The sequence below is a fragment of the Micromonospora sp. NPDC049240 genome (genome assembly GCF_040647835.1).
In the GTDB taxonomy this organism is placed as follows: Bacteria; Actinomycetota; Actinomycetes; order Mycobacteriales; family Micromonosporaceae; genus Micromonospora.
In genome coordinates this window covers 284,402-399,255 of sequence record NZ_JBEZCX010000001.1, presented here as the reverse complement: position 1 = coordinate 399,255, position 114,854 = coordinate 284,402, and the positions used below count along the sequence as shown (strand labels likewise).

At 69.6% G+C, this 114,854-nt stretch carries 102 protein-coding genes, 1 tRNA gene and 3 pseudogenes (1 of these 106 cut by a window edge); 58 read left to right on the top strand and 48 right to left on the bottom strand.

Annotated features, from left to right (window positions below):
• Positions 1-108 precede the first annotated feature (108 nt).
• The 7 genes from AB0B02_RS01900 (at position 109) to AB0B02_RS01870 (ending at position 8,330) form a co-directional block, all read left to right on the top strand.
• A complete protein-coding gene (locus tag AB0B02_RS01900; protein ID WP_357293977.1) occupies positions 109-1,500 on the top strand; it encodes a glycoside hydrolase family 6 protein in 1,392 nt (463 codons plus the stop codon).
• Positions 1,501-1,842: 342 nt separating this feature from the next.
• Positions 1,843-2,376 (top strand): SigE family RNA polymerase sigma factor, encoded by a 534-nt coding sequence (locus tag AB0B02_RS01895; RefSeq protein ID WP_281943254.1) that lies wholly within the window; start codon positions 1,843-1,845, stop codon positions 2,374-2,376.
• Positions 2,363-3,604 (top strand): hypothetical protein, encoded by a 1,242-nt coding sequence (locus AB0B02_RS01890; protein WP_357293961.1) that lies wholly within the window; start codon positions 2,363-2,365, stop codon positions 3,602-3,604. The genes AB0B02_RS01895 and AB0B02_RS01890 overlap by 14 nt, the downstream gene beginning before the upstream one ends.
• Positions 3,605-4,112: 508 nt before the next feature.
• Entirely contained in the window at positions 4,113-4,409 is a 297-nt protein-coding gene (locus AB0B02_RS01885) for a helix-turn-helix domain-containing protein (protein WP_107154856.1), read from the top strand.
• 233 nt (positions 4,410-4,642) lie between these two features.
• The gene (locus tag AB0B02_RS01880; RefSeq protein ID WP_357293950.1) at positions 4,643-5,140 is read left to right on the top strand and encodes an alpha/beta hydrolase; all 498 of its coding nucleotides are present in this window, start codon (positions 4,643-4,645) and stop codon (positions 5,138-5,140) included.
• A 249-nt stretch (positions 5,141-5,389) separates the two neighbouring features.
• Complete coding sequence (locus AB0B02_RS01875; protein ID WP_357293938.1) at positions 5,390-7,093, top strand: tetratricopeptide repeat protein; 1,704 nt, start codon at positions 5,390-5,392, stop codon at positions 7,091-7,093.
• A 283-nt stretch (positions 7,094-7,376) separates the two neighbouring features.
• Positions 7,377-8,330 carry an acyl-CoA desaturase gene (locus AB0B02_RS01870; protein WP_357293931.1) on the top strand — a complete coding sequence of 318 codons (954 nt, stop codon included), beginning with the start codon at positions 7,377-7,379 and terminating at the stop codon, positions 8,328-8,330.
• 78 nt (positions 8,331-8,408) lie between these two features.
• On the opposite strand, the gene AB0B02_RS01865 is transcribed toward AB0B02_RS01870, so the two are convergent.
• Positions 8,409-8,591, bottom strand: coding sequence for an ANTAR domain-containing protein (locus AB0B02_RS01865; RefSeq protein ID WP_357293920.1), 183 nt, complete (start codon positions 8,589-8,591; stop codon positions 8,409-8,411).
• Positions 8,592-8,691: 100 nt separating this feature from the next.
• Positions 8,692-8,952, bottom strand: a pseudogene (locus AB0B02_RS01860) (GAF domain-containing protein); the annotation flags it as partial.
• A 395-nt stretch (positions 8,953-9,347) separates the two neighbouring features.
• Here AB0B02_RS01860 and AB0B02_RS01855 point away from each other — a divergent pair.
• Both AB0B02_RS01855 and AB0B02_RS01850 read left to right on the top strand, forming a co-directional pair.
• Positions 9,348-9,758: an STAS domain-containing protein gene (locus AB0B02_RS01855; RefSeq protein WP_357293911.1), complete on the top strand. Its 411-nt coding sequence runs from the start codon at positions 9,348-9,350 to the stop codon at positions 9,756-9,758.
• A gap of 95 nt (positions 9,759-9,853) precedes the next feature.
• A complete protein-coding gene (locus tag AB0B02_RS01850; RefSeq protein ID WP_357293893.1) occupies positions 9,854-11,287 on the top strand; it encodes an AI-2E family transporter in 1,434 nt (477 codons plus the stop codon).
• A 374-nt stretch (positions 11,288-11,661) separates the two neighbouring features.
• Here the strand turns inward: AB0B02_RS01850 and AB0B02_RS01845 are convergent, their stop codons facing one another.
• Positions 11,662-11,859 carry a hypothetical protein gene (locus AB0B02_RS01845; RefSeq protein WP_357293877.1) on the bottom strand — a complete coding sequence of 66 codons (198 nt, stop codon included), beginning with the start codon at positions 11,857-11,859 and terminating at the stop codon, positions 11,662-11,664.
• Positions 11,860-12,119: 260 nt separating this feature from the next.
• Here AB0B02_RS01845 and AB0B02_RS01840 point away from each other — a divergent pair, with 260 nt between their 5' ends.
• The gene (locus AB0B02_RS01840; RefSeq protein WP_281943228.1) at positions 12,120-12,311 is read left to right on the top strand and encodes a hypothetical protein; all 192 of its coding nucleotides are present in this window, start codon (positions 12,120-12,122) and stop codon (positions 12,309-12,311) included.
• A 168-nt stretch (positions 12,312-12,479) separates the two neighbouring features.
• Complete coding sequence (locus tag AB0B02_RS01835) at positions 12,480-13,004, top strand: DUF5994 family protein (protein WP_357293863.1); 525 nt, start codon at positions 12,480-12,482, stop codon at positions 13,002-13,004.
• Between the two features lie 86 nt (positions 13,005-13,090).
• On the opposite strand, the gene AB0B02_RS01830 is transcribed toward AB0B02_RS01835, so the two are convergent.
• Entirely contained in the window at positions 13,091-13,393 is a 303-nt protein-coding gene (locus AB0B02_RS01830) for a LapA family protein (protein WP_357293851.1), read from the bottom strand.
• A 745-nt stretch (positions 13,394-14,138) separates the two neighbouring features.
• On the opposite strand from AB0B02_RS01830, the gene AB0B02_RS01825 reads away from it, so the two are divergent.
• The 7 genes from AB0B02_RS01825 (at position 14,139) to AB0B02_RS01795 (ending at position 20,059) form a co-directional block, all read left to right on the top strand.
• Positions 14,139-14,861 carry a SigB/SigF/SigG family RNA polymerase sigma factor gene (locus AB0B02_RS01825; RefSeq protein ID WP_357293839.1) on the top strand — a complete coding sequence of 241 codons (723 nt, stop codon included), beginning with the start codon at positions 14,139-14,141 and terminating at the stop codon, positions 14,859-14,861.
• Between the two features lie 51 nt (positions 14,862-14,912).
• Positions 14,913-15,086, top strand: a complete 174-nt coding sequence (locus tag AB0B02_RS01820; protein WP_281943218.1) for a hypothetical protein — start codon at positions 14,913-14,915, stop codon at positions 15,084-15,086.
• Positions 15,083-16,096 carry a glycosyltransferase family 4 protein gene (locus AB0B02_RS01815; protein WP_357293826.1) on the top strand — a complete coding sequence of 338 codons (1,014 nt, stop codon included), beginning with the start codon at positions 15,083-15,085 and terminating at the stop codon, positions 16,094-16,096. Before AB0B02_RS01820 ends, AB0B02_RS01815 begins: the two co-directional genes overlap by 4 nt.
• A 119-nt stretch (positions 16,097-16,215) precedes the next feature.
• On the top strand, positions 16,216-17,364 hold the full coding sequence (locus AB0B02_RS01810; RefSeq protein ID WP_357293819.1) for a glycosyltransferase: 1,149 nt from the start codon (positions 16,216-16,218) through the stop codon (positions 17,362-17,364).
• Positions 17,365-17,387: 23 nt separating this feature from the next.
• A complete protein-coding gene (locus AB0B02_RS01805) occupies positions 17,388-18,413 on the top strand; it encodes a glycosyltransferase (RefSeq protein ID WP_281943801.1) in 1,026 nt (341 codons plus the stop codon).
• Between the two features lie 58 nt (positions 18,414-18,471).
• Positions 18,472-18,669, top strand: coding sequence for a hypothetical protein (locus AB0B02_RS01800; RefSeq protein WP_281943212.1), 198 nt, complete (start codon positions 18,472-18,474; stop codon positions 18,667-18,669).
• An 853-nt stretch (positions 18,670-19,522) separates the two neighbouring features.
• Positions 19,523-20,059, top strand: a complete 537-nt coding sequence (locus AB0B02_RS01795; protein ID WP_357293801.1) for an AAA family ATPase — start codon at positions 19,523-19,525, stop codon at positions 20,057-20,059.
• Positions 20,060-20,278: 219 nt separating this feature from the next.
• Here the strand turns inward: AB0B02_RS01795 and AB0B02_RS01790 are convergent, their stop codons facing one another.
• Positions 20,279-20,782: a hypothetical protein gene (locus tag AB0B02_RS01790; RefSeq protein ID WP_357293791.1), complete on the bottom strand. Its 504-nt coding sequence runs from the start codon at positions 20,780-20,782 to the stop codon at positions 20,279-20,281.
• A gap of 240 nt (positions 20,783-21,022) precedes the next feature.
• On the opposite strand from AB0B02_RS01790, the gene AB0B02_RS01785 reads away from it, so the two are divergent.
• Positions 21,023-23,812 carry a BTAD domain-containing putative transcriptional regulator gene (locus AB0B02_RS01785; RefSeq protein WP_357293786.1) on the top strand — a complete coding sequence of 930 codons (2,790 nt, stop codon included), beginning with the start codon at positions 21,023-21,025 and terminating at the stop codon, positions 23,810-23,812.
• Between the two features lie 589 nt (positions 23,813-24,401).
• Here AB0B02_RS01785 and AB0B02_RS01780 read toward each other — a convergent pair.
• The 3 genes from AB0B02_RS01780 to AB0B02_RS01770 form a co-directional block, all read right to left on the bottom strand.
• Positions 24,402-25,664 (bottom strand): ATP-binding protein, encoded by a 1,263-nt coding sequence (locus AB0B02_RS01780; protein WP_281943204.1) that lies wholly within the window; start codon positions 25,662-25,664, stop codon positions 24,402-24,404.
• Between the two features lie 142 nt (positions 25,665-25,806).
• A complete protein-coding gene (locus tag AB0B02_RS01775) occupies positions 25,807-26,373 on the bottom strand; it encodes a hypothetical protein (protein WP_357293749.1) in 567 nt (188 codons plus the stop codon).
• A gap of 93 nt (positions 26,374-26,466) precedes the next feature.
• Complete coding sequence (locus AB0B02_RS01770; RefSeq protein WP_357293743.1) at positions 26,467-28,815, bottom strand: DEAD/DEAH box helicase family protein; 2,349 nt, start codon at positions 28,813-28,815, stop codon at positions 26,467-26,469.
• Positions 28,816-28,876: 61 nt separating this feature from the next.
• On the opposite strand from AB0B02_RS01770, the gene AB0B02_RS01765 reads away from it, so the two are divergent.
• From AB0B02_RS01765 to AB0B02_RS01740, 6 genes are all read left to right on the top strand, one after another.
• Positions 28,877-29,188, top strand: coding sequence for a hypothetical protein (locus AB0B02_RS01765; RefSeq protein WP_357293733.1), 312 nt, complete (start codon positions 28,877-28,879; stop codon positions 29,186-29,188).
• 6 nt (positions 29,189-29,194) lie between these two features.
• Complete coding sequence (locus tag AB0B02_RS01760) at positions 29,195-30,346, top strand: hypothetical protein (protein ID WP_357293729.1); 1,152 nt, start codon at positions 29,195-29,197, stop codon at positions 30,344-30,346.
• A 366-nt stretch (positions 30,347-30,712) separates the two neighbouring features.
• Positions 30,713-31,075, top strand: a complete 363-nt coding sequence (locus tag AB0B02_RS01755; RefSeq protein ID WP_281943191.1) for an IS110 family transposase — start codon at positions 30,713-30,715, stop codon at positions 31,073-31,075.
• Complete coding sequence (locus AB0B02_RS01750) at positions 31,060-31,878, top strand: transposase (RefSeq protein ID WP_357293719.1); 819 nt, start codon at positions 31,060-31,062, stop codon at positions 31,876-31,878. The genes AB0B02_RS01755 and AB0B02_RS01750 overlap by 16 nt, the downstream gene beginning before the upstream one ends.
• Before the next feature lie 408 nt (positions 31,879-32,286).
• Entirely contained in the window at positions 32,287-32,949 is a 663-nt protein-coding gene (locus tag AB0B02_RS01745) for a DUF433 domain-containing protein (RefSeq protein ID WP_357293706.1), read from the top strand.
• Positions 32,858-33,361 (top strand): hypothetical protein, encoded by a 504-nt coding sequence (locus tag AB0B02_RS01740; protein ID WP_357293693.1) that lies wholly within the window; start codon positions 32,858-32,860, stop codon positions 33,359-33,361. The genes AB0B02_RS01745 and AB0B02_RS01740 overlap by 92 nt, the downstream gene beginning before the upstream one ends.
• A 150-nt stretch (positions 33,362-33,511) precedes the next feature.
• On the opposite strand, the gene AB0B02_RS01735 is transcribed toward AB0B02_RS01740, so the two are convergent.
• A complete protein-coding gene (locus AB0B02_RS01735; protein ID WP_357293681.1) occupies positions 33,512-33,883 on the bottom strand; it encodes a metalloregulator ArsR/SmtB family transcription factor in 372 nt (123 codons plus the stop codon).
• A gap of 497 nt (positions 33,884-34,380) precedes the next feature.
• Between AB0B02_RS01735 and AB0B02_RS01730 the strand changes: the two genes are divergently transcribed.
• Complete coding sequence (locus AB0B02_RS01730; RefSeq protein WP_357295785.1) at positions 34,381-34,602, top strand: NAD(P)-binding domain-containing protein; 222 nt, start codon at positions 34,381-34,383, stop codon at positions 34,600-34,602.
• Positions 34,602-35,054: a hypothetical protein gene (locus tag AB0B02_RS01725; protein ID WP_357293661.1), complete on the top strand. Its 453-nt coding sequence runs from the start codon at positions 34,602-34,604 to the stop codon at positions 35,052-35,054. The genes AB0B02_RS01730 and AB0B02_RS01725 overlap by 1 nt, the downstream gene beginning before the upstream one ends.
• Positions 35,055-35,211: 157 nt before the next feature.
• Here AB0B02_RS01725 and AB0B02_RS01720 read toward each other — a convergent pair whose 3' ends face one another.
• Entirely contained in the window at positions 35,212-35,535 is a 324-nt protein-coding gene (locus AB0B02_RS01720; RefSeq protein ID WP_357295777.1) for a helix-turn-helix transcriptional regulator, read from the bottom strand.
• Positions 35,536-35,863: 328 nt separating this feature from the next.
• On the opposite strand from AB0B02_RS01720, the gene AB0B02_RS01715 reads away from it, so the two are divergent.
• From AB0B02_RS01715 to AB0B02_RS01705, 3 genes are all read left to right on the top strand, one after another.
• Positions 35,864-36,565 carry a DUF6308 family protein gene (locus AB0B02_RS01715; RefSeq protein WP_357293654.1) on the top strand — a complete coding sequence of 234 codons (702 nt, stop codon included), beginning with the start codon at positions 35,864-35,866 and terminating at the stop codon, positions 36,563-36,565.
• A 545-nt stretch (positions 36,566-37,110) separates the two neighbouring features.
• On the top strand, positions 37,111-37,587 hold the full coding sequence (locus AB0B02_RS01710; RefSeq protein WP_357293642.1) for a hypothetical protein: 477 nt from the start codon (positions 37,111-37,113) through the stop codon (positions 37,585-37,587).
• A 62-nt stretch (positions 37,588-37,649) separates the two neighbouring features.
• Positions 37,650-38,420 carry a hypothetical protein gene (locus AB0B02_RS01705; protein WP_357293637.1) on the top strand — a complete coding sequence of 257 codons (771 nt, stop codon included), beginning with the start codon at positions 37,650-37,652 and terminating at the stop codon, positions 38,418-38,420.
• A 125-nt stretch (positions 38,421-38,545) separates the two neighbouring features.
• On the opposite strand, the gene AB0B02_RS01700 is transcribed toward AB0B02_RS01705, so the two are convergent.
• From AB0B02_RS01700 to AB0B02_RS01665, 8 genes are all read right to left on the bottom strand, one after another.
• On the bottom strand, positions 38,546-41,587 hold the full coding sequence (locus AB0B02_RS01700; protein WP_357293632.1) for an AAA family ATPase: 3,042 nt from the start codon (positions 41,585-41,587) through the stop codon (positions 38,546-38,548).
• Positions 41,588-44,860: a helicase-related protein gene (locus AB0B02_RS01695; protein ID WP_357293625.1), complete on the bottom strand. Its 3,273-nt coding sequence runs from the start codon at positions 44,858-44,860 to the stop codon at positions 41,588-41,590.
• Between the two features lie 1,069 nt (positions 44,861-45,929).
• On the bottom strand, positions 45,930-46,082 hold the full coding sequence (locus tag AB0B02_RS01690) for a hypothetical protein (RefSeq protein ID WP_357293617.1): 153 nt from the start codon (positions 46,080-46,082) through the stop codon (positions 45,930-45,932).
• A gap of 320 nt (positions 46,083-46,402) precedes the next feature.
• Positions 46,403-46,816 (bottom strand): Mov34/MPN/PAD-1 family protein, encoded by a 414-nt coding sequence (locus tag AB0B02_RS01685; protein WP_357293611.1) that lies wholly within the window; start codon positions 46,814-46,816, stop codon positions 46,403-46,405.
• 158 nt (positions 46,817-46,974) lie between these two features.
• On the bottom strand, positions 46,975-47,436 hold the full coding sequence (locus tag AB0B02_RS01680; RefSeq protein ID WP_357293597.1) for a hypothetical protein: 462 nt from the start codon (positions 47,434-47,436) through the stop codon (positions 46,975-46,977).
• A 253-nt stretch (positions 47,437-47,689) separates the two neighbouring features.
• Entirely contained in the window at positions 47,690-48,250 is a 561-nt protein-coding gene (locus AB0B02_RS01675) for a hypothetical protein (protein ID WP_357293592.1), read from the bottom strand.
• A 38-nt stretch (positions 48,251-48,288) separates the two neighbouring features.
• Entirely contained in the window at positions 48,289-49,941 is a 1,653-nt protein-coding gene (locus AB0B02_RS01670) for a helicase-related protein (protein ID WP_357293587.1), read from the bottom strand.
• Entirely contained in the window at positions 49,938-52,265 is a 2,328-nt protein-coding gene (locus AB0B02_RS01665) for an ATP-binding protein (protein ID WP_357293583.1), read from the bottom strand. The genes AB0B02_RS01670 and AB0B02_RS01665 overlap by 4 nt, the downstream gene beginning before the upstream one ends.
• Positions 52,266-52,486: 221 nt before the next feature.
• Between AB0B02_RS01665 and AB0B02_RS01660 the strand changes: the two genes are divergently transcribed.
• Together AB0B02_RS01660 and AB0B02_RS01655 are read left to right on the top strand one after the other, a co-directional pair.
• Positions 52,487-53,353 (top strand): GIY-YIG nuclease family protein, encoded by an 867-nt coding sequence (locus AB0B02_RS01660; RefSeq protein WP_357293574.1) that lies wholly within the window; start codon positions 52,487-52,489, stop codon positions 53,351-53,353.
• A gap of 29 nt (positions 53,354-53,382) precedes the next feature.
• Positions 53,383-54,402 carry an HNH endonuclease gene (locus AB0B02_RS01655; protein ID WP_357293548.1) on the top strand — a complete coding sequence of 340 codons (1,020 nt, stop codon included), beginning with the start codon at positions 53,383-53,385 and terminating at the stop codon, positions 54,400-54,402.
• A gap of 125 nt (positions 54,403-54,527) precedes the next feature.
• On the opposite strand, the gene AB0B02_RS01650 is transcribed toward AB0B02_RS01655, so the two are convergent.
• Complete coding sequence (locus AB0B02_RS01650; RefSeq protein WP_357293543.1) at positions 54,528-54,944, bottom strand: very short patch repair endonuclease; 417 nt, start codon at positions 54,942-54,944, stop codon at positions 54,528-54,530.
• A gap of 395 nt (positions 54,945-55,339) precedes the next feature.
• Positions 55,340-56,644, bottom strand: coding sequence for a DNA cytosine methyltransferase (locus AB0B02_RS01645; RefSeq protein WP_357293531.1), 1,305 nt, complete (start codon positions 56,642-56,644; stop codon positions 55,340-55,342).
• A gap of 166 nt (positions 56,645-56,810) precedes the next feature.
• On the opposite strand from AB0B02_RS01645, the gene AB0B02_RS01640 reads away from it, so the two are divergent.
• On the top strand, positions 56,811-57,230 hold the full coding sequence (locus AB0B02_RS01640; protein WP_357293521.1) for a DUF4259 domain-containing protein: 420 nt from the start codon (positions 56,811-56,813) through the stop codon (positions 57,228-57,230).
• A 1,621-nt stretch (positions 57,231-58,851) separates the two neighbouring features.
• On the opposite strand, the gene AB0B02_RS01635 is transcribed toward AB0B02_RS01640, so the two are convergent.
• The 3 genes from AB0B02_RS01635 to AB0B02_RS01625 form a co-directional block, all read right to left on the bottom strand.
• On the bottom strand, positions 58,852-59,778 hold the full coding sequence (locus tag AB0B02_RS01635) for a replication-relaxation family protein (RefSeq protein ID WP_357293515.1): 927 nt from the start codon (positions 59,776-59,778) through the stop codon (positions 58,852-58,854).
• The gene (locus AB0B02_RS01630) at positions 59,771-61,114 is read right to left on the bottom strand and encodes a replication-relaxation family protein (protein ID WP_357293508.1); all 1,344 of its coding nucleotides are present in this window, start codon (positions 61,112-61,114) and stop codon (positions 59,771-59,773) included. The genes AB0B02_RS01635 and AB0B02_RS01630 overlap by 8 nt, the downstream gene beginning before the upstream one ends.
• Positions 61,115-61,530: 416 nt before the next feature.
• Positions 61,531-62,391, bottom strand: coding sequence for a hypothetical protein (locus AB0B02_RS01625; protein ID WP_357293498.1), 861 nt, complete (start codon positions 62,389-62,391; stop codon positions 61,531-61,533).
• A gap of 2,024 nt (positions 62,392-64,415) precedes the next feature.
• Between AB0B02_RS01625 and AB0B02_RS01620 the strand changes: the two genes are divergently transcribed.
• Together AB0B02_RS01620 and AB0B02_RS01615 are read left to right on the top strand one after the other, a co-directional pair.
• Positions 64,416-64,736, top strand: a complete 321-nt coding sequence (locus tag AB0B02_RS01620; protein ID WP_357293494.1) for a helix-turn-helix domain-containing protein — start codon at positions 64,416-64,418, stop codon at positions 64,734-64,736.
• Between the two features lie 197 nt (positions 64,737-64,933).
• Complete coding sequence (locus tag AB0B02_RS01615; protein WP_357293485.1) at positions 64,934-66,394, top strand: tyrosine-type recombinase/integrase; 1,461 nt, start codon at positions 64,934-64,936, stop codon at positions 66,392-66,394.
• Positions 66,395-66,808: 414 nt separating this feature from the next.
• Here the strand turns inward: AB0B02_RS01615 and AB0B02_RS01610 are convergent, their stop codons facing one another.
• The 6 genes from AB0B02_RS01610 to AB0B02_RS01585 form a co-directional block, all read right to left on the bottom strand.
• The gene (locus tag AB0B02_RS01610; RefSeq protein ID WP_357293477.1) at positions 66,809-67,540 is read right to left on the bottom strand and encodes a hypothetical protein; all 732 of its coding nucleotides are present in this window, start codon (positions 67,538-67,540) and stop codon (positions 66,809-66,811) included.
• Positions 67,541-67,749: 209 nt separating this feature from the next.
• Positions 67,750-68,880: a tetratricopeptide repeat protein gene (locus tag AB0B02_RS01605; protein WP_357293472.1), complete on the bottom strand. Its 1,131-nt coding sequence runs from the start codon at positions 68,878-68,880 to the stop codon at positions 67,750-67,752.
• Between the two features lie 264 nt (positions 68,881-69,144).
• Positions 69,145-69,813 carry a GNAT family N-acetyltransferase gene (locus tag AB0B02_RS01600; RefSeq protein WP_357293463.1) on the bottom strand — a complete coding sequence of 223 codons (669 nt, stop codon included), beginning with the start codon at positions 69,811-69,813 and terminating at the stop codon, positions 69,145-69,147.
• Positions 69,814-69,859: 46 nt separating this feature from the next.
• A complete protein-coding gene (locus AB0B02_RS01595; RefSeq protein WP_357293454.1) occupies positions 69,860-70,546 on the bottom strand; it encodes a GPP34 family phosphoprotein in 687 nt (228 codons plus the stop codon).
• Between the two features lie 15 nt (positions 70,547-70,561).
• Positions 70,562-71,575 (bottom strand): acetamidase/formamidase family protein, encoded by a 1,014-nt coding sequence (locus AB0B02_RS01590; RefSeq protein WP_357293441.1) that lies wholly within the window; start codon positions 71,573-71,575, stop codon positions 70,562-70,564.
• Positions 71,572-72,978 (bottom strand): APC family permease, encoded by a 1,407-nt coding sequence (locus tag AB0B02_RS01585; RefSeq protein ID WP_357293434.1) that lies wholly within the window; start codon positions 72,976-72,978, stop codon positions 71,572-71,574. Before AB0B02_RS01585 ends, AB0B02_RS01590 begins: the two co-directional genes overlap by 4 nt.
• A gap of 670 nt (positions 72,979-73,648) precedes the next feature.
• Between AB0B02_RS01585 and AB0B02_RS01580 the strand changes: the two genes are divergently transcribed.
• The 7 genes from AB0B02_RS01580 to AB0B02_RS01550 all read left to right on the top strand — a co-directional run bounded on the left by AB0B02_RS01580 (position 73,649) and on the right by AB0B02_RS01550 (position 83,703).
• Complete coding sequence (locus AB0B02_RS01580; RefSeq protein ID WP_357293420.1) at positions 73,649-75,013, top strand: helix-turn-helix transcriptional regulator; 1,365 nt, start codon at positions 73,649-73,651, stop codon at positions 75,011-75,013.
• On the top strand, positions 75,010-75,927 hold the full coding sequence (locus AB0B02_RS01575) for an aminoglycoside phosphotransferase family protein (RefSeq protein ID WP_357293414.1): 918 nt from the start codon (positions 75,010-75,012) through the stop codon (positions 75,925-75,927). Before AB0B02_RS01580 ends, AB0B02_RS01575 begins: the two co-directional genes overlap by 4 nt.
• 372 nt (positions 75,928-76,299) lie before the next feature.
• Positions 76,300-77,406 carry a Gfo/Idh/MocA family oxidoreductase gene (locus AB0B02_RS01570; protein WP_357293406.1) on the top strand — a complete coding sequence of 369 codons (1,107 nt, stop codon included), beginning with the start codon at positions 76,300-76,302 and terminating at the stop codon, positions 77,404-77,406.
• Positions 77,403-78,629 carry an NUDIX hydrolase gene (locus AB0B02_RS01565; protein WP_357293395.1) on the top strand — a complete coding sequence of 409 codons (1,227 nt, stop codon included), beginning with the start codon at positions 77,403-77,405 and terminating at the stop codon, positions 78,627-78,629. Before AB0B02_RS01570 ends, AB0B02_RS01565 begins: the two co-directional genes overlap by 4 nt.
• A 33-nt stretch (positions 78,630-78,662) precedes the next feature.
• The gene (locus tag AB0B02_RS01560; protein ID WP_357293380.1) at positions 78,663-81,125 is read left to right on the top strand and encodes a valine--tRNA ligase; all 2,463 of its coding nucleotides are present in this window, start codon (positions 78,663-78,665) and stop codon (positions 81,123-81,125) included.
• A gap of 104 nt (positions 81,126-81,229) precedes the next feature.
• Positions 81,230-82,363 (top strand): 3-phosphoserine/phosphohydroxythreonine transaminase, encoded by a 1,134-nt coding sequence (gene serC / locus AB0B02_RS01555; protein WP_357293371.1) that lies wholly within the window; start codon positions 81,230-81,232, stop codon positions 82,361-82,363.
• Positions 82,360-83,703, top strand: a complete 1,344-nt coding sequence (locus tag AB0B02_RS01550; RefSeq protein WP_357293357.1) for a hypothetical protein — start codon at positions 82,360-82,362, stop codon at positions 83,701-83,703. The genes serC and AB0B02_RS01550 overlap by 4 nt, the downstream gene beginning before the upstream one ends.
• Here the strand turns inward: AB0B02_RS01550 and AB0B02_RS01545 are convergent.
• The 4 genes from AB0B02_RS01545 to AB0B02_RS01530 form a co-directional block, all read right to left on the bottom strand.
• Positions 83,696-84,883 carry an MFS transporter gene (locus AB0B02_RS01545; protein WP_357293352.1) on the bottom strand — a complete coding sequence of 396 codons (1,188 nt, stop codon included), beginning with the start codon at positions 84,881-84,883 and terminating at the stop codon, positions 83,696-83,698. The two genes, AB0B02_RS01550 and AB0B02_RS01545, sit on opposite strands and share 8 nt — an antisense overlap.
• Positions 84,884-84,965: 82 nt before the next feature.
• Positions 84,966-85,178: a DUF397 domain-containing protein gene (locus tag AB0B02_RS01540; protein WP_357293345.1), complete on the bottom strand. Its 213-nt coding sequence runs from the start codon at positions 85,176-85,178 to the stop codon at positions 84,966-84,968.
• Positions 85,178-86,020 carry a helix-turn-helix transcriptional regulator gene (locus AB0B02_RS01535; protein ID WP_357293337.1) on the bottom strand — a complete coding sequence of 281 codons (843 nt, stop codon included), beginning with the start codon at positions 86,018-86,020 and terminating at the stop codon, positions 85,178-85,180. Before AB0B02_RS01535 ends, AB0B02_RS01540 begins: the two co-directional genes overlap by 1 nt.
• 254 nt (positions 86,021-86,274) lie before the next feature.
• On the bottom strand, positions 86,275-86,754 hold the full coding sequence (locus AB0B02_RS01530; RefSeq protein ID WP_357293324.1) for an HIT domain-containing protein: 480 nt from the start codon (positions 86,752-86,754) through the stop codon (positions 86,275-86,277).
• 615 nt (positions 86,755-87,369) lie between these two features.
• Here AB0B02_RS01530 and AB0B02_RS01525 point away from each other — a divergent pair.
• The 4 genes and pseudogenes from AB0B02_RS01525 to AB0B02_RS01510 form a co-directional block, all read left to right on the top strand.
• Positions 87,370-87,516, top strand: a pseudogene (locus tag AB0B02_RS01525) (bacteriocin biosynthesis protein); the annotation flags it as partial.
• A gap of 29 nt (positions 87,517-87,545) precedes the next feature.
• A complete protein-coding gene (locus AB0B02_RS01520; protein ID WP_357293315.1) occupies positions 87,546-87,980 on the top strand; it encodes an NUDIX domain-containing protein in 435 nt (144 codons plus the stop codon).
• A 523-nt stretch (positions 87,981-88,503) separates the two neighbouring features.
• A pseudogene (locus tag AB0B02_RS01515) lies at positions 88,504-88,958 on the top strand (SitI3 family protein).
• Positions 88,959-89,379: 421 nt separating this feature from the next.
• Positions 89,380-89,455: transfer RNA gene (locus tag AB0B02_RS01510), tRNA-Arg, on the top strand.
• 137 nt (positions 89,456-89,592) lie between these two features.
• On the opposite strand, the gene AB0B02_RS01505 is transcribed toward AB0B02_RS01510, so the two are convergent.
• The 3 genes from AB0B02_RS01505 to AB0B02_RS01495 form a co-directional block, all read right to left on the bottom strand.
• Positions 89,593-89,814: a ferredoxin gene (locus tag AB0B02_RS01505; RefSeq protein WP_357293309.1), complete on the bottom strand. Its 222-nt coding sequence runs from the start codon at positions 89,812-89,814 to the stop codon at positions 89,593-89,595.
• Positions 89,811-91,016, bottom strand: coding sequence for a cytochrome P450 (locus AB0B02_RS01500; RefSeq protein WP_357293299.1), 1,206 nt, complete (start codon positions 91,014-91,016; stop codon positions 89,811-89,813). Before AB0B02_RS01500 ends, AB0B02_RS01505 begins: the two co-directional genes overlap by 4 nt.
• Positions 91,017-91,187: 171 nt before the next feature.
• Complete coding sequence (locus tag AB0B02_RS01495; protein WP_357293266.1) at positions 91,188-91,922, bottom strand: class I SAM-dependent methyltransferase; 735 nt, start codon at positions 91,920-91,922, stop codon at positions 91,188-91,190.
• A 172-nt stretch (positions 91,923-92,094) separates the two neighbouring features.
• Between AB0B02_RS01495 and AB0B02_RS01490 the strand changes: the two genes are divergently transcribed.
• Positions 92,095-92,871 carry an HAD-IIB family hydrolase gene (locus AB0B02_RS01490; RefSeq protein WP_281943180.1) on the top strand — a complete coding sequence of 259 codons (777 nt, stop codon included), beginning with the start codon at positions 92,095-92,097 and terminating at the stop codon, positions 92,869-92,871.
• Between the two features lie 33 nt (positions 92,872-92,904).
• Here the strand turns inward: AB0B02_RS01490 and AB0B02_RS01485 are convergent, their stop codons facing one another.
• A complete protein-coding gene (locus tag AB0B02_RS01485; protein ID WP_281943177.1) occupies positions 92,905-93,750 on the bottom strand; it encodes an SDR family oxidoreductase in 846 nt (281 codons plus the stop codon).
• 165 nt (positions 93,751-93,915) lie between these two features.
• Between AB0B02_RS01485 and AB0B02_RS01480 the strand changes: the two genes are divergently transcribed.
• Entirely contained in the window at positions 93,916-95,703 is a 1,788-nt protein-coding gene (locus tag AB0B02_RS01480; RefSeq protein ID WP_281943176.1) for an adenylyl cyclase, read from the top strand.
• 95 nt (positions 95,704-95,798) lie between these two features.
• On the opposite strand, the gene AB0B02_RS01475 is transcribed toward AB0B02_RS01480, so the two are convergent.
• From AB0B02_RS01475 to AB0B02_RS01465, 3 genes are all read right to left on the bottom strand, one after another.
• Positions 95,799-96,389, bottom strand: coding sequence for an ATP-dependent Clp protease proteolytic subunit (locus AB0B02_RS01475; RefSeq protein WP_281943175.1), 591 nt, complete (start codon positions 96,387-96,389; stop codon positions 95,799-95,801).
• A gap of 224 nt (positions 96,390-96,613) precedes the next feature.
• Complete coding sequence (locus tag AB0B02_RS01470) at positions 96,614-97,237, bottom strand: helix-turn-helix transcriptional regulator (protein WP_357293210.1); 624 nt, start codon at positions 97,235-97,237, stop codon at positions 96,614-96,616.
• 107 nt (positions 97,238-97,344) lie between these two features.
• Complete coding sequence (locus AB0B02_RS01465) at positions 97,345-98,379, bottom strand: hypothetical protein (RefSeq protein WP_357293197.1); 1,035 nt, start codon at positions 98,377-98,379, stop codon at positions 97,345-97,347.
• A 176-nt stretch (positions 98,380-98,555) separates the two neighbouring features.
• Between AB0B02_RS01465 and AB0B02_RS01460 the strand changes: the two genes are divergently transcribed.
• A complete protein-coding gene (locus AB0B02_RS01460; RefSeq protein ID WP_107154879.1) occupies positions 98,556-99,569 on the top strand; it encodes a potassium channel family protein in 1,014 nt (337 codons plus the stop codon).
• 39 nt (positions 99,570-99,608) lie between these two features.
• On the opposite strand, the gene AB0B02_RS01455 is transcribed toward AB0B02_RS01460, so the two are convergent.
• A complete protein-coding gene (locus tag AB0B02_RS01455) occupies positions 99,609-100,082 on the bottom strand; it encodes a MarR family winged helix-turn-helix transcriptional regulator (protein WP_281943169.1) in 474 nt (157 codons plus the stop codon).
• 83 nt (positions 100,083-100,165) lie between these two features.
• On the opposite strand from AB0B02_RS01455, the gene AB0B02_RS01450 reads away from it, so the two are divergent.
• Positions 100,166-100,807 carry an NAD(P)H-dependent oxidoreductase gene (locus tag AB0B02_RS01450; protein ID WP_357293165.1) on the top strand — a complete coding sequence of 214 codons (642 nt, stop codon included), beginning with the start codon at positions 100,166-100,168 and terminating at the stop codon, positions 100,805-100,807.
• A gap of 78 nt (positions 100,808-100,885) precedes the next feature.
• On the opposite strand, the gene AB0B02_RS01445 is transcribed toward AB0B02_RS01450, so the two are convergent.
• The 3 genes from AB0B02_RS01445 to AB0B02_RS01435 form a co-directional block, all read right to left on the bottom strand.
• A complete protein-coding gene (locus AB0B02_RS01445; protein ID WP_281943165.1) occupies positions 100,886-101,920 on the bottom strand; it encodes a 2-oxoacid:ferredoxin oxidoreductase subunit beta in 1,035 nt (344 codons plus the stop codon).
• Complete coding sequence (locus AB0B02_RS01440) at positions 101,913-103,760, bottom strand: 2-oxoacid:acceptor oxidoreductase subunit alpha (protein WP_281943163.1); 1,848 nt, start codon at positions 103,758-103,760, stop codon at positions 101,913-101,915. The genes AB0B02_RS01445 and AB0B02_RS01440 overlap by 8 nt, the downstream gene beginning before the upstream one ends.
• A gap of 197 nt (positions 103,761-103,957) precedes the next feature.
• A complete protein-coding gene (locus AB0B02_RS01435) occupies positions 103,958-105,391 on the bottom strand; it encodes a hypothetical protein (RefSeq protein ID WP_357293144.1) in 1,434 nt (477 codons plus the stop codon).
• Between the two features lie 128 nt (positions 105,392-105,519).
• Between AB0B02_RS01435 and AB0B02_RS01430 the strand changes: the two genes are divergently transcribed.
• Positions 105,520-105,897, top strand: coding sequence for an NADH-quinone oxidoreductase subunit A (locus tag AB0B02_RS01430; RefSeq protein ID WP_281943159.1), 378 nt, complete (start codon positions 105,520-105,522; stop codon positions 105,895-105,897).
• A 3-nt stretch (positions 105,898-105,900) separates the two neighbouring features.
• On the opposite strand, the gene folP is transcribed toward AB0B02_RS01430, so the two are convergent.
• The gene (gene folP, locus AB0B02_RS01425; protein ID WP_281943157.1) at positions 105,901-106,770 is read right to left on the bottom strand and encodes a dihydropteroate synthase; all 870 of its coding nucleotides are present in this window, start codon (positions 106,768-106,770) and stop codon (positions 105,901-105,903) included.
• Positions 106,771-107,023: 253 nt separating this feature from the next.
• Between folP and AB0B02_RS01420 the strand changes: the two genes are divergently transcribed.
• Genes AB0B02_RS01420 through AB0B02_RS01405 form a run of 4 tightly spaced genes read left to right on the top strand, consistent with a single transcriptional unit; the run spans position 107,024 to position 109,418 of the window.
• Positions 107,024-107,644, top strand: a complete 621-nt coding sequence (locus AB0B02_RS01420; RefSeq protein WP_281943155.1) for a DivIVA domain-containing protein — start codon at positions 107,024-107,026, stop codon at positions 107,642-107,644.
• The gene (locus tag AB0B02_RS01415; protein ID WP_281943153.1) at positions 107,641-108,138 is read left to right on the top strand and encodes an SRPBCC family protein; all 498 of its coding nucleotides are present in this window, start codon (positions 107,641-107,643) and stop codon (positions 108,136-108,138) included. The genes AB0B02_RS01420 and AB0B02_RS01415 overlap by 4 nt, the downstream gene beginning before the upstream one ends.
• Before the next feature lie 46 nt (positions 108,139-108,184).
• Positions 108,185-108,769 (top strand): DNA-3-methyladenine glycosylase I, encoded by a 585-nt coding sequence (locus AB0B02_RS01410; RefSeq protein WP_281943151.1) that lies wholly within the window; start codon positions 108,185-108,187, stop codon positions 108,767-108,769.
• A gap of 25 nt (positions 108,770-108,794) precedes the next feature.
• Entirely contained in the window at positions 108,795-109,418 is a 624-nt protein-coding gene (locus AB0B02_RS01405) for a hypothetical protein (protein ID WP_281943149.1), read from the top strand.
• Positions 109,419-109,421: 3 nt separating this feature from the next.
• On the opposite strand, the gene AB0B02_RS01400 is transcribed toward AB0B02_RS01405, so the two are convergent.
• Complete coding sequence (locus tag AB0B02_RS01400) at positions 109,422-110,213, bottom strand: enoyl-CoA hydratase-related protein (protein ID WP_357293075.1); 792 nt, start codon at positions 110,211-110,213, stop codon at positions 109,422-109,424.
• 4 nt (positions 110,214-110,217) lie between these two features.
• Positions 110,218-111,036 carry a PaaX family transcriptional regulator C-terminal domain-containing protein gene (locus tag AB0B02_RS01395; protein ID WP_281943146.1) on the bottom strand — a complete coding sequence of 273 codons (819 nt, stop codon included), beginning with the start codon at positions 111,034-111,036 and terminating at the stop codon, positions 110,218-110,220.
• A gap of 189 nt (positions 111,037-111,225) precedes the next feature.
• Here AB0B02_RS01395 and AB0B02_RS01390 point away from each other — a divergent pair, with 189 nt between their 5' ends.
• Together AB0B02_RS01390 and AB0B02_RS01385 are read left to right on the top strand one after the other, a co-directional pair.
• Entirely contained in the window at positions 111,226-111,393 is a 168-nt protein-coding gene (locus tag AB0B02_RS01390; RefSeq protein WP_013283866.1) for a DUF3117 domain-containing protein, read from the top strand.
• A 144-nt stretch (positions 111,394-111,537) separates the two neighbouring features.
• Positions 111,538-112,998, top strand: coding sequence for a leucyl aminopeptidase family protein (locus AB0B02_RS01385; protein ID WP_357293051.1), 1,461 nt, complete (start codon positions 111,538-111,540; stop codon positions 112,996-112,998).
• Positions 112,999-113,008: 10 nt separating this feature from the next.
• On the opposite strand, the gene AB0B02_RS01380 is transcribed toward AB0B02_RS01385, so the two are convergent.
• A complete protein-coding gene (locus AB0B02_RS01380) occupies positions 113,009-113,617 on the bottom strand; it encodes an O-methyltransferase (protein WP_281943139.1) in 609 nt (202 codons plus the stop codon).
• A gap of 256 nt (positions 113,618-113,873) precedes the next feature.
• On the opposite strand from AB0B02_RS01380, the gene AB0B02_RS01375 reads away from it, so the two are divergent.
• Positions 113,874-114,854, top strand: partial view of a trypsin-like peptidase domain-containing protein gene (locus AB0B02_RS01375; RefSeq protein ID WP_357293011.1) — the 5' portion only. 327 nt of this gene lie beyond the right edge of the window; the window shows 981 of its 1,308 coding nt (coding positions 1-981); its start codon is at positions 113,874-113,876; the stop codon falls past the right edge of the window.

The window sequence follows — 114,854 nt, the reverse complement described above, 5'->3', positions numbered from 1 at the left end:
CGCCCATTGACGTGTTTCCCGTCTTGGCAGCGGTGCCACACTCCGCTACCTTCATGGGAACGCTCCCATGAACTTAGATACATCTATGTGATCAGGAGGAAACACGTCGTGGCTATCCTCTCCCCGCTGCGCCGCAGATCCGCGGCCCTCGGCGTGGCGGCCGTCGCGGCCGTCACGGCCGCCGGCGTCAGCCTCACCATCGGCGACGCGTCCGCCGGCACGGTGTCCGGCTCGCTCTACCGGGACCCGAGTTCGGCGGTCGTCCGCTGGGTCGCCGCCAACCCCGGCGACTCACGGGCCGCCGTCATCCGCGACAAGATCGCGAGTCAGCCGCAGGCCCGCTGGTTCGCCAACTTCAACCCGTCGACCATCCAGTCCGAGGTCTCCGGGTTCGTCGGCGCCGCCAACGCGGCACAGCAGATCCCGGTGCTCTCGGTCTACGAGATCACCAACCGGGACTGCGGCGGGGCCAGCGCGGGCGGCGCGCCCGACCTCAACCAGTACCAGACGTGGGTGTCCAACTTCGCCCGTGGGCTGGGTAACCAGACCGTCCTGATCATCCTGGAGACCGACTCGCTGGCGCTCCAGACGTGCCTGAGCAGCGGCGAGCTCAACGCCCGCAACCAGGCGATCTCGACCGCCACCCGGACCATCAAGTCGGCCAACCCCAACGCCAAGGTGTACCTCGACGGCGGCCACTCCACCTGGAACAGCGCGAACGAGACCGCCAACCGGCTCCGGAACGCCGGCGTGCAGTACGCCGACGGCTTCTTCACCAACGTGTCGAACTTCAACCCCACCTCGAGCGAGGCGAACTTCGGCCGGGGCGTCATCTCCGCCCTCAACGGCATGGGCATCTCCGGCAAGCGCCAGGTCATCGACACCAGCCGCAACGGCGGCGCCAGCGGGGACTGGTGCGGCGACGACAACACCGACCGGCGCATCGGGACGTACCCGACCACCGCCACCAACGACGCCAACATCGACGCGTACCTCTGGGTGAAGCCGCCGGGTGAGGCGGACGGCTGCCGCTACACGGCCGGTTCGTTCCAGCCCGACCTGGCCTTCAGCCTGGCCAACGGCGCCCCGAACCCGCCCACCACCGCGCCGCCGACGACCGCGCCGCCGACCACCGCGCCGCCCACCACGGCCCCGCCGACCACCGCGCCCCCGACCACCGCGCCGCCGACCACGCCGCCCCCGAACGGCAACGGCTGCTCCGCGTCGGTGTCGCTCAACCAGTGGGCCGGCGGCTTCACCGCCAGCGTGACGGTCACCGCCGGCTCGGCGGACCTCAACGGCTGGACCGTGACCATCACGCTGCCCGGCGGCGCCGCGACCACCGGCGTCTGGAGCGCCCAGGCCAGCGGCACCAGCGGCACCATCCGGTTCACCAACGTGAGCTACAACGGGCACGTCGGCGCCGGGCAGTCGACCAACTTCGGCTTCCAGGGCACCGGCACCGGCCCCGGTGCGACGGCCACCTGCGCGGCCGCCTGACCCGCGCGACGCCGGGGCCCGGTGCGGAGGACGACTCTCCGCACCGGGCCCCGGCGAGGTCCACGGCACCTGTCGCCGCACCGCGCCGGTGGTGCCGGGCCCGACGCGTCGCGCCCCACGACCGTCGCCCACCGGTTTCAGCCATTGCACCATCGCTGCGGGAGAGCAGCAGCCCGGGCTACGGGCGCGCGCACGCCCAGGACATGGTGGCCCGCCTGCTCGTCGGGTGCCGCGCCGACCGCTGACACGTGCTCCCGGGCATCCGCACAACTACTTCTCCGAACCGTGCAACGTCCCGGGTGGGTGGCTCCGTTCTACCTCCGTCACGAGGAGGCAGTCGACGTGAGAGCCGAAGACGAGCAAGCGTTCCGCGAGTTCGTGACGTCGCAGATGGCGGCGCTGCGCAAGCTGGCGTACATGACCTGCGGGGACTGGCACGCGGCGGAGGACGCCGTGGCCAACGCGCTGGTCAAGCTCTACCCCCGCTGGCGGAAGCTGGACCGGCCCGATCTCTACGTCAAGACCATGGTCTACCGGGCCGCGGTCGACGAGACCCGCCGCCCCTGGCGGCGCGAGCGGTCGGCCGGCGACGCCGTGCCGGACGTCGCGCTGCGGGATCCGGCCGGCGCGACCGACGAGCGGATGCGCCTGCGCGCGGCGCTCGACGCCGTGCCGGCCCGGCAGCGGGCCGCGGTCGTGCTCCGACACTACCTGGACCTGAGCCTGGAGGACACGGCCGGCGTCCTCGGCTGCACCGTGGGCACGGCCAAGAGTCAGGTCTCCCGTGGCCTGGCGAAGCTGCGCGAGTCACTCGGCGGCGAACGCATCGAACTCACCGGGAAGCCGATGGAGGAGTGGACCAATGCAGTTGCATGATCTGGTGGACGCCGTGACGGGCGACGAGCCGCCGATGCGCCGCACCGCCGACGACATCGTCGTGGCCGGGCGGCGGGCCGAGCGGCGGCGCCGGGCCGGGGTCGCGTCGGCCGGCGCGGCCGGTCTCGTCGTGGTCGCCGTCGCCGGCGCGTTCACGCTGCCGACCCTGGGCGCCGAGCGGGACACCGCCGGCCCGCCGGCCCCGGCCGCCGCGGCGGCGTCCCGGCCGGCCGGGGCCGTCCGGCCCGCCGCCGCGCCGTTCACCTTCACGTTCCAGGGGTACGACGCCGGCACGCTGCACGTGCAGGACCCGATCGTCACGTCGACCGCGTACCAGATCGCCTCCGTCTACTCCGACCGCCACACCTCGAACGACAAGCCCATGACGGCGGCGGAGGCCGAGGCGCTGGGCGACGCCGTCGGGAACCGGAAGAAGGCCGCCGGAGGGAAACCGTCCCTGTGGGCGTACCTGACCGTCTACCGCCCGGGCGCCTTCGACCCCGACGGCATCAGGAACGGCAGGAAGGTCACCGTGGCCGGGCACCGGGCGGTGCAGGCGACGCTGCCGGTCGGCCTGGACCCGAAGAATCCGATCGACGCGGGCAACAAGCTGTTCGCCTGGGAGTACGCCGACAACTCGTGGGCGGCTGTCACGTCGATCTCCAGTGACCGGGCCACGCCGAGCTTCGCGGATCTGGGCGGTCTGGTCGACGGGCTGAAGCCCCGCCGGCCGACGCCGGCCCTGGTGCCGTTCACGGTGGGCTACGTGCCGGCCGGCTACCTGCCGTTGCAGACCGGCACGCACGCCATGCCCGGCCTCAGCGGCATCGCCACCGCCCGCGCCGGTGACTACGGCGGCGCGACGTACATCCGGCCGGCCGCGCCCACCTCGGGGCTGACCGCGCCGTACGACGCGGTCGAGGGCGGCATCAGGGACGGCTTCCACATCTTCGTCCTGCCGAGCACCAGCGCGAACCAGTCGCCGGAGCCCGGTACGACGAGGTGTCAGCAGGTGCCCAAACGGCGGGCGCGGGAAGCGGGCCTCGCGATCGGCGACTTCTGCAACGTCTGGAGCGCCGACGGCACCGTCGTCCTCCAGGTCACTGCCACCGGCCTCGGCGACACGTTGCCCTGGACCGAGTTGGAGAAGATCGCCAAGGGGATCACGGTTGCCGACGTCGGGGACGAGTCGACCTGGACCCCCGCCGCGACCGCGCTGCGGTCGTGACGGTCGACGCCAGAAAACCTGGGCTGACGAGACTAGACATCTTCCAGGGTATGGCATACTCTTCTTCAAGTCGAGAGAGAAGATCCGTCAAGACGTGGACGGGCCGTCCGGCCGTGAGGTCATGACGGACGGCGAAGTGCAGGTGGAGCCAGGGCTCTTTTCGGGGCTGCACCTGATGCTCGCCGCACGTGTCGGGGCCATGAAGTCGCGTGGGCTCCGACACCGGCGGGCCGTACGAGAGCACGTGTCGGAAGTAAGCAGAGGAAAGGGAGGGCCGTACACCAGTGGATCGCCCGCCCATGGCCGTCACGTCAGGCCGGGCGGACACCGCAGTTTCCATCGAACGAGAGGTGGTCTCCGGTCACGCATACGCGATCCTCGCGCCCGAAGCCGTCCACGACGGCCGGCGCGGACATGACAAGCCGACGTTCCTGTCGGCAGTAGGTGTTCTGACCCGTAACCCTGGGCCCCGGCGCACATGCGCCGGGGCCCTCGACGTGGAGGTGACATGGGGCAGCAGCCCGATGACATGTTCGGCGATGAGAACTACCCGGCCTACACCATCGGCCAGGCCGCCGAGATGCTCGGCGCCACGCAGGACTTCCTGCGCCGGCTGGACGAGGCAAAACTGATCAACCCGCACCGCTCCGGCGGTGGACACCGCCGCTACTCCCGCTACCAGCTGCGGCTGGCCGCCCGGGCCCGCGAGATGGTCGACCAGGGCACCGCCCTGGAGGCCGCCTGCCGCATCATCATCCTGGAGGACCAGCTCGAGGAAGCCCTTCGGCAGAACGGGAAGCGGTGACGGGACCGGCCGGCGGGTGGGGCGGGAGCGCGGTCAGGAGACCCGCAATCGGAAGGTCGTCCGGATCTGGTCGGTGGCAGCCGAGATCGGCGCCGGGCGTACCGACGCGGAGATCGCCGCGCGGCACCACCTCGGCCTGACTACGGTCAAGACCCACGTGTCGGCCACTTTCCCAGCGACATAGCAGCGTGTCACCCGGACCGCGCCACGGAGACCGCCGGCCTCTGCACTTCTTGGTCTCAAAGATCACGGTCGCGCCGTTCGGCGGTCCGTTCGCGATCCTTCAGGAGCCGCACAACGCCGTCCGGTGCGTCGACTGGCCGAAGCTGGGCAAGCTGCCCGAGCATCACGCGGCGGCGAAGAAGATCGCCGAACGCGGGGAACGGCTCGGCAGCCGGGCCGCCTACAGCGCGTTGAACTGTGCGCTGTGGCCCGTCGAGAACGAGGACCGTTTCACGCGGGAACTCACCGGCGCCGGCGCCCCGCCGATCCTGGTGGTCGGTGGCCGGCTGGACAACGTGTCCCCGTACCACTGGGCGGGGGCCATGGCGGATCGGCTGGAGAACGCCGTCCTCCTCACCCGCGAGGGCGTCGCCCACACCTCCTACCGCACCAGCGGCCCGTGCGTCGATGCCGCCATTGACGCCGCACTGATCGACGGAGTGCTACCCGCCGACGGCACCACCTGCGACGCCGTACCCCCGGCCACCACCCGCCCGCCTGCCCGGTAGGCGCCGAGCTGGCGGAACAGTTCGGACCGGAGTATGAGGACTCTTCATATCTTCATCGACGGGCGTTACGCTCTGGGCCAATCCTGAGATGGATCACATCGGAGGTTCCTATGAAGAAGATGACCATCCGTCGCACCACGGCACTCCGCCTGGTGTCCGGCGCACGTCGGCTGTGGATCGAGTGGTGCTGGTAGCTGACCGCCAGGCGGGCGCTCCCGGGCGCCCGCCTCTACGGCGGCGGGCACGGCGGTGACCGGCGGACCGGAGCGCTACGACTGCCACCGCGACCACGGGCCGTACGCCGGGGTCTCGGCCTTTCTCGGCCGGGTCGCCGCCGACCGACCCCGCCTGGCGGCCCGGCACACGGTCGAACTGCGCGCGATCGCCCCCCAGCTCGATCCGGCGGCCCGGCCGGCCGCCGAGGAGGAACCGATCCGGTTCCACCCCGCCCGCCGGACCGCCTGCCTGGCCTACGGCGCGGCGGAACTGGTGGAGGCCTGGGCCGCTACGCTCCGGCGACCCGTGACCATCCGGTTCGATCACGTCGCCAGCGCCGACGAGACGACCGCCGAACTGCTGGACGCGCTGGGCCGCCGACTCGGGTCGGCCCCGGTGCGCCTCGACCTACGCGATGGCGGAGCCCCCGACCCGGCGCCCGACGAGCGCACCCCGCAGGCGTTACGGCGGGCCCTGGGTGACGGCCTGGCCGGCGGCTTCTACCACCATGCGGCCCGGGTCGCCCGGCGCGGGCGGGCGGCGGTCACCCCGGACGGAGACCTGCGGCACTGGTGGGCATTCACCACCGGCCTGGCCACCGCACTGGCGGCCTTGGACCGGGCCACCGAGGCGCTCGACCTCTACGACGAGGCGCGGGCCGTCACCGACGATCCGAAGATCACCATGTCGGCGGCGTACGCCACCGCCATGCTGCACGCCCGGCACCTGCCGGCGGCCGACCAGGACCCGGAGCTGGCCCGACTCTGGCTGGAACGGGCGCTGCACCTCGCCGCCGGGCTGGCCGACCCCCGCCAGCGGCTGCTGTCGACCGTCTTCTACGAGCAGGGCCTGGCGCTGCTGGACAGCCGGGCCGGCCGGCCCGACCAGGCGCTGCTGCGCGTCGACGACGGGCTGGCCCGGCTGACGGCCGCACTCGGCCCCGGCGAACGTCCGCAGGACCTGGCCCGGCTGCGCCACAACCGGGCGCAGGTCCACCTCGCGCTGGGCGACCAGGCGCGGGCGCTGGCCGACCTGGACACCGTGATCGCCCACGACCCCGACAACTGCGAGTACTACGTGGACCGCGCTGCCCTGTACCGGGCGGCGGGCCGGAACCGGGCCGCGATCAAGGACTACGACGCCGCCATCCGACTGGGACCGCACCTGCCTGAGGCGTACTACAACCGGGCCATGCTCCAGCAGGAACGGGGCCGCCCCGGGCGAGCGTGCGCCGATCTGGAACGCGTGCTCGCCATCGACCCTGATCACCTTGACGCCCGGATCGCCCTGGTCAACCTGCATGTGGAGCGCGGCGCGCTCGACGCCGCCGAAGCGGGCGCGCGTGCCGGGCTGGCCGGCGCTCCGCAGGAGCCCGCACTGCTGTGCACCCTGGGCCTGGTCCGCGCCGAGCGGGGCGGAGCCGCCGAGGCCGACGAACTGCTGACCCGTGCCCTGGGCAAGGACCCCGAACTGGTGGAGGCGTGGACGAACCGGGCCGCCGTCCGGTTCGAGCGCGGCGACGTGGCCGCCGCGCTCGCCGACCTGGACCGGGCGGTGGCGCTGTCGGCGGCCCCCGTGCCGCGCTACAACCGGGGCACCGCCCTGGCCCGACTGGGCCGGTGGGACGAGGCGGCCCGCGACTTCGCCCAAGCGCTCGCCCAGCCCGGCCTGAACCGTGCCCTGCGCCGGGACCTGCGCGCGGAACTCGCCCGTTGCCGCCGGGCGCTCGCCGGCTGACCCTCCGGGAAGCCGGCGCTCATCGTGCGCCGGTCTCCTGTAACGATCACGGCAACGTCGAGACGGGCGGTGTTTCGCCCGGTTACTGAGGGGGCATCTCTGTATCGGGGTCACCGACTCCAACGTTGCGCCGGCAACGCGGTGCCTTCTACCGCAAAGCCGGCGGACGGCTGCCCAGACCTCGCGGCCTTCCCTTGTCAGTCCTCCAGTTCGGGATCGCACGACTGAACGCTCCGCAGCGGGCGTACGTGATCATCGGACCGGTGTCGGAAGGTATGTGGTGATGAGCGCAGAATTGTCCGCCGTCGGTGTGGGTACGACCCGTCCGGCGCCGAAGCCGCTGATCGAGGGCACTCAGTCGGCCGGCTCCCTGGTGATGTTGTGGGTGTTCCTGGTGCTGCCGGTCGCGGCGCTGATCGCGGCGGTGCCGCTGGCCTGGGGCCGGGGCCTGTCCGGGCTGGACGCCTCGATGGCCGTCGTGGGCTACGTGATCGCGATGGCCGGGGCGACGGTCGGGTTCCACCGGCACCTGACCCACGGATCGTTCAAGGCCCGCCGCGGCCTGCGCATCGCGCTGGCGGTGGCCGGCAGTCTCGCCGTGCAGGGAAGCCCCACCAAATGGGTGGCCGACCATCGCCGCCATCACGCGTTCACCGACCGGGAGGGCGATCCGCACTCGCCGTGGCGCTACGGCACCGGCGTGCCCGCGCTGGCCAAGGGATTGCTCCACTCCCACCTGGGATGGTTGCTGAACCGGGAGATCACCAACAAGGCCCGCTTCGCCCCTGACCTGCTCGCCGACCGCGACCTGCGGGTCGTGGACCGACTGTTCGGACCGTTGGTGGCCGCGTCGCTGCTGCTCCCAGCGGTGATCGGCGGTCTCGTCAGCGGCTCGTGGACCGGAGCGTTGACCGGGTTCTTCTGGGCCGGGCTGGTCCGCATGGCGGTGGTGCACCATGTCACGTGGTCGGTGAACTCGATCTGTCACGTCGTGGGCGAGCGGCCGTTCGCCAGCAAGGACAAGGCCACGAACTTCTGGCCGCTGGCGGTCCTGTCATTCGGGGAGAGCTGGCACAACTCCCACCACGCCGACCCCACCGGCGCCCGTCACGGCGTGCTGCGCGGTCAGCTCGATCCCGCCGCCCGGCTGATCTGGCTCTTCGAGAAGCTCGGCTGGGCACACGACGTCCGCTGGCCCGACGCGGCACGCCTCGCCGCCCGCCGCATCAACCCGTAACCGCCCGAGAAGCAGCAACGTCCGAGCGGTGTCAGAGCGCGGCTGCCCCGGGTGAGCCACCGGCCGGACAGGCGGTCGCTACGCGTCGAGGATGTGGGCGAGCATCGCGGGATCGCTGAGGATGCCGTGGGCAACCTCGGTCAGTTTGCGGTGGTGACGGCGGGCGTAGCCGCGGATGGCGGCGAACGCCTCGTCGACACCGAGGCCGGTCGCCTGCGCGACCGCGCCCTTGGCCTGCTCGATGACGATGCGGCTGTTCAATGCGCCCTGCAACTGTTCGGTCAGGAGTTCGCCCCGGCGGATCCAGGGCGCCGAGCCGGGCGGCGCCGACCTGCAGCGGGAACGCGAACACCGCGCGGAGTCCGTCGGCGTGGGCGGCGGGAGCGTAGAACGGCCAGCGACCGCCCTCCCCGGCCATCAGATCGGGAAGATCGGAGACCAACACCGGGCGGCGGCTGGTGAAGGCGTCCACGCAGGGTCCCTCGCCGAACATGGACTGCAACTCCTCAAGGCGTTCGCTGGCCGGGTCGGACGCGGCGGTCACCGCCCGGATCCCGTCGTCCGTCATCAGGCTGATCCCGACCCCGCACGCCGACAGTTCCCGCGCGGCGACGTCGCACACCCACCGCAGCAGGTCGTTCCTGCCGTCGGGCCCGAGGGCCCGCCGCAGGACGAGGTTCCTGAGGTACGAGACGCGGTCAGCCACGCGTCGTACCGATGGCGCGGTTGCGCGGGGTGCCGAGGTGCGGCGGTGACGGTCGGCAGGAACTCAGGACATCTGCATCGAGCACAGCGGCACCTTCCCGGTGCGGTGCCGCCGGAGGGCTGGGGCAGCAGAACTCGCGGAGTGTTTCCGTCAGCCTAGGCCCGAATCGACGCCGGCGCATGGAGCCCTCGGCCGCCCCGATCGTCGGGCGTTCGCGTATCGGGTCGGGCGGCAGTAGGATCGAGCTGCGGCCTCTTCGCGGTCGTTGCCCAAGCCCCCGGCATCAGGTGACTCATGCCGAGGTGAGGCTGATGGCCCAGGTGTCCGGCGACCATTACGTCATCACCGTGCTGACCTCCCCGCGACGCCTCGCCGCCCTGGTGTGCCTGGCTGGTGAGATCGACATGGACGCCGCCCCGGCGTTGTCGGGCGTGGTCGAGCAACTGTCCGCCGTCGCGCCGTCCGAAGTCGTCGTTGATCTGGCCGACGTCACCTTCGCCTCCTCGACGCTGCTCAACTTCCTCGCCCGGGCGCACGTCGCCCTCACGGCCGACACGGCTCTGATCGTGTGCCGTCCCAGGCGCCACACCCGGCGGCTGCTGGAGATAACGGGCGTGGGGCAGTTTATGACGATGCGCGGCGACCTGCCGCCGTCCGGCTACTGGATGCCGCACGGCGCCGCACGACCGGAGGAACTGCCCGTCCTCGGCGGAATCGACTGACCCCACCTTCGGCGACACCCGACTCCGGCCGCCTTCTCCGCTCGACCCCACCGCGCGATCGCGCTGGGTCGACGTACCAAAACTGAGGATCTCCGATGAAAAATACATTCTCCCGAGTCCCGGAACGTGGTGCCACCTGGACAGACACCGCCCGGCGGCGGGCACGACGCGGTCTCACCCTGGTGCGGCGGCGGGGTGGGGAGCCGCCGGCGTTCACCGGTTCCCCGCCGACCGGCGGCACGACCGCGACGGTCCCCGCCGCGCAGCGGGCGTCCACCGTCGATGACGGGCTTCCCCCAGGGGTACGCACGGCGGGCGCGTGGGCGTGGCGGATCATCCTGTTCGTCGCGGCGGCGTACCTGCTCGTGCGGGTCGTCGAACTGCTGCGGGTGGTGGTGATCCCGGTCGCGGTCGCCCTGCTCCTGGCGGCCCTGTTCGAGCCGCTGGCCGCGGCCCTGCGTCGGCGGGGCGTGAACCGTTCCCTGGCCGCCGTGCTGGTCCTCGTCACCGGGCTGACGGTCGTCTTCGGTGGCCTGACGCTTATCGTCCGGACCTTCGTCTCCCAGCTGGACGATCTCAGCACCCAGGTCGGGGAAGGGGTCGACCAGGTCCAGGGGTGGCTGGCGCAGGGGCCCCTGCACCTGTCCCAGACGCAACTCGACGGTGCCGTCGACCGTCTCCAGGCGTCGATCACCGACAATCAGGCGGCCCTCACCTCCGGCGCGCTGAGCACCGCGGCCACCCTCGGCGAGCTCGCCGCCGGGTTCTTCCTCGTCCTGTTCACCCTGTTCTTCTACCTTCGTGACGGCGGCCAGATCTGGGCCTTCATCTGTCGCCTGCTTCCCCGCCAGGCGCGGGTCCCGGCCGCTCGGGCCGGGCACTATTCCTGGCACACCCTGGTGTCCTATGTGCGCGCGACGGTCCTGGTGGCACTCGTCGACGCCGTCGGCATCGGCATCGGCCTGGCGGTGCTGCGCGTACCCCTCGCGCTGCCGCTGGCCGCGCTGGTCTTCCTCGGCGCCTTCATCCCGGTTGTCGGTGCCACCGTCACCGGCGTGGTCGCCGTGCTCGTCGCGTTGGTCACCCAGGGGCCGGTCAGCGCGCTGATCATCCTCGGCGTGGTCATCGCCGTCCAGCAGGTCGAGGGGCACCTCCTCCAGCCGCTGATCATGGGTCGTGCGGTGGCCCTGCACCCGCTTGCCGTGATCCTCGCGATCGCCACCGGCGTCGTCGTCGCGGGCATCGTCGGCGGCCTGGTCGCGGTGCCGCTGCTCGCCGTACTCAACACCGCCGTTCGCTACCTGGTTCACCACCCCGGCGGCGAACCCACCCCCGATCGAACGCCTCCCGGCACCACCTCCACCGACGACGAGCGGGCCCAGGACGAGCGGGCAGCCGAGCAGGCCGTGCGGCATGCCGACCCGGCCGCACCGCCGCCGGCCGCCTCCTCGGTCGAACCGACCGACGAGGCGCCGGCCCGGAGTGCGGACCAGCAACTGCTCACCCTGGTGAAAGACACCCCGTCATGACGCGCGTCGTGACACCCGTGACGGTCGGCGATCGGCCGGCGAAGCGGAGCCGCCATGGTGCGGCCGACGGCGGCGACCTGCTGCGGCAGCTGGCCGGGACGCCGATCGGTGACCCCGGCCGGATGGCGCTGCGGGAACGGGCGGTCGAGGCGTGGCTGTCGTTGGCCAACCACCTGCGCCCGGCGGCTCCTGCGGTGAGGTGGCCCACGCGGCGCACAACGCGGTCACGACAGCCGGCGGAGACGTCGCCGCCCGCGCCTCCGCCTTCTGTCGGCAGTACGGTACGAACAACGGACCCGTTGCGGTCCGACGGTGACGTGAACCGCCACCCGGTCCGCTTGCGCGGTGACCGGGTGGCGGCGTGGTGCGAGGGATCAGCCGTTGTGAGCGGCGCGGCTAACGGACTTGGCCAGGCCGCGACCCACCAGGTAGCCGATGGTCAGCATGGTGACGTAGAGCCAGGCACGGTCGGCGCGGAAGTAGTCGCCACCCGCGCCGTTGTCGCCGTCACGGAGTTCCGGGTGGCCACCGGAGAACGCCGACGTCGCAGTGGGCGTCTCGTTGTCGTCCAAGTGCCCCACCGCGATCGTCGTGAACACGCGGTGCCGTGGGCTGCTTGCTCCGCGTGGGCGGTGTGGGAGCACGCCGCGAGGCGTATGGTGAAGATGTCACCCGAGTCCCCGGTGGCCGCCAAGCCGTCGCCACCACTCTGCTCGGTCGGTCCCGATCATCACTCTCATCGTGACGAGCCTGTGGTGCGATCCAGACAGTGCTTTCGCACGGCCGCCGTGAGCACGACCCTCTCGGGCGGCTCCGCAGGGGAGAACGTCCTATGACCATCGCCAGACAGCGGATCGTCAGCCTTCTCCGCGAACGCGGCCAGCGGGTCAGGGCCGACTGGGTCGAGCGGGAACTGCCGGAGCAGGTGGACCCGGAGAAGCACGCCGGGCTGCTCGCCATCCTGCGCCTCGACCCGGCCGATCTCGTCGACCCGCCTCGTACTCCGCTCGGACCGTCTGCCTGACCGTCGAGAGTGGTCTGAGCAACCGGCTGGCCCCGTCGACACCCCTTCGTCCCTCCCCGGGAGCCCCACCATCAAAAGAGGTCCGCGCATGGTCAGGTTCGGTCCCGTCCCCATCAGTGTGCAGTCCGGCACCCGCCCGGCCGCCGGCGTACCGGAGAGGCGGATCTGATGGTCCGCTCTGCCGAGGACCGCATGACGTGGGTCTGCACTCCTGAGCCACCGGCGGCACGCCTGCAACTGGCCGACTCGCCGTCCGACGGCGCGATGCTCGACGGCGGCTGGTGGCCGACGTCACGAGATGCGGTCGTCGAGTTGTGCAGCCTCGTCACAGCGCTGACCGCCCGGCGCGGCGGCGTGATCGAACGGATCATGCTTCAGCCCGATGCCTGGGACCGGCACCCCGGCCGGATCGGCGTCGGTGGTGCCGTGGTGAGAGTGGGTTGGTTCACCACCCTCGCGGCCGATCTGGTGATCATTACAGGCGCGCGGGATCTGCGAGTCGACCTGGCCGTGGTCGCACCTGGAACCACGTACGCCGTGGCGACGGCGACCATGCTCGCGGCTTCGCGCCCCACCGACAGCACACGCGCCGCTGGTGGGGCGTCCGTACCGTGCCAGCCCCGTCAAGGCCGGTTGACGCGAGCCGACGACGACGTCGCCGCCTGGGAGACCGAAGGCGGCCACCACGCCTGATCCCGCGCACCACCGCCGCCCGGTCACGACACACGTGACCGGGCGGCGCGCGTCGCCGTCACGCACAGGTGCGTGACGGCGACGGCTCAGCCGTCCTGATCCGCTGCGCGGGGCGGCAGCGGGACGACGGCGATGCCGTTCACCGCCGGGGGAGTCGGACGATGCTCGGGCACGCCGGCCTTCCGCGTGCGACGGCGACCCAGCATTCTGAGTTGCACGATCCGGGCGGTGCCGGGGAGGGCGACGAGCAGGACCCCGGAAACCGCGGCCAGCAGCAGGGCCACCCCCATCGGCAGTGTGCCGTGCGCGCCGAGGAACGACACCTCGGCGGGTTGCCCGTTCTGCAGCACGAAGACGAGCAGCAACAGGAGTACGACCGCGAACACCACGGCAGCGACCCACAGCCCCCCGACCCGCGAGCGCTGCACCGCCGGTCGCGGAGGAGTCGGACGAGAGTCATCGGTGCCGGGGTGACCCTCGCGTGGGAGGAATCGAACATGACTGTTCCGGGGTGCGGTCATGAGAACCGCCGCCTTCCGAGGAGCATCCGGCCGGCCTGAGCGCGGTGGTGCGCCGGCGCGTCTGGTTGATTGCGGACCCGTGACAGACCGTCGCGGTCCGACGTGCGATGGACGGTGCCCTGCCGGGAGCGCGGGGAGCCCCGCGACCGGACCGATCGGGATGGCGTCGCGGACGGGGCGTCCGTCTGCGGTGGGCTGTCCGTCACCGGGGGTCCCGAGCGACACTGTCAGCGTACGCTCCCTCGCCTCGATCGGCCCGGCGTCGTCGCGTCCGGTGCCGCCGGTAGCGCGGTGGCGTCAATGCGGAGTGCCGCAGCCGCGACCGGCGACCGTCCGACCCGTCCCAGGCGATCGTCGCCGACTGCGAGCAGATCACGCTGGGCCCGGTCAACCACGGGTCCGCCGGACGACCGGTTCGACACCCGGAACCCGTTCGGGTGTCGGTCCTCAGGATGAGGGCGTACGGTGACGGTGTCGCCCGGGCCCCCGGTGGCGCAAGTCTCGCCGCCACCAGCCCGTTAGGGGCACTGGAACAATGGTCACCTCTGCCGCGACACCCACAGCCGCCGCCTCACCTCCGACGCGGAACCCGGTCGCCGGGATCAGCGAACACATGATGCGTCAACGCGCCGCCCTGAACGTCGACGATCCCGAGCGCGTACGGCTACGAAACCGCGTCATCGAGGCGAATCTGCCGATGGCGCGCCGGTTGGCCCGCCGGTACACCGGTCGCGGGGAGTCCTACGACGATCTGGCGCAGGTCGGCGCGCTCGGCCTGATCAAGGCCGTCGACGGATACGACGGCAGCCGCGGCGTGTCGTTCGCCGCCTACACCATCCCGACCATCCTCGGTGGCATCCGGAAGCACTTCCGCGACTCGGCCTGGGCGATCCGGGTCCCGCGTCCGACCCAGGAACTGGGTGCACGGGTGCCCGAGGCCCGGGGCAGGCTGGCGCAGCAACACGGTCGCCAGCCGACGGATCGAGAGCTCGCCGACGACCTGGAGGTGACCGTCGCCCAGGTCCGGGCCGCCGTCGCCGCCCTCGGTCTGTACCGACTGCCATCGCTGAACGAGCCACGGCTCGCGGCCGAACGCATCGAACACCACACGCGCAGCGGCACCGCCGACGCGGGCTACACGGCCGTTGACGACCACCTCATCCTCGGACCGCTCCTCGCGGCGCTTCCCCCACGCGAACTCCGGATCCTGACCATGCGGTTCACCGGTGACCTGACCCAGGCGGAGATCGCCGCCCGGGTCGGGCTGTCCCAGATGCACGTCTCCCGGCTGCTGAAGCGCTCGCTGGCCCAACTGAGAACAGGGATGCTCCGCTGACCCGGCGGCGGCACGCGAAACCACTCCGAACAGCTTCCTGAGGGGCAGATGATGGGGATCGCCAGACACCGGATCGTCGCGACGCTGCGCGGGCGCGGTCAGCACGCCAGGGCCGACTGGGTCGAGCGCGAACTACCGGAGCGGGTGGACCCCGCCAGGCACGTGGGGCTGCTCGCCACCCTGCGTCTCGATCCGGCCGACCTCGCCGACTCGCCGTCCCCGTGAGGGTCGCCCTGCTCGGGCCGGTCGCCTGGCGGACACCCCCGCACCACTACGGCCCCTGGGAGCAGGTGACCGGGCTGCTCGCCGAGGGGCTGGTCACCCACGGCGTGGAGGTGACCCTGTTCGCGACGCTGGACTCCGTCACCTCCGCCGTCCTCGACGGTGTGTGCCCCCGCGGGTACGCCGACGATCCGGCCATGGACGGCCGGGTGTGGGAGGCGATGCACGTCTCCCACGCGATGGCTCGCTCGTCGGAGTTCGACCTGGTGCACAGCCACCTCGACTGGCTGCCGCTCGCCTTCGCCGAACACTGCCGCGCGCCGCTGCTGACCACCGTGCACGGTTTCTCCGGACCGGGCATCCTCCCCGCGTACGCCCGGGCCCGCTCGTCCTACGTCTCGATCTCCGACGCCGACCGGAGCGTGGACCTCGACTACGTCGCCACGGTGCACCACGGTGTCGACCTGACCGGGCTGCCGTTCACCCGCGACGCCGGCCCCGGACTGGCCACCTTCGGCCGGATCCACCCCGACAAGGGCACCCACACCGCCATCGAGATCGCCCGCCGCGCCGGCCGGCCGCTCACCATCTGCGGCATCGTCCAGGACGAGCGGTACTTCGCCGAACAGGTCGCCCCCCACATCGACGGCGGGCAGGTCGTCTTCCTCGGGTCGGTCGGCCCTCGACGGCGTGCGGAGGTGCTGGGCGCGAGCGCCGCGCTGCTGCACCCGATCGCCTTCGACGAGCCGTTCGGGCTCTCGGTGGTGGAGTCGATGGCCTGCGGCACACCGGTCGTCGCGTACGCGCGAGGGTCGATGCCGGAGGTCGTCGACGAGGGAGTGACGGGGTTCCTCGCGCGGACCGTCGAACAGGCCGTCAACGCCGTCGGCCGGGCTGCCGCACTGGACCGGGCCACCTGTCGGACCCGGGCCGGGCAACGCTTCGGCGCGGACCGCATGGTGACCGACTACCTGACCGTCTACGACCGTCTCACCCGTCGGTCGCACCGCTGAACCCCCGGCCATCGCCGACCGACCCGTTCCGCCGGCCACACACGCTGGCCGGCGTGCGCCGACACCGCGTGAGGCCGCCCCCACTCCGAGGCGGCCGACAACCGGAAGGCCCGACACCCATGCCCAGCTACGGCTTCCTCAGCACGCACCCACCGACCCGATGCGGACTGGCCACCTTCAATTCCGCCCTCGCCACCCAGCTGACCGCCGACGGCACGCGCGGCGGCATCGTCCGGGTCACCGACCACGGCGACGACCTGGGGGCCGGATCCGGGGTCGTGCACACCTGGTCGGCCCGTACGCAGACCGGCTGGCGGGACGCCGCGGCCGTCCTCAACACCTTCGACGTGGCCGTCGTGCAGCACGAGTACGGCATCTATCCCGGCGCCGACGGCGAGGACGTCCTGCCGCTGCTGCGCCGGCTCACCGTGCCGAGCATCGTGGTCCTGCACACCGTGCTCCGCCGGCCCTCGCCCCGACAGAAGTCCCTGCTGGAGCAGATCGTCGCCGCCGCGGGAGCGGTCGTCACCATGACCGGCACGGCTCACGACCGGCTGCTCGTCGGCTACGCCGTACGTCCGGACAAGGTCACGGTCATCCCGCACGGCGCCGCCGAGCACGTCCGCGTGCCCGCCGACCGCCGTACCCGCCCGCACCTGCTGACCTGGGGACTGCTCGGCCCGGGCAAGGGCGTCGAGTGGTCGTTGCGGGCCCTCGCACGGTTGCAGGACCTCGAACCGACCCCCACCTACACTATCGCCGGGCGGACCCATCCGAAGGTGGTCGAGCACCAGGGGGAGGCGTACCGGGCGGGACTGCACCAGCTCGGCGCCCAGCTGGGCGTCGCCCACGCCGTGGACTACCAGAACGTCTACCACGACCAACCCGTGCTCGCCCGGTTGATCCGCTCCGCCGACGTGGTCGTGCTGCCCTACGACTCCCGCGAACAGGTCACCTCCGGCGTACTCATCGAGGCGGTTGCCGCCGGGGTGCCCGTCGTGGCCACGGCCTTCCCGCACGCCGTCGAGCTGCTCACCGGCGGGCCCGGCCTGGTCGTACCCCATCAGGACCCGGCGGCGCTGGCCGCCGCGATCCGGCGGATCCTGACCGAACCCGGCCTGGCCGCCCGGCTGGCCGCCCGGCTGGCCGGCCGCGTCCGGCCGCCGGCCGCGGACCTTCGCTGGCCGGCGGTGGCGGCCCGCTACGGCGCGCTCGCCGAGCGGCTCGTCGCCGCCCGCCCCTCCGCGGTCAGCGCGGCGTCGGCGTGAGCGCGACCACCGGTCTGTCCAGCATGCCGGGCAGCGGTCGCCGGCATCCGACGCCCCGACCGAGCTTCGCGCACCTGAGCCGATTGAGTGACGACACCGGCCTGTTCGAGCACGCCCGGCACGCCATCGTCCGCCGCGAACACGGCTACTGCACCGATGACGCCGCGCGCGGCCTGGTCGTCACCAGCCGCGAGCCGGAGCCGAACCCGGAGGTGCTCGGGCTGGCGGAGCGCTACCTCGCCTTCCTCACCCACGCGCAGGACACCCGGGGCGCCTTCCGCAATCGGCTCAGCCACGACCGGCGATGGACCGACACCCCCGGGCTCGGCGACTGGTGGGGGCGGGCGCTGTGGGGGCTCGGCACCGCCGCCGCCCGCAGCCCCGCGCCCTGGATCCGGGAGGAGGCACTCGTCGCCTTCGGTCGGGGCGCCGGACGGCGCTCCCCGGCCCCGCACGCGATGGCCTTCGCCGGGCTCGGTGCCGTCGAGGTGCTGCGCCGCCACCCGGGCCATGCCGATGCGGCCACCCTGCTCAGGGACGCGGCCGCCGCGATCGGCGACCCCGGCACCGACCCGCTGTGGCCCTGGCCGCAGCCGTGCCTGACCTATGCCAACGCCGCCCTCGCGGAGGTCGTCATCGCGGCCAGTCAGCTATGCCACGACGGCCCTCCCCTCGACGACGGCCTGCGGATGCTGACCTGGCTGCGCGACGTCCAGCTCCGCGACGGGCACCTCTCCGTCATACCCGCCGGCGGGTGGCGGCGCGGCGCGGCGCGGCTGCGCCACGACCAACAGGCGATCGAGGTCGCCGCGTTCGCCGACGCCTGCGCCACCGCCGCCGCCGTCACCGGCGACCCCGGCTGGGAGACCGGCGTCCGGCAGGCGGTGGGGTGGTTCCTCGGCGACAACGACGTCGGTACGCGGATGTGGGACCCGGCGACCGGCGGCGGCTACGACGGGCTGACCCCGCACGGACCCAACCTCAACCAGGGCGCCGAATCGACCCTCGCGCTGATCTCCACCGTGCAGCACGCCCGGCGGTGGTCGTGACCGACACCCTGGCCGCCCGGCACGGCGCCACCCTCGCCCCGGATCCACGCCCCCCGGCGTGCTTCTGTCACCCGACGACGCCGAGCAGGACGGCTGCGTCCCCAACGTCGTCCACTCCTGCGGCGCGCTCGTGCACGACGGCAAGCTTTGGCTGCCGTACAGGGCCGGTGACAACCGGGTCGGGTTCGCCACCGTGCCGGTGGCCACGCTCCTCGCGGCGATGGTGGGATTCGCTCCGAGCGGCCGGGACGGATGAGCGGCCGCCGGTACGACGATCGGTGTCGGCGTACCGCCGACCGCCCCGGCGGCACGCGTGGCGATCGGGCGGCCGAACCCTGCTCAGGTGTGGACGGCCTGGACCGGCGGCTCAGGAGTAGTCGTCCAAGAGGTTCCGCCGCGGCACGCGGCTCGGGCCCCTGGTCATCTTCCCGGGAGCCCGCCACCGTCACCAGGCTGCCCGGCATCGGCACCACCCTCGCCGCCGAGTTCCTCGCCCCACGCCGGCACCCTCACCACCTACCCCAGCCCCCGCGGCACTCGCCGCCCACGCGCCGATCTCCCGGGAGTCCGCCCCAGGCAGGGGCACCAGGCTCGGCCCCACCGCTACCACCGCGGCGTGCGCCGGGTGTTCAGCGCGTCCAGCTTCGCCGCACTGTCCAGACAACGCCTCAACGTCCTCTCGGCCCGCATCCGCGACAAAACCCCTAGCAGCCCAAACAACCAAGATTGGCAGGGGTGGCGTTGTGCGAACTCGTGTCGAGACTCCTGGGCCACTCCCTGCCACCCCAGGTGAACCCAAGGTCGCGAGACTGGGCCCTCGCGCCCTCGTAGCTCAGGGGATAGAGCGTCCACCCGCGCCGCTCATAGCTGCCGGCCCCGGATCGACTTGATCGATTCGGGATTGCCTGCGTTCCTTGTCGTCGCCGCGCTGGCGGCGACGCCCACCCTCCGGGCAGCCCTACCGGATTGCCCTCGACCCTGCACACCACCGGGGTGCCCGGGCGCCCTGCTTTCGGGGCGGTCGCCGCCTCCGTCTCCGCCGCGCGCAAAAGCCCCCTTCGCGTCCCGGTGCTGCGGTACGGGCCGCCCGGCCCCGCAAGACCGCGCTGGTGGAGGCCGCGATCCCGGATCTGCCCACCGTCGCCGGGACCGGCGACACCGTCGTGGAGGACTTCCTCGGCAACTTCATCCCACTGCCCGACGGCGGGTTCGAGTTCATCTACGGACCCCTCGTCGCGGCGATGCGGGAGGGCCGGGCGTTGCTGGTTGACGACGCCACCTCATCGCGCCGAAGGTCCCTCGCCGTGCTGTATCCGGCGATGGGCGGCAGGCGGGTCATCACCATCCCCGGCAACCGCAACGAACGCGTCGAGGCCGCCGATGGTTTCTACGTCATCGCCGGGCACAACCCGGGCGTGCACGGCGCGGTGCTCACCGAAGCCCTCGCATCACGGTTCGACGTGCACATCGAGGTCACCACCGACTGGGACCTCGCCCGCCACCTCGGTGTTCCCGCCCCGGCGGTACGGGCCGCGGTCGCGCTCAACGCTGACCTGGCCGCCGACCGTGTGACCTGGGCGCCGCAGCTACGGGAACTGCTCGGCTTCGCCCGGGTCCGCAAACCCTCGGACTGGCGGCGGCCGTAGCGAACCTGGCCGGCATGCGCGCGTAGGGCGCCACGGGGCAGAGTCCACTGCCCGCCTGGAATCCGCTTGATGTTGCGCTCCGTGCCGCCCAGCCACTTGTGGAGGATCTCCGGCGTCCGATCTCCCGGAATATCCCTCGCCGACGCTGAGTAGCCGGGTGGGGCGGGTGCCGCACGGCGCCCGCCCCACCCGACCTTCCGGTACGCGACCGGGCAGGGCCTACTGCCAGTAGTCCCGCCAGCAGCAGTTCGGCTTGTCCTGCCACTTGTAGTGCAGGGCGTTGTCGACGCCGGTCACCTTCACCCGCAGCGTGCCGCCGTTGGTGGAGAAGTAGTCCGCGTACACCCCCGTGTACGCCTTCAGTTGGCCGCCCAGCGACGCCCAGCCACTCCAGTCGCCGCCCGGTGTGAGCTGCCACTTGTGGTTCAGGTCGCCACCGGCCGCCCGGCCGAAGATCTCCAGGCGGCCGTCCTGGTTGTGGCTGACCCCGACACCACTGGAGACCACACCACCGAGGCTCCAGTTCCCGCTGGTGTACCCCGAGCCGGGGCTGGACTCCCAGCGGTGCCAGACAGCACCGTCGCTGCCGACCCAGAACTGTTCCTTCCGGTTGTCCTTGTTCGTTTCCGTCACCACCGCTCCCCAGTCACCCGCGTAGGCGGGGTGCGGTGCCGTGATGAGCGCGGCCACCATCATCGCGACCGCCAGCAGGGCAGCGCCCACCGCGTTCCGCAGGTTGGAAGCCCTCCCCCGTTGGTCCAGATCGGACCCGGCCCGTTCCCGTCGCACCATCTGCATCCGTCTCCGTCCTCTCGATCGGCTCAGGCCACGACCTCCGCGGTCCTGGGATGGATCCTGGGCGGGATCGGCTGTCGAATTGCTGCCGAAACCTTGCCGTGCCGCGGCCGACACCCGTATCCCTGAACAGATCGAAGAATCACCATTCGAGACGTCGGGGCAGACATGGTCACCTTTCGCCTGCTGGGGCCGGTGGCGGCCTGGGATCGCGACCAACAGATCGATCTTGGTCGGCCAAAACAACGTACGGTGCTTGCCGCCCTGCTTGTCAGCGCCGGCGTCGCCGTGAGCACCGACACCCTGGTGGATCGGGTCTGGGACGACAGCCCGCCGGCGCAGCCCCGAAAAGCGCTTCACGCCCATGTCTCGCGCCTGCGCGGCCTGCTCGGCAGGGTCGGCGGCCCGGACGGCAACCGGCCCCGGCTGGTCCGGCAATCCGGTGGCTACGCGATCGACGTGGACCCGGCCAGCGTCGACCTCCATCACGCCGCGCGGCTGGTCCGACAGGCCCGAGACCCCCGCACCGACGACCGACACCGGGTGTCGCTGCTGCGGACGGCGGTCGACCTGTGGCGAGACGAGCCGCTGGCCGGCATCTCCGGCCGGTGGGTCGAGCAGACCCGGCACGTCCTGCGCCAACAGCACATCGACACGGTCGTGGCATGGGCGCAGACCGAGCTGCGGCTGGGTAACGGTACGGTCCTCGTCACTCCACTCACCCATCTCACCGGCGAGTACCCGCTGACCGAACCGCTCGTCGCGGCTCTGATGCGAGCGCTGCACGCGGCCGGCCGAAGCGCCCAGGCCATCGACGTCTACACCGCTGCACGACTCCGGCTCGCCGAGGAGTTAGGGGCCGACCCAGGCCGGGAACTCCAGGACCTGCACATGGCGATCCTCCGCGGCGACCCGGCGACGACCCCTGACGCCGAGCCAGCGGCCGTTCGGGTCGGCCACCACCTGGTCGTCCCGGCCCAACTGCCCGCGGACGTGCCGGGCTTCACCGGCAGAGTCAACGCACTGGCCGCGCTGGACGACACCGTCGCCCGGGTCGTCACCATCACCGGAGCACCCGGCATCGGCAAGACCGCACTCGCTGTCCACTGGGCGCACCGGGTGGCCGGCCGGTTTCGGGACGGCGTCCTCTTCCTGAACCTGCGCGGCTTCGACCCGACGGGTAACGCCGTCGACCCGATCGAGGCGCTCGGCACCCTGCTGGCGGGACTCGGGGTGCCGGCCAGGCGGATGCCCGACGGGCTTGCCGCCCGGTCGGCGCTGTACCGCAGCACGACCAGCGACAGACACCTGCTCGTCGTGCTGGACAACGCGCGCAACGCGGAGCAGGTCCGCCCGCTGCTGCCGGCCGCGCCGGGCTGCCGCACGGTGGTGAACAGCCGCGACGATCTCGCCGGACTGGTCGTCGCGGACGGCGCCCACCCGGTCACGCTGGCACCGCTCGACGCGTCCGCCGCCGAGAGCCTACTGGCCGGCAAGGTCGGACGGGACCGGATCGAACACGAACGCGACGCGGCCAGCAGCATTCTCGATCACTGCGCCGGCCTGCCGCTGGCGCTGGCCATCGCCGCCGCCCGGACCGCCATCACGCCGACCTTGAGTCTGACCGACCTGGCGGGCCAGTTGGTCGCTGGTGACGCCGGACTCGACGGGTTCGCCGGCCGCGACCCCCGCACCGATCTTCGATCCGTGTTCTCCTGGTCCTACCTGGCGTTGGAGCCTCTCACCCGGACGATGTTCCGGTTGTCCGCCCTGCACCACGGGCCGGATCTCACCGTGCCGGTCGCGGCCAGCCTCACCGGAGCCGCGCCCGACGCCGCCCGCCGGGCCCTCGGCGAGCTGTGCGCGGCCCGGCTCGCCGACGAACACCGGCCCGGCCGGTACCACACCCACGACCTGCTCCGCGTCTACGCCGCCGAGCTTCTCCGCGTGCACGACCCAGCCGAGGCGCATTCCGCAGCGGTCGGCCGGTTGCTCAACCACTACCTCAGCACCGCACACACCGCCACGGGCATCCTCGACCCGCTCCGTGCCCTGCCGCCGCCCCCGCCCCCGGCGCCGGACGTGGCGCGGGTCGCCATCGGCGACCGAAAACAGGCCCTGTCCTGGTTCCGCGACGAACACGCGGCGTTGGCCGCCACCGCCCGGCAAGCCGCCGCACTCGACCTGCTCGTCGAGGCATGGCAGCTCAGCTGGCATGTCGCCGGCTACTACGAAGCCCAGGGGTGGCGGGGCCAGTGGCTCGACCTCCAGCATGGCGCGCTGCGGCTCACCGAACGCATTGGCGATCCCACCGTCACCGCACACACGCATCAGAACCTTGCCGCCGCCTGCTCGGCCCAACGCCGGATCGCCGAAGCCGACCGGCACTTCGCCCGGGCCCTCGACCTGTTCACCCGAACCGGTGACCGGCATGGCCAGGCCCGCGTCCACAGCGGCCTGGGGGTACTGGCCAGCCACCGCGGCCAACTCCAGCGAGCCGTCGAACACACCGAACTGGCCCACGGGCTCTACGCCGACGTCGGTGACCGGGTCGGCCTCGCCCGCACCCACAACAACCTCGCCGCCCTGCACACCGAGCTGCGGCAGTACCACACCGCGCTGGGGCACTGCCGCCTGGCGCTCCGGCTGCACCAGGGACTCGGTGATCGCGCCGGCCAGGCGTACCTGTTCGACAGCCTCGGCACCCTGCTCTACCGGCTCGGCCGGTATCGCACCGCCGTCACCTGCCTCGAAGCCGCTGTCGAGGCCAGTGAGGAGAACGGCATCCTGCTGTCCCTGGCGTACGCCCTCGACCACCTCGGTGACGTGCACCGGGCCCTCGCAGACCACCCTCTCGCCCGCCTGCACTGGCAGAAGGCCCGCGACCTCTTCGAGACGTTCGCCGAGCATGACACCGCCGCCATCAGGGACAAGCTCGAGGGGCTGTCTCGCTGCTAGAGATCCACAGACTCACCCAGGACCTCGACAAGGACACGGTGGTGGCCAACCGCAGCGCGGCTCATGTCGCGGCCTCGCATAGGGTCGGGTTGGTTGGAAGTCACGGGTGGCGCGGCGGCGGGCAGGCGGGTCGGCCAGGTTGAGTTTGCCCCGTGATCTTCGGTGATGTGCTCGGTGTGTGCTCTCCAGCGGACGCCAACCGGGGTGAACCGGTGCCAACGCGGGTTACCGCGGCCGACCGCCGGTCGCAAACCGGGGTCCGTGTGCTCCGGGTGTGGTCCTGAGCTGGGAGTACGGCGGTCCGGGGAACGTGGGCGAACGCGGGCCACTCGCTGCCACCCCAGGTGAACCCCCAGGTCGCTAGACTGTGCGCTCGCGCCCTCGTAGCTCAGGGGATAGAGCATCGGTTTCCTAACCCGACGCTCCGCCGGTGTCCGCAGGCTGACAACCTGCGGCTTTTCACTTCTTGGCCTCGTGTGCTGGTCAGTGTGCGGGCTTGGCTTGCTGCGATCGCTTGCTGAAGATCAGCAGGCCACGCCCTTCGGTCCTCGGTGGCCCTGACCGGCTGAGGAGTGACCTGCGGGCGAGGTCAGTCTGCTGTCGAGGCGGAAACCTGCCACAGGGCACTTACCGGCATTGCGCGGAGTCTGTCGCCGAACGGCAGCGTGGAGGTTCCGGTATAGAGGACGATGCCGGCGATGAAGTCGTCGCCGAGGCGGTCGGCGAGTCGGCGTAGACCGCGGAAGTCGTCGGGTCCGACGGTGGTGGCAGCTTTGACTTCGATTCCGACCACCTGGCCGGTTCGGTTCTCCAGCACCGCGTCGACTTCGTACCTGCTCTGGTCGCGGTAGTGGGACAGGTCGACGAACTGCTCGGACCAGGTGAGCTGCCGGGACAACTCGGACAGGACAAATGACTCGAGCAGCGGACCGAACGGTGCGCCCGGCCGGAGCAGTGCCCGGGCGTCGGTCGCGATCTCGTTGGCGGCGATGCCCGAGTCGACGAAGATCAGTTTTGGCGCGGCGGTGGCGCGGGTGCCCAGGTTGCGGGACCAGCCGGGGATCCGTTTGATCAGGAAGATCTCTTCCAGGGCTTGGAGGTAGCGGGCGATCGTCGGCCGGCTCAGTCCGAGGGCGGATTCGAGGGAGTTTGCGGCGATGATGGTCGCGGATCTGGCCGCGAGTAGGCGTATCAGCTTGCGTAGCTCGCCCTTGTGCTGGATGTCGGACAGTTGCCGGACGTCGCGGTCGATGAGCGCTTGGACGTAGGCGTCGAGGAATCGTTGGCGGCGACGTGGGTCGGTGCGGGTGGTCGCCTCGGGTAGGCCGCCGCGCACGATCCTGGCCGCGTAGTCGGCGCGGCTCACGTCCGACTCGTGTCGCAGGTCCGGGCCGAGCGCAAAGATGGCGTCGATGAATCCATCCGGCGCTGCGTCGAGTTCGCCTTGGGAGAACGGCCAGAGTTCGACGGTTTCCATACGGCCGGGCAATGCGTCCGGGGCGGCAACCATGCCGAACAACCGTGACGAGCCGGTGAGCAGATACCGGCCCGGACGAGGGTCTTCGTCGACTGCTGCCTTGATGGCCAGCAGTAGTTCCGGAGCGCGCTGGATCTCGTCGATGACCAGGAGTTCGGAGGAGTCCACGAACCCGACCGGGTCGGCGATCGCCGCCGCCCGGTCCTGAGCCCGATCAAGATCGCGGCGCTCGGCGAGACGATCGCCGGCAACGAGGCGAACCAGGGTGCTCTTGCCTGCTTGGCGTGCTCCGCTGATCAAGACGACGCGGGTGTCCGCCAGAGCGGCATCGACCTGCGCGGCGGCGCGGCGGGGGATCAGGTGCGGTGTGGGCACGGCACCATCATAACGGCCGCATTTTCGATCTGCGAGGATCTCGGCTTTCGATATGCGGCAGGAGGTGCGTTCGGTACGCGGTCATTTGGTGTTCGATCTGCGGGGCCACGCGGGTGAGCCGGTTCGTGGAAGGGGTCCACGGCTACGTCGCGTTGTTGATGGTCGCGGCGAGTTCGGGGAAGGCGTCCTCCCAGCGCTGGCGGAGCTGGGGTGGCAGCCAGAGGGTGGGCCAGAGTCGCCGAAGGAGGTCGGCGTCGAGCCAGGTGTGCAGATCCTCGACGGTGCTGGCTTCGGTGAGCACCACCTTGTACATGCTGGCCAGGCGTGCGGTCCGGTTCAGGTCGTACTCGCCGTGCCCGGACCGGTCGAGGTGACGCGGGAGTGTAACCATGCCGTCGGTCGGGCCCTGCAGTTGGGCAAGGGTTTCGGCCACCAGGTAGGGCTTGCGGTCACCATAGGGTCCGTAGTCGGCCGGCGGCTGGGGTGAGGTCCTTCGTCGGCTGATGTTGGTCGCCCGTCGGACTTCCGGTCGGAGTGCCTGACGGATGGTCTCTCGGCTGTATCCGGTGACCCGCTGCAGATCGACCGGCCGCCATCCGGCCGCGTGAAACGCCCGCAGCTGCTCGTCCCGCTCGGTCAACGCAGCCGCCCGCGTCGCCTCGTACCGAGAGACAACCGCCTGCAGCTCATCCTCGGAGAACCGGCCCACACCCGTCAGCCTACTACGCTAGGCCCAGCACGCTTGGCGTCTGGTCGTCTCTCTGTCACCGTGGACCAGTCTGGTGATCGCGATGGGATGCACTCACTGTCTGATGAAGCCGAGGGCCCGGTATCCGGGCGTGCGGCGTGGGAGTGAGGCGGCGAGGATGGGTGCGGCCGAGTCGTGGTAGTCGTGGGCTTCGGCGAGGTCCTTGCCGGGTGCGGCGCGGATGACGCGGCCGGCGCATTGGACGAGTAGGCCGTCGTAGGAGATCGGGCCGGCGAGGAAGAGGGTGTCGAGGGCGGGGGCGTCGAAGCCTTCGCCGATGAACGGTGTGGTGCCGATGACGAGCAGGCCGTCACCGGCCTTGGCGCCGTCGAGCCGGTCAACGACGGTCCGCCGTTCGCGGGTGCTCATCGCGCCTTGGAGCACGAGCGGCTGGTGTCCGCGTGCGGCGAGCAGAGCGGTGAGTGCCCCGACCTGGGCGACCCGTCGGGTCAGCACGAGACAGTTGCGGCCGCGCGCCAGGGCCGCGGCGACGTCATCGGCGATCTGGGTGTTGCGGGGCTCGTCGAGGGCCAGCCGTCGGTGCACCTCGGCGAGCGCGCCGGGCGCGTCCAGGTCGACGTCGCCGGGCTGGAATGTGGTCTCGTGGATGAACAGCGCTCGCCGGGGTCCGGCGTCGGTGTGCATCGCGGCAGCGAGGGTGCCTTGTTCTTCGTCGGTCAGGGTGTGGCGGACGGGTCCGAGTTGCCAGGTGACGAGTTGTCCGAGGCCGTCGCGTCGGGTGGGGGTGGCGGTGAGGCCGAGCCAGAACTGCGCGGCGATCCGTTTGACCGAGTGCTCGTAGGCTGCGGCGCCGAGGTGGTGGCATTCGTCGACGATGACGTGCCCGTACTCCTGGGTCAGGGTGGCGACGTCGCCGCGTCGAGCGAGGGAGGGCAGCAGTGCGACGTCCACCGTGCCGGTGAGCTTGCGTCGGCCGCCGCCGAGTTGCCCGGGCTTGATGCCGAGGAACTGCTCGATGCGCGTGCGCCACTGGTCCGCGAGGGCTTTGCGGTCGACGAGGACGAGGGTGGAGGTGTTGCGTTCGGCGATCAGGGCGCAGGCCATGACGGTCTTGCCGGAGCCCGGTGGGGCGACCAGGATTCCGTCGTCGTGGGCGAGAAGTGCGCCGACCGCGTTGGCCTGTCTGCTGGTGAGTTCGGCGGTGAACGCGGTGTCGATCTCGGTCCCGGAGTTTCGTGCGTCCGTGACGGCCAGCCGTGACCCGGCGCGCTCGACAATGGTGGCGATGGTGTGCCGCAGGCCCCGCGGGAGAACCAGGCGGTCATCGAGGGTGAGGTCGTAGCCCTGGATGAAGCGTGGGGTGTCCCAGGTGGACTTGCGGAGCCGCTGCAACTCGTAGAACTTCGGGTTAGCCATGGCGGCGGCGTGCTTGAACGTCGCCAGCGCGGCGGGGGTGAGCTGCCTGGCGTCGATGCTCAGCCCGGCACCGGCCTCCGCGTGGACCACCGGAGGCAGCGGTGGATGGACCTGGGTCGCGGCAGACCGGCTCATCGTAGCGACGTCCGCGCCGGTGAGGGCTTGCTTGGCCTGCCGGGCGACGTGTTCGGCGTCGCCGGGGCTGAGCCGGTCCAGTGTTGACAGGAACGCCCACTGGTCGGCGTGCGGCTCGAGGGTGCCGAGGTCGAGGAAGGTGGTGAGTTCGTCCTTGCGGCGGCGGCCCTGCAGGGGTGCGGCGATGAGGTTGCCGAAGCCACCCTCGGGCAGGACGTCCTGGTTGGGGAAAAGCCGGTCGTACGACCGCAGATCCATCGACCCGCGCAGCACCATCGCCTCCCGCAGCAGGGCCGTGCCGACGGCCCGCGCGGTGGCCGCGGCAACAGCACCGGTGAAGAAGACCCACACGTGGGCACCGCGGCCTGACTGGGAGATCTCCAATCCGGCCGGCACCGCGCTGGCTCGCGCCGCCTTCACGTACGCGAGGGCGTCGAGCATCGCCGTCGGCCCGTCGAAGTCGGCCACGACGAAGTGGCAGGTGTTGCCGGGCATCAGCGGGTACATGCCCATGAACACGTCGCCGACCAGATGCGTCGCGACGACCTCCGTCGTACGGGGCAGGTAGGTGGCACCGCGCCGGTCCATACCCTTGCGCCAGCCGCCGGCGACCGCGGGCATCCACCCGGCAGCGCCGGTACGGGCGTTGTCCCACCGCACGGCGTACACGTCGGTCCGGGCTCGGAACCGGTCGGCAAACAACGCCAGCTTGTCCCGGGTGGGCGAAGCCATGGTGACCAGCCCCGGCGGCTCCACCGGAGCGGACAACTGTTCCGGCGCCGCAGTCGTGTCCTGGCCGCGCAACTCCAGCAGACGTCCCAGCCGGGCGTTCTCCGCCCGTAACCGCTCCACCTCCCGCCGAAGATCGACGAACTCGGCCACCGAACCCATGCCGACCATCCTCGCGCATCAGGCTTCGAACACCTCGGCACCGGTCCGCTATCCTCCGCCGATGGCATCGAAGGGCAGCGCCGCGCTGGAGGCGATGATCGAGGAAGCTACTGTCGACACGGACGATCACGACGATGAGCGCGCCGGCCTGTTCAACATGATCGAGGAGCATCTGGCGGTGCCGTTCACCACCACCGTCCTCGGCGTCGAGGTCACCGTGCGCAAGATCGAACTAGCCGCGAACAGCATCGTCGCGGTCTGCGCCCGAGGCCACCACCGGCAGAAGATTGATCTACTCGACCTGCCGCTACCCACCCCCGCGCCGGACGGTGCGGGGTGGATCGACGCCTACCGGCACTGGGCCGGAAGGTAGGCCACGGTGAGCGAGTACCAGTACTACGAGTTCACCGCCGTCGACCGGCCCCTCACCGGCCGGGAGCGGGCCGAGTTGCGGTCGCTGACCACCCGGGCCGACATCACCGCCACCAGCTTCGTCAACACCTACGAGTGGGGCGACTTCAAGGGCGACCCGCGAACGCTCATGGAACGGTACTTCGACGCGCACCTGTACCTGGCGAACTGGGGCACCCGCCAGCTCATGCTGCGGCTACCGAAGAACGTGCTCGACCCCGCCACCGTCGCCCGGTACTGCCAGGGTGACAGCGCATCCGCCTGGACCGCCGGCACGCACGTCATCATCGACCTCCACGACGAGGACGAGGACGGCGCCGACGAGTGGGGCCTCGACGGCCACGGCCTGCTCGCCTCCATCATCCCCGTCCGGGCCGGCCTCGCCGCCGGCGACCAGCGCCTGCTCTACCTGGCCTGGCTCCGCTGCGTACAGTCCGCCGAGATCGCCGACGACGAACCCGAACCGCCCGTCCCGGCCGGACTGGGCACCCTCGACGCGCCCCTCACCGCCGTCGCCGAGTTCCTGCGCATCGACCCCGACCTGATCGCGGCCGCGGCGGCCGGATCGTCGCTGGTCGCCTCCGGTGAACCGACCGCTGCGCAGCTACGCACCTGGGTCGTCGGGCTGCCCGCCCCGGACAAGGACGCCATCCTGGCCGACCTGATCACCGGCGGTGACAGCCACCTACGCAGCCGACTGCTACGCCGCTACCGCGACGAACACCGCACCGATTCCCCCGCCCCGGCAGCCATCCGCACTGCCGGGCGACTGCTCGCCACCGCCGCGGAGTTGCGCGCCGAACGGGAACGACGGGACGCCGAGCAGCACGAACGCGACCGGATTCGCCGCGAACGGTCCGCTGCGGCAGCACGGCAACGACACCTTGACACCCTCGCAGTCGACCAACCCGCCGCCTGGCAGCGGGTCGCCGAACTCATCGCCACGAAGAAACCCCGTGAGTACGACACCGCCGTTCAACTCCTCGTCGACCTGCGCGACCTCGCTGAACGAGACGGAGACAGCACATCGTTCCGAAGTCGCCTGGCCGAGCTACGGACGGTGCACGCCCGCAAGCCCAGCCTGCTCGAACGCCTCAACCGCACAGGTCTCGAAACCTGACGCATGGTTCCCCGCTGACCGTCGCCAAGGTGCGACGAGGATCGTGGAGGGCCGGTGCGGCGTGCCAGCGTGACGCCCCAGACAGTCGACGCCGGCGGCGGTGCGCTCCAGGCGTCCGTCGGGACCCGCAACCAGACATCGAACCGTGTCGTTTGCAGGGGTGGACCCGGAGGGTCGGGTGACTGTCTGGGTGTGTGCCGCCTATGTCATGGCCAGCTAGGAGTAGGACGCCCCGACCCTCGCTGATGACCGCTGTATCAGCACTGGATGGAGACTTGCGACCGATCGCCCTTTCCGAAGTTGTGGCTACTGAACCGCGGCGGGTCCACACCCCCTGACCAGCACGAGCGAAAAGGGTGATGCCCGGTGGGCAGCCTGTGGGCCGGCGTCGACGTCGGCAAGACCCACCACCACGTGTGCGTCGTCGACGACGACGGCACCGTCGTTTTGTCCGAGAAGATCCCCAACGACCAGCAGGCCATCTCCGGCATCGCCGGACGGCTCGGCAAACGCCGTAAGCCGATCCGCTGGGCCGTCGACCTGCCCGGCGGACCCGCGTCGCTGGTGCTGGCGGTCCTGTTCGACCGGGGCGCGGACGTGCGCTACGTCAGCGGCACGGTCACCTCGCGGATGGCGGAGGCCTTTCACGGCAAACGCAAGACCGACGCCCACGACGCCTACGTCATCGCCCAGACCCTGCGCATGCGGACGGGGTGCAGCAGCAGTTGAAGCTGCTCGTCTCCCGCCGACTCGACCGGGTCCGCATCACCGCCCACATCCAGGACCTACTGACCATGATCAGCTCCGCCCTGGAGAAGACGCTGAACCTGCGCAGCAAGGGCGCGCTTCGGCTCCTCGCGCAGTGGCAGACCCCCGGCGGACTGCGCCGCGCCGGTGAAGCCCGCATCCTGGACTACCTACGCCAGCACGGCGTGCGGGCCGCCAAGGCGCTGACCGTCAAAGTCCTCACTGCCGCGCGGACGCAGACCGTCGCCGTCGCCGGAGAGGCCACTGCGGCCGGGATCGTGGCGCAGATGGCCGCCGACCTGGAAGCGGTCAACGACCGGATCACCGCCATCGAGGAAACCATCGCCGGCATCGTCGCGGAGCACGAGCTGGGAGAGATCGTCACCAGCCTGCCCGGCATCGGCACCACCCTCGCCGCCGAGTTCCTCGCCTACGCCGGCACCCTCACCACCTACGCCAGCCCCGCAGCGCTCGCCGCCCACGCCGGCCTCGCGCCCATCTCCCGGGACTCCGGCCGCAGGCAGGGCCACCAGGTCCGACCCCACCGTTACCACCGAGGGCTGCGCCGGGTGTTCAGCATGTCCAGCTTCACCGCGCTGACCCACTGCCCACGATCACGCGCCTACTACGACAAGAAAAGAGCCGAAGGGAAAACCCACCGTCAAGCCACCGCCGCCCTGTCTAGACAACGCCTCAACGTCCTCTGGGCCTGCATCCGCGACAAGACCCCCTACCAGCCCAAACAACCAAGATCAGCAGAGGTGGCGCTGTGCGAACTCGCGTAGAGACTCCCTGGGCTGGGCGAACAGGGGTCCGGGTGACGTGGGTGAACGTGGGCCACTCCCTGCCACCCCAGATGAACCCCCAGGTCGCTAGACTGTGCCCTCGCGCCCTCGTAGCTCAGGGGATAGAGCATCGGTTTCCTAACCCGACGCTCCGTTTGTTTCCGCAGGCTGATGACCTGCGGCTTCTCTCTATTCGGGCTACTTGCCCCGGTCGCTCATGCGCGCCGCTGTGATCGCCTGCTGAAGATCAGCAGAGCTGCATAAGTCCTGTTCAGTGGCACTCTTCGTGTTCACAACGTGCTCCCGGGCCCGGCATCAGAAGCGCGACACTCCTGCGATGGTGCGCTCAGCACGTCGCCTATGCAATGCTGCTGACAGGTGTCCTGCAGCGTGCGGAAAGGGGGAGAGATGGGCGATGTTCGCTTTACGGAAGGAATTCTCAATCTCGCCCAAGCCGGACGTCATCTTCGAGTACCGCGACAGACCTTCCACCGGTGGGCGCGCGGCTACCAGCGCGGCGGGCCTCTGCTGCACGTCGCCGATGGTCATCCGGATGTTCTGCCGGTCACGTTCATCGCTCTGGCTGAGGCGCACGTGCTGGAGGCGCTGCGCACCGCCGGAGTGCGACCGCAGAAGATTCGGCCCGCCCTGGCGGAACTTCAGCGGGAGTTCGGCCGCGAATACGTCCTGGTGGCGCCCGAGTTGGCTACCGACGGCATCGACGTGCTGTGGGACTTCAGCAAGACCCGGTCAGGGGAAGGGCTGATCGTCGGCGGCACCAACCAGCATGTGATCAAGGAGATCGTGGCTGATCACATGGAGTACATCGCCTTCGACAGCGACGGGATCCCTGAGCAGCTGACGCTGTCGAACTGGCAGCCAGCCAAGGTGGTCGTCAACATGCGGCGGTCCTTTGGACAACCGATCTTCGCTGCGACGGGAACCCGAGTGGCTGACGTCGCCGGCATGATGAAGGCGGGTGAGAGCGCTGAAGCAGTCGCGGACGAGTTCGGGATCGACATCCACGACGCCCGAGCTGCCGCACGCATCCTCCTGGGCCGCGCCGCCTGAGTTCTATATCGACGAGAACATGCACGGCCGGTCGCTGCGTCGGTGCATCGTCGACCGTGGCTACCAGGTTCACAGCCCCGCCTCCGTGTTCACCCGAGAGCGTTTGGAGCAGGGCCTGACGGACGAGGACTGGCTGCCGGTGATAGGCGAGAAGGGCTGGGTCGTGTTCGGCCGCGACCAGAACATCCTCAAACGGGAGCTGGAGCTGCAAGCCTTCTTGAAGGCCAAGGTGCACATGTTCCTATTTCCCGGCGACGCGACCCGCGACCACATCATCGAGCTGGTGCGGCTGAACCTGGCCCAGATCTGTGCGCTTGCGTCGGCCCGTCGGCCGAACGTCTACTGGCTGCGGCGTGACAGCGTGATTAGCTACGAGGAACGTCGAGCCGAAATCCACCGCCGCCGACCGTAAGACATGACAACCCTCTCCGCGGCGGGCATGCCTGACCGTTGAGTCCGCTGCTCACGGTGCAATCACGCGCGGTGGGACGCGGAACCCCCGCGGTTCGGCCCTCGCACGGCGGAGTCGTCAGGCGTCAACGGCGGTCTTCGATGGCGTCGGTCAGCGGGTCTTCTTCGTTGCTCGCTTGCGGGGCGGGGTCAGCAGGTCGGCGATCGTGGCGATGGCGGACGGCACGAGCCGGTAGTAGGCCCAGACGCCCCGCTTGTCCCGCTCGAGCAGGCCGGCCTCGGTGAGACTCCGCAGGTGGTGACTGACGGTCGGCTGGGAGAGCCCGAGCGGCGCGGTGAGGTCACTGACGGACGCCTCCCCCTCGGGGGCCGACTGGATCAGGCTGAGCAGTCGCAACCGGGCCGGATCGGCGAACGCCTTGAGCACTCCCGCGAGCCGTTCGGCGTCGGCGCGGTCGATCGGCTCGCCGGCGAGCGGCGAGATGGCAGGCGTCTCGATCTCTACAGTTCCCACGCCTTGCATCGTTGCAGCAAGAACCATCTATCGGCTGGTGAACGAGGGCAGGATCACCGTGAGTTCCTATGGGCGCTCGCCGCCTTCGTCGTTGCGACATGATGATCTGCGAATCGAGGGAGGTGCCGCGCGTGGCGTCGTGTGATGTCGTCGGCGGCGGCGGCGGCGGGCAGGCGGGCCTGGCGGGCGGGCTACTACCTGCGCCGCGCCGGTCTGGATTACGTCATCCTCGATGCCCAGTCGCAGCCGGGCGGGGCGTGGCGACACGGCTGGGAGTCGTTGCGGTTGTTCTCGCCCGCGGAGTACAGCCCGCTACCGGGCTGGGGGATGCCGCGGCAGGAGGGTGAGGAGTTCTCGACCGCCGGGCACGTCGTGGACTACCTACAGGCATACGAGCAACGGTATGAGCTGCGGGTGCGCCGGCCGGTCCGTGTCCGCGAGGTGCGGCGCGCCGGGGACCGCTTGACGGTGGAACCGACGACGGGACCTGGTGGGCCCGGTACGTCATCTCCGCCACCGGTACGTGGGAGTGCCCGTACGTGCCGGACATCGCGGGCCGTGAGCAGTTCGCCGGTCGGCAGCTGCACACGGTGCATTACACCTCGCCGGAGGACTTCCGAGGGCAGCGGGTCGTGGTCGTCGGTGGTGGTAATTCCGCGGCGCAGATCCTCGCGGAGGTGTCGCGAGTCGCGAGGCGACCTGGGTCACCCTGCGCCCGCCGCGGTTGATGCCGGACGACGTCAACGGTCGGGTGCTGTTCGGGGTGGCCACCCGGAAGGCCTCCGGTGGTGCCGGTGGTGGTGTCAGCGACCTGGGGGACATCGTGATGGTGCCCAGCGTCCGCGAGGGACGGGACCGTGGGATTCTGCACGCCCGTCCGGTGTACGCGCGGCTGACCGCGCGTGTCGTGCGGTGGGCCGACGGTGCGGCGGAGGCTTGCGACGCGGTGATCTGGTGTACGGGTTTCCGACCCAACCTCACCCACCTCGCGCCGCTGCTGCCCGGATGGCGGCACGGGAAGGCGGCCATCGAGGGCACCCGGTCGGTGGGCGAGCCCCGCCTCTACCTGCTCGGCTACGGCGTTTGGACCGGGTCGGCGTTGGCGACGCTGGAAGAGGCTGGCCGGACCGCGAAGGCGACGGCCGCCGACATCGCCGCCCGCCTGCGCGGATCGCCGTAGGCCCGTGGTCCGGCCGCGCTGGCCGGACCTCGGGCGGTGCCGGTCAGGTGATGGTGGCGAGGTAGCGCTCGGCGTCGAGGGCGGCGGCGCAGCGGTGCCGGCGGCGGTGATGGCCTGGCGGTAGGTGTGGTCGACGAGGTCACCGGCAGGCTCAGGGCTACCGTGCCCGTAGGGCCGGGAGTGGAAATGGCTGTGTGTGTTCGGCCGTTTCGAAGCCGGCGAGATCGCGGGCGATGTGAGCGAAGGCGGGAGCGTGACGCCGGTGCGCCACTGGCGTCCGCCTGGTCGACCGGAAGAAGCCGTCGTGCGTGTCCGTGACCGGGTGTGCGAAGAAGGCGGCGGGCACGTCCAGCGCGTTGCTGAGCTCGGTGACGACTCTCGCGGATGGTCTGGTGGTGCCGGACTCGTACTGCCCGAGCGCGGTGACGGAAACTTCGTTGGCCAGATGCGTCTGACTCCACTCCTTGAGCTCCTGGGCGATGACGCAGGACGATCACGGGGGTGCGCGGCGCTGACAGCCGTATCGCGGCGCTGGATAAGGGCAGGCGAGGGTGAGAGGCGGTGAAGCCGCGGCGGAAGACTCCACGGAAGCCTCCGTAATCGCCGCGACATCGCCATCTGGTTCGGACGGTCTTCAGACGACCTCACCCGGGGGGCCAAAGGCGCCCCCACCGACAATGGGCAGCGCCACGTCAGGGCGTGGCAGTGTGTAACCGATCGCGAGCAGGCTGAACGGGCGGTGCCAGAGCGCTGTGGGCCGCACGCGCGTTTCGGCGGCAAGAGAGTACGGATCCCCGAAGTGCCGGCTGGTGCGGACAGAGTGGTCCGCCGGGCGTGGCTCTGTCGGCGGTGACAAGGACGATGTGCTGATGTTGGATGATGGTGTGCCGGAACCGCTTGCCGAACCGCCCCCGGATCAAGTCGAACACGTAGCGGCCTTGATCGACGCCCTGCTCTCCGATGAGCGATCACCGAGCGCGGTTACGAAGTTCTACGACCCTACGACTACGTATGCCGGCGATACATTCCTCGGACTTGCTCCCAACGAGCCGTACGCGATCGGCACTGCCGACCTGCTCGCCGTTACGCTGCTGGACGTGAATCCAGGTGTGGCTGCGGCGCGAGCCCTCCTGCCTGGAGGGAAGCTCGCCAACCAGACGTCGGCTCTGTTGGCCAGGATTCCAGTCGGTGTCGCCGTTTGGGAAGCGACCGATGACGATTTGGCTTGGTCCGGCTCGTTGTGGTCGCTGCTGCGAAACGTTGATGGCGTAGGGCGGACGATTGCCGGAAAGCTCATGGCGCGGAAGCGTCCCGAATTAATCCCGATCGTCGATGACGTCGTGCACGGGCGTCTTGGCTGCCTCACGGGCACCTACTGGACAACCTTTCGCCGGGTCCTCCAAGACCCCAGTCGTCGAGCGCATATTGCCTCACTCGCACCTCACGTGCCCGCACTACGCGTACTGGACACCTTGATGTGGATGCATTGGAGGAAGCATGGCCTATCGTGAGCAGGAACCCGGCGTAGCGTGGCTGGGCGGCGCGCAGCGTGGCACGGCTGTAGCGCCGGCTTGGTGGCGTGCAGCTGGCGTGATCCGTGTGACCTTGTCCAAACCGCGAGCGACGGCGCGAGCAGCAGTTCATCGCAACAAAGACCTAGCTTCAATCCATGCCTGACAGGCGCCCGCCTGGTTCTCTAGGCCTAGACCTGCGAAACCCAGGCCTCAGACCATGCGGACTGTGTGGCGAGACGCGCCGGATGACGAAAGCGCACGTGCCGCCCCAGGCTGCTGGCAACAGTGAGCAGGTGACGAGCGCCTTAGTGCGGATCTCCGAGAGGATCCTCCAGTCAGGGCGTCACTACGCTGGAGGACTGTGGCTGCGTGGCTTGTGCGCAGAGTGCAACAGTCTGGCGGGAGCTCGCTACGATGACGCCTACGCTGACTTCGCGCGCCGCCTGCGTTCCTATAAGCGCTTGCCGAGCCACTTCCACTTCCCAGAGTCGCAGCCAACTCCACCAGTCTCAGTTGCGCCGGGTCTGGTGGCCCGGTCGGTCATGTTCGGCATGTTCGCTATCAGCCCGAATCTGCGCGTTATCTTTCCCGAGTTGGCCGAAGACCTTAAGGCCCAGCGCCGTCATATCTCGATGCCGGACGGTGCCACGCTGCGTTTCGCGATATACGAGGCTCCCGCCGCCCGGCTGACTGGGCCGGTGCACTCGTTGCGGGTGCTCAAGCGGCGAGAGCACTACAGCACCTTCGCCGAGATTTTCTTTCGGCCTCTCGCGTGGGTATTGACGCCGAGCGGACGCGGTGACGTTCCGCCTGGAGGTGTATCCATCCTCGATCGCCAGAGGTGGGCTACGGCCGACGACTGGCTCCAGTACGGCCCCGACGTCACTTCCGTTGACCTACGTAATCTCTGCCGGTACGTGCCTTTTGTCCAGCATCCGCTGGCCGGGTCGCGAGAAGATTGGATCGAGATGTACAGCGACGAGATCACGCCGATCCTAGAAGGCCGGATGCCGGCTTAGTGACTTGCGCGATGCTGCATGCTGAACCAGTCATGCGCTAATCCGAACTGCTCTGGTCCCCGGTGTCATGCGCCACCGACATCCGCGGCAGGGCCCGGCTATGCGAGATCATCGGCGGCCCGATCGACGACATCCTCGCCTCGGCGGAATGGTTCGACCACGACGGCCGGACCATCCTGTCACCGGCCGGCACCCTCCAACTGGTCGAGGCCGCGTGCCGTGCCCATCCGATCCAGGTCCTCGACCTCGTCATCGAGCAGGAAGCCCAGTCCCGCCACAAATGCAAGTTCGGCGGTGACCACCGCGTCGGCCGCGACAGCCGGTCGACGACACCGGAATGGGAGTACGACTGGTACCGCCGCCACGACCGGCCCCGGCACGAACTACTGCGCCAGTGGTGCGGCCACCGGGCAGTCACCCACCACGAACGGTTCCTCGCCGCCGAGGCCGCAACCCACCGCCTCGACATCTTGGTAACCGACCTCCTCAAGGCCCTGGACAACCTCGGCGAACACGAGCAGGCTGCCCGGTTCGCGAAGGACCACGAATGCGACCGCATCACACCTCACACGATGCGCCCCGTCGTCGAACGTCCCCTACACCCTTCCGAGTCAGGAGCCGCTGGTGGTGAACGCCCGTCGCACAGACGGTCCGATGCTCAGGTGCTTCTCACCAAGCATGTCGGCGCTGTGATCGCGACTACCGAACGGCGTGGTGGAAGCGGTCTGACTCGGTGTGAGCGGGTACACCCCGAACCTGCGGAGATCGTCCACGCGCCGCCGTGGTCATCGCGGCCAAGCACCGCGGCGACCTCGCCGGCACCGAGGCACTGACGTCGGCGTTCGGCTTCGAGCGGGCCCGTCCTCTCTCGGCTGCTACTCGCGGTCGACCTAGCGCTCAGCTTGGTGGAGGCAGGGTGTTGCTGTGGTCGCCTGCTGGGGGCCAGCAAAGTTGGCGGTCAGCGTTGTGCGAGTGGTTCAGGCAATGGCTTGCTGTGCACCACGACAAGTTCCCGGTTAGCCCGGGTCAGGCTCGTGTACAGGGTCCCGGCGAATTCCTCCTGTCGTACGAAGTAGCGCGGCTCCACGACCACGACCCCGTCGAACTCCACACCCCTTGCCGAGTCGGGCGTGCGGACGGCCAGCCGGCGTCCCTCACTGGTCCAGTCACCCGCACCTGCTGCCGTGTCTGTTCGTCGCCACCGATTGCTGAGAAGCAGTTTGTCGATGGCGTCTGGATCGGTGGTGATGATCGCTGCCGTTCCGCCGGGGTACGAGTCCAGCAGTCTGCTCGCCTCACTGACGGCCCGGAGGTCGCGCTTGCCGGGTGTGCTGGCTCGGATGACGGAAGGTTCCGGCCCATCTGTCTGGAGTGAACATGGTTGGTTCTCGCTGGGTGGCAGAAGACGGTTGGCGAAGTCGAGAATCGGCTGGGTGGAGCGGTATCCCCGTTCCACGACCTCAGGTTGGAACAGTTGGGCATCGGGAAGTATGTGAAGCCTATCCGCCAGTTGGTGCCAGTCGAGGTGGCCGATGTCCAGCCGGCGACGTTGGTTCAGATCTCCGACGATCGTCCATCGTCCGGTGTTGTGGGCCTGGATGATCTCCCATTCGAGTTCCGAGACGTCCTGGGCCTCGTCGACGACGACGTGCCCGTATCGGGACTTGTTCTCGCTGAGGAGCAGACCGAGTTGCGCGAGGAGAGGGAGGTAGCGACGTTTTCCCCAGACCTTTGGGAAAGGTGGGAGGGTTTCGATCCACCGCTGCTCCGTCTGGCTTGCCGGCGGGCGTCTTTGTGGGTCGTTGCTGTTGCGCAGGGCCTCGTAGGCCATCTTGACCTTGTCGGCCAGGCGGCTCACGTTCCACCCCGGTCGGTTATGGCACTCCGCCACCGCGTGTTTCGCCAAGGCCACGATGAAGCCAGCGACGTCCTCCGCTGTCCCTTCACCCGGCTGTACGGTGGTGGTGCCCAGACCGGCCAGTTCGGCGAGCCACTCGGGAAGCGACTTGACCGTTACGGCGCCGGTAGGGTCGAGTTCCCGGACCGTGCGCGACACGTGGCGAACGTACTGTTCGGTAGGTCCGAGCAGGAGCACCCGTGGGATGGCGCTCTTCTTTGTTGTCTCCTCGTTGACCAGGTAGCCCGCACGGTGCACGGCGATGATCGTCTTCCCGGTACCCGGGTGCCCCTGGATGATCAGGGGCATTGTCGGCGGTTGGGTGACCAGGCGGTATTGGTCGGGTTGGAGAGTGGCGAGCACGGAGGTCATCGCCTCTGTTCGGGGCGCGTGCAAGGCGTAACGGACCGCGTCGACGGCACGCATGCCGTTCTCGAGGTCGCCGGGCGCTGAGGCGGACCGCTGTCTGTGCTCGGCCGGTTGGGGTCGGCGGTCGGGTGCCCGGTCGTTGACTCCGGGCGGCGTGGCGGGGGCGGCCTTCGGTTTGGGCAGGGCGACCGTATGTCTGGTCAGTCTGGCGCCGTGGACGGTGATCGCGTCAACTTCTCCGCGGTTGTCTTGGACGCCGAGGCGCTCCACGATGTTAAGCGCGCGACCTTTGTCGATGGTCGGTGATCCGGGGCCGGTCAGCTCGGTGAGGATCGTCCACTGCGCGGTGGGGTTGTTCGCTCGTAGGACGGCGCAGGACAGGCCGGAGAGATCGTGTTCGCCGTGGACGATGACGTGGCCGTAGGGCCTCCGACTGTCGGGGCCTTTGATCGAGGTGACCAGTTGGGCGAACAGTGCGAGATAGCGTAGTTGCCCCCAAGCGGCTCCAAACGGCGGTAGGGTCGCGATCCATTCTGCGGAGTACTTGCCGAGCTTCAGTGGTTCGGTGGGCACTCCGCCCAATCGGATCACCTCGTAGGTGACCTTGAGCTTCGCCGACAGGTGGAGGTCGCGCTGTGCCCACCCCAGGCGTCGGCGGCAGAGCCTGACGGCCTGCTCCACGATGTCCTTGACATACCGGCCCACGTCAAGGGCATCTGGCTCTCGGGTGTCTGTGAAGCGGGTGTATCCGGCGATTCCGGCCAGCCACTCGGTTTCTTGAACGACGGTTATGGTCTTGGGGATTTCCGCGTTGAGCAGCCCGACGAGCGCTGCTGCGGTGTGGATCCTGCGGATGATCTTCGGCAGCGGGGTGGTCCATGCTGACACGACGAGCACGCGCCGTTGTTTGCGGGCCAGGTATCGCACCATCTCGACTGCGCGAACGGCCGCGATACCTTCGGGATCGGCCCGGCAGTCTTCCGAGAAGGCGACGACGAGCGGTGCGTGCGGTTGCCATGTTGCCAGGTCCGCTGGTTTGTCCGGCAGTGGCAGCCGGCGTGCGGTGCTCTTTCCCGCCACGGCGGCCGGACGCGCTGCGGGGGCCGCCGGCGATGGGTCCTTTCTCGGTGTCCTAGGTCTGGACTTCGGGCTGGGTGGCGTGCTCCGCCGGGTTTTGGGCGCCTGCCCTGCAGGGTGGTCTGTCGACGCGGCGGTAGGGGCATATGACGACGTTGAGTTGGTAGGGCGCCCGACCTGCCGGCGCGGTGGTGCCGGGGGGACGTGCAGCTTCCCTGCCTTGAAAGGCGACTGGTCGGCCGGCACAGTGACCGCCCAGTCGTCGGAGGCGTGTACCACCTCCGCGCCGCGCGCCGTCAGTGTTCGGCGCACCACGACGTCTGCGTCTAGCTCATGGGTGGCGTACGGGTCGAAGAACACCTTCGCTGTCCGTGCGGCCCAGTTGATGACCGGATAGTCCCAGTCCGCGCTGTTGAGGTACCGCGTGCCGATGTAGAAGGCGACCCCGAGATCCCTGTCGGGACCGGCAAGGCCGACTCGGCCGTAGAGAGGGCCGACGCTTGCCCGTTCACCTCGAGGGACGTTGTCGACGTAGCGCTCGTTCGCGGTGACGGAGATTTCGGGGTTCTTTCGGGCGAGCCGTCGCTCCAATGCCCGCAGGTAGCTTCGGTTGGTGGCGATCTCGTAGGCGAGTTCCTCGTCGCTGATCTTGGCCACCTACTGCACCTCCACTACGCAGACGGCCAGGTCCTCGGTACTGAGCATGGCCGTCGATCGTGCCGTTATGTCCTGCAGGAGGCCCGCGTAGCGGTTGTCCTCTCGCTGCTGTTGGGCCTCGAAGAGCGGCACCATGCGCTCCCTGCCGCGGGCCCGCAGGGTGGTGATGCGTGACTCCAGTGCTTGTGTCCGCCGTTGATGGACCTGCTCGACGCTGAGTCGCCGTGAGGCGAGGAAGGCCTCGTTCTCGGCGGTCAACGTGCTCTGGCTCCGGATCTGCCTTCGGACCAGCAGGTCACTGCTCACGCCGAGTGCGGGCCGTAGGTCGATCGACCCGTCGAACCACGCCGGTTGCAGGTTTCCGGCTGCCACAGCCGCCATCAACCGGTCACCCAGGTCGGGGGCAACCTGCAGGGTTCGGGCGTCAACGGTGACGTTCCATACCTCGTGCAGTGGCCTGACGCCGTTCCAGTTGGCGATGCAAAGATGGACGAGGTAGGTGCCCGGGGCCAGCCCGGCGTCGCCCGCCGCCATCGTGATCGCGGAGAATCTGGTCTGCCGGTGCCCCGGTACGTCCAACGCGGCCCGTACCAACGGGTGGTTGGCCGTCAGGAGCGGCACACCGGTGGTGCGGGACGCCTCCTGGTCCAGGGACAGCTGAATTGGCAGTTGCTGCGTAAGGTCGCTGAGGATCCGGTCCACCTCGGACCTGGTCTTCTCACCACGCTGTGCGAGGTCACGAACGTGACCGGCGAGCTCGCTGTTGCCGATCACGGTCACGTGGTCGCCACTGATCTGGCAGCGTCCGTCGTAGCTACCCACCCAGTCGCTCACCAGCAGGGCCAGTTCCTGTTGCCCGACATACCGGCCGGATGCGAGCAGGTCGGGCTCGAGGCCCTCGATGTCGACGCCGTCACTCGATATGAGGTGGGGTGCGGCCGACTCGATCTCGTCGGCGGCCCGTTTCCGTTCTGCGACCGCCGCCAGGAACTCCTGGGTGCGCTGCGTCCGTTGGGCGGGGGTCAGGGCGAAGTCGAGCAGGGAGGACTCGACGTCGGGCCACATGCTCTCGATGATCGGTTCCAGTGCCCCGATAGCGTGTTCGAAGATGCCGATCCGGGTGAGTACCCGCTCAAGGATGTCCGACTCGATCGTCCCGGGAGTCGTGAAGTTGATGATCACGACCTTCTGCTCGGTCTGGCCGATCCGGTCGATCCGACCGATACGCTGTTCGATTTCCATCGGATTCCACGGCAGGTCGTAGTTGACCAGGACGGAGCAGAACTCGAAGTCCAAGCCCTCACTCGCGACCTTGGTGGCTACGACGATGTCGTAGCCACCCGTCCGGAAATCGGCCATGACCTTGGCCCGGTCGTCCCTGCTCACACCACCGTGCAGTACCGCGATCCGGCACCGGCCTCGCAGATGCCGCTCAAGGTAGGACAACGTCCTACGGGAGAACGTGAAGACGAGTCCCTGCCTGCCCTGGCTGATCAGATCGTCGACCACGTCAAGAAACTGCTCGAGCTTTGTGTCCACGTCGATGCCGGCTGCCAGCTCCCGCAACTGCGGCGACGGCGGCACATCCGGACCGCGCACTGCGGCCGACGGCCTCGCCGAGGCGTTCACCTCATCCTGCACGTCCGGTGTCTGCCCCCAGGTGAGAACCAGTGCCGTCGCCTCGGGGAGACAACTGCCCGCGAGGCGGAGCGGCATCTGCATGCCGAAGTGCAGCGGCGTGTCCTTGACCCTCGCCCGCTCTATGCACCACTGCAGGTATGCCTGATAGAAGTCGTGCTCACGCTGGGTCCAACGCACCGGGACAGGGCGCGGCTCCCGCATCGCCTTGTCCTCCTGGACCTCGATCTTGCGGGTTCGCGTGACCTGGGCCGACAGCCCGCCCAACTCGCTGCAGATCCGTTTCACCTGGACCACGTCGGTCGGGGACAGGTGGGGTCGCTCCAAGATCTCGCACAGCAGAACGAAGTCGGGCCGCATGGTGATGACTCGGCCGAACGTGCTGTCGGACAGAACCGACAGCCACCGCCTACGTGTGGCGTTACTGACCGAGGCGTCAAGCAGGGAACCCGTGATCCGGTTGAGGACTCTGTTGGGTTCGATCCGTTCTTGCAGGTCCGCCAGGTCCTGGAACTCGCCGGGCACCAACAGCTCAAGAAGGTTGTACAGATCGTTGTTGCGCAGGTTCACCGGGGTAGCGGACAGGAAGACGTACGCATCCGCCCAGCGGGACAACAGCTCACCCAACGCGTGGCTCTTGGTGTTCGAGTTGCGGAAGACGTGGGCCTCGTCCACGATCACCAGGTCCAGCTGGAGACCCAGCTGCTCGATGTCCGCCAGCCCCTTCCAGGCCCGTAGCCGCTCCACCGAGCAGATCCAGGCCATCCTTCTGGGCAGGCGATCCGACTCGAGCCGGTCCTTGAGGTCGGCCAGCCCCGTACCGGTGAGCTCGGTCAGCTCGAAGCCGAACCTCTCGCGCATTTCGTGCTGCCATTTGGTCAGCAGTACGGAGGGACACACGACGAGCACCCGGTTCGCGTGCCTGCGGGCATCGAGTTCAGTCCACAACAGTCCGGCTTCGATGGTCTTGCCGAGGCCGACCTCGTCCGCGATGAGCAACCGCAGTGACCCTGTGCTCAGCAACTTCATCACCGGCTTGAACTGGTACGGCCGGAAGATGGTGCGCGTGGCCCGGAACGAGAAGACCGTGTCGGTGAACTGCTTCTCTAGCTTCGCCCTGGTCAGGGTGGCGGCAAGGCGCTCGGCGGGGGCGGGCTCGGTGCGCACCCATGCGTTGGGGGAGTCGACCGTCGGCCTCGGCAGCAGGGCGCCCTCTTCGACACGCTGGACGCGGCTGCCGGCGAAGACTTGGTACATCCAACGACCGTGCGTGAACTGACGGGACTTGATCATGCCGTCCTGCCCAGCTCGGGTGATTACCTCATCGGTGACGTCGAACCGGGGCAGCGGCACCTCGTTGGCGCTGTCCCAAAGGTGGTCGAACCAGCCCAATGCAGAGGCCACGGGCGAGTCCTCGGCCACCTCGGCAGCCGGCTCGTGGATCCCCGCACCGGGCATCGCACCCGAGGTGACCACGAGCAGCGGAGCCGGATCTAGGCCCCCGAACCAGTAGACCCCTTCAGGCAGGCTGACCGTCGGGACCACGATCTGCCTCACCCGCTCAACCGCTCCCGCAGGATCGGGCAGGTCGGCGCCGAGAGCCAGTACGTCAGTGAAGAGCCCGGTAGCGAGCATGGCGGTCGCATCCGTCGCCAGAGGGTGGTATCCATGTGTGACTGCCAGGACACCTGGATCAGGAAAGATCCGCCGGCCTGCTCTGCCGAGCGCGTGCACTGTCATCCTCCGTGGTCGACGCGGACTTTCCGTAGCCATGTCCGTCCTGGGCAACGCCGTCGTGTGTTCTCTTCCTCCGAGCGTGGAGGCAGGCGGGGGCGGAGCCACCATATGGGGTTCCCGGTCCCGGGCGGTCGCTGTCACAGGACCGGACCGACGGCCCCGGCGGACGTGGCGAAGGGTCGAGGGGAGGGCCTTGGGCGTGCAAGCCCTCGTCCGGCCGGGGCCACCGTCCGGCCTGCCCTGACGGTACGGACGCTGCTGATGTCCGGACGGGTCCATGGTCGCCGCGCGGTCCAAACCGCTCGACGGCGTATGTCTGCCTGTGGCCCATTGATTGAGGCAATTGCCGGCACCGCACCAAATCTAGGTGTGCTCCGTGCAGTAGGAAAGAGCTTGATCGACGGGCTTGAAGGACGTTCAGGTGTGTAATACTGACCAATATGGTGGGCCGAATGATCATCATCTGGACGGCCCTGGCGGTCGGATGGCCTGACCGTAAGCCGCAGTCCGGCTGCGCGTGACTCTGGCCTGCCTCCGGTTGGCGGACGGATCAGAGCGACCTGACGGCGCCCGCAGGACGAGAGGTGCGACGGCCCGGCGCGTATACCCGGGGCTGGGCTCCGCGAGGGAAGGTCATCCGTGCCGTCTTCGAGCGCGAGTTTGTGCGACGAGGCCCACCCGGCGGCGGTAACTATCCGGAGAGTGAGTTCCTTGACGCCGCCCCAGGTACGAGGCGGGCTGCCGCAGATGCCGGCTGGGGGGTGAAGCGGCGTATTGCGGTCGCGTCCGCGCTGGTGGTGTAAGAGACGGCCATCGCGGGATCCGGTCTGATGTTATGCGGCAATCGGGGCGGGGTCGGGCTGGTTGGTGTTGTGTTGGCCGGTGTCGATCGTGACCAAGCGGGCTTTGGCGAGGAGCTCCAGGCCCATGTAGCGGCGTTCTTCGGTCCACTCGTCAGTCTGCTCGGCTAGGACCGCGCCGACGAGGGGGCCGCGTCCGGCGGCTGCGCGTCGTACCCGTTCTGGATCAGCTCGAACAGGAAGCGGCCGCCGTACTCCCGCATGGTCTGGCCGATCATGCTCTTCTGGCTGCGCGCGAAGTCCTGATCCTCCCGGGTCATCAGCTGGGCCCGGACAAGACGCTCGGCCCCGTTACGCAGCAGAGCATCGGCCTCCGCACGTCTAGCCGGCTCGTTACCCGGGCGCGGGCGCTGCGGTTCGTCCGGCTGACTGGTCACTCCGTGCCTCTTTCATCAATATGCCCGTGGCCAGTGAACCAGCAGGGTAGACGTAGAGCCATCCCCCGGAGGACCGAAGCTCCCCTGAGGACGGGAGGGGCGATTTGCGGGCAGCCGCAGGTGCAGGTAGCAACTGCTTCGGTTCTCCGCAAGTTGCAGCGGTGCCCACGCGGTTCTGCGTTGGAGCGGGATCCCTGAACGCTTCAGGCCGTGACCTCTAGGACCCTGTGTGACCTGCCACGACGAGCTGCTTGTATGTCGAGGACGCTGTCGCAGCGGTGCACGATGGGCAGCAGCGGTTGGGGGTAGGTGCGGGAGGCGCTGCGGATGGATTTGAGGTCCTGCGCGCTTGCCTCACACGGTGCCGGATGGCTGTGCCAATCGCCGACATAACCCATCCAGGGGTGCCCGAGAGCGGCGATCGCCCGGTGGAGGGCGTGCTGGGCAAAGCTTTCTCGCCGGGTCGAGCAGGTGCCGAAGGCGGCGGGATCCACGACCTCGCCGGCAGAACGCACGTTCACCTTATCGCTGTCCCACCACCCGAGGAGCGGACCGCCCGTCTCCCGCAGTGCGGCACGTCCATCTGCTGCGGTGATCGTGTGGCGAGCGTCGGCCATGGATCACCACGGGAACGGGGCGGGCCATAACGCCACCGGGGCGGAAACGGCTTCTGGTGTGAGCAGGCCGAGCCGGTCGAAGGGCGGATCAGGCTGGGGCCTGCGAACGTCGGCCGTAGTCGCTGGCAGGGCGCATTGGTGGGTCGCCTTGTCGATGACTAGCCGGCAGGCGAGCTCGGCTGCGGCGATGACCGCCACTGGCGGCGTCCGCGAGACAGGTTCACCGCACCCGGCCTCCCGTACTCCTGCGTGGACTGGTTCGCTGGCCAGGGCCGGTGGGTGTTGCTCTGCGCGACGCAGGAGAAAACGGTCAGCCCTGATGATGTCGCCCTCGCGCTGTACAGGCGGAGATGACCGTGTGCCCTGTCCCCGGTACCGGCGATGTCAGCGGCCGTCGCGAGCGGGCTGCTGGCGCCGGCGGGGGCGGTGGTGTCGAGCACCATGTTGTGAGTCTTGGCCAGTTCGACGGCGTCGCCCAGCCGGGTGAGGTTCCGGTTCCGCCGCTCCACCTCGCCGACGTCGAAGCCCGTGGCCGGCAGCTGGTCGGTGACCGCGACACGCCAAGACGACTCGACGCCCTCGCCGTCGGCCAACGCAGCGTGTGGCAGCAGGTCAACCACCTCATCGCCACCAAGAAACCCCGCGACTACACACCGCCGTCCAACTCTTCACCGACCTGCGCGACGTCGCCGAACGCGACCGCGACCGCGACACTGCACCGTTGCGGCAACGACTGACAGAACTCGGACCAACCACGCCCGCAAACCAGCCTCCTCGAATGCCTCGACCTGGTAGCACTCGACCTGTGATCGATGCCGCCAGCGGTGATGCGCCGACGTGGGCTGGAGCGATAGGTACGGCCCCAGCCTAGTCTCAAGGCTTCCGGCTCACCGCGTACGTAATCTGATGGCAGTTGGCGTCAACGATGGCGCTGAGCGCTTTTACCAATTCCCAATCGGCCGGCGGCAGGGGCGCGCTGTTGGGTTTGGTGATGACCACGGTGATCGGCTGAAGTGGATCGTGGGCGCGAACCAGGCAGGAGTTCCAGATCAGGCTTTGAAGGGCGGTGAGCGGCCCCCAGATGATGAACATGGACGCGCCGCTGGGGCCGTCGGCGAAGCACCTCATGGGCTTTACCTCGATCGTGTCCGGCCTGGGCGACCACTGGTCTCCGAGCGCGAGACGGACGACGGACGTTGGGCCGGGGTAGGCGCGTTTCGTGAAGGTCGCGATCGTCCCGATGCCCTCGAGCGCGCGTCGATACTCCTTTGCCGGCCCGTCCTTGATCCAGACCCTGATTTGGTGCGCCGTCATGAACGGCGCCAGTCTGCCGCCGATCTTCGGGTCCTTCACGAAGCGGTTGTACATATCGGTGGCGGCCGGTGCGGATAGTTCCTCCCAGCGTGCGGCGTCCATCTGGCCGACGATCTCCATGAGGACCTCGGTCCGTACCTGGGGTGGGAGCGCCGCCATCAGATTCCCCCAATGGGTGGGAACTCGAGGCGTACGCTGTCGTCGGCGCCACCCAGATCCCCGACGTCGGCCATCCATTGTTCCAGCAGGTCCCGTACGCGCAGATCCTCGAAGACGAACTGATTGCGCCCGACCGATACCTGTTCGATCTCGGCCTCGGACACCTGCTCGCGCATGTCGTAGACCTCGGCGAGGCGCCTGATGTCGCTGACGAAGTCGAGAACTTCCACATGGCTCTTGCCCTTTGATAGGCGTAGGCCTCGCCCGAGTTGCTGCACGAAGATCCGTCGGCTGTGGGTGACCCGGGTGAAGCACAGGATGTTGACGTCGGGGACGTCGACGCCCTCGTTGAGGATGTCCACGGCTACCAGAATCGGTACCTCGCCGGAGCGGAAGCCCAAGAGCCGCTTGCGTCGTTCTCTGGTCTTCAGGTTCGCGTGCAGCGTTGCAGCCTGCTCCCAACCGGGACGCAACGCGATCAAGTCGCGCATCCGTTCCGCGTGCTCGATCGTCTGGCAGAAGATTATGGCTCGAGGGTTCGGCGTCCGGTCCCAGATTTTCTCGATGTGCCCTTTGACGGCGTCGTCCCGCTCGGGGATGAACAGACGCTTGTTGAGGTCTTTGATGGTGTAGCCGTGCTGGGAGGCCTCGCGTACGAAGTCCCAGTCGATGTTGTCGGCGAAGACGCTGTACTTGACGTCGGCCAGGTAGCCGAGGTTCATGCCCTGCGAGATGGACACCCGGACGACCGGGTCTCCGAACGTTCGCTCGATGTCGTACTTGTCGCCACGCCACGGCGTAGCGGTGACCCCGAGCCGCTTGGCCTCGGGTAAACGTTCGAGCAGCGAGGCGTAGTTGCCGGTTTCGCCAACGTGGTGGGCCTCGTCCACGATGACGAGGCCGGGCGAATAGCCGGACTCGACGTAGCCGCGGGCCGTCGGAGCGACACCGAAGGTCACGCCGGGCAAGGCGTGCGGCTTCGAGTCACCGTGGAGGAGCCGCGTGGGGACCTGTTTGGGGATGTCACGCCACATGGCGCGTTCCAGCTGCTCCACAAGATCGATCATATGTGCGGTGACCAGCACGCGCGCGCCCGGGTTGGCCAGCAGGAAGCGTCTCAGTACTCGACCGGCGACGACGGTCTTGCCGAGGCCGGTGGCCAGATATACCAGAGCCTGGCCGGCGTCGGTGAGGGCCGCCCACGTGGCCTCCACCGCGCGGTCCTGGTACAGATGCAGGTCGAACGGTTTGACGTTGTCGGGGGCGCGGTCATAGAGGATCGCGAGTCGGCGTCCATCCCATAGGCTGATGTTGATTCCGACGTCCCGCAACGCCTGAACGCGCTCATGGGCTTTTCGGGTGAAAGCCCTGTTCGTCACGACCACCGCGCGGTGGATGCCGTAGTGGCGCATCGCCGTGTGGGCCTCGTCCACGGCGTCGTAGTCGACTGACCCCGACTTCTTCCACTTGGCCTGGAAGACCCAGTCCTGCCCCTTGAGGCGAGCGATGATGTCGGCGCCCTTGTCACCTGGGCCGTCGACGTTGACGACCTCAGTGAACGCGATGAGACCAAGCAGTCGTTCGAGCTGCCGCGTGAAGCCCTTCGGCCCCTCGTCGACCAGGAACGCCGGGTCGAGAAACGAGTTCGTCATATCGTGACGATCTCGTCGTCGAGGAGATCGGCGGTCAGCAGCAGCCGAGACAGCTCCAGCGTCTTACGTATGGGCGCTCCCGCGACCATCCTTCGCAGGTCGGCCAGCAGTGCTGCGATCCGGGAGATCTGGTCCGCCTGGGTGTCCTCGCTGAGGGAGGCGTAGGTGGTCCGGAACAAGTTGGCGTCGAGCACCAGGGCGGGACTGTTGGTCACCAGGTCGTAGACGCCTTCTGCGCTGAGATAGCGCGCGAACTCCCCATTTTCGACCGCGCCGCTCCAGTCGACGTCGGGCGTGATGCTCACCGCGATCGCCTCGGCGGCTCGCCTGGCTTCGGCGGACAGGGCGCTCCAGTAAGCGTGTGGACTCTTCGGCGCGAGTTCGGCGAGGCGCTCGCGCATGTTCTCGAGCAGGGCGTCGCCGCGAGCTCGTACAGCGGCGGCGTCAACCCGGCGGTCGGGGAATTGCTCGAGGATCGAGGTCACCAGATTGTCGAAGGATCCCTCGACGGAGTAGACGTTTTTGAGTCGTGGCGCGCAGCAGACCAGGGCGAGGTTCAACGGTGACCATCCGTACTGGCGGATGAGTGTCGCCTCGGCGTCGACGTAGATCTCGATCTCGCCGGCGACGATCCGAATGGCGGACGGCTGTCTCTGGCCGTCCATGCTCAGTTCGACTCCAGACGTGACGTAAACACGCAGGACGGGCTGCGCGTTGCCGATGCGCACCTCCCGGTCCGTGTCCGGCAAGAGCGTCGCGGCGGATCGCCACCGCGCGAACCGCTCCTCCTCGGTCTCCGGTGTGATCGGTTCCGGCTCATCGGCCGGCTCGTCGCTTTCCCCGCCGAGGTGACCGAGGCCTTCGTCGTCAAGCCAGTCGTCATCGTCCGGCCCCGACGGTGGCGGCGGACCGGGCGGCGGACCGTTTTTGATCCTTTCGTGCGTCTCGATGGCCTCGTACCACTTCTCATCGGTGAGGTACTCAGGATCGTTGGCGCGGAACTTGCTCGCCCAGCCCTTGGCGGTCTCATGGATCGACTTGGTGCCGTTACCCGGGACGAGGTAACGAACTCCCGGCTTGTTCTCGCGGTAGGCGTTGAAGAAGCGGCTCAACGGAGACGCGTTCTCGCGGCCGACCAGGCGCATGGCGATCTGCGGCCGGAGAGGCTCCGGCCCGCGGATCTTCTCGACCATGAAACGCCATTCGTGGGATGAGGTATCGAAGTTGTTCTTCCGCACGTTTACCGGCGCGTGGTCGAGATGGATCTCGCCGACGATCCGTCCCATCCCAAGCTCCACCGGATACTCCAACTCGAAGTCACCGTCCGGGGTCTCCCAACTGAACAAGGACTTGTCCTGGTACGTGATCGCCCGGCCGTGGCGCAGGAACGTCAGCCCGAAGTCGGACTTGTCGGCGTACCGCTGGATGCCGAGCCAGCCCCAGATCCGCCGTTCCCGCTCCTCGATGTCGGTACTCTCGCAGTCGACGCACTCCTCGTGAGCCACGCTGTACCAGCGGCCGCAGTTCATGCAGGCGTACGCGTTGGTGAGCGGAATGTTGATTCTGTCGCCGGCATGGACGTCCGAGCCCTTATAGGGCACGGAACGGCTTGGGTCCCAGACGCATGGAAGGTGGGGCGCGACCGGGCGACCGTTGACGTACAGGCGCTGATTGGCCCCACCCATAAGCTCGGCACCCGAGTGGCCAGCCTGTGGATCCCGCAGCATGTACGTGTACACGCGCCCCAAGAGGCTCATCGTCTCCTTGATCGCGCGGGTGGACTTCAGCCGAGTCACCATGTCTTCGCGTAGTTTGGTGACGGTGACCAGCGTGCCGTGCTCTTCACGCGACTTGTCCTCGTAACGCAACGGGACCTGGTAGGTGGACTCGCGCTGCATCGCCCTGAGATCGATCGTCGCGATCACCCACTGATCGTCACCTCGACACCCGGTCCTGACCTCTGTTAAAGCTCCGAGACGCGCCGTGGCGATGTTGAACCCCATGCCGAACAGGCCGAGACTGCCAAAGCGCTGCTTGCCTGAGGTGCCGGCGCTAAGCGCCCGCTGCAGCCGCTCGGGCGACATGCCCCGACCGTTGTCGCCCACCGTAATGACCGACGACTTACCGGCCGCGCCGGAGGTCGGCAGCGTGATGTCGATTCGAGGCTCCAGCGATCGGTCTCGCGTCGAGGCTTCGATCAGCTCGTCCAGCGAGTTGTCGATCAACTCTCCGAGGCACTGATGAAGCTGCAGGTCGACCTCGGCGATCATCTCCAAGATGCGTGGCGACGGCATGAGGTTGAGGCTGCTGAGCCGAGCGGTCATCGGTCGCTTATCTCCCGAGTCAACGAGTTGTGGACGCTGCCGGCGATGAATCGCTCGAGAAGCGCGGGAACCGTGTGGTCGACGTGGCGGGCGTCCTCTGCCCACGGATCGTGGAACTCGAAGTCTAGATCCAGATGTCAACGCCGCCCCACCATGCGGTTGGCACCCGAGGTCTGACGTGTCAGACTGCGTAACCCAGATCGGCGAGCTCGGAGGCGGCGTTGACAGACAAGTGGGCGGCTGAATTTCGCCTCAGCATCACCCGCGCACTCGCCGACCAGCTGGAAACCACCCTGCGGCCCCTCAAGCCCACCCCCCTGACAGCGGCTAACCTCTCTGCGGTCCTGAGTCGTCCCGGCGTGTACGCGCTGTTCTTCAACGAACGGCGCGTCTACGTCGGGAAGGCCGCCGGATCGCTGCAGGACCGGCTGACCCAACATCTCCGCAAGCTGTCCGGTCGCGCTGGGCTCGACTCCGCAGCTGTTCGATTCGTGTGCGTCTACGTTGACGAGGACCTTGACGCGGCAGCGCCGGAAAAGCTGCTCATCAAGAAGTATCGGGAACATGACAGCATCCCGTGGAACACCAACGGTTTCGGTAACAAGGACCCGGGGCGCAATCGCGACACGAGCGTGGTCAAGGCGGCGCACTTCGACGCTACCTATCCCATTGATCTTGAATACCAGTGCCGTCCGGAGCCGGGGATGCAGTCGGTAGCGGCCGTCTTGGAGGCCGCGAAGGGCCAGTTGCCCTATCTGCTGCGGTTCGACAGCGGCGCGGCAGCCAAGAAGACTTACCGTGACGCGTTGATGGTTGTGCCCGCCCAACCCTTGGCCGCGAGAGATCTCGCCCAGCAGTTGGTTGCCGCTCTACCCGCTGGATGGCAGCTGACGGCCTTGCCTGGCTACCTCATCTTGTATCAAGAGCGTCGTCGGTATGCCAGTGCCCTTGGCTGGTGGCGACGGGAGTTGGGCGGTGACGTGCAGTACACCCCGGGTCCCCGCCAGTTCGCAGCAGGTGCGGTGGACGCGGAGACAGCGGACGTGAGTGCTGCCGACGCCGGCTCGCTCTTCGAACTCGACGCGTAACTTGCATTACTGAGAGGCGTCGATCGCGAGTGCCCACCTTCGTCGATTACGTGGAGATTAGTCCCGCCGCCGCGCGAGACCAGTGGAGGGCCATTCTCACGCGCACACCGGTCACTGCCGGCCGACAGGTGGCCTTCCTTCCTGTCGAGACGTTGACGTGCCTCGCCGCGAGCCTGCTGGTCAACCACCGCAAGTACGGCGGCTCGACCGCGCATAGAGCCGAGGAGCCTGTCCCCGCACTCGGGCGTCTGTTTCGACGCCCTAACAGCAGCGTCCTGGCGAAGATGGCGAACCTCGACGGCAGTAGACGCAACGGCGCCAAGTACGAGATCGAGGTAGCCGCTCATCTCCTCGCGGTTCCGGGGCGCCTGGGCGCCGTCTACCGGGTCATACTCGCCGCAGCGCGCGACGTCGGTATCGACTCAGAGAACCTGCCGGACTTTCTTGGCATCACCGACGACGACACTGACCTTCGGCTTATCGGTCAGGACGAACTCGAGGCAGCGGAAGTCGAGGAGGCCGTACAGGCGACGTCGACTGCCTGGCTCGAGTCGCGCGCCGATCTCGACGAACAGACGACAGAACGCCTCCTCGTCGCCGCTGCCCGCATCGGTCAGCACCGATTCGCCAAGGAGGTGCTGCGCAACCACGGTCACCGCTGCGTCTTCTGCGGCCTGTCGGTGAACGTGGCGGGCGATAGGGCTCCCCGGATGCTGGTCGCCAGTCACATCAAGCCATGGCGGACGAGCACCCCGGCCGAGCGCCTAGACGCGCGCAACGGCCTTACCGCCTGCCCTACGCATGACGTCGCCTTCGACACTGGCCTCATGACTGTCAACGGCGGCCTACGTATCCATCTCAAGCCCTCACTCGCGGACGCCGTACGGACAGACACGGCGACCCGCGCCGCTTTCGGTCGACCGCCGTTGGCTGACCGTCTCCTCCTGCCCGCGGCCGCGCCGCCTCCGCGGGCGAGGTACCTAACGTGGCACCACCTGCATATCTATGGAGACACGCCATCGACGGCATCCGGTACTCCCCGTCGGTAGGCACTGTCCGTTCCTGGCGGTTCTCCGCATCCGTATCGGCTCGGCATGGGTCGTCCGTTCGAGGCGTCAAGCCGCCGGGATTAGCTGCCACGTACAGCGGTCAACTACTCGCATCGTGAGAAAGATCAAGACGACAAAGAGGACCGTTCTGGACGAGCCCGCCGGTTGGAAGCCGCCTCCCGGACCGCAGTCGCGACGCGTTCGGCGGCCTCGGTGGGATTCTCGTGCTCCCAAATCCTGATCACGGTCCAGCCGGCTTCGGTGAGCAGTCCGTTGGTCTCCGCGTCGCGGGCGCGGTTCCCAGCGATCTTGTCGCTCCAGAAGCGGTCGTTGGCGCGAGCGGGACGGTAATGCTCGGGGCAGCCGTGCCAGTAGCAGCCGTCGATGAACACCGCGACGCGAGCTGCGGGAAAGACGACATCAGCGGTTCGGCGCAGGCCGGCCAGTGGTCTGGCGTTGATCCGGTACCGCAAGCCCATCTTGTGCAGAAGCGAGCGTACTCGTCGCTCCGGGCCTGTGTCCCGAGCCTTGTTCGCGCGCATGACGGTCCGTACAGCCGGGCTCTTCGCCCAGGATGATGAGGCGGTGTCCGGTGGGGTGAGAAGGCCTCGGGCCCAGGCCAACCGCCATCCCTCGGCCAGGTTGTCGGCCCGGGTGTCGTGTTCGACCTCGCCCAGGTATCGAGCGGGCGAGCGACCCCTGTCAGACCATCGCAGATAGGCCCGGATCCGGCGAGTTCGGGGCAGCAGTTTGAGTTCCACGGAGGCGCGGGCCCGACGTCCATCGCCGAGGTCAACCCACCGCCGATCGGGTCCTCCGGCGGCACGGTCTTGCTCCAAGGATGCCGCCTTTCGGCTGCGGCCGCGCCGGCCCCTCCAGGCTCTTGAGTCTGGGGGCTTATCCGCCCAGTGACTCTCTGATCTGGCCGCAGTGGTGGTCACCGTTGGCTCTCGGCCTCGTCGAGCGCCGCAGCGATGGCTTTGGCGAAGAACTCGCCGAGGACGACGGGTACAGCGTTGCCGAGTTGGCGCATCTTCTCGCCCCGAGGACCAGCGAGCAGCCAATTGTCCGGGAAGGTCATGACGCGCGCTGTCTCCCGTACCGTCATGTACCGATGCCGGTAGGGATACGGCTTCTCGCTGGCCGGTTCAGGCCACAGGTCGTCGGTCAACATCACCGACTCGCCGCCAGGGACGCCATGCACCCCCGCCTTGACCGTCTTGGCGGGTCGGTCGAGCTCGTTCGGTGTATGGCCGGCGTAGATGCGCGCATCTGGCCAGCCGATGTGGTCGGTGAACCCACCGAGATTGTGCTCTCGCCGATCGAGCCGATCCCAAGGCACGGGCGGAAGAGAGGGCTGTCCGTCAAGTCCTTGGAGGGCATCCCGCAGGGTCCGCCACGGAAGCCTGCCGTCATCCTCGGGAGGGGTAGTTGGTAGTCGGGACATGACGCGCTCGCGTACGTGCTCGGGCACCTGGGGATGCCTCCGCCAGTAGGTGCCGTCGAGCATCGATCGAACCAGCGCAGCCTCCGAGTACCGCGGACGCACCGACCGCTTGAAGCGCTCGATGTCGACTCCCAGATCCGATCGAAACGCCGCGATGATGATCCTGTTGCGGATCTGCGGAACCCCGTAATCGGCGGCGTTGACCGTGGTGGTGACGACGTCGTACCGCCGCTTGGGGTCCGGCGGATCCTCGGCCAGACGTTCCTTGAGCACCTCGTCGTGGTCGCGCCAGGTCGAGTCGTGGTCACGCTCCTGGAAGGGGAGCCGCAACTCGCGCTCGATGTACTCGAAGTACGGTCGAAAGGACGGGCGCAGCAAGCCTCGCACGTTCTCGCACATGACGGCCTTGGGCTGGATCTTGCGGATGGCGCGAAACATCTCCGGGAACATGTTCCGCTTGTCCTCGTCGCCCCTCGCGACGCCGCCCAGGCTGAATGGCTGGCATGGGGGTCCCCCCGCGAGGAGATCCACCCGATCCCACAGATAGTCGAACTTGACCCCGCTGACGTCGCCCCTGACCAAGGGCCACCTCTCGCCGGGGAGGGGCACCCGCTCGGTCTCGCCGCGGTCAACGGCGGCGTTGGCCTCAAGCGTGTCGCACGCGTACTTGACCAGTTCGTTCACCAGGAGGGGACGAAAGCCCGCCCGGTGAACAGCCATCGCCAAGCCGCCGCCGCCCGCGAAAAGTTCCACCGAGGTGCGGTCCCTGATCTGCTCTCCGCGCGGCTCAGACATTGGGAGAGCATACCGCGGAGTTATCGATCTTGAAAAGGCGAATCCCGCGTTCGTCGCGGCCGCAAGTCTTGGTGTCGGCTGAGTCCGTCCGAGCCGCGGCATCCGCGCGACTCCGGGTGTGGTTGGGTATCGCCATCGCGAGGAGGCGAGAGCAACGAGGAGGGCGATGGCAACCTGGCAGCTCGGTCCGTTCGACAACGACGACGCGGTTGAGTGGTGCGATGCCCTAGAGGCCGCCCCTCTTGACCAGCGCGCCGAACTCGTACGCAACACCCTTGCGGTGGCGGTGGCCGGGCGGGCTCTCACAGCTGGGGAAGCCGCTCGAGCGGTGGCGGCGGCCGCCACAGCGCTCCAATCGCTCAGCGGCATGCCGTTCTCGAACTCGGCGTACGCTCCACGCTTCTTCGGCAGAGGGGCCTTGGCAGTCGACTCATCAATTCGAGACCTGGCCGTTCGGGCGCTCGGCGAAGTGCTGGCGAACGGTTCAGCCTGGCGGCTGCGATGGGCTGACGACATCGAGGAAGAAGAGGCTCTCGCTGTCGTCGAAAGCCTTCGGAGTCACCTGATCTCGGCGGTCACGCCGTAGTCGCCCATCGTTGGGCACGTTCTCCCGGAACCTGCTTCAACAGGTATGTCTTTCCTGGCAGCGGTGGTGAAACAAGCGGGTGCCAGCTGTGCAAGGTCACCAATGACGCCCGCCATGATTGACTCGAGGGTCCTGCGGGGCGGCACTCGTCGGGCGTGGCCATCGATCTCCTTTCGGATCAGACCTGGTCCAGCCGCTTCGCCTCGGCGGCGAGGGCCCCACGCAGTGCGTTGCAGGTGGCCGTGTGTCGGGGAGGGTCGAATCGCCTGTAACTCGTCGGCGAGGGCCGCGAGTTGCTTGACGAGACGTTGACCGCGATCATCGCCGGCATCGCCGCCTGGTGAGTTACGGGCACATAGTCGGCGTCGCCGCCCGATACGGTGAACTTGTCGCCCCCGCCTCCTACCTGCTGCCATTTCCGCCGACGGATTGGTCGTCGTGGCCAGCATCAGCCTGGTCGAGATCGCGGGCCGGATCCGCGCCCCCTCCCTCAGCCCGGCCGACGGCCAGCAACCCGCCACCATGTCAGCGGAGACGCAGTCCGCGACGGCCGAACCCCCGAACCAGGAGGCAGCGGCCCTCGCATCAGGACTAATCCGTGCAGCGCAGCTTGTCGAGGACTACGACGTATCGCCGATGCCACGACCGGAGGCTGCGGTCTCCGCCGACGAGGGCGACCATCCGGCAACGGGCTTCACCGCGCCTGCGCTGGCCGGTGCGAGCGGCACCGAAGAAGTGGCACCCGAACCCCCACTGTTCGAAGCGCGCGACCAAGAGGGAGCTCACCTCGACCGTGCCGCCGATGAAGCCTCGGCGTCCAGGGACACGACGCAGTTGCGGGAATTGGACCCCTCTCGCCTCGACGGGGATCGACCTGGAGCCGGCAGATCCCGCGCCACCGAATCTTTAGTCACGCCGCTCGGGAACTCCACCGAGCGGAACAGAGTGAACCCTTTGGCCGACGCGGGGAACGCTGAACCGGGCACTTTCCAGGACCAGGGACATGACCTGGACCCGGACGGCGGCAGACGCAGCGCAAAGGTGCCGCCCGACACCGCCGGGGCCGTGGCCTACTGGTACCGCCAGGACCCGTCTCTGCACGCAGCCGACATCGCCACCAGAATCGGCCGGTCCGCGCGCACTGTCCGCCGATACTGGCCACCCGTGCCACGAACCGCGAACAGACGACAAGGCGGACATCCCCCATTCCCAGTCCGCCGCCAGCCACCGCGAGCAGTAAGTACGCGCTGGCCACCAGCACGCTGGCGACGAGGGACTTGCCCAGCATCCAGGGCTGGTGCGACACCGCAGTTGTAGCTGCGATGACCCCGCCATGGTGGTGGCGGTGGTGACCACCACCGGAGTAGGCAGCCGATGGACGACAACGTGGCGGGCGCTCGGGGTCTGTCATCCGCAGAGCAGCGCGCTGACAGACGTTGACAGCTCGCCAGCCCTTGCTGCCCACGCTGCCCGAGGCGCGGTCCGGCGTCGTCGACTCGGTACGTGCGTAGGTGGGGCGATGGAGCAGCCCCCGGGGTGGGCGCGGGCGGGTTCGGCGGTGTGTGGGGCTACCCGAGCCGCCGATCGCGCCGGGTGCTCCGCCCCGTCCCCATCAGGCGGCCTAGCGTTCCTGGTCGGGGGCGGTGTGGGTGGGGAATTCGTTGTCGTGGCGGGTGTCGGTGTAGGGCAAGTCGATGAGTCGGTGACGGCCGGTACAGCCGGGTAGTTGCCAGATCTGGTGGGCGGGGCTGGCGGCGAGTGCGGTGCGTAGTTCGGCGGTGGTGGTGGCGATGACCGCCTCCAGGCCGATGCCGGCGATCCGGTGGTGCAGGTTCGCCTCGCGTCGTGCGGAGGGTAGGTGCAACAGCACCGGCCACGCCCAAGTGCTCAAGAGGTAGAGCCGCTCGTACTTGACAATTTTTTCGATGACGACCTGCAGGTTTTCACCGCTGGTGTCGTACTCGAGGAAGAACGGCACGGACCGTCTGCCCTCGGTCCACACCCCGGCGCCGTCCGGGCGGGGGATGCCGGTCGCTGTGGCGAGCATGATCTGGGGGTCTCCGCCTTTGCGGTAGAGGGCGCCGGGTTCGTGGTAGGCGGATGCGGGTTGCCAGCGGGCCAACTCGGTGTCGGGGTGGGTGCGGGCGTGGGCGGCGAGGTCGATGAAGACCTGGTTGCCGCCGAGCAGGTGCGGCAGGTCTGGCCGCCGGGTGAGGGACTGTTTGCGGCGGCGGGCTTGGTCGCGACGGCCTCGGGGGAGTCCGCGTTGGGCGTGGACGTGGTCGTAGCCGAGTTGGTCCAGGACGTAGTGGTAGGGGTAGGAGCCGCCGTCGGCCTTGTTGGGTCGGAATCGGTCGACCGCTCGCAGGGCGGTGAGGCGGCGCAGCCGGCGTTGGGTGAAGTCCAGGGATGGGAAAAGGGCGGCGGCGATCTGGTCGGTGGTGAGCACGCCGTGGTCGTAGAGCCAGCCCAGGAGCCGGTCGTCGCGGGCGGTGATGCTGGCTTGCAGCCGCAGCAGCGGATCCGCTGCCGGTAGGTGTTTACCCATGGGCACAAACCCCTGGGGAGAGACCCGAGACTGGAGGGTCTGTCTGGAACGGTGCCAGACTCCTGACAGCGGGGCTGACCTGGGCTGTGAGCGGCCGTGGGGGGTCAGGTGGGGGGTCAGGATCAAGACGGACGGTAGAACGGAGATCGGCACTGACTGCTGAAGCGCCGGGCACAGCGGCTTCGGCGTGACGGTGCGGTGAGGGTGGGTGTGAGTCGGGCCGGTGGCGCTGGTGAGGTTCACGGTGCGGGGTGATCAACGTTTGTTGCTCCGAGGCCGCACGTGCGAGTGGGTGTGAGGTTGAAGCGCCCCGCAGCCGCAGCGGGCGAGCAACCGGAGGTCGGCAGTCGCTGTCCGGGAAGCATGGTTGGACATGCCAACCTCCCTGGTCTCGCGCGTGTGGCGAACTTGCGGTGACAGGGCGCTCGGGGTCGTAGATGGGGTGTGGGGCTCGGGGCCGTACCTCCTTGAAGGTCAGGGTGTCGGGCGGCCACTGCTCGGGGGTGTGGGGAAGGTCGGTCAGGGTGAGATGGTGTGTCTCGCCGGTCGGTTGCAAGATCGGCCCGGCCGGGTGGCCGTGCTCGGGGTTGCTGGTGACGACGGTGAGGTGCCGCGTGTTGCGGCGCTCGAGGTGGCGGCCCAGTTCCTGCTCGCACTGCGGGTCCGCGGCGTGGAAAAGCAGGTTCGCCAGGCCGGTGTGTTCGGTCAGCCGCCGGTAGGTGTGGCCGCGGTCGGCGAGGTCGGTGGGGCGGATCTGGCCGGGGTCGGGCTGGTACCAGAACGCGTGGCGGTAGCGCTCGTGGATGTACTCGCCGTGCCAGGCGACATGCCGCGTTCCGGTGACGTATCGGCAGGTGCGCGGTGACCACCAGGTGCGGAGGTCACTTCCGGGCTCGGTGAGCGCGCGGGTCGCGAGGTCGACAAAGAAGTCGTTGGCCTCCAGTAGACCGGGCAGGTCGCGACTCTCGCGGAGCCGGTCGCGGGCCCGGTACACCTGCGCCGGCGTGACGTCGCGGTCTTCGGGGAGTGGGGTGAGTTGGGCGCCGATCGGGCCCAGGCACCACCAGGTGTCGGCGGTGGTCGCGGCGCCGGTGTTGACGAGGCGGTCGATCCAGCTGCGGCGGGCGAGGAGCGCCAGGCGTCGGGTGGCCGACGCCGTGGTGGTGGCGAAACCGAGTGCGGTGAGCTGCGCGGTGGTCAGGACTCGGTGCTCGGCGAGCATCTCGACGGCCCACCAGTCGGGCAGGCGCAGGCGCTCACTCTCGGTCAGGAGTAGCTCCGCCGGGATCGGTCGGGTGGACGGGACAGTGAACTGGGGATGGTAGGTGGTCGTCATGAACGCTACCTCCGGAGTGGCGCCATCCCGTCGAGGGGATGGCTGGGTGGATGACTTCCGTGCGGCCGCGTTGAGACGGCACAACGGGCGGGTCACGCGTCCGCACAGCGACTGGGCTGCGGCGGGTAGACAGCGGGCCCCGGCTTCGCTGGCTTTGTCCCCGAGCGCCGCCCGGCCGGCCGGCGGGATCGGATCGACGGCTGAGGTTTGCACCGCCTGCATCCGAGCGCCCCGCGGCTCCGGTGCCGTCATTAAGAAACCGCCGTTTGTGTGCTCTCGCGAACGCCTGCCCCACTCACAACCGCTCACCGCCACTCACGCCGGACGTTTCGTCGTGCCGTTGAGGTAACCCGGGCCAGCAGCTGTGACTGAGGAGGGCGACAGCGCCGCGAGGCGGGACTCCCGCGGTCACGGACCTACGCCGCTGCCGTCGACGTGGTGGTGGGCATGCGACGGCGGCTGGCGGCGCGCAGGCTCGCCCGGCGTTTGGCTCGTGCAGCCAACGCCTGGGCGGCCTGCGGGGACGCCGCGCCGGTCAGCATGCCGTTGGCGAGGGCTTCGGCGAGGCGGGTGTCGATGCGGCACAGCCGCATGCGCAGAGCGTCGGTGCTGATGCCCATCCGGGCCGCTATGGGTTCCATGGCCCGCTGGCCCAGCCGCACGTCGATGTAGGGCTGTTCGTCTTCGGCGTCGAGGATCCCCAGGCGCGCCGCGCGGCGCACCAGCACGTCCGGATGCCCGTAGGGCACCCGCGGGGTCCGCGGGCCCGTGACGCGCTCCACATCCTCAACGGTGACGTACTCGCTGGCCTGCTGGCGCAACGCGTGTCCGGCGCGCCATCCGGCCCGGCACAACGATGCGTACGGCGCCCGGCGGCTCACGTCCACGTGGTTCCGTAGCGCCGCCAGGAAACCGGCGAGGATCTCCGCGCCGATGTCGTCGGGATCGCCGCGGTAGCCGTCGGACAGCCGTCTGGCGTAGCGCCGCAACGCCGGCATCGCCATGCCGACTGCGGCGATGACCCACTGCGGCCCGTCCAGGCGGGCGCGACGGATCAGCTCCCGCCACACCGCGTCGCGGGCGGTGTAGGCGCGCGGGTTCGCCAGTAGCCAGTCCCGTAGCGCCGGTAGCTCCAGGACGCCCGTCGGTAGGCCCACAGCCGGCCTGAACATGTCAAGGTCGATGGACACGGGCGCTGGGTCGCCGCTCAGCGCCGCGAACGCGACCTCGACGGCGTCCAGGGGCGCGGTGGGCCAGATTGTGTCGGACACACTCATGATCAACACTCCTTGGTCGGGAAGACCATCGAGCGCCACCGCCGTGTCGCGGCGACGCTGGGAGTACCGATTGCGCCACGACCGGCTCACAACCGCTCACAGCGCAGGTCAATGCCGGTATGCCGTAGCTGGACGCCTCGTCGCCGCGGCCGGCGTTGTCGGGCTCGAATCGGCGCGTCGACCGGTCTTCCGGCGACGGCGAATGTGCGCTGAGCAGGACTGTGAGTGGCGGGCAGGCTAGGTCGCACCCCTTTCGCGGTAGTCGACGGCCTGCGCTTCGGCGGCTCCTGCCGGCAGGTCGCCGGGGCGCTCACACGAACTCACGGCCGCTCACACGAACTCACGGCCGCTCCCGACGGCATTGTCGGATGCCAGCCAACGTGATCTCGGCCCCGGGCGAAAGTGATCGCGCGCCGGTGACGGACGCGATTCGTTGACCCTGCGCGCGCTCGAGTCGTCGCGTCGATGCTGCCTTGGAGCGTCTCGGGTCAGGCCACTGGCACGGCTATGGCTGGATCGTGCCCGGTGCGAACGACTTGGCGTGGTCAACACTCCGCCATCGAATCAGCACGGGACGGGCCGGGAGCCGGAACATGCAGGCCCTGACGCGGACTGCCCCACCGCCCGGCCCACTAGCAGATCCCGAGCAGCCGTCCCGCGCGATCTGGCCGGCAACGCTCGGCGGCCCCAGGCCGGTGTGCCGATGATGACCGGGCTGTCGCCCGGGAGTGGCCTCCGAGCGGCGTTGCAGGATCCGACGCCATGTCCGGTGGCACCACGACGTGATGTCCATGTCAACAACATGAGTCGATGCGTCGGACACGGTTTCACTGCCGGCGGTCACGGTGGTCGGGTCATCGGCCGAGCGTCGGCGGGTGTGTCTTCGTAGCCAGTGGCGCCGCGTCGCGATGACAGTGGCAGCGATGTGTGTCGCTGTCATCGGCCATAGTGATACCTCCGGCGGTCACGACGACGGTGCTGCCGCATGTCCGGGCCGGGTCGTCGTGCAGGACATGCGCCGGCCGCGCCGCGTCATGGTGACATCGATTGGTCTCTTTGACATTCTGTCCGTTCGGGGCGCTGGCCAGCGTTTTGACGCGGGCTGAGGGCGCTCGGCGTGGCTCGACCGGGCGAGGGTGGCAGCGCCGACGGCGGTGACGGCGGCGGGCTCCGTTCGGATTGGTCATGGCGGTCAAGCCGTCGGTCGCCCTGCGGCAAGCCTCAGGGAGGCGGTCAGGGTGAGCGCCATGACACCGACGCGTCCCTGCGCCGCGGATACCTCGACATCACCTGTGTCATCGACGATGACTGATGACACGATGGCGGCCGGGTGACCGCGCTTGTTGTTCGCGGCGTTCGGTCCTGGTTGGAGGCGTGCGGCGCAGCGGATCAGGCGGTGGGACGCGGGCGGCAGGTCGGCCACGCCGCGCTGACTGGCCGCGTGTCGGCGTGAAGCCCCAGCTTTCTCGACCCCTGCGCGTCGTGGCTCGGCCGTAGATGCCCGTCGGTGCCACCGCCGCGGCTGGCCCTGTGAGGCAGCTCGATCCACGAGATCAGAGACCAGGTGCCCCGATGCGGTGGTCCGGTGGATGCGCGAGCGACGCCCGCCAAGGTAAAGCCCTTGGACGGAGAGCCTTCCGGTCATCTCACGCCCCGCCCGTGCACATGCAGCAGGCGAGCCTTGAGCAGGAGAACCTGGGGGAGCGGTCGGACGGCCCCGTGAGTCCGTGTGAGCGGGCGGTGAGTTGGGCAGGCGTTCGCCTGAGCACACAAAGACGGGTTTACCGGTGTCAGCGCACTACCGAGGCGGCCCGGGGTCGACATCGACATGTGTGAGCACCCAAGTAGGCATCGCTTCGGTCGTACCGTCCGGCGTGGCTGGATGTCGTCCGGGTCGCGCATCTCTTGGACCTGCTCCCGCGATCCGGTGGGAAGGCCGAGTCCGCCTCCAGACAAGCGGCCGACCGGTCGTGTGCGCCGCGACTGAATTCGGCATTCCCGTACTCAGCGTTGAGGAGTTGACCATGAGAACGTCCAGACGCACTCGAATGGTGCCACCGCCGTCCCGGAAAGGAACGGCAGCCGGTGATGCGGAGCTCGCGTGGACGGCCGAGCGGATCCGCGCTCTCGGCGTCAGCACCGACCTGGCCACCGCCGCGTCGGTGCTCGGAATGTCCCGCTCCGCCGCCTACAAGCTGATTCGCCGTGACGCGTTCCCGGTGCCGCACTTCCGCGTCGGCGCCCACTACCGGATACCGACGGCGCCGCTGCTTGCTGCCCTGCACCTGCACGAACCGGGGACCACGCCGGAGCGCGCCGCCGGTGCCACGAGTGCCCCACCGTAGGCGCCTTTCGCGCGCTGGCGGGCGCCATTCCGCCCCAGTCCTCACGCCGCGCCAACGCCCGCGGTTCTCTTTCAGCCCCGACCTTGCGCCGAGACCGTCGTACGACGGTCCCGGCGACTTGATCGTGTCCGCGAATCACGCGTGGATGTCGATCGACGAAACCGATGCGCCCACCTGATCGAGGAGCACCACCTGCCATGCCTGACGGAAGCATCTTCAAACGCTGCGGCTGCCGCCACCCGGAAACCGGTAAGCCCTTCGGAAACGACTGTCCCAAGCTGCGCCGCCCCAACCGGGCCTGGAGTTCCGAGCACGGGCACTGGACCTATCAACTCGAACTCCCACCCACCGCCGACGGCGGGCGTCGGCAACTACGCCGCTCCGGTCTACCCACCCGCCGGGCCGCAGCCGACGAACTCGACCACGCCCGCGAACTGCTCGCCCTCGCCAAGGGTGACCGGCGCCGCCGCACCGAGATCGGCGACCTGCTCCAGAACGCCGCACGCGCCAAACGGCCCCTGCCCGAGGTCGACCGGATCCGCCAGCGGCTGCGCGGCGACGGCCCTCTCGCTGACGCGCCCACCGTCGCCGACTACCTCACCGGCTGGCTGACCCACCTCGGTGTGGACGGCAACACCCTGCACGGCTACGAGTCCATCGTGAGGGTGCACCTGATCCCGCACCTCGGCGAGGTCCCGCTGGACAAGCTGCGCACCAGCCACGTCCGTGCCATGTTCGCCGCGATCGAACGCCGCAACGACGACATCCGCGCCGCGAAGACCAGCCCCGACCCGGCGGTGCGTAGGTCCGCGGCCGGGGTGCGGCCCACCGGCCCCACGACCCGGCAGCGCATCCGCGCCTGCCTGCGCAAGGCCATCAACGACGCCCTCGCCGACGAACTCATCGTCGGCTCCAACCCGGCCGCGTTGGTCAAAACCCCGGGTGACCGGCCGCTGCCGATCGTGTGGGAGGACGAACGCGTGCAGCGCTGGAAGGACACCGGCGCGGTGCCCGGACCGGTGATGGTGTGGACTGACGAGCAAGTCGCTGACTTCCTCGACCACGCCGCCCGGCACGCCCCCGATCTGCACCCCATGTGGCACTACATGGCCTACCGGGGGCCCCGCCGCGGTGAGGCCTGCGGACTGCGCGACAGCGAGGTCCGCCTGCACCGCCGGGAGACCACCATCAACAACCAGATCGCCACCCACGGCTACACCCCTGTGCAGAAACCCCCGAAGAGCCGAGCCGGCAACCGCGACGTCGCCCTCGACGCCGACACCGTCAAGGTCCTCACCGCCTACAAGGCCCGCCGGGCCCAGTGGCAACTCGCCGCCGGCCCGGCGTGGCCCGACACCGGACTGTTCTTTGTCCGCTCCGACGGGCAGCCGTGGCACCCCAACGCCGTCACCCAACGCTTCCGCCGGCTCGTGCGCAAGGCCGGCCTACCGCCGATCCGGCTGCACGACCTCCGTCACAGCGCCGCCACCATCGCCCTCGACGCCGGCGTCGACATCAAGGTCCTCTCCGATCAACTCGGCCACTCCACCACAACGCTGACCCGCGACACCTACCAGAGCGTCACCAGACAACTGCACCAGGACGCCGCCGACGCCGTCGCAAAGAAGATCAATCAGAGGCGCCGCACCGCAGGGTGAGACCCGCCCTCACCGGACCGGCAGCGGACGACCGTGTGCGGCCCGATCGGTCCCGATCACCCGTGCGAAGCGCTCGCGACGTGGGCGGTGATGACCAGCGGCGGAGCTGACGAGGCAGTTTCGATGAGGGCCCGGACAACGACTACGCGGTCCGGCCGGGGTACTCGCAACGGGTGCCGAGGTGCTGGTCGAGCGCGAGCTGCGACTGGGTGCGCGCGTCCTGGAGATCGGCCCGGGATCGGGCATCGGCCTCTCGTGGCCGCCGGCGCGTCGGTGCTGGCGGTGGAACTCGACGGCCGGCTGGCGGCCGGCTGCGAGCGAACCTGACCGGCCACGACGTGGCCGTTGTCGAGGTGACGTCACCACGAGCAGAGTCGACGCGCCGGTGCGCGGGCTTTTGGCGAACGGGGCAGCTCAGGTCCGCCCGCCAAGCGTTCCGGTTTCGGTGCTGGTGTGGCCGCGCTCGAGGAACAGCACGTAGGAGAACAGGCCGGGCTTCGCACCGTGCGCGTTTTCTTGGGCGGAGAGGATCTCGCCTGTGCTGGGGTGGACGATGAGCTGCGTTTGGGAGTTGTCGGCTTTCACGGTGAAGCCGAGGCCAGTTCGTCCGGCGAGGTCGGTCTGCTCGCCCTGGTAGGCGATTGCCGGCACGTCTGCGAGGACGCCGAGTGCGGCGGCACGCTGTTCCTGGTTGAGGTATTGGCTGGTGGCGATGTCGATGACGCCCTGAACGAGCATGCGCGGGTATGCGGGCTCTCCGGCCAGTTCGCGTGGGGCCAGCGCACCCGCAAGCTCGGCGATGTCGGTGGTCAGCGGTTCGGGAAGGTAGGGCGCGAGATCGCCGCTGGCGTATCGCGTCGTCTTGGTCGAGGCAGTCGCGAACTGGCGGCGCTCGTCAGGTGTCGGGCGGTGGGGGAGGCCACGCACGTCGGGGAGCCGGCGCGTCACCTCGCGCCCGGAGTCGTCAGCGTCGCGGCGCCAGCGTTGCAGGTCCGAGCGGGTGATCACATTGGTGGCACGGGTCCAGGATTGGATATGCACGTAGGTGTAGGGCAGATCGACCGTGCGGTCGGCAGGGGCGGCCGTGATGGCGTCGGCGAGCAGGCGCAAGCGCTGCTGTGGGGTGAGGCCGGGTGCGGTCGCCACGAGTGCCGGGGATGAAGGCGCCGGAGGCGCCGCGAGGGCTGGTGCGGTTGGCGTCGGGCCGGAGGGTTCGGGTTGGCAGCCCGCGAGGAGGAGACCGGCGACCAGGCCGGCCGACCAGCGGCGCGTGTCGGGGATAGTGCGAAGCAAGGTGTCTCGTGTCCTTCGGAGTTTGATGCGGGTGTGCCTGGGCCGGTTTTCCTGGTGGGTGGTCAGGTGCGGGCGGTCTGACTGGTGCCGGGCGGGGCGGACGTCGCGCTGCGCGTGGGATTCCCCGGCGGGTCGCTAGCTGTGGTCTGCATGTGGTGCAGGGCGGCTGTCATGCGGGCGATGGCTGGGTGGTGGGGGTGGGCGCGGCGGTGATCGGAGATGGTCCGGGCGAGGAGTTGCCGTGCCGGTTCCTGGCGGCCGTGTTCGTGCAGGACGACGGCGAGGGTGGCTTGGGCGGCGAGGGTCGGTAGTGCGTAGGGTCCGTCGGCTTGGGTGTGGTGGCGGATGAGGTCGCTGTAGCAGTCGGCGGCGGCGGTGAGGTTCCCGGCGGCGCGGTGGGTGGCGGCCAGGACGCGTAGGGCGGCGCGGACGTCCGGGTTGGTGGGGTCGCGGAGCAGGTGGCGCAGGCTGCGGTGTCCCCACTGGGCCCAGGGCAGCGCGGCGGCTGGGTCGCCGCCGGTGAAGGTGAGGGCGGCGAGGAGCGTGGCGGCGCGGGCGGTCGCGGTGTCGAGGGCGAGCCTGCCGTTGGTGGGGTCGATGTGCAGGAGCCCGCTGTGCAGGACGTTGATGGCACGCTCGGGCGTGTTGTCGGCGGCGTGGCGTTGGGCCAGGTGCAGACGCTGGGCCATGCCCATCATCGGGCCGGTGACCTGCCGGGAGACGGCTCTCCAGGTGATGTGCAGGTCTGTGCTGGTCGCGCCGACGGTGACGCGTTGGATCGGGCCGAGCGCGTAGGAGGCGGCCTGGCTCGTCTTGCCGGCCGGAACGAGGTGTGGGGTGTGGTGCAGGACCACCGCGGCGACGGCGTCGCGGATCTCCTCGGCCGACACCGGTGTGCGCCCGCACGACGGCGCGCACAGATAGACCCTGTCACAGCCGGGCAGATGGATGAGGATCATGGATCGCCTGCAGGTGTGGCAGGCCAGGAGGTCGGGTGGCACCGGTGCGGCCTGCACGGCGCGGGCGCGCGAGACCCATTCCTCGACGGTCGCCGGTGACAGGCCGTGGCTGCGGGCGACGTCCCGGGCCGCGTGGTGCAGGCCGTGCACGGCGGCGTGCTCGAGGGTCGCGGCGACGACCTCGGCGACAAAGGCGGGTGTCCACGCGGCGAGGACCGGGGTCCGCGTCGGCATCGGCGTTCCTTCCTGCTGTTGATGTCCGGGTCGTGGGGTGCGGGTAGCACAGCTGGGCTGGTGCAGGCGGTCGCCGCCGAGGGCTGCGCATTCGGGTAGAGGGTGTGGCCGGCGACGACAGCGGGGGACCGTCGTCGCCGGCCACGTCGGTTGCCGCTGCCGTCTCTCTACGGGCGGGCGACCGGCTCTGTGCGTCCCGGCGCGGGTCCAGCGCCGCTGGCGGGAGGGCCGGTGGAAGCTGTGACCTAGGCGCCCACGCCTTGTCTAGCGTTGTGCGTCGGACTCTGGGCGCGTCGGCGCTGTGACGGTCGCCGGTCTGGCGATGTTCACGGGCCAGGACCCGCGAGCCGGGTGAGGGTTGCGGCGCATCGGGGCGATGACTGGCCCGTCGGGCAGGGTGAGCGTGGGTCTCGGAAGGTAGCCGTGCCGCCGGTAGGCGTCCTGGCTGCCATGAAGGGTTTCGGTCCACGAGGGCATGTCGATGCGATCGAGGCGGCTCTCATGGTGGGTGAGCATCGCCGTGCCGATACCGCGCCGCCCGGCGGTGGGAAGGACGGCGAGAACTGCCAGGTGGTAGTGGGGTTCGGTGGGCCGGGCCGGGGTGAGTATCTGGTCGAGGAGTTCGAACTGCCGCGTGTGCGGGCCGACGGCGGCCTCCAGTCGGCTGCGGTAGTTCGGCGGTGGCGGGATGCTGCGGTAGCGGTGAAACCCCATCGCGGCGGCGCTCAGGTCGTCGGTGATCTGGATGTCGCCGAAGAACATGGCGTGTTCCACCCAGATGACCGCCACGTCGGTGAGGATCCGCCGCCGGCAGGTCGAATCGGGCACCAGCCACTGGGCGAGCGGCCCGCCATGCAGGGCGTCGGCGATCAGCGCGGCGACCAGGTCCTTGTCCGCCCACCGGGCGGCACGGATACGCGGAACGACGTGCATGAGGTGTCTCTCCAAGGGCAGCGGAAACGGATGGGGTGGTGAGGGCTCACCGGTAGGCGGCGGTGGCGAGGTCACCGACGGCGGCGTCGACCGCGGCGATGATGTCGCGTACCTGCTGGTGGTGCTGCGCGGCGATGGTGCGTAGCTGCACGGTGAGGGCCGCGGTGTCGTCGGCGAGGTACAGGTGGTTGGTCAGGCCGAGGGTCGCGATCAGGCCGCCGAGGGCGGCGGTGTGGTTGTCGGGCTGGCTACGGCCGGTGGCGATGTAGTGCAGCCGGGCGCGGGCGACGACCGGCCACTTCAGGTCCGTGGGCAGGTAGCGGTTGGTGCGGGCGAGCCCGCCGAGGCGTCGGCGCACGTCGTGGCGCAGGATCCCGCCGGCCTGCAGGCCGGCGCGGGTGCGCTCGTACAGGTCGTCGGCGAACCCGCGTAGCCACCCCCGCAGCGGTGGGGTCGGACGGGCGTAGCGGATGGAGGCCAAGGCGGTGTCGGCGATCAGGTCCCCGACCGGCCGGTCCAGGTGCAGCCGCAGCCGCTGCTCCCCGCCCGGCCCGGTGTCGTCGTCGGTGGTGTCGAGGGCGATCCGCCCGGCGAGGAACAGGTCGATCAGCACCGCACCAGCCAGGCCGAGGGCGAGGGTCTGGCGGTGGATGTGCGGTTGGCCGGTGTCGTCGTCGTGGCCCAGCAGGAACAACTCGTCCCGCAACGACAACTGCGGGATGGACGAGGTCATCTGGATCCCGTCCCCTTACCGTGGCTCGCCGACGTGCTGCCGCAGGCGGGCGTGCACCCCGTCGTAGGCGGCCCGCGGCTGCGGAAGCAGCAGCTTGTCGACGGCGGCGAGGACCGTGTAGTTCGGGTCGCAGACGTTGCCGATCGGCGCCCGTCCGGCCTGCGACACCAACTGGTAGGCGTCGAGCTGCTCCAGGCCGGTGAGCTCACCCACCCAGCCGACCAGGTCGCGGTGCGCGACCCGGTACGCGTCTTCTAGGGGGCGGGCGCAGCCAACCGACATGATCGACGTGTCGGTCTCCAGGCGGGGCCACACCGTCGGGACGCCTTTGACGACCTCGATGATCAGGGTGGTGGTCGTGGCGATCTCCACCCCGACGCCGCATGCCTCACCCTCGCCCTGGCGGGCGTGGCCGTCGCCGAGGGCGAGCATCGCCCCGTGCACATTCACCCCCAGGTACAGGGTGGTACCGGCGCGCAGCTCCGGGGTGTCGAGGTTCCCGCCATGGCTGTCGGGCACGATGGTCGAACGCGCCTCGAAACCGCCCGGCGCCACGCCGATGGTGCCGATCATCGGGTCCAGCGGCAGGTCGATGGTGTGGTCGCTGTCGGTGGCGTGGAAGCGGACCGTGCCCGCCTGCTGGTCGATGTCGTACACCCACACCCGCTCCTGCAGCGGCGGCTGCAGGGTCGCCGTGTGCGAAGTGGAGGTCAGTGCCCCGAAGTGCGGGAACGTCGAGGAGACTCCCCAGTCCCGGGCCGGAACGATCGAGGCGAGGTGCACGGCGAGGGTGTCGCCTGGCTCGGCGTCCTCGACGAAGAACGGCCCGGACACCGGGTTCAGGTAGGGCATGCGGCACACCTGCGACGGCAGGTCCGCCGGGCCACGGACGAGCCCACCGAAGCAGTCCTCGGTGTGCACCCGCAGGGTGTCACCGGAGCGGATGTGGGCAACCGGCATCCGACCACCGAAGGTGTAGGCCAGCTCGTCGCGGGCGGGCCGGTAGCTGATCGCGTCCATGGTCGTCACACCCGCTCGACGTGGCGGGCCTGCGGCTGCGCGGGCGCCAGACCCGACAGGGCGGGCCGGCGACCGGTCAGGTACAGGCCGGCGAGCACGACCATGCCGAGAGCGAGCCACGCCAGACCGAGACGCTGCGCGGCGATGTTCGCATTGACCACCACGTACGCGAGGATCACGAAGCCGATCCCGGGCATCACCAGGTGCGCCCACCAGTTGCGGCTACGCCCGCGGAGGAGGTGGTGCACGACCACGGAAACGTGCAGGACCAGAAACGCGACCATCGCCCCGAAGTTGATCAGCGACGACAGCAGCGTGATCCCGTCCGCGCGGGTCGCCATGTACAGGCCCAGCCCGAGGGATACGGCGCCGGTGAGCAGGGTCGCGTTGATCGGCACGTTGCGGCGGATCGACACCTTCGCCAAGAAGGCGGGCAGCTGCCGGTCCCGGGCCATCGCGTACAGCAGGCGTGAGGTGGCGACCTGAGCGACCATCGAGTTCGGCAGGCCCCACGCGATCGCGGTCGCCACCGCGCACAACGTCGCCAGCCAACCTCCGCCAGCCACCTGCGCGGCGTCGTAGAAGGCGGTGCCGTTCGGATCCCCGTCACTGAGCAGCGAGGCCGGCTCGGCGACGAGCATCGCGGCCAGCCACGTCTGCGCGATGAACAGCACACCGGCCAGGACGAGGACGGCGGCCATCGCCCGGCCGATCTGCCGGGAGCCACCCTTGGTTTCTTCGGCCAGCATGGAGATGCCGTCGAAACCGAGGAAGGACAGCACCGCGATCGACACTGCCCCGGCTACCAGGGACCAGGTGAACGTGTCGGCGTTGTAGAACGCCTCCCAGCTGAACCGGCCCCTGCCCGAGGCGACGGCCCAGCCGGCGACGGCGAGGAAGATCGCCAGGACGATCAGCTCGCCGACGAGCATCACCCGGGTCACCATCGCGGTCATCCGGATCCCCACCGAGTTGACGATCGTGTTGACCGCGACGAATCCGAGCAGCCACAGCCACACCGGTACGGCCGGCATGGTGGAGTGCATCGCTACCGACGCCACCAGGTACAGCAGTCCCGGTACGAGGACGTAGTCGAGCAGGATCACCCAGCCAGCCAGGAACCCGACCGGCGCGCTGATGCCCCGGCCGGCGTAGTTGTAGACGCTGCCGGACATGGGGAACGCCTTGACCATCTGCGCGTACGAGAACGCGGTGAACACCAACGCGACCACACCGACCGTGTACGCCAGGGCCACCATCCTGCCGGAGCCGGCGTACACGCTGCCGAAGATCGCCATTGGCGCGATCGGCACCATGTAGACGAGGCCATAGGCGACCAGGTCTCGAAATCGAAGCCTCCGGGCCAGTTCCTGGCGATAGCCGTAGCGGGCTAGCTCATCTTGGTCATACATTGCGCAAGCCTTTCGGATTTGAAGTATTCAGAGATTTATGGATTCGGTGATTTGTCAGTTCGCAACCTTCGTCGCCCATCGGCGACCGCTGCAGAGCTTGATCGCAACCCTCGCCCATCCAGCTAATGCTGCTGCCGCCGCTGCGGTCTCGACGGCCGCTCTGGTCCACGCCCGTAGGTGCGCTGTGGCGCGAGCGCCAAACGCTTGGTATGCACTGTGGCGACGGGCTGGCCGTTGGCGACCGAAACCGAGCAGCGACCGCAGCGATGGGGAATTGACTCCCGGGCGAACCGACAATTCCTGCCGCCCTTCACCTGCTCCAATCGAAGCTATCCCCGCGTCGGCGGTGCCTCGATGAACATCGAGGTAAGAGCGCGAGGCCGGCGAGGCATCGCCACCCCTGGATAAAGAACGGCACCAGTAGTGCCCAGGTCGGCGGATGCTTCACTTGCCCTCCTCCCCGATCCGTAAGCAACCCGACTCAACCGCCGGTCGCGACCTCAGGATCCACCTAGATGACGCAGCGTGAAAGCATGAGCACCTATCTGCTTCGATAGGCGGGATGGGTGCCTAGTCGCGCTAGTCGTCGTCACACGTCGGGATTCCATCCGGAGCGGGCTGCGGCTAGCCTGCGAAGACGGGCCCGCCTTCCGAGCCAACGAGGACCGACATGAACGCTGACCAGGCATCTACGGATGCCATATCCCCTGCGGTGTGGGAACACCGCGAGATGCGCCTGGCCCTGGCAGCCCGCGATTTGAGGACGACCTACCAGCGGCTGCAGCGGGTCGGAGTTTCCCAGCGGAGAATCGCTCGCCTGACCGGGCAGACGGCGTCCGAGGTGTACGAGGTGCTCAAGGGCCGGCGGGTCATGGCACACGACGTCCTGGTCCGCATCGCCGACGGCCTCGGCATCCCCCGCGGCTACATGGGCGTGGCCTACGACGAGTCGACCGAGACCGCGCTCGATCTCGCCGCTGCCACATGCTCAACCTACGTCGACGAACGAGAGGAGGTGCGGCGCCTCCTCTCTCATGCCGCCAACGTCACGATGGGAACCGCTCCCGACGAGGTCGCCCGTTGGTGGCAGCCGGTCGATCGGCAGGTCGCCCCTGCCCCGGCTCGCGTTGGCACGTGGGACGTTGAGCAAATCGAGGCGCTCACAGCCACCATGCGCACCTTGGACTATCGCCATGGCGGTGGATCCTGTAGGGACGCCGTGGCAGCCCAGGTCCGATGGGCTCAGCAGCTTCTTACGGCCACATGCAACGACCAAACCCTGACGCGACTGCACCTAGCTCTAGCGGATCTTCACAATCTCGCTGGGTGGACCTCGTTCGACGTCGGAATGTACTCTGCTGCACGAAAGCACTTCGCTCGCGCCCTCGAACAGGCAAAGCATGCCGACGACCTCTCATTGGCAGCCAACATCCTATACCGAATGGGACGTCTTCATCTGCATCGCGGCATGCATCGTGAAGCCTTACGCTTCTTCCAGCTTGGTCAGATCGCCGCGCAAGACTCGGGATCCGAACTGACAGTCGCCATGCTCTGCGTCAACGAGGCGTGGGCATACGCATTACTTGACGATTCGGAGCAGATGCACCGGTCGATCGGTCGCGCCCAGGACGAATTCTCTCGGGCAAATCGGGAGAATGTGCCAGCTTGGGTCCAGTTCTTTGGCCAGGCGGATCTCAATGCTTCCATAGGTGTGACCTTGTCCGCCCTCCTGTCGCCCAGCGAAGCGGATCTCAACGGCAGCGTCTTCTACCTACAACAGGCGGTCGAGATGCGAGGACCAGGAATGGCCCGGAGCAAGATCTTCGAGCTGACAGCTCTTGCCGTTGCGTATCTGCGGGTCGGGGAGCGCGACCGGGGCCTTGACGCGGGTCGTGAGGCGGTAGCCAGCGCGGCAACGGTGAGGTCGGTCCGGACAATAGACAGAATGGAGCCCCTCCGACGCCTCGCGCGAAGTCAGCATGGGGATTTACGTGATCTTGCGGATAAGGTCACCACCCTGCGGACCGCATCGTGACCAACTCATTCGGCTTTGGCGGTGCTTCCTCCGCCCTCGGCCGCGACATGGTCAGCATCGTCGTGCGAGCAGTTTGTGGCCAGGTTGGCCTTGAGCCCACCGGGGCGAGACTGATCAAGTTTACCAACAACGCGGTTCTGGATCTGCCCCACGAATCGGTTGTCGTCCGGATCGCTGGTTCGCGAACGGTTCGCGATCGGGTGTCGAAGGTCATAGCCGTTGCTTCGTGGTTGGCCGAGCATCGTATGCCCGCCGTGCAGCTGTTTCCGGGGTTCAGTCAGCCTGTCGAGGCATATGGGCATCTGGCAACCCTCTGGACTCGCGTTCCCGCGACGGGACGTGCACCGACCGGAGCAGATCTTGGGCGGATCCTGCGCCGGTACCACAGCCTTCCGTCACCGGAGACGCCGCTCCCACCGTGGCGACCGTTAGCTCCGATCCGACAGCGCATCGCTGAGACCGACGGCCTGCCACAGCACGACGTGGCGTTTCTCGAGACGAAGTGCGAGCAACTGGAGGAGGCGCTTGCCGGCCTTGTGTATGCACTTCCGCCCGGGCCAATCCACGGCGACAGCTTCCTTGGAAACCTCATCCCGGGGCCAGAGGGTGCAGTGATCTGCGACTTCGACTCTGCGGCCTACGGACCGCGCGAATGGGACTTGACGCCTGTAGCGGTCGGAGAGCTGCGCTTCCGCTACCCCGGCAACCCGCAAGAGAAGCTGGCGACGACATACGGCTTCGACATCACCGGCTGGCCAGGCTTTCCCGTCTTTCGCGAACTCCGTGAACTTCAGCTAGTGACCAGCGTCCTTCCAGTGTTGCATGGGAATCCATCTCTTGCCGACCAATGGCGGCATCGACTGAGGACCTTCCGCAACGGTGACCTCGACGCTGCTTGGACGCCGTACCGATGAGGAGGAGCTAACCCGGGGCCGCGTCCTTCCCCGGCGGACCCTCTGCTCGCGCGCTAACCACCTGGCGCCGCTGCCCCAGACAGCTACTTGCCGCACGTGCAGGCTGTCACCTTCCGTACGACCTCTCTTGGTCCCCACCCCAGCAGAGTCGAAGCTGCGGGCGTTGTCGCGAGCCGTCCAGCTTCGGGGGATCTCGCCTCAGGCGGCAAGGATGGCCGCCCGCCCACGGCGAGTCGGACGGCCGCGACATGCTCCCTTCTGGTCAGTCCACTCACCACACAGCAACTCCCTTGACATCAGATAGATCTCGATGGAACGCTATTCATGCACGCATGAATAGAGGATCTTGTTAGAGCGGTAGGAGGCAGTTCGATGCCACACCCCCAGGCTGCGGCCATGCCTGACGCTGCAGACCGAGATTGCCGAACCTCCGAGCCGATCAGACTCGGTCTGATCGGATGCGGGCAGTGGGGCGCCAACGTCGCGGCGGCTGCTGAACGAAGGGTCGGAGCCCGGCTAACTGCCGTAGCAGACGTAAGCTCCGAGACTGCGACGAGGCTGGCCACTCGTCTGGCGTCCGCGCCTGAGGTCCTGTCACCACCGGACTTGCTGAGTGAGACGCAGCTCGATGCGGTGCTGATCGTGACGGGCGCTGCGAGCCACTACGAACTCGCCATGGCGGCGATTCGCCAGGGCAAGCACGTGTTCGTCGAGAAGCCGCTGGCCATGACGACCACGGACTCGTTCACGCTGACCGAGGCTGCGGCGACAGCCGGCCTCATCCTCATGGTGGGCCACACCTTCCTCTATTCCGAGCACGTTATCGACGTCGAGCGTGCTCTCCGGGAGGGACAGGTCGGCGATCTGCGTTACGTCAGCCTGCAACGTCTGGCGTACGGAAGGTTCCGGGAGGACGCCAACGTCATCTGGAATCTCGGACCGCATGACGTCTCGATCCTGATTCGCTGGGCGGGACGTCCGCCGACAGCGGTGCGCTGCGTGGAGTACATGTTTACCCGGCCCACCATCTCCGACCTGGCCTTTCTCACGCTCGACTTCGGCGACTTCCTCGGCCATGTGCATCTCAGCTGCATCGACCCGGAAAAGGTCCGGCGAGCCACGGTCGCGGGCACGGCGGGTGGCATCGTCTACGACGACGTGGAAGGGGCCGTCCGGCTGCACGTCAACGGCAGCAGGGTGCAGCCGCGGACCCTGGCGGCCGGCGATCCTCGCCGTCCCCTCGACATCGAACTGAGCCACTTCGTCGATTGCATCCGCACTGGTGAGCGTCCGCAGACTGACGGCATCCACGGCGCGATGGTCGTGGCCGTCCTGGAAGCCGCTGCCGCTTCGGCTGCGCTCGGCGGCGATTGGATCGACCTCACCCTCGCCCTGGGACAGGTGTCGATCGGTATCGATCCCGATCGGCCTTCCGGCGGTCCCTCCCTCGCCGCTGCGCAAAGGACGGCTCTCGTATGACCGACTTGCTCATGTCGGACCGGCTGATCACCCGTCGTGTCGACGCCGATCTCGTGGAGGCCATTCGTGGAGCATTCGGCGACGTCCCGGCGGTGGTCGGCGCGATGCTGATGGGTTCGCGTTCTAGAGGCATCGCCCATGCCAGAAGCAACGTCGACATCCAAATAATCATCGGACGTCTCGACACCAGCGCCGCCGAGGGCATCGCGAATGCCCGCGACGAACTGGCCGCGCAGCTCGACATCCCGATCAGCGTCAACGTGCATACCCTGGCCGACGCGCAGCCATCGCTGGGACGGTACGAGCTGTTCCAGCACAAGAACCGCGCGGAGCTGTTCATCTACCAGGCAAAATACACCAGCGTGAAACTGTTCGGACGGAACATCTTTGCCGAGTTCACTGACCCCGCCCCGTCGCGCACCCGCCGTGAGGCGATCCGGACCATCGCGTCCTTCTCCTACTTCCTGCGCAAATTCCTTTTTGATGTCTCGATGGCGCCCCACGGCGAGGCCGAGTTCGTGCGGACGCCGCTGATCAGCCTGGAATACATCGCGGCGTTCTACGGCTACCTCAGCCTGGGTTACCGCGACGGCCTTGACCATCTGACCGCGACCGGGCGGCTTACCGGCGAGGAGATCGAGTTCCTGGAAGAGTGCGCGACCCGCAAGGCCACGTCGCGGTTCGAGGGGGTCAACGCGGCCTTCGCGTTGCGCGGCGCGACCTTCCTGGACGCAATCCATGGCCGCATGCTCGACGACTTCCGCCGCCGGGGCGTCAGCGACGTGCGGTGGGATGGGCAGGACTGCGCGGTCCGCTGGAACATCGAGCTGCCGCAGGCGGCAGCGATGAGCATCCTGTGGTTTGAGAACCAGGCACTGCTCGTGCAGCGCCGTCCCGACGACTACCTCTATCCCGGCCAATGGACGATCCCGGGCGGCTACCTCCAGGCCGGCGAGGATCCTCGCGACGGAGCGGCCCGCGAGGTGTGGGAGGAGACCGGTACCTACCTCGCCGTCAGCCGCCTGTTCGGCGGCCAGCCCGTCGTGAGTAGCCGGCTGGCCGCGTTCTCGTTCGAGGTGGAACTGCCGGACAGCATCGCACCCCACCTGACCGAGCACTCGAACTACCGGTTCGTCGACGTGGGCGAAGTGCTGTCGATGGATCTCACCCCCGAGGCCCGCCTGATCTTCGAGCGCCGGCTCAACAAGGCACACCGCTACTGAAAACGACCAACGCAGAAAGTAAGGATGCCGCACATGGACGCCACTGAGTACGACCACCTCGCCGTCGAGGCGACGGTCCGGGCACTCTGGGAGGAGCACGACATCTACCGGTTCGACCGCTCGGCGGCCGGCCCCGTGTTCAGCATCGACACACCTCCTCCGTACGTGTCGGCGTCCCACCTGCACGTGGGCCACGCAATGAGCTACTCGCAGCCCGACTTCGTGGTCCGGTACCGAAGGATGCAAGGCGACCGTGTCTTCTACCCGATGGGTTTCGACGACAACGGCCTTCCCACGGAGCGCTACGTCGAAAAGACCTACGGGGTCAAAGCCGTCGACATGCCGCGGTCGGAATTCGTGGCCCTGTGCCTGGCCGAAACCCGCAAGACGGCGGCCCGGTACGAGGATCTGTGGCGCCGGGTGGGCCTGTCGGTCGACTGGGATCTGCTCTACTCGACCATCGACAAGCGGTGCCAGCTCACCGCGCAGACCAGCTTCATCAAGCTCCACCAGGCGGGCCATCTGCGCCGGGTGGAAGATTCGATCATCTGGTGTACCGAGTGCGGGACCGCCTTGGCGCAAGCCGACGTCGAAGACCTCGAGCGCACCGGGAAAATGTACGACATTGCTTTCGCGACGGCGGACGGTCGGGCGCTGGTTATCGCGACGACCCGCCCCGAGCTGCTGCCCGCCTGCGTGGCGCTGTACTTCCACCCGCACGACGAGCGATACCAGGACCTGCTCGGCACCCAGGCGACCGTGCCGCTGTTCGGCTATCAGGTCCCGATCAAGGCCGATGAGTCCGTGGATCCCGCCTTCGGGACAGGGCTGATGATGGTCTGCACCTTCGGCGACGGCGAGGACGTCCTGAAGTGGCGACGCGACAGGCTCGACCTACGGCTCGTCGTCACCCCCGACGGTCGGCTGTCAGAGCTCGCCGGGCAGTTCGCGGGTCTGCAACTGACCCAGGCACGAGCGGGGATCGTGGCCCAACTCGCAGAGATCGGCGCGTTGGCTAAAAACCGCCCGCTCAAGCAGAACGTCGGGGTGCACGAGCGGTGCCTGACGCCGGTGGAGTACCAGATCCGGGCGCAGTGGTTCATCCGCGTGCGCGAGCACCAGAACACGTTCCTGGCCCGCGCCAAGGAGCTGACCTGGATACCTTCCCACATGCAGCGCCGCCTCGAAGACTGGATCGAGGGCCTGAAGTGGGACTGGAACATCAGCCGCCAGCGGCACTACGGTGTGCCGTTCCCCGTGTGGTTCTGCGACGACTGCGGCCACTCGGTCACCGCCGAACTGAGTGCGCTGCCCGTCGACCCCCTCGCCGACGCGCCGCCGACGGATGCCTGCCCGGCCTGCTCTGGTCGCCTCAGCCCAGACCCCGACGTCATGGACACGTGGATGACCTCCTCCCTGTCGCCGCAGATCAACGACGGTTGGGCGGTCAACGGGCTGAACAGTGACCCGCAGCTGGCTCCCATGAGTTTGCGTGTGCAGGCATTCGAGATCATCAGAACCTGGCTGTTCTACACGATCGTGCAGTCGCAGTACCACTTCGACCGGCTGCCCTGGCAGACCGTGATGATCTCCGGCTGGGGGCTGAACGAGCAGGGTAAGAAGATTGCCAAGCGGGACCTCGACCAGTCCACCACGCAGGACGGCTTCAACCGCTACGTCCCCGATCACGTCATCGAGCGGTACGGTGCCGACGCGCTGCGCATCTGGGCCACCAAGGCCCGGATCGGCACCGACCTGCGCTACAACGAGAAAGACATCAAGACCGGCCGCAAGTTCTCCGTGAAGATGTGGAACGTTGCCCGGCTGATGACCATGTACGGGTTCGACCCACAAACCGCACCCGATCCCGCCGCGCTGTGCACCGAGGTGGACCAGTGGATGCTGTCGCACCTGGCGTCCACCGTCGACGAGACCACCGCGGCGATGGACCAGTACGACTTCATGCAGGGTTACCAGGCCGTGACACGCTTCTTCTGGTCGGTCTTCTGCGACCGCTACATCGAGATGGTCAAAGAGCGGTTCCTCAACCCCGGCAACCACACCGACACCGAGCGGGCCAGCACCCGCGCGGCGCTCGGCCTCGGGTTCCGCGCACTCCTCGGCATGTTCGCGCCCTTCGCCCCGTTCATCACGGACTATCTCTACCAGCAGATGTTCCGGCCCCACGAGAACACCGTCAGCCTTCACCTCACGTCTTGGCCAGCACCGCAGCCACAGTGGCGGACCGACCGAAAGCTCATCGACGACGTGTCCACAGTTCTCGACCAGATCCGCGTCCTCCGCAGCCGCCTCAAGCTCGGCAGCAACACCCGTATCGCGAAGGTCGTGCTGCAGGGCGTCACCGACGACGGCCACCGAAACGCCCGAGCACTGGCCGAACCGCTTCGCGTGGCTGCCCGCGCCGACGAAGCGGTCTTCAGCGAAGCGGACACAGACAGCGGCGTTGACGGCATCAAGGTCGCCATCATCGCCTGACGTCCGCCCGGCTGGCCACACCATTGTCTGTATCACGGCGGCCAGCCGGGCTCAGCTCACCTCGACCCTTCGGACCCGTGCACGTCAGCTACGGAGGAGCCGCCATGCCCACACGAGTCCGCAGCTTCGCCCCGGGGCCGTCCATGCTCCCCGACGAGGTGCTGACCGAATACCAGGCAAGCATCGCGCACTACGCCGACACCGGACTCGGCATCCTCGAACTCGGCCACCGCAGCGGACAGTTCGAGCAGCTCTACAACACCACGGTCGAGCGTCTGCGCGCGCTCATCGGCATCCCGGCCGGGTACGAGCTGTTGCTTTTACACGGGGGCGCCCGGTTCCAGTTCATGATGCTGCCCGCCAACCACCTCGGCCCTGACGCCGTCGCGGACTATCTGGTCACGGGACACTTTGCGGCAGCGGCAGCCGCCGAGGCAGCGGTCTACGGCTACGTCAACATCGCCGCCTCCACGCACGCAGACTGCTACCTGCGCCTGCCCTCGCCAGACGAAACGTCGCTCACGCCGACCGCTCGGTACGTGCACTACACGTCGAACAACACCGAGATGGGCACGCAGTTCAAGCAGCCGCCCAGCGCACCGCCGGGCACGTGGCTCGCCTGTGACGCGTCCAGCGACCTGCTCACCCGCTCGTTCGACATCGCCCGGCACGGCTTGATCTACGCCACCTCGCACAAGAACCTCGGCACTGCTGGGGTCGCATTCGTCGTGGTCCGAGCCGACCTTCTCGAACCAGTGCGCCAGCTCCCGCCCTTCCTCAGCTACTTCACCCACGCACAGGCGGGCTCGCGGTTCAACACCCCGCCGGTCACCGCGATATTCGTCCTGAACCTCATGGCCAACTGGACCAGCCGGCAAGGTGGAGTCGCGGCCATGGAGACCCTCAGCACCGCCAAGTCCCAGCTGCTCTATCGCACGATCGACGACAGCGACTTCTACACGGGCCTTGTCGACCGCGACAACCGGTCAAGGGTCAATGTCACATTCGCGCTGCCGACCGCAGAACTGGAGGCTGAGTTTCAGACCGAGGCCGCACGGCAGGGGCTCGTCGGACTGTGGGGATACCGCAAGGTCGGACACCTACGCGCTTCGCTGTTCAACGCGATCTCCCTGGACACGGTCGGCCAGCTCGCCGAATTCATGGAGCAATTCGCCCGCGCCAAGCGGCGGCGGCTGCCCCGCCATCTGCGGGGCGGCGAAGCGCGGGTGCTGCGATGATCGCGTGGGGTGGCCGAGAGCCGAGCACTGTCCTGCTGGCGCCGCCGTCACCGCCCGGCGCGCCGCACCTTGGCGGCATCTATACGTGGGTGCTGCTCGACGCCGCCCGCCGAACTGCCCTGCACTTCGGCGGCGATTCCCACCTACCTCAGTCGTGGAACATGTCGAGCCGCCGCCTGGAACCGAAGTTCGGCCACGATCCGGAAGGGTTCGCCCGCTATTGCGGGCTGGCTGTCAGCAGCGCCGTCGCCACGTTGGAGGGCTTCGGCATTGCGGTGTCACGCCAGACTGCGCTGCGGGACGACGACGTGTCCGTGCGAGCGCATGTCCGGGCCGTCATCGCCGAGCTCGCCGACAGCGACGTCCTCCGCTACCTCCCCGCCGAGGAGAAGTGGTGCCTGGTCTGCCGGATCGCCCTTCCGCCGAACGCCGGTGCCGAGCACTGTTTCACTTGCGGTGATCCGCTGCGTCTGCGAACCACGTGGGACTGGTTCCTCCCCATCAACCTTGATGAGGTGTTCCGTCGCGCCGCCGCCGTCGAATGGGTGCCCGACTACGGCATCCGCCGTCTGCGAAGCCTCACAAACGTCCATCCGCTGATCCGCGTCGGTCACCCTCGGCGGAGCCTTGGCGTCGCCTCGCCGCTGCATGACGGTGAGGTCCTCGATCCGCGGCTGGTCGGTGCTCTCGGGCCGAGCCTGTTGCGCCGTCTCGGCTTGGACGGTCCGATCGTGGCCGCAGCCGGATTCGACATCCAGCGCAAGTGGCTGCTGACGCTCTTGGCCGCCAACCACCCCGATGCGCTGCCAGCAATGATCGTTCAGCACGGGACGCTGCTGGACACAGCAGGACGTAAGCTCTCCCGCTACAACGGTGCCTCACTCGCCGACGCGCCGGCCGGCGTCGAGCCGTGCCTCGTCCGCGCCGCGCTGCTGTCCTCACCACTCGGCAAGGATCTCCGCGTTGCCGCCCTGGCCACCGTGGGCGCGTCACGGCTGCGCGAGAAGGTGTTGAACAGCCTGCGGTACATCGGCCTACAGCAACCCCGTGCCGGCGGCATCGACTTGAACTCCGCGTGCGAGGAACTTCTCAGCGAGGTCGAGTCGCAGCTGAAAGCCTTCGACGTCCCGCGTGCGTATGTCAGCTTCCAGCGCGCGGTCCTCTTCATGTCCAGCACGGTCATCCCGATGATCCGACGGCAGGGGACGGCCTCGTATTCCGAGGTTTGCCGCCGCATCGGCTCGCTGCACGGCATCTTTTATGGCGATGACCCACGGCTGTCCGAGATAGCTGACGGTCTCAGGCTGCTCAACGCGGACTGCGGCACAACGCTCACGTGAGGGCGCTCGACCGCGCCTCATCGTGATCGCTCGCCTGACTCGGCCGCCGCTTGCTCGGCCAGGTAAACCACGCGGCAACGGCCAGCACCACAGCGGAGACGGCGAAGGGCGCTCCCAGCCCGTACAACTTCGCCACCGCGCCCCCGACCAGCGCCCCGAGGCCCGACCCGCCCAGACCCAAAATCCGGAAGGCCGCGACGACCCGGCCGATCAAGCCGTCCGGTGACAGCGCCTGCCGAGCCGAACCAACAGCGACCGACGCGAGGCTCGCCGCCGCGCCGTAGACCACGAACAGTGCGGCTGTCACCCAGACGTTGGCCACCAGCACCGCCACCAGCCACACCGCCGCCTGGACAGCCATCGCGACAGCCTGCACCTTGCGGTACGTCGTACCCGCGATCAGGCGACGTGCGTTGGTCGCGGAGACGATGCCACCCACCGCCATCGCAGCCAGCAGCGCCCCATATGCCGCATTCGGAATGTGGAGCGTCCGCTGGGCATAGAGCACGAACGTCCCCATCACCATGAAGTAGCCGAAGTTGAACACGCCCATCGCGACCGCGAGAACGCGAAGGTCCGGCGTTCTAATCAGGTGGTGCATGCCTTGACGGATCGATGCCCACAAGGGCTGACGGGTCGGCTGCTCCGACCGTAGATCGGGCAGCATCCGCACCAGCGCCGCCGAAGCCAGGAACGAGACTGCGTCGATGGCGAACGGCAGGGCCCGCCCCAGCGAGAAAGTCAACGAGCCGAGAGGCGGGCCCACCAGAGACCTCCCGGTGGTGTCCAGCGCCCAGTACCGACCGTTAACCTTGCTCAGATCGTCCCCGTCCCGGCCGACGATCATCGGGATCACGGCCTGCGACGCGGCATCGAAGAAGCACTGAGCGACACCCACGGCGAAGACGACCGCGATCAGCAGCGGCATGCTTCCCCAGCCAAGAGCCAGCGCCGCGACCAATAGCCCGATCAGCGCCGCGCGCACCAAGTCGGCGATCATAAGCACCCTGCGGCGTGGCCATCTGTCGGCGAGCGCTCCAGCGGGCAGGCCCAGTGCCAGCCACGGCAAGTAGAAAGCCGCGCTGACCGCGGAGATCGCCAACGGATCGGGTGTGAGCGTCGAAGCCAGCAGCGGCGCGGCGGCGATGAACACTCCGTCGCCAGCGACGGAGACAGCCACCGCAGCCAGCAAAGGACGGACCTGACGCCGCCGGTCGGCGGCAGCAGCCGCCGACCGGTCCGAAGATGCTGGCTGTGCGCTCTCAGGCTGAGGGAAGGCCGAGTTCACCGTTGTTCACACCCTGCAAGAACGCCATCCACTCGTGCCGCGTGAAGATTAGGACAGGGCTGTCGTCAGACAGCTTCGAGTCCCGCACTCCCACCTCTTTCTCGACGACCGCGAACTCCACACAGCCCGTGTCGCCGCTCACGCTGCTCTTGCGCCACCTCACCCCTGCGAAACCCGCAGATGTCATCAACTGCCTCCCACTCCGGAAACGAGGGCGTCGAAGCGCTCGACCTCACCGTCGAGTACATTGAGGTATTCAACGGCATCATTGTCATGCAGGGCAACGGACTTCAGTCCTGTGAACGCCTTCTCGAAGCGGGCGACAGCACCCTCCTCAGTGAAGTAGCAGTCACCCCCAGGTGACTCGATCCATACCGTGCGAGGGCTGAGACCGGTACGGAAGTCGAAGATCGTAAAGCCCTGGGCTGCCACAACGGTGTGCTGCGCGGCGATCGGAACGACCCCGAGCTCGATGTTGGGATGACCCACCAGGCCCGTCAGATGCCGGATCTGACCTCGGGTCACCTCGACCGGGAATGCTCGGAGCAGCAGAGCCCGAGCGTCCACCACGACCACGAAGCGAGGCGCGTCAGGCCCCTCCAGCGTCTGCTGTCGCGCCATGCGCACGTCAGCGATGTAGTCCGGGCTCCCAGCCCCGACGGCCACTGCCATTGCATGCGCGTAGGCTCGTGTCTGCAGCAGGCCCGGCACCACGACCGGCTGATACTGCCTGATCTCCCGCGTCGTTGACTCCAGCGCCGCGATCGCACCCTGTCGCCGCCCCCAGCCGCCAGCGCTGGTGATCCAGGACCCCTCGCCGTTCTCCTCCGCAGTCGCTGCCAGCAACTCGGCGCGGATGTCAGGGTCGACCTCATAGAAACTAAGCAGCCTGCCGACATCGCGAACAGTGAAAGCCGTCGTCCCGGTCTCGATCCGGGAGACCTTTGACTGCGACCACTCGAGCGAGTCTGCGACACGCTCGCCGGACAGTCCGAGGTTCTCGCGTATCCGACGCAGCTCAGCGCCCACTCGGTAGCGTTGAGGCGACCCGCGAGTTCCCATATGTCAGCGACTCCATGCGCACGTGCATAAGCCCCTCGGACAGTACAGCACCGGCGGCTTCCAGTACCACACTGGCGCGCCCCAAGATCACATGACGCTTGGGGCGGGGGGGTCGATCGGGCGGATGCGATCGATCCTCTTGACATGCCCCTACATCGTCGGCGCGTGCATGCTCGTCGGGAGGGCCGGGCAGGGCACACCGAGGTGGCGCCGGCGACCGATCACTTACGGACTCGGGCCGAAGCCCGTCTCGCGAGGTGCTGGCTGAGCTTCGCCGTGAGCTGCAAACGTTCGTTCAGAGGCACCTCGGTGGACTTGGCACTGTTGAAGTCGTCGCCGACGTACCGCGGAACGATGTGCCAGTGCAGGTGGAAGATGTCTTGAGCGGGAGGCCCGAGGTTAAGCCGCACCGTTGTCCCGCTCGCGCCGAACGCCGCCTTCACCGCCTGGGTCGTGACCTGGAGCGCCGCCAGCATGGGGACCGCCTTCTCGGGAGGCACGTCAGCGATGCCGCCAAAGTGACCGGTCGAAACGAGCAGCATGTGACCTCGGTTATTCGGCCGCTGGTGGAGTGCTGGAAAGACAACGAACTCGTTGTTGACGGCAAGGCAGACGCCGGGATCAGTCACGCCAGCCGTCACTGAGCAGAACACGCACGACAGGTTCAAGATCGCATCTCCCAGACTCGAGCCACGCTTCACGGCCCATCCTTCCCGATGGCGGGGCGACCGACTCGCAGGTCGCGCGCAAATTGGCGCTGGCGAGCGAGGCCTTACCTAACGTCACCCGGTGACCATTGCATCCCGAGCCCGCGTTGCTGAGCGGCACGGCCCGGTGAAACAGTCGCACGAGCTGAATGATCGTCCCCGGAGCCGACTCACGGGGCCCGCTCCCAACAAGCCATGACCGGTCGGCGGGAAGAACGGGTCGGGGAGAGCGGCGTGAGGGTGGCGGATGTGCCCGTCGGTGCGCCAGGTGAGGGCTTTCTCGGGGCCAGCCTGGACCGGCAACGTACGGCCAGTTCCAGTAGAGGAACACCCTCGGGGCGTGGGGGAAGACAACGTCGTGGGCACCGGTGTCGAGGTAGGCCAACCACCACGGCTGGTCGGCGGTGTGCGTGGTGAGGTCCCTTCGACCGGGGCCTGCTCGTAGGTGGCGGCGGTGACGTCGTCAGCCTGGTACGTGGTGGCGTAGGCGTCGAAGGCCGGCGGGCGCCTGCTGCTCGGCGTACCTCGCACGACCGGCGACCGGCACACCGCACTTCAGAACGCTGGCACAGCCCTATACCGCCAACGGGAAGCGCGCCCCCACCCGTGGGCCTGCGGGCAGCAGTAATCGCATTGCACGTGATCTTCCACTGGAGCAGGCTCGGACTACCCTCCACCGCCCAGACCACCCTCGCCCGAGCGGCCCAGGAAGCCATCTCCGGCCTGCCCGATTCGCACCTGCCGCACCCCAGATAGGCACCTCACGAACGAGCGGGGAAGGCACCATGCCCGAGAAAGTCATTACCAACAAGGCTCTCTGCTACGTCGTACGGGAAGGGCGTTTGCTCGTCTTCCGACACACCGACTTCAGCTACGAGGAGGTAGGCATCCAGGTGCCCGGCGGCAGCGTCCGCCCGGGTGAGGACCCGGCGGGCGCGGCGGTGCGTGAGGCCCGCGAAGAGACCGGACTGACGGGGTTCGCCGTCGTGCGCAAGCTGGGGGAGATCGAGTACGACATCAGCCCGCTCCGCTTCGAGATCCAACGTCGCCACGTCTTCGAGCTGGCGCTGCACGGGGCGACGCCCGAGCGGTGGGCGAGCCAGGAAGACCACGACGGCGAGCAGGAGCCCAACCGGTTCGAGTGCTTCTGGATACCGTTACGGGCCGCGCACGTCCTACAGTCCGGCCAGGGCGCGCTTGTGGGCCGGTTGTTCGACTGACCAGGCGAGCCTGATGAAGGGGCGCAGATGGCTGTCGATTACCGGCTGACGATGGCGGGTGACATCCACTGGAGCAGGTGGCGGAGTTGGCCGTTCCCGAAGCGGTCGAGACGTCCACGGTGTCCGGGGGCAGGATGCTCAGCGCCGACCCGAACGTCAGAGCCGGAAACCTACGTCGACGTCAGGTTTCTACATGCGCAAGGACACCCTGGCCGCCACGGGTGAACCTCACATGCTGGCGGCTGTGGCCAGGATCCTCGCTAGCGGGGCCGAGGACGAGGTCCTGACCTCAACGGCGACGTGCTGATGCTGACCCGCGTCGCGTGCACCCTTCACAAGCACAACACCGACGGCTGGTACGACGCGCCTATGAATCGGGGCGGCGAGTGCGTGTTCTGGCTCGCCACCGTGCGAGGCGTCGTCAGCAGCAGCCTTGCGCCTAGCTGCGGAGGAATCCAGTTCGGTTACGGTGAGTTAGCGCGATAGTGCAGACCGTTGGTCGAGGCGGTGGAGGGTCGTTGAGATGGCTATTGAGTTCAGGTTGACCCTGGTGGGCGACATTCCCTTGGACAACTTGGCTAATCTCGTGGCAGCGGACGTCGCGGAGGGGCCGAGGCCGAGCGGCACCAACCCGCGGCTGTTCAGTTCCCGTCTCTACGACACCCGCGGGTACGCGCTGACCGTCTCCTCAGGGAGCCAGGGTTATTTCGATGCCGAGGCTGACGACGGTGCCCGCTGGGAGTGGGAGCCGGAGACGTACGTCGACATCGACTCTCCATGCGGGCAGACGACCTGGTCGACAAGGGCATCCCGAACATGATGAGGGCCGTGGCCCGTGTGTTGGCCGCCCGGCAGGAGGACGCGGCGCTGGTCCAGAACGGCAACTGGCTCCTGCTGACCCGCGTCGGGGGCACACTCCGCAGACACCGGCCCACCTGGTGGAGCCACTACGGCATAGACGACCTCATCACCCCATGAGCCAGCCGAGCGCGGGTGACCCGCTGTCGAACGACGCGACTTCGACCCGCCGTCCGTGCACGACGTCGATGTCGCCTCTCTCGACCCGACGGACCTGACCCGCGACAACGACGACCAGCACCGCGCGGCTGATCGCGACCTGGCCGGAATCCCCCGTAGGAGGCGGCGCCCAGCCGGGGGAGCGGGGCAGCCGCACATGATCTTCGATGATGTGCGCGGTGTGTGCTCTCCAGCGGATGCCAACCCGGGTGAACCGGTGCCAACGCGGGTCACCGTGGCCGGCCGCCGGTCGCAACCCGGTGTTCGTGTGCTCCGGCTGTGGTCCTGGGCTGGGCGAACAGGGGTCCGGGGAACGTGGGTGAACGTGGGCCACTCCCTGCCACCCCAGGTGAACCCCCAGGTCGCTAGACTGGGCCCTCGCGCCCTCGTAGCTCAGGGGATAGAGCATCGGTTTCCTAAACCGTGTGTCGCAGGTTCGAATCCTGCCGGGGGCACCAGTACGAGGCCCTGACCAGCAAAGAGCTGACCAGGGCCTTGCTCTTCGTCTATCTGAATCTGCATTACGCCCCGAACCCCCAGTGACTCCACGCCGCGCGGGGACGATTCCTGTGCGTCGACGCCAGGCGTCGTCGCGTCAGGCGGGAGCGACCAGCTCACCGTCGTCGCCGCGTACCGTGATCGCTTCGACCGGGCACGACTCGGCGGCGTCGATCACCGTCTCGTCCGGTTCGACGGTTGCCGCGATCGGGGTGGCCGACCCGGACTCCAGCCGGAAGTGGGCCGGCGCCATGCCGACGCAGCCACCCGATCCGATGCAGCGCCGTGCGTCGACGGCGATCCGCCAGCCGGCGCTCACCAGGCCACCGGCATCCGGGCCAGACCTCGGACGATCATGCCGCTCTTCCAGGTGAGTTCCGGCTCGGGGACGGCGATCCGCAGCTCGGGCAGCCGGGCGACGAGCGTGCCGATCCCGACCTGTAGCTCCATCCGGGCGAGCTGGGCCCCCAGGCAGTGGTGCACGCCGTGCCCGAAACCGATGTGCGGATTGGTCTCCCGACCGAGATCGAGGCGATCGGGGTCGGCGAAGACGGTCTCGTCGCGGTTCGCCGACGAGATCGAGCCGATCACTGGTTCCCCGGCCCGCACCAGCACTCCACCGACCTCGATGTCCTCGGTGGCGTACCGGGCGAATGAGGATGCCACCCCGAGCGGGACGTACCGCATCAGCTCCTCGATCGCGGTCGGCACCCGGGCGGGGTCGGCCCGCAGCCAGGCCATCTGCTCCGGGTGGGTGAGCAGGACGTACGCGAAGTTCGGCAGTTGGGTGACGGTGGTCTCGTGGCCGGCGGCGAGCAGCCCGGCGGCGAGCTGCACGATCTCCTGTTCGGTGAACCGGTCCTGGTCCTCGTCGCGCGCCCGCACCATCGCGCAGATCAGGTCGTCGGTGGGCGCCCGGCGTCGCTGCTGGACCAGCTCGCCGATGTACGCGTACAAATTGTCGAGGTATTCCTGGATCCGCTCGGGCGGCAGCGAGGTGGTCGAGACGATCGCCTCCGACCAGACGTGGAACAGGTGTCGGTCGGCGAACGGCACCCCGAGCAGCTCGCAGATCACCTGGATGGGCAGCGGGGTGGCGAAGTGCTCCACCAGGTCGGCCGGCGGCCCGCCCACCACCATGGCATCGATGAGTTCGTCGGCGATCTGCCGGGTGCGGGGCCGGAGCTGCTCGACCCGGCGGGCGGTGAACGCCTTGGCGACCAGCCGCCGCAGCCGGGTGTGCTCCGGCGGATCCATCGACAGGATGCCGCCCTCGATCTGCCTCGGGGTGAGCCGCGGCTCGTCCCGGCCGACGCTGGCGGCCCGGCTGAACCTCGCGTCACCGAGGACGGTCCGTACGTCGGTGTGCCGGGTGGCGAGCCATGCCTCCTCGCCGAACGGCAGCCGCACCCGGATGAGCGGCTCGGTGCGCCGCAGCTCGGCGTAGCGCGGGTCGAGGTGGAGCCGGTCGGGAGGGCTGAACGGGTACGGCTGCGCGGTGACCTCGGCGACGTCCGGCATTGGTCAACCCCCGAAGCGGATCGGGTCACCCCACGGACCAACCCGGGGTGATCAACCTATAGTGACGTGTCGATTGCTGATCGTAGCCGAGGGTGTGGATCGGTGCCAGTCGCCGGGTGACGTGATCGGCCGGACGTGCCGGTGACGAGCGCCTTCGTCATCGGGGAGCGCTCAGGCCAGCCGGTAGACCGACACGTGGGAGCGGGACTCCTCGGTGAACTCCGCGCCGGACCAGTCGGCGTGCCGGCTCTCCAGCGTGAAGCCGGCCAACTGGCCCATCAGGTCCAGTTCGGACGGCCAGATGTAGCGGTGCGGGGTGCGGAAGACCCGTGCCTCGCGGCCGTCGCCGAAGTGGAAGTGGTGCGACACGACCCGCTGGCGCAGCACGTCGTAGGTGTCCAGGCCGATGTAGCCGGCCTCGGTGTGCCACACGGTCGCCTGCTGGCCCGGGGGCAGCTTGCGCAGCTCCGGCACCCACAGCTCGATCACGAACCGGCCGCCCGGCCCGAGGTGCCGCGCCGCGTTGCGGAAGCAGGCGACCTGCTGGTCCTGGTCGAGCAGGTTGGCGATGGTGTTGTAGACCAGGTAGACCAGGCTGAACTCGCCCGTCACGGTCGCGCCGGCCATGTCGCCGACCACCACCGGGACCGTGGCGGCGTCGACCTTCGTCCGCAACTGCTCCACCATGGGTACGGAGAGTTCGATCCCGCTGACCGGTACGCCGCGCGCGGCGAGTGGCACCGCCACCCGGCCGGTGCCGATGGCGAACTCCAGGGCCCGTCCGGTCCCGGCGAGCGCGGCGAGCCGGTCGACGGTGGGGCCGAGCACCTCTGGCGCGAACATCCCGGCGCCCGGCGTGTCGTAGCGTCGGGCGGCCTCGCCGTCCCAGATCTCGTCCTGGCGCATCGGCTCACCATCGACGTCGAGGACGCCGCGTGTCCAGCGCTTTCCGGTCGTCGTACGCGGCCTGCTTGTTACTCTCCGTCAATGGGTGGAGCCCCCGGGCGCTCAGGAACGCGTCAGGCCGCATCGGTACCCTGCTAGTCCCGACCAGCCCGCGACGACACATGAGGTATTCGTGAACGATCTTCGAGTGGTGGCGTTCGACCTCGACGACACCCTGGCGATTTCCAAGTCCCAGATCGATCGTCGGATGGCGGGCCTGCTCGGTCACCTGCTCACCGAGGTGGACGTCCTGATCATCTCCGGTGGCCGGTTCGAGCAGTTCCAGTCGCAGGTGCTGGCCCACCTCGATCTCACCGAGGAGCAGCGCGACCGGCTGCACCTGATGCCGACCTGCGGCACCCGCTACTACCGCTGGTCGTCCGGCGACTGGCGGCTGGTCTACGCGGAGGATCTGAGCGAGGCGGACAAGGCCCGGGTGATCGCCGCGCTCACCGAGTCGGCGCAGGCGCTCGGGCTGTGGGAGACGAAGACGTGGGGCGACATCGTCGAGGACCGGGGCAGCCAGATCACGTTCTCCGCGCTCGGGCAGTCCGCTCCGCCGGCGGAGAAGTACGGCTGGGACCCGGACGGCAGCAAGAAGAAGCGGCTGCGCGACGCGGTCGCCGCGAAGCTGCCCGACCTGGAGGTCCGGAGCGGCGGCTCGACCTCGATCGACGTGACGCGCCAGGGCGTGGACAAGGCGTACGGCATGCGGAAGCTGCTGGAGCACCTCGATCTGAAGATCGACAACGTGCTGTTCGTGGGGGATCGGCTGGACGTGGGCGGCAACGACTACCCGGTCAAGGCCATGGGCATCCGCAGCGTCGCGGTGACCCGGTGGGAGGAGACCGCGGACTACGTCGAGACGCTCGTCGACGACCTCGTGAAGCAGCGCGCCGACCGCGCCTGACCGCCGTTCGGGCGGCCGGGCGCGGCGGCGTCGTCAGCGTGCGGCGCGGATCACCTCGGCCAGCGTGGTCGGGGCGCGGCCGAGCAGCTTGGCGAGATCGTCGCCGACCTCCAGTTCGCCCCGGGCGAGACCGAGGTCGCTGTCGGCGAGCACGGCCGCGTACCCCTCGGGCAGGCCGGCGGCGACCAGCACCTCGGTGTAGCGGTCCGCCGGCAGGTCGGTGTAGCCGACCGGCGCACCGGTCTGCCGGGCCACCTCGGCGGCGAGGTCGGTGAGCGTGAACGGCGCGCCGCCCAGCTCGTACACCTGCTGGTCGTGACCTTCGGAGGTGAGCACCACGGCGGCGGCCTCGGCGTAGTCCGCGCGGGTGGCGGCGCTGACCCGCCCGTCGCCCGCCGCGCCCGCCACCCCGTGCTCCCGGTACGCGTCGAGCTGGTCGGTGTAGTTCTCCAGGTACCAGCTGTTGCGCAGGAAGACGTACGGCAGCCCGGAGTCGCGGATGAGCCGTTCGGTGTCCCGGTGCTCGCCGGCCAGCCGCATCTCGGCGGTGTCGGCGTGGGCGATGCTGGTGTAGACGACCAGCCCGACGCCGGCCTCCCGGGCGGCGGTGACCACGTTGGCGTGCTGGGGTCGACGTCGACCGACCTCACTGCCGGAGACGAACATCAGCTTCTCGGCTCCGGCGAGGGCGGCCCGGAGCGAGTCGGGGTCGTCGTAGTCGGCCGGGCGGGTGACGACGCCTTGGCCGGCGAGGTCGGCCAGCCGTTCGCGGTCGCGGCCGATCGCCACGATCTCCCCGGCCGGTACGCCGCGGTCGAGCAGCGCGGTGACGATGAGGCGGCCGAGCTGGCCGGTGGCCCCGGTGACGGCGATGGACATGCGCGCTCCCTGTGGTTGCGAGTTCAACTTCTTGGGTCAACCACCGCCGCGCCGCGATGCTTCCCGGTTCCGGAACCGGCGGGCTCTGGTGGGATCGACGGGGATGCGGTAGGAACGGCGAGAGAGCGCTCTCCGCTCTCCTTCCACCACCGAACAGGCAGGCAGATGCGATCATCCGACCCCTCCCGCCGCCGCTTCCTCGCGCTCACCGCCTCGGCGGCCTCGCTCACCGCCCTCGGTCTCCCGGCCGGTGCCGCCGTCGCGTCCCCGACCGCGCGGCCCGCCCGCGAGCCCGATTTCGGCCCGAACGTCTTCGTCTACGACCCGAGCACCCCGACCGAGGAGATCCAGTCCACCCTGGACCGGATCTTCACCGCCCAGGAGCACAACGAGATGGGCGCCGACCGGTACGCCGTGCTGTTCAAGCCCGGCCGCTACGAGGTGGACGCCCGACTCGGCTACTACACCACCGTGGCCGGGCTCGGCGCCCACCCGGACGACGTGGAGATCCACGGCGCGGTCCGGGTGATCGGCCAGCCCGACCCGAACTCGCCCGCCGGCATCTCCGCGCTGACCAACTTCTGGCGCTCGGCGGAGAACCTCGCCGTCACCCCGACCGACTGGTCGAACCAGTGGGCCGTCTCCCAGGCGTCGCCGATGCGCCGGGTGCACGTCAAGGGCGTGCTCTGGCTGGAACCCGGCAACGGCGGCTACTCCAGCGGCGGCTTCATCGCCGACTCCAAGGTGGACGGCATCACCATCAACGGCTCCCAGCAGCAGTGGCTCACCCGGGACAGCGAACTCGGCGGCGAGTGGACCAACGGCGTGTGGAACCAGGTCTTCTCCGGCGTGGTCGGCGCGCCCGCGCAGGGCTTCCCCGACCCGCCGTACACCACGCTGCCGACCAGCCCGGTGATCCGGGAGAAGCCGTACCTCTTCGTCGACCGCGCCGGCTGCTGGCGGGTGGCGGTGCCCCGCCTGCGCCGCGACACCGCGGGCACCACCTGGGGCGCCGGCGGCGCGCCGACGCCGTCGCTGCCGCTCACCGACTTCTTCATCGCCCGGCCCACCGACACCGCGACGCGGATCAACACCGAACTCGCCCGGGGCCGCCACCTGCTGCTCACCCCCGGCGTCTACCGCCTGGACCGGGCGCTACGGGTCCGCCGGCCGAACACCGTCGTGCTCGGCCTCGGCATGCCCAGCCTCGCGCCGGTCACCGGCGACGCGGCGCTGCGGATCGAGGACGTCGACGGGGTACGGATCGCCGGGGTGCTCGTCGACGCCGGGCCGGTCGAGTCGGAGGTGTTGGTCGAGGTCGGTGGGCGGCACAGCCACCGGGCGCACGCCGACAACCCGATCTCGTTGCAGGACGTCTTCTTCCGCGTCGGCGGTCCGTCCGCCGGCCGGGCGGTGACCAGTCTGGTGGTGCACAGCCGGCACACGCTGATCGACAACATCTGGGCCTGGCGGGGCGACCACGGCCAGCCGGGCACCATCGGCTGGGACGTCAACACGGCCGCCACCGGGGTGGTGGTCAACGGCGACGACGTCACCGCGTACGGGCTCTTCGTCGAGCACTACCAGCGCTGGCAGACCCGCTGGCACGGCGAGCGCGGCCGGACCGTGTTCTACCAGAGCGAGCTGCCCTACGACCCGCCGAGCCAGGCGGCCTGGCGCAGTCCGACCGGCGACGGCTGGGCCTCCTACCGGGTGGCCCCGCACGTCCGCACGCACGAGGCGTGGGGGCTGGGCGTCTACGCGTACTTCAACCAGGGCGTGGACATCCGCTGCGACCGGGCGATCGAGGCGCCGCGCCGGGCCGGCGTACGGTTCCACGACGCGATCACCGTGTTCCTGAACGGCAGCGGCGGGATCGAGCGCACGATCAACGAGGCCGGCACCCCGGTGGTCGGCTCGTACGGCACCAGCCCGGTGGTCAGCTACCCCTGACCGGCGGCGGTGGCCCGGACGGCCCCGGTCCGCGCGGCCGGGGCGGTCCGGGTGGGCCGCCGATCACCGGGAAACTTCGAGTTCAAAGCAGAGGCTCAGCCGGCGAGCTGGTCGACCCGGGAGAGGACCTGGTCGACCAGCCCGTACTCGCGGGCCTCCTCGGCGGTGAACCAGCGGTCCCGGTCCCAGTCGCGCTGGATCTCCTCCAGCGTGTGCCCGCTGTGCCGGGCGATCAGCTCCTGCATGGTGTGCTTCACGTGCAGCATGTTCTCGGCCTGGATGGTGATGTCGGCGACCGTGCCGCCGAACCCGCCGGAGGGCTGGTGCATCATGATCCGCGAGTGCGGCAGCGCGAACCGCTTGCCCGCCGTGCCGGCGCAGAGCAGGAACTGCCCCATCGAGCCGGCCATCCCGAGCGCCAGCGTCGCCACGTCGTTCTTCACCCACCGCATGGTGTCGTAGACGGCCATCCCGGCGCTGACCGAGCCGCCCGGCGAGTTGATGTAGAGGTAGATGTCCCGCTCCGCGTCCTCGGCCGCGAGCAGCAGGATCTGCGCGCAGATCTGGTTGGCCGAGTCGTCGGTGACCTCGGTGCCGAGGAAGATGATCCGTTCCTTGAGCAGCCGCTCGAAGACCCGGTCGCCGAAGACCGGCTGCCTCTCGTCCCGCATCCAGATGCCACTCATGACTGCCCACCTCCGTGACGCCGGTGGGCGGGGACCGCCCGGCGAGCCGGCGGTCTCCAGCGTCCGCCGGGCATACCCGCGCGGCCCAGGCTTTCTGCCCCGGGCAGACTCGCCCTCGGCAGAACCGGGTCGGCGCCGCCGGTCGGTGCGGGCCGCACCCCGGTCGTCCGTCGCGGCGACCGGCGCCACGCCCGGTCGGCGTTCGTCGGCCCCGACCGTGGGCGCTACGCCGCGACCGGGCGCCGTCGGGCCGCGCGGGCCCGGCGCCGGGCCAGCGCCGGTGAGGTACGCGGGCGCGGGCGCGCGGCCGGCGTCGGGATCAGCCAGATCCGGATGCCGGTGCCGAACAGCTCCGGTGCGTGGCCGAGCGGCGGGCCGACCGGCGTGGGGGACACGCCCATCGGGCGCAGCCCGCCGCCGAGCAGCGGGGTCGACCGGACCGGGTGCGCGGTGTGCGGCGGCGTGACCGGCCGGGCCGGATGCGGCGCGTTCGGGCCGCCCGGGCGTCGGGTGGCGTGCAGGCGGGGCGGGCCGACCCGGAGCTGCGGGCCGCTGCGGGCCGCGGGCACCCGGTCGAGCCGGGCCAGTGGCACCCCGGGACCGACCGGCGTGGGCCGCTCCCGGCGCAGCTCGTCGCGCGCCTCCTCCAGCAGGTCGGCGAGGTGGATGCCGAGCGCCCGGCAGATCGCGGCCAGCACCTCGGAGGAGGCCTCCTTACGCCCGCGCTCGACCTCGGAGAGGTAGGGCAGGGAGACGCCGGCCGCCTGCGCCACCTCGCGCAACGTGCGGCCCTGACGCAGGCGGATCCGCCGCAGCACCCCGCCGATCACCCGTCGCAGCAACGACATGCCGGCCTCCTCGCGGTCGCCGTTCGCCGACGCTACCCATCATGCCCCGTCCCGCCGGCGTGGACCGGCCCGGTCGGCCCCCGTAATGCCGACCGGGCCGGGGTCGGTCAACGCCAGACGACCGCTCGGCTGTGGAAGCTCGGCGAGAGGAAGTCCGCCTGGCCGACGATCAGACCGGCGTCGTTGACGTTGATCGCGACGCTGCCCACCGCCCCGTCCGGCAGTGGCAGCAGCTGGGAGCCCGCCGTCGGTGTGGGCCAGAGCATCGCCCGGCCGCCGGTGCCGTCGGTGCCGACCACCAGACCCGAGTCGTTCACGGCCTGCGCGGTGGGGGACGCCGAACTGGTGGACAGCCGGCGCATCGTCGTACCGTCCCAGAAGAACGCGGCGAACGCGCCGTCCGCGGTCCGGCTGGTGCCGACCACCTGACCGAGATCGTTGATGCCGCTCGCGTCGCTGGTGGGACCGCCGAGGGTGCCGAGCGGCCGGACGACCCCGTTGCGCCACACGAAGGCCTGGTTGACGAACGGCGGGTCGGTCCAGTCCCGGTAGCCGTAGGTGCCGGCGACCGTGCCCGCCTCGTTGACCGCGACGGCGCTCGCACCCGGCGGCGCGTCGATGGTGATCTCGGTGTTGCCGGTGCGGACGAACGCCCGCCGCCCGGCGAAGCTGTCGGTGACGTGATAAACGCCGACCACCCGGTCCCCGGCGGTGTCGTACGCGACGGAGAAGATGCCACCGGTGAGGCCGAGGTCCTGGATCTTCCCGTCGACCCAGGCCACGGCGTGGCTGCTGCCGTCCGCGGCCTGGGCGGTGCCGACGATGCGGCCCCGCTCGTCGATCGCCTGGGCCTGACTGTTCGGCCCGCCGAGCGTGCCCAGGTCCTCGATCCGCCCGTTCAACCAGCGGACCGCGTGCCAGTAGCCGCTGGCCAGTTCCGCCGACCCGACCACCACCCCGGCCGGGTTGACGTCGTACGCCGTGCTGCCCCGGCCGGTCAGCGACGGCAGCACGACGGCGGTGCGCTTCGCCGTCGGCATCGCCGAGGCGGGCGTCGGCGTGCCCGCCACCGCGGGTGAGGGGCCGGCCAGAGCCATCCCGACGACCACGGCCAGCGTGGTCAGTGCCGCACCTGTACGCATCCGACTCCCCTCGTCACATCCGTCGGGTCGAGTCTCACCCCCTGGGGCGTCGACGGATGTGACGAGATCCTTACCGCTTGCGGTGCGGGGGCCGGTCCCACGGCCCGCCCGGCCGACTCCCGGCGTACCCGCTATCTTGAGGGCGTGCAGGCGACGGTGGCGGAGCGGGACCGACGGTGATCCATTTTCCCGCGCAACGGCGGGGGCCGCTGAGCGCGCTGAGCCTGCGCCTGCTCGCCGCCCTCGGCCTGGTCTTCGCCACCGTCTTCGTGGTCTGGCTCGACCGCGACGGCTACCGCGACGTCAACGAGGACGGCCTGACGCTGCTCGACTGCTTCTACTACACGGTGGTCTCGCTCTCCACCACCGGGTACGGCGACATCACGCCGGCCAGTCCGTCGGCCCGCCTGATCAACGTCCTGTTCATCACCCCCGCCCGGGTGCTCTTCCTGATCATCCTGGTCGGCACCACCCTGGAAGTCCTGACCGAGCAGTACCGGACCGGCCGTCGCCTGTCGCGGTGGAGGAGATCCGTGAAGGACCACGTCATCATCTGCGGCTACGGCACCAAGGGCCGCAGCGCGGTCTCCGCGCTGCTGGAGAACGGGGCGGACAAGTCCAAGATCGTGGTGGTCGAGCGAAGCGGGCCGGCGCTGCGCCAGGCCACCTCGAACGGGCTGGTGACGATCGAGGGCTCGGCGACCCGCTCGTCGGTGCTGGAGGAGGCGCACATCCGCACCGCCAAGGCGGTCATCATCGCGACCGACAGCGACGACGCCTCGGTGCTGGTGGCGTTGACCGTCCGGCAGCTCACCGCCGGTCAGGTGCGGATCATCGCGGCGGTCCGGGAGGCGGAGAACGCGCCGCTGCTCAAGCAGAGCGGCGCGCACCACGTGATCGTCTCGTCGGCCACCGCCGGTCGGCTGCTCGGCCTCTCCACCTCGGCCCCGCCCCTGATCGACGTGGTGGAGGACCTGCTCACCCCCGGTCAGGGCATGGCGTTGGCGATGCGCTCGGCCGAGCGCAGTGAGGTGGGCCGCTCGCCGCGTGAGCTGGAGTCGCTTGTCATCGCACTGGTCCGGCGCGGCAAGGTGGTCGCGCTGAACGACCGGGCCGGTGCGGTGATCGAGACCGGCGACATGCTGGTTCACGTCCGCGACGACCGCCCGCAGGCGACCACCACGGCCTGAGCGCCGTCGACCGTCCCGGCGTGACCGGCGCCGGCCCGGTCAGCAGGCGTCCGGGCTCTCCGTGACCGCTTCGGTGCAGGTCGGGGCGCAGCCCTGGCTGGCCCGCCGGAGCAGGTCGTAGAGCAGTTCCCGCTCGTCGGGCGCCAGCGCGCCGAGCACCTCGTCCTCCGCGTCGGCGAGCGCGCACTCGGCCTCGCGGATCCGGGTGGTGCCCGCCCCGGTGAGGCTGACGACGTGCCGCCGGCGGTCGGTCGGGGAGCGACGGCGCTCGACCAGGCCCGCCGACTCCAGGTCGTTGAGCAACCCGACCACGTTGGTGCCGTCGATCTGGAGCGTGCCGGCCAGCCCCTGCTGGCTGATGTCGCCCGAGTCACGCAGCACGGTGAGCGCGACCAGGTGCCGGACGCGCAGGCCGAGCGGGGTCAGCACCGATTCCGAGCGCAGCCGCATCCGCCGGGCCAGGTGCTGGAGCAGCGGCCCGGAGCGGCGCTCGTCGGCGGGCTCGGCTGGCATGTGACCCAGTCTACGGCGAACAAGGAACATCGACCTGCTATAAATGGTTCGTGCTACACGAACGATCGATGGAGGAGTAAACGATGGCCCACCTGTTGCACATCGACTCGAGCATCAACGGTGAGCGGTCGGTCAGCCGTCGCCTCACCGCCCGCGCGGCCGACGCCTGGCGTGCCGCCCACCCCGGCGGCACGGTCACCTACCGGGACCTCGGTCAGGACCCGGTGCCGCACCTGGACACCGCCGGCGGTCTCGCGCGGGCGGTGCCGCCCGACCAGCACACGCCCGAGCAGCGCGCGTCCTGGCGGGTGACCGAGGACCTGGTGGGCGAGGTCCTGCGCGCCGACACGATCCTGCTCGGCCTGCCGCTCTACAACTTCGGCCCGCCCAGCAGCGTGAAGGCCTGGGTCGACCACCTGATCGCGCCCGGTCTCGCGCTCGACCCGGCCACCGGCGCCGGGCTGCTCGGCGGTCGTGAGTTCATCGTGCTCGGCACCCGGGGCGGCGGCTACGGCGCGGGCACCCCGCGCGCCGGCTGGGACCACGCCGAGCCCTGGCTGCCGCACGGACTGTCGCGCACCGGCCTGGAGCCGCGGTTCATCTCGGCCGAGCTGACCCTGGCCCCGGTCAACCCGGCGATGGCCGAGCTGGTCCCGCTGCACGAGGCGAGCCTCGCCGCCGCCGAGCGGGCGATCGACGGGCTGTGGGTGCCGGCGGCCGTCTGACCGATCCGGGAACCGCGAAAGGGCGGGCCGTCCCCCCGGGGACGGCCCGCCCTTTCGAATGCGCGGATCAGGGCGGAGCTACATGATCGTCCAGGTGTCACCGCTGCCGAGCAACGCCGAGAGCTGCTGCTCCGGGGTCTGGTCGACGCTCGCCCGCGCGGATGCGACCTGCTCCTGCACCACGCTGTCGTAGGAGGGCCGGTCCACCGACCGGAACACCCCGAGCGGCGTGTTGCGCAGATCCAGCCCGGGCAGTCGGGACAGCGCGAACGCGTACGCCGGGTCGGCGACCGTGACGTCGTGCACCACGATCTGCTCCGCCGGGGTGGCCGCGGTCTCCCGCACCTCCAGCCCGAAGCCGCCCGGCGGGTGGACGACGCAGAACTGCCCGTCGGTGCCGAACGTGATCGGCTGCCCGTGCTCCAGCCGGATCAGGTAGTCGTCCCGGGTGGTCGGCTCCTTCAAGGGCTCGAACGCGCCGTCGTTGAAGATGTTGCAGTTCTGGTAGATCTCCACGAACGCCGAGCCCTTGTGCTCGGCGGCGGCCCGCAGCACCGACTGGAGGTGCTTGCGGTCCGAGTCGAGCGTCCGGGCCACGAACGTGGCCTCGGCGCCGAGCGCCAGCGACAGCGGATTGAACGGGGCGTCCGCGGAACCGACAGGCGTCGACTTGGTGATCTTGCCGACCTCGGAGGTGGGCGAGTACTGGCCCTTGGTCAGCCCGTAGATCCGGTTGTTGAACAGCAGGATCTTCAGGTTGACGTTGCGGCGCAGCGCGTGGATCAGGTGGTTTCCGCCGATGGAGAGCGCGTCGCCGTCACCGGTGACGACCCAGACCGACAGGTCCGGCCGGGACACCGACAGGCCGGTGGCGATCGCCGGGGCGCGACCGTGGATCGAGTGCATGCCGTACGTGTTCATGTAGTACGGGAAGCGGGACGAACAGCCGATCCCCGAGACGAAGACGATGTTCTCCCGGGGGATGTTCAGCTCCGGCATGAAGCCCTGCACCGCGGCCAGGACGGCGTAGTCGCCGCAGCCGGGGCACCAACGCACCTCCTGGTCGGACTTGAAGTCCTTGGCGGTGAGCTTCAGGGCGACGGGCTCAGACATTCTTCAGGACCTCTTCCAGCATCGTCTCCAGCTCCGCGGCGGTGAACGGCAGGCCGCGGACCTGGTTGTAGCCGATCGCGTCGACCAGGTACTTCGCCCGGATCACGTGGGCGAGCTGGCCGAGGTTCATCTCGGGAACGACCACCCGGTCGTAGGAGCGCAGCACCTCGCCGAGGTTGGCCGGCATCGGAGCCAGGTGCCGCAGGTGCGCCTGGGCCACCGGCAGCCCGCGCTGGCGCAGCCCCCGGCAGGCCGCGCCGATCGGGCCGTACGTCGAGCCCCAGCCCAGCACCAGCACCCGGGCGTCGCCGTCCGGGTCCTCGACCTCCACGTCCGGCACCGGGATGGTCTCGATCCGGGCCGCCCGGGTCCGCACCATGAAGTCGTGGTTCGTCGGGTCGTACGAGATGTCGCCGGTCTTGTCGGCCTTCTCCAGGCCGCCGATCCGGTGCTCCAGCCCCGGCGTGCCGGGCACCGCCCACGGGCGGGCCAGCGTCTGCGGGTCACGCAGGTAGGGCAGGAACGTGGTGCCGTCCTCGCCGTTGGGCCGGGTGGCGAACTCCACCCGCAGGTCGGGCAGGGACTCCACGTCCGGCAGCAGCCACGGCTCGGAGCCGTTGGCCACGTAGTTGTCGGAGAGCAGGATGACCGGGGTGCGGTAGGTCAGCGCGATCCGCGCCGCCTCCAGCGCGGCATGGAAGCAGTCCGACGGCGACTTCGGCGCGATCACCGCGACCGGCGCCTCACCGTGCCGGCCGTACAGGGCCATGTTCAGGTCGGCCTGCTCGGTCTTGGTGGGCATGCCGGTGGACGGCCCCGCCCGCTGCACGTCGACGATGACCAGCGGCAGCTCCAGCGCCACCGCCAGGGAGATCGTCTCGCTCTTCAGCGCCACGCCCGGCCCGCTTGTGGTGGTGATGCCGAGCGAGCCGCCGTACGACGCGCCCAGCGCCGCGCCGACCGCGGCGATCTCGTCCTCGGCCTGCATGGTGACCACGCCGAACTTCTTGTGCTTGCTCAGCTCGTGCAGGATGTCCGAGGCCGGGGTGATCGGGTACGCGCCGAGGAACACCGGCAGCCCGGAGCGCACCCCGGCGGCCACCAGGCCCAGCGACAGCGCCGCGTTGCCGGTGATGTTGCGGTACGTGCCGGGCGGCATCTTCGCCGGCTTGACCTCGTACCGGACGGAGAAGTCCTCGGTGGTCTCGCCGAAGTTCCAGCCGGCCCGGAACGCGGCCACGTTCGCCGCCACCAGCTCCGGCCGGCGGGCGAACTTGCGCTCCAGGAACCGCAGCGTCGACTCGTACGGCCGGGAGTACATCCAGCTCAGCAGCCCGAGCGCGAACATGTTCTTGGCCCGTTCGGCGTCCTTCTTGGACACCGTCAGCTCGGCCAGCGCGCCGATCGTCATCGAGGTGAGCGCGACCGGGTGCACCGCGTAGCCGTCGAGCGTGTCGTCGTCCAGCGGGTTGGTCGCGTAGCCCACCTTGGCCAGGTTGCGGCGGGTGAACTCGTCGGTGTTGACGATGATGTCCGCCCCGCGCGGCAGGTCGGCCAGGTTGGCCTTGAGCGCGGCCGGGTTCATCGCCACCAGCACGTTCGGCGCGTCGCCGGGGGTCAGGATGTCGTAGTCGGCGAAGTGCACCTGGAAGCTCGACACGCCCGGCAGCGTGCCGGCGGGCGCCCGGATCTCGGCCGGGAAGTTGGGCAACGTGGAGATGTCGTTGCCCAACTGTGCCGTCTCCGAGGTGAACCGGTCGCCGGTGAGCTGCATGCCGTCGCCGGAGTCGCCGGCGAACCGGATGACCACCCGGTCCAGTTGACGGATCTGCTTGGTCACGCCCGCACCTCGCTTCGCTGAGCGCCGTCGCCCTCGTCGACGCGGCCCGCTCCGTTTCTCACCGTCAGAGCCTACGTCGGACGGTTAGGGCCGCCTTGGTGGTGGTCCGACGGGTGAGACCCGAACGGCCTGCTGTATGCCCTGATTAGGGATGGTTAGTACCGCCGACCGTAATCCAGATCACCGCGCCGCGCGGCTCACCGCTCCGTGGTCGGCTCCGGCGCGGTGATGTCGCTGCGGCGTCGCAGCGAGCGCGTGGCCAGCGTCAACGCGAAAACGACGAGCAGCGCCGACATGATGATCAAGGCAATGGCGAGCCCGCGGGCCGGGCCGTCGCCGGAATCGGACCGCTCGGACGCAGTCAGCACTCCCTGAGAACCCGTGGGCGCGGGCGCCCCGGCCACCGGCGTGGACTGCGCCGCCGCCGCGCTGATCCGGAAGCTCATCTGCACCTGTCGGTCCCGCCCGCTGCGCGGGTCCAACCGGCCGATCACCGCGCCGGCGAGCGGGGCCATGCGCTGGGCCTCCGCCGACGCGGTCACCGGCAGGCGCAGCGTCGCGGTCCGGCCGGCCGGCAGCGTGCCCAGCTCGCACCGGGTCCGGTCCGGGGCCACCGGGGCGCAGGCGTTCCCCGCGTCGCTCACCGTCACCCCGGCCGGGAGGAGCACCTCCACCCGGCCGGCGGCGTCCACCTCGCCGGTGTTGCCCAGCCGCACGGTGAGCGTGCTCGGCGCGCCGCTGATGTCGAAGAGGACCTCGTCGGCGCGGAGCGAGATGCCGGGCACCGGCGGGCCGGGCGGGAACAGCACCGCGAAGCCCTCGTCGTCGTACGCCGCCCCGGCGACGCCGGGCGCGACGGCGGTGACCTGGACCGATCCGCTCAGCGGCATGGTCTGCCAGGCGTCCCCGGCGACCCGGACCCGGATGGTGGCGCTGAACCGGGCGTCGGGCGCGACGGTCCACCCGCCGCAGCGGTGGTTGCCGCCCCCGGCGTCGACGCAACCCGGCGTGCCGCCGTCGACCAGCCCGGCCGGCAACGAGTAGCCGAGGCTGATCTGCTCCTCGCGTCCACCGGTGTTGGTCACCGTCACCCGCAGCGTGGCCACCGTGCTGTCGGCGTTCCAGTAGTCCGGCGTCAGTGCCAGGTCGCCGGTGCTGACCTGCACCCCCAACGGCCCGCCGGCGGCCTGGGTGGGCGGTGGCGGCGGGGGCTTGACGGGCGGCCCGACCGGCGGCGGGGCCGGTGCGGTGGTGGTGGCCGGCGCGGTGGTGGCGGGCGGGGCCGGCGCCGTGGTGGGCGGCGGGGCCGGCTCGGTGGTGACCGGCGGCGGGGGTGTGGTCGGCGGCGGGGGTGCCTCCGTCGGCGGTGCCGTGGTCGGGGCCGGCGCGGTGGTGGTCGCGTCCCCGGTCGGCGTCGGCTCGGTCGGGTCGCCGGGGTCGCCGCCCGGGTCGCCCGGCGGGCCCGGGTCGGCCACCCGGACCACCCCGGCCGCGGCGGCGGGGGTGACTGCGGCCCATCCCGGCGCCACCACGGCGACCGCCGCGGCCGCGGCGATCAGCGCGGGCGCGATCAGCGCGAGGGTACGGCGAGGCGTGACCCGGTGGGCAGGCCGGACGCGGGGGCGGGTCATCTGTCCTCCGGGGACGTGTCAACGAGGTCTCATTATTCGGGGACGGTTGCCCTCCGGCACTAGTCCCGACAGGAAACGAATTCGTAACGTGTCCGAGACGTCTCGACGGGACCGGTACGCTCCGGGTCGTGACCGGATACCTTGGCTCGTACGCCACGCTCGGTCTACTGCTGCTCGCCGCCGTGCTCTTCTTCCTGACGGCGTTCTCGGCGAACCGGATGTTACGTCCGGCCCGACCGGCGGAGCCATGGGGCAAACGGGCCGCGTACGAGTGCGGGCTCGACCCGGTCGGCGGCGACTGGGCCCAGATGCAGATCCGCTACTACGTCTACGCGTACCTCTATGTCCTGTTCGCGGTGGAGGCGGTGTTCCTCTTCCCGTGGGCGCTGGTCTTCGACCGGCCCGGCTTCGGGGCGACCACGGTGGTGGAGATGGGCGTCTTCGTGGCGATCGTGGCGCTCGGCATCCTCTACGCCTGGCGGCGCGGCGTGCTGCGCTGGACCTGACCCCTAGGCCAGCCCGCGCCGGGTCGCCGCCGGCGGCCGGTCCCCCCGGATCGACGCCACCATGTCCAGCACCCGACGGGTCGGGCGGACCTGGTGGGCGCGGAACACCCGGGCGCCGAGCCAGGCCGAGACCGCGGTGGCGGCGAGCGTCCCCTCCAGCCGTTCCGGCACCGGCAGGTCCAGCGTCTCGCCGATGAAGTCCTTGTTCGACAGCGCCACCAGCAGCGGCCAACCGGTGTCGGTCAGCTCGGCCAGCCGCCGGGTGATCTCCAGCGAGTGCCGGGTGTTCTTGCCGAAGTCGTGCGCCGGGTCGATCAGGATGCCGTCCCGGCGTACCCCCAGCCCGACCGCGCGTTCCGCCAGCCCGGTGACGGTGTCGAGCACGTCGGTCACCACGTCGTCGAAAGCCGCCCGGTGCGGCCGGGTACGCGGGGCCAGCCCACCGGCGTGCGAGCAGACCAGCCCGGCGCCGGTCGCCGCGGCGACCCGGGCCAGCGCCGGGTCCGCCCCCGACCAGGTGTCGTTGAGCAGGTCCGCGCCGGCCGCGACCGCCTCCACCGCCACCTCCGCCCGCCAGGTGTCGATCGAGACGACCACGTCGGGAAAGGCGGCCCGGACCGCGGCGATGGTGTCCACCGTGCGGCGGATCTCCTCGGCCACGTCCACCTCGTCGCCGGGCCCGGCCTTCACCCCGCCGATGTCGATGATCTCCGCGCCCTCGGTCACCGCCCGCTCGACCGCCCGCAGCGCGCTGTCCCGGGCGAACGTGGCGCCCCGGTCGAAGAACGAGTCCGGGGTGCGGTTCACGATCGCCATCACCACCAGCTCACCCGGGGCGAAGGCCCGTCCACCGAGCCGCAACATCCCGGTCATCCCCGCCTCCTCGTCCCGGTGCCAACCGTCGCACCCTCGCATGTCCCCGCGGTGCCACCCGCCACCGCCCCGAGATCTTGGTACGTAACGGCCCCTTCCGGGGCACTTACGTACCAAGATCTTCGCGTTTCCTGGAATGTGGAAGACGGGCGGCGGTCGGGAACGAACCTCCACCACGCCGGGAGCGCGGGTTTTGCCGACCGGAGGCCGTGGAGGGCTCGCCCGATCCCGGCCCGCATGCCACGATCTCTCCATGGGTGAGGTTCTGCTCCTCTTGGTCGTCGCGCTGACCGTCGCGGCAGTGGTGTTCGGAGTGACGGTGCTCGTCTCCGGGCGGGATCCGGGGCTGGTGCCGGCCGAGCCGGACGGCCGGGCCGTGCCGCTGCCGGGCGGCCGCCCGCTCGACGAGTCGGACGTGACCGGGGTCCGGTTCGACACCGCGCTGCGCGGTTACCGGATGGCCCAGGTCGACGTGGCGCTCCGGCGGGCCGCCTACGACATCGGCTACAAGTCCGAGCTGATCGGCGTGCTGGAGGCCGAGAACACCGCACTGCGGGAGGGGCGGACCGAAGAGGCCGACGCGTTGCGTCGGGCGCGCGAGGAGGCCGTCGTTGCCGGGGCCGGGACGGGCGGCGACGAGTCGGCCCTCGACCCGTCGGGCGCCGGTCCGGTGACCATCGACCTGTCGACGCCTGAGCCGCAGACCGCTCCGCCGGCCGAGGCGGGCGTGGCGGAGGCGCCGGCCGCCGCCGCGGTCGAGGACACCACGTCCCCGGCCGGTGGGATCACCGCCGGGCCGGCCGGCGCGAGCGCGGACGACAGCGAGGTGGACGACCGGGCCCGCGGGCCGGTGGCCCGCTCGGAGCCGGCGTGACCGGCGCGGAGGGTTCCGCAGGCTTCGCCGAGGCGGCCCAGCCGGGTGCCGCCGAGGTCACCGCCACGGTGATCGTCGACGCGCCGGCGGAGCGCGTCTTCGCGGCGCTGACCGCGTGGGAACGGCAGTCGGACTGGATCCCGTTCACCAGGGTCCGGGTGGTCGAGGGCGACGGCGGCGAGGGCAGCCTGGTCGAGGCGGTCACCGCGGTCGGCCCGGCCGTGCTCCGCGACGAGATGCGGGTGGTGCGCGTCGACGCGCCGTACGAGGTCGGCGTGGTGCACTGCGGCAAGCTGCTGCGCGGCCCGGGCGTGCTGCGGTGCACCCCGATGGACCGGGAGCGCACCCAGGTGGTCTGGCACGAGTGGTTCCACCTGCCGGGCGGGGCGGCGGGCCGGGTGGCCTGGCCGGTGCTCTGGCCCGGCTCGAAGTTCGGCCTGACCCAGGCGCTGAAGAGGTTCGCCCGGCTGGTCGAGCAGGGCCGCCTGCCCTGACCGTGGCGTGCCGGCGGAGTCGGTGGGTCGCACTACCCTGTGCGGCGTGACTGACCTGGTGACCGGCCCGGACGGGCTGCCCCGTTGCGCCTGGGGGGCGAGCACCCCCGACTACGCCGCCTACCACGACGAGGAGTGGGGTCGACCACTGCGCGGCGACGACGCGCTCTACGAGCGGCTCACCCTGGAGGCGTTCCAGTCCGGCCTGTCCTGGCTGACCATCCTGCGCAAGCGGCCGGCGTTCCGGCTCGCCTTCGACGGGTTCCGGATCGAGTCGGTCGCCGGCTACGGCGAGGCCGAGACGGCCCGGCTGCTGGCCGACGCCGGGATCGTCCGCAACCGGGCCAAGATCGAGGCGGCGATCGCCAACGCCCGCGCCGCGCTGGAACTGCCCGAAGGGCTCTCCACGCTGCTCTGGTCGTTCGCGCCCCCGCCCCGACCGGCGCGTCCCGCCTCGTTCGGTGACGTGCCGGCGCTCACGCCGGAGTCCACCGCGATGGCCAAGGCGCTCAAGAAGCGCGGCTTCCGCTTCGTCGGCCCGACCACCGCCTACGCGTTGATGCAGGCCAGCGGCATGGTGGACGATCACCTCGCCGGATGCCACGCCGGTGGTGACCGGGCCGGGGTGTGACGACGCGGCGTGATGGGATTGGGGCATGACCGACACCGAGCCACGGACGAGCGGGACGACCGACGCCGACACCACGCCGGGTGCCTGGGCGGTGCTGCTGCCCGCCGAGCGCTACCAGGCCGAGCGGTTGGTGCACCACGACGTGCTGGAGCTGACCGGGTTGCCGGGGGTGGCCCGGCCGCGCCCGGGTGACCGGGTGGCGGTGCTGGTCGAGGAGCCGCTGCGGCTGGTGGCGCTCGGCCGGGTGACGCGCCCCGGCGCCGGGGGCCGGGAGGATCCGGACGACCCCCAGTCCGACGCGGCGGCCGGCGCGCTCGTGGTGACGTACACCCGGCGGGCGCTCGACGAGCCGGTGCCGGTCGACGGCCCGGCCCCGGACGGCCCGGTCGTCGCGCTCGACCCGGTGCGCTGGCGGGCGCTGGCCGACCGGCTCGGTCCGCCGCCGGCCCGGCGCACCTGGCTGGTCAGCCTCGACCTGCCGATCGAGGCGGCCACGCGGGCCGAGGCGGTCCGGATCTTCTGGTCCTACGTGCAGGAGCTGGGCCCGCGTGAGTTGCCGGCGTTCGTCTCGCCGGCCGGCGACGAGCTGGCCATGCAGGCGTTCGTGCTCGGTGTCGAGGCCAACCAGGACCCGGAGGAGGACGACTGAGCCTCAGCGCCCCTCGAAGACCGGCTTCTGCTTGTTGACGAACGCCATCGTGGCGGCCCGGTGGTCGGCGGTGCCGCCGCAGATGGCCTGCGCCTGTGCCTCGGCGGCCAGCGCGTCGGCGAGCGTGCCGGCGTCGGCGATGGAGAGCTGACGCTTGATCGCCCCGTACGCGACGGTCGGGCCGGCGGCGAGCCGGGCGGCCAGCTCCTGCGCGGCCGGGAGCACCTGCTCGTCGTCGTCCACCAACCGGGTGAGCAGGCCCAGCCGGCAGGCGTCCTCGGCGCCGACCGGCTCGGCGAGCATGAGCAGCTCGACCGCCTTGGCGTGGCCGACCAGCCGGGGCAGCGTCCAGGAGGCCCCGGTGTCGGCGGCGAGCCCGACCCCGGCGAACGCCATCAGGAACCGCGTCTTCGGGCCGCCGATGCGGAAGTCGGCCAGGAACGCCAGCGAGGCGCCGGCCCCGGCGGCCATCCCGCGTACCGCGGCGACCACCGGCTTGGGCAGGTTGGCCAGCCGGGCGGCGATCGGGTTGTAGTGCGCCCGCACGGTGGCGAGCGGGTCGGCGTCCGCCGACTCCAGCGTCTGCACGTGCTCCCGCAGGTCCTGCCCGGCGCTGAACGAGCCGCCCGCGCCGGCCAGCACGACCGCCCGGCAGGAGCGGTCGGTCTCCAACTCGGCCAGCGTCTCCCGGAGCGCCTCCTTGAGCGCCACGTCGAGCGAGTTCATCGCCGTCGGGCGGTTCAGCGTCAGGGTGACGACGGCGTCGGTGCGGTCGACGAGCAGCGGCTCGGTCACGTTTCTAACGACCCTTCTGTCGGGCGAGGCGGTGGCTGGCGTCGAGGCACTGCTCGACGTACCGGTCGGCGGCCGGCCGGAGCCGGGCCGCGTGCCGGTCGAAGAACCCGGCCGCGCTCGTGCCCGGCCAGCGCTCGGGGAGCAGCGCCGGGGGCAACTGCGGGTCCCGGAACAGGAAGGTACGCCACGCGTGCACGAGCCGGAACCGGGCCGCGTACGCCTCCTCGTCGCTGCTGCGGACCGTGACGCCGGACAGCAGCGGCTTCTGTTCGGCGACGAAGCGTTCGTACGCCCGGCCGATCTCGACCAGGTCCCAGGCCCGGCGGACCACGCCCATGGCGCCCGGGGTGCCGGCGGCGTGCGCGGCGGTGAACCGTTCGAAGCGCACGCCCGCCTCGGCGAGCAGCAGGTCGACGTCCTCACCGGGGCGGGTGGCCACCCAGGTGCAGTCGTCGAGCGTGCCGTAGCCGAGGAAGGTGAGGTTGGCGGCGAGCCGCTGCCGGTCCCGGCGGGCGGCGGGCGTCGTGAGGACGAGAAGATCGAACCGTCCGTCCCAACTGTGCCGACCGGTCCGGTAGATCCGGGAGGCCGCCTCGTCGAGTCGACGACCCGCTTTCGGGGTGATCGAATATCCGGGTCCGGAGGCGAGCCGGAGTGGTTCCAGCCAGCCCTGACGGACCATCCGGGACACCGCGGTGCGTACCGCCGGTGGGGCGATCCCGAGCGGCGCCAGCAGCTTGACCAGGGCGGCGACCGGTGCACGGCCACCCCGGACGCGGAGGTGGTCGCCGTACAGGTCGAAGAGTGCCGACCGTGCCTGCATGACCGCACATTGTGACAGGCCTACCCAAGATAAGCTAGATGCTGTTACATCAATGCTGCTTCGGTTTGGGTCCGGCGGTGTTCATCAGGGAAAATCGTTGGTCGACGCCTCCGCGACTGTTGCGGGTGCGATGGCGAAGTGGCTGTGGGGCAACCCACCGACCCTGGTGTAGGTCTGAGGGGAGACAACATGGCGGCGATGAAGCCGCGGACGGGCGACGGTCCGCTGGAAGTCACCAAGGAGGGCCGGGGCATCGTCATGCGGGTCCCGCTGGAGGGTGGTGGCCGGCTCGTCGTCGAGATGACTCCCGACGAGGCCACCGCGCTGGGTGACGCGCTGAAGGCGGCCGCCGGCTGATTCGAGGAGTGGTCCGCGTGGCGTCCGCCGCGCGGACGGTTCGCCCTACCCTGAGCCACCGGCTTGCCCGGTGGCTCAGGGCCTTCCTCGGCCGGTAAGCGGCAGAGCGTCCCGCTTAACACGTTTTCGGAGGTACGGTCCAGCGTGCTGGCCATTCGTCTGGTGAGCGGGTCCACGCGACCCGACGCCCTCGTCCTGCCCATCCGTCCCGGTGGGTCGGACGCCCCGCCGACGTTGGTCCCGACCGCCGTCCCGCCCGATGACGACGTCCGGGCCACCGCGACCGCGCTGCTGCCCGCCGCCCGCCTCACCGGGGCCGCCGGCGAGATCCGCGAACACCTGCGTCCCGGAGGTGCCCCGAGCCGGCTCTGGCTGCTCGGCGTCGGCGACGGCGACGAGGCGGGCTGGCGCTCCGCCGGGGCCGCGCTGGCCCGTGCCGGCAAGGATGAGACACAGATCACGATTTTGCTTCCCGACGGGTCCGAGCCGGCGCTGCGCGGTCTGGCCGAGGGGCTGCTGCTCGGCTCCTACCGGTTCCGGCTCACCGAGGCCGGCGCACGACCCGCCCTGGCCCGGGTGGACGTGCTGGTGGCCGATCCGGACGCGCTCGCCGACACGCTGGCCGCGGCCCGGGTCACCGCCGAGATGACCCGGCTGGCCCGCGACCTGACCAACACCCCGTCCTCCACCAAGCACCCGGCGTGGTTCGCCGACCAGGTGGCCGGCGCCGCCGCCGACCGCCCCGACCTGCACCTGCGCGTGCGTGGCCCGGAGGAGCTGTCGGCCGAGGGCTTCGGCGGCATCCTGGCCGTCGGCGGCGGCTCCGTCCAGGGGCCGCGCCTGGTCGAACTGGACTGGCGGCCGGCCGGCGCGCGTACCCACGTGGTGCTGGTGGGCAAGGGCATCACGTTCGACACCGGCGGCATCTCGATCAAGCCGGTGCCGGCCATGAAGCTGATGCGCAAGGATATGGCCGGCGCCGCCGCCGTGGTGGCCGCCACGCTGGGCGCCGCCGCGCTGCGCCTGCCGGTCCGGATCACCACGCTGGCCCCGCTGGCCGAGAACATGGTCAGCGGCTCCGCTTTCCGCCCCGGCGACGTGATCCGGCACTACGGCGGGCTGACCAGCGAGAGCACCAACTCCGACGCCGAGGGGCGGCTGGTGCTCGCCGACGCGATGGCGTACGCGGTCCGGGAGCTGAAGCCCGACCTGCTCGTCGACCTGGCCACCCTGACCGGGGCGAACGCGGTCGCCCTGGGCAAGCGGCACGCCGCGCTCTACGCCGAGAACGACGACCTGGCCGGCGACCTGCTGGCCGCGATCAGCGCGGCCGGCGAGCGGGCCTGGCGGATGCCGCTCGCCGACGACTACCTGGAATACCTGGCCAGCGACGTCGCCGACCTGCACAGCTCCCCGGCCCGGGGTGCCGGCTCGGTGGTGGCCGCGCTCTTCCTCCGCGAGTTCACCGGCGACCTGCGGGACCGCTGGGCGCACCTGGACATGTCCGCCCCGTCCTGGTCCGACGATGTGCACGGCGAGCTGACCAGGGGCGCCACCGGCTGGGGCGTACGCGGGTTGCTGCGCTGGCTGGCGACGCTGGGCTGAGCGGGCGGCGTCAGCTCTTCACGGCGGCGAGCAGCCCGTGGCCGACCGGCAGCAGCGCGGGCACCCAGTGCTCCGACTCGCGGATCGCCTTGATGGTCTCCCGCACCGTCACCGTCTCCATGTCCCGCGCGGCCGGGTCACCGATCCGGCCGGCGGCCAGCGCGCCGTTGAGCGCGAGCACCCCGCCGGGACGCAGCAGCCGCAGCGCCGCGTCCACGTACGCCGCGAAGCCGGGGCCCGGCGCGTCCGCGAAGACCAGGTCGTAGACGCCGTCCGCGAGACGCGGCAGCACGTCGAGCGCCCGACCGGTGATGATCCGGGTACGCCCCGACGGGAAGCCCGCCTCCTGGAACAGCCGCCGGGCGATGCGCTGGTATTCCACCTCCACGTCGATCGTGGTGAGCACGCCGTCGGGGCGCATGCCGCGCAGCAGCCACACGCCGCTGACCCCGGTGCCGGTGCCGATCTCCACCACCGCGCGGGCGTTACCGGCGGCGGCGAGCAGGCGCAGCGCGGCACCGGCACCGGACGTCACCGCCTCCACACCCACCTCGTGGGCGAGGGCGCGGGCCGTGCGCAGCACGATGTCCTCGGTGACGTACGACTCGGCGAACTGCAACGCCTGGGCCGTCGAACCGCCGGGACCGGCGACCGTGGCGATGGGGCACCTCCTGGGGGCGGGGCTGGTGCGAGGGGTCGGTTGGCACTGTGAGCGTAGAGGCGAGCCGGTACGCGCGCAGCCGCGAGTCGGCCCTCGGGCGATCACGGGCGGCAACCCCTGACTCCACCCGGGGCATCCGTGCAATCCTGGATGGGTCCCGCGCGTCTCGATCGTCCGGCTCCGCCGGCGTCGGCGCGGGGCGCGCGGGACGAATGTGGGAGGCACGGACGTGACCGACGGCTGGGACTGGCGCCGGCCCGGCGGCTCGGGCGCACCGGCGGGAGGGCCGGTGCCCGGGCAGCCACCGCCGAGCGCCGGGGGTGGCACGACGTCGCCCTGGTGGTCCGACGCGCTGGCCGACCCGTGGCGGGACCCGTACGCGCCCGCGGCCGTGGTGGTCCCGGCCACCGCGCCCACCGGAGCGGGTGAGCCGGAGCCGGTCACCGACCCGGACGTGCCGACCCGGCCGGGGCTGCGTCAGGTGGTGTTGATCTCGCTGATCACCGCGCTGCTGGCCGGCTCACTGGGCAGCGCCCTGACCTACGCCTTCCTGGGTGGCGGCGCCGTGCCGACGCTGGGCGCGCAGGCCGGGCAGGCTCCGGCACTCGCCCAGCGCAAGCCGGAGTCGCTGGCCGGGGTCGCCGAGCGGGTGCTGCCCAGCGTGGTCACCATTCGGGTGGCCAGTCTCGGCGGCACCAGCGAGGGCTCCGGCTTCGTGGTGAGCACCGACGGGCACATCGTCACCAACGACCACGTGGTCGCGGACGGCCCGGGCAAGGCCACGGTGGTGTTCAACGACGGCAGCACCGCCGCCGGCACCGTGGTCGGGCAGGACCCGGAGTCGGACATCGCGGTCATCAAGGTCACCCGCAGTGGGCTGACGCCGGTGCAGTTCGGCGACTCGGACGCGCTCGCGGTGGGGGACCCGGTGCTCGCCATGGGTTCGCCGCTGTCGTTGGCCAACACCGTCACCGCCGGCATCGTCAGCGCGCTGGACCGCACCATGCAGGCGGGCGAGCCGGGCGGGCCGACCCGCTACTACGCGGCGATCCAGACCGACGCCGCGGTCAACCACGGCAACTCCGGCGGCCCGCTGGTGGACGGGGCGGGCCGGGTGGTCGGCGTGAACTCGACGATCAAGTCGCTGGTGGCCGACGGGCAGGAGGCCGGCAACATCGGGCTCGCCTTCGCCATC

Bases quoted from the DNA above. Each gene is read 5' to 3' on its own strand.
- AB0B02_RS01890 (WP_357293961.1), top strand. From the start codon at position 2,363: ATGCAGTTGCATGATCTGGTGGACGCCGTGACGGGCGACGAGCCGCCG.
- AB0B02_RS01885 (WP_107154856.1), top strand. From the start codon at position 4,113: ATGGGGCAGCAGCCCGATGACATGTTCGGCGATGAGAACTACCCGGCC.
- AB0B02_RS01870 (WP_357293931.1), top strand. From the start codon at position 7,377: ATGAGCGCAGAATTGTCCGCCGTCGGTGTGGGTACGACCCGTCCGGCG.
- AB0B02_RS01855 (WP_357293911.1), top strand. From the start codon at position 9,348: ATGGCCCAGGTGTCCGGCGACCATTACGTCATCACCGTGCTGACCTCC.
- AB0B02_RS01850 (WP_357293893.1), top strand. From the start codon at position 9,854: ATGAAAAATACATTCTCCCGAGTCCCGGAACGTGGTGCCACCTGGACA.
- AB0B02_RS01840 (WP_281943228.1), top strand. From the start codon at position 12,120: ATGACCATCGCCAGACAGCGGATCGTCAGCCTTCTCCGCGAACGCGGC.
- AB0B02_RS01835 (WP_357293863.1), top strand. From the start codon at position 12,480: ATGGTCCGCTCTGCCGAGGACCGCATGACGTGGGTCTGCACTCCTGAG.
- AB0B02_RS01825 (WP_357293839.1), top strand. From the start codon at position 14,139: ATGATGCGTCAACGCGCCGCCCTGAACGTCGACGATCCCGAGCGCGTA.
- AB0B02_RS01820 (WP_281943218.1), top strand. From the start codon at position 14,913: ATGGGGATCGCCAGACACCGGATCGTCGCGACGCTGCGCGGGCGCGGT.
- AB0B02_RS01810 (WP_357293819.1), top strand. From the start codon at position 16,216: ATGCCCAGCTACGGCTTCCTCAGCACGCACCCACCGACCCGATGCGGA.
- AB0B02_RS01805 (WP_281943801.1), top strand. From the start codon at position 17,388: ATGCCGGGCAGCGGTCGCCGGCATCCGACGCCCCGACCGAGCTTCGCG.
- AB0B02_RS01785 (WP_357293786.1), top strand. From the start codon at position 21,023: ATGGTCACCTTTCGCCTGCTGGGGCCGGTGGCGGCCTGGGATCGCGAC.
- AB0B02_RS01770 (WP_357293743.1), bottom strand. From the start codon at position 28,815: ATGGGTTCGGTGGCCGAGTTCGTCGATCTTCGGCGGGAGGTGGAGCGG.
- AB0B02_RS01765 (WP_357293733.1), top strand. From the start codon at position 28,877: ATGGCATCGAAGGGCAGCGCCGCGCTGGAGGCGATGATCGAGGAAGCT.
- AB0B02_RS01745 (WP_357293706.1), top strand. From the start codon at position 32,287: ATGGGCGATGTTCGCTTTACGGAAGGAATTCTCAATCTCGCCCAAGCC.
- AB0B02_RS01735 (WP_357293681.1), bottom strand. From the start codon at position 33,883: ATGCAAGGCGTGGGAACTGTAGAGATCGAGACGCCTGCCATCTCGCCG.
- AB0B02_RS01725 (WP_357293661.1), top strand. From the start codon at position 34,602: ATGCCGGACGACGTCAACGGTCGGGTGCTGTTCGGGGTGGCCACCCGG.
- AB0B02_RS01710 (WP_357293642.1), top strand. From the start codon at position 37,111: ATGTTCGGCATGTTCGCTATCAGCCCGAATCTGCGCGTTATCTTTCCC.
- AB0B02_RS01695 (WP_357293625.1), bottom strand. From the start codon at position 44,860: ATGCTCGCTACCGGGCTCTTCACTGACGTACTGGCTCTCGGCGCCGAC.
- AB0B02_RS01690 (WP_357293617.1), bottom strand. From the start codon at position 46,082: ATGACCCGGGAGGATCAGGACTTCGCGCGCAGCCAGAAGAGCATGATC.
- AB0B02_RS01685 (WP_357293611.1), bottom strand. From the start codon at position 46,816: ATGGCCGACGCTCGCCACACGATCACCGCAGCAGATGGACGTGCCGCA.
- AB0B02_RS01675 (WP_357293592.1), bottom strand. From the start codon at position 48,250: ATGGAGATCGTCGGCCAGATGGACGCCGCACGCTGGGAGGAACTATCC.
- AB0B02_RS01670 (WP_357293587.1), bottom strand. From the start codon at position 49,941: ATGACGAACTCGTTTCTCGACCCGGCGTTCCTGGTCGACGAGGGGCCG.
- AB0B02_RS01665 (WP_357293583.1), bottom strand. From the start codon at position 52,265: ATGACCGCTCGGCTCAGCAGCCTCAACCTCATGCCGTCGCCACGCATC.
- AB0B02_RS01650 (WP_357293543.1), bottom strand. From the start codon at position 54,944: ATGCGCGCGAACAAGGCTCGGGACACAGGCCCGGAGCGACGAGTACGC.
- AB0B02_RS01645 (WP_357293531.1), bottom strand. From the start codon at position 56,644: ATGTCTGAGCCGCGCGGAGAGCAGATCAGGGACCGCACCTCGGTGGAA.
- AB0B02_RS01640 (WP_357293521.1), top strand. From the start codon at position 56,811: ATGGCAACCTGGCAGCTCGGTCCGTTCGACAACGACGACGCGGTTGAG.
- AB0B02_RS01635 (WP_357293515.1), bottom strand. From the start codon at position 59,778: ATGGGTAAACACCTACCGGCAGCGGATCCGCTGCTGCGGCTGCAAGCC.
- AB0B02_RS01630 (WP_357293508.1), bottom strand. From the start codon at position 61,114: ATGACGACCACCTACCATCCCCAGTTCACTGTCCCGTCCACCCGACCG.
- AB0B02_RS01625 (WP_357293498.1), bottom strand. From the start codon at position 62,391: ATGAGTGTGTCCGACACAATCTGGCCCACCGCGCCCCTGGACGCCGTC.
- AB0B02_RS01620 (WP_357293494.1), top strand. From the start codon at position 64,416: ATGAGAACGTCCAGACGCACTCGAATGGTGCCACCGCCGTCCCGGAAA.
- AB0B02_RS01615 (WP_357293485.1), top strand. From the start codon at position 64,934: ATGCCTGACGGAAGCATCTTCAAACGCTGCGGCTGCCGCCACCCGGAA.
- AB0B02_RS01605 (WP_357293472.1), bottom strand. From the start codon at position 68,880: ATGCCGACGCGGACCCCGGTCCTCGCCGCGTGGACACCCGCCTTTGTC.
- AB0B02_RS01600 (WP_357293463.1), bottom strand. From the start codon at position 69,813: ATGCACGTCGTTCCGCGTATCCGTGCCGCCCGGTGGGCGGACAAGGAC.
- AB0B02_RS01595 (WP_357293454.1), bottom strand. From the start codon at position 70,546: ATGACCTCGTCCATCCCGCAGTTGTCGTTGCGGGACGAGTTGTTCCTG.
- AB0B02_RS01585 (WP_357293434.1), bottom strand. From the start codon at position 72,978: ATGTATGACCAAGATGAGCTAGCCCGCTACGGCTATCGCCAGGAACTG.
- AB0B02_RS01580 (WP_357293420.1), top strand. From the start codon at position 73,649: ATGAACGCTGACCAGGCATCTACGGATGCCATATCCCCTGCGGTGTGG.
- AB0B02_RS01570 (WP_357293406.1), top strand. From the start codon at position 76,300: ATGCCACACCCCCAGGCTGCGGCCATGCCTGACGCTGCAGACCGAGAT.
- AB0B02_RS01565 (WP_357293395.1), top strand. From the start codon at position 77,403: ATGACCGACTTGCTCATGTCGGACCGGCTGATCACCCGTCGTGTCGAC.
- AB0B02_RS01560 (WP_357293380.1), top strand. From the start codon at position 78,663: ATGGACGCCACTGAGTACGACCACCTCGCCGTCGAGGCGACGGTCCGG.
- serC (WP_357293371.1), top strand. From the start codon at position 81,230: ATGCCCACACGAGTCCGCAGCTTCGCCCCGGGGCCGTCCATGCTCCCC.
- AB0B02_RS01550 (WP_357293357.1), top strand. From the start codon at position 82,360: ATGATCGCGTGGGGTGGCCGAGAGCCGAGCACTGTCCTGCTGGCGCCG.
- AB0B02_RS01540 (WP_357293345.1), bottom strand. From the start codon at position 85,178: ATGACATCTGCGGGTTTCGCAGGGGTGAGGTGGCGCAAGAGCAGCGTG.
- AB0B02_RS01520 (WP_357293315.1), top strand. From the start codon at position 87,546: ATGCCCGAGAAAGTCATTACCAACAAGGCTCTCTGCTACGTCGTACGG.
- AB0B02_RS01500 (WP_357293299.1), bottom strand. From the start codon at position 91,016: ATGCCGGACGTCGCCGAGGTCACCGCGCAGCCGTACCCGTTCAGCCCT.
- AB0B02_RS01495 (WP_357293266.1), bottom strand. From the start codon at position 91,922: ATGCGCCAGGACGAGATCTGGGACGGCGAGGCCGCCCGACGCTACGAC.
- AB0B02_RS01485 (WP_281943177.1), bottom strand. From the start codon at position 93,750: ATGTCCATCGCCGTCACCGGGGCCACCGGCCAGCTCGGCCGCCTCATC.
- AB0B02_RS01480 (WP_281943176.1), top strand. From the start codon at position 93,916: ATGCGATCATCCGACCCCTCCCGCCGCCGCTTCCTCGCGCTCACCGCC.
- AB0B02_RS01475 (WP_281943175.1), bottom strand. From the start codon at position 96,389: ATGAGTGGCATCTGGATGCGGGACGAGAGGCAGCCGGTCTTCGGCGAC.
- AB0B02_RS01470 (WP_357293210.1), bottom strand. From the start codon at position 97,237: ATGTCGTTGCTGCGACGGGTGATCGGCGGGGTGCTGCGGCGGATCCGC.
- AB0B02_RS01465 (WP_357293197.1), bottom strand. From the start codon at position 98,379: ATGCGTACAGGTGCGGCACTGACCACGCTGGCCGTGGTCGTCGGGATG.
- AB0B02_RS01455 (WP_281943169.1), bottom strand. From the start codon at position 100,082: ATGCCAGCCGAGCCCGCCGACGAGCGCCGCTCCGGGCCGCTGCTCCAG.
- AB0B02_RS01450 (WP_357293165.1), top strand. From the start codon at position 100,166: ATGGCCCACCTGTTGCACATCGACTCGAGCATCAACGGTGAGCGGTCG.
- AB0B02_RS01445 (WP_281943165.1), bottom strand. From the start codon at position 101,920: ATGTCTGAGCCCGTCGCCCTGAAGCTCACCGCCAAGGACTTCAAGTCC.
- AB0B02_RS01435 (WP_357293144.1), bottom strand. From the start codon at position 105,391: ATGACCCGCCCCCGCGTCCGGCCTGCCCACCGGGTCACGCCTCGCCGT.
- folP (WP_281943157.1), bottom strand. From the start codon at position 106,770: ATGACCGGGATGTTGCGGCTCGGTGGACGGGCCTTCGCCCCGGGTGAG.
- AB0B02_RS01420 (WP_281943155.1), top strand. From the start codon at position 107,024: ATGGGTGAGGTTCTGCTCCTCTTGGTCGTCGCGCTGACCGTCGCGGCA.
- AB0B02_RS01405 (WP_281943149.1), top strand. From the start codon at position 108,795: ATGACCGACACCGAGCCACGGACGAGCGGGACGACCGACGCCGACACC.
- AB0B02_RS01395 (WP_281943146.1), bottom strand. From the start codon at position 111,036: ATGCAGGCACGGTCGGCACTCTTCGACCTGTACGGCGACCACCTCCGC.
- AB0B02_RS01390 (WP_013283866.1), top strand. From the start codon at position 111,226: ATGGCGGCGATGAAGCCGCGGACGGGCGACGGTCCGCTGGAAGTCACC.